The following is an 82,452-nucleotide window of genomic DNA, read 5'->3' on the forward strand; positions in this document are numbered from 1 at the left end:
CGATCAGGCAGGTGCCGGCGCTTTTTTTAATGAGTAACAGTTCCTGCTCCGGGTGGTAATGCCAGGCACTGGGCATCTCCGGGCCTACGTCTTTGTGTACGTTCAAAGAATTTTCTGGGGTGGGGATGACCTTTTTTAAAATTGCTTTCATATTGTGGAGCAGATGACCGCAGGTAATGATGGCTTAATGGAATTACAGCTATAAGTACGGTGGCTATCGATAATATAAATAAAAAATATACGTTTTTCACCTAGTGAGAAAATCCACCTCCGCCACTCTTTCCGAGCAGGCAGCACCAATCGCCGCCACCACCACATGCCCCGCGCAATACAGGCAGCCCGCCACCAAATGAAAAAAGCCATCCACATAACGGACGGCTTTTTGTAAAAAAGTATATAACGGTAGTTATTTTTTTATTGATTTCTTCTTGAGTTTATGAGCAGTAGTAGTATCAAAAAACAAACTCTCTTTAAAGAAAATAGGCGAAGAAGGTATCACCTGGCTACTATCTACGCCTGGTAACCTAGTTTTATTGCCAGTAGGACTAATGCTCTGGCTGGTTTGCTTAATTTCCTTTGCCATAAGTTTATTTTCAACTAAGTTACTAAAATTTACAATGTCTACTTTCTGAATTTTTTCAGTTTTCATGGATAATTGAAAACCAATACATAATAAATAAGGGCCACAGGCTAACAAAGCGAAGATAAGCGCCCGGTAATAGAACAGTTTTTTCCGTTCCATAATATAAAAATTCGTACGGACCGCCAGTTCTAATTCCTCAATATAAGATGCCTTCACTAAAATATCCACTTCGGTGGGAGTACGGATACCATCTTCGTAATTGAGCCGGTAAGTTTCGTAATAGCGCCGGGGTTCCCGCTGGTAGGCTACTTCCACGGGAATTAGCAAGCGGATGGTATTAAAAGCAGATACCAGGAATAACAGGCTGAAGCCGTAAAATAATACATGTTCCAGCCAATAACACTTTGCTTCCTCAAAAAAAAGCGTTTGCGCAATTGGTATCACAAAAATGGTAAATGTAGAATATAAAACAAGAATATTAGTAAACTTGTCTGTTTGTTTCTGATATGCATTAGAGTACTGTTCCAGCCTTTTCTCATTGATCTCGATGATATAATCAAGGTTATAAAACGACCCCATAGACAGATACTTGTTTGGTTAACTAACTAAACGAATATACATCTTCAGCAATAAGCTATCACCTGTTGCATCCTCATTAACAAAAAATAAAGATTTGGGCGGGGGCCTTGTAACCGGCGTGGCACAACTTCAAAAACGTCTGAGAAAAACTATTCCCCCCATACCGTTATAATCAATTCCCTGGGCCCGCCATGGTTGCGGTGTTCACACAGGTAAATGCCTTGCCAGGTGCCCAGCCCCAGGCGGCCCTGTACAATGGGTATTAATACCGAACTGCCTAGCAGTGCAGCCTTCAAGTGGGCGGGCATGTCGTCCGGCCCTTCATCATCATGTAAATATTGTGGATCGTTCTCTGGCACGGTTTTGTTGAAATACATTTCGAAGTCCTTTCGCACCGTAGGATCTGCATTTTCATTAATGGTGAGCGATGCAGATGTGTGCCGGATAAATACCTGGCACATCCCGGATTGGATATCGGTATACTGCAACAACACCTGCCGCACTTCCTGGGTAATGAGGTGAAAGCCCCGGCACTTTGCCGGAAGTCTTATGCCTTGTTGATGTATTTTCATACCGTTAAAATACAAAAGTCTCCCTGATGGTGAGGGAAGACTTTTAACGGTATCTAACTATATATTATTAATTTTTATAATGTTTTATAATAAATGCCTCCTTTAGAATGTTTAAACTGAAAAAATGGCTGCAACTTTTATTCATGGCCGGTGTAGTGCCCACGTTGCTTGTGATGTTTATAGCGAAAATGCATTTGAAACCATTCCGTTATCCTGCTCCGAAATCACCTGCCCCGGCAGGAACGGTGCAAACAGATAGTAGCCGGACCCGTACAGCCGCTGAGCGCAACCGGATAGGACTCAAGCTAATACCATTCTTCCATCCATTACCAAATCAGCTCCTGTAATATAACTGGCAGCATCATCTGCGAGAAAGACTATCATCTTGGCTACCTCACCCGCACTGCCAACGGGTTTCAGCGGCGACTGCTCCGTGAGCGCTGCGCTGGGTACATTGGTATAACTTAGATACTGGTATATCAAGGTATCTCAACTTACCATCATAGCAGCAAACTACTCATTCTTCCTTAGTCCGCGATCCCATGAAGGAAATGCAGGCCCTCCAGGACACGATCTATGTACTGGGTGGCAAATGGCGGATACCCATCATCAATGCGATCTGTAACGGCAACTAGTGTTTTCGCGAAATAGACCGCGCCATCCACGGCATTACTAACCCGTATGCTTTACCGGGAGCTGAAAGAAATGGAATTGAATAGGATCATAGCTTGTAAGGTATACGCTGCAATGCCAGTACGCGTTAAATATAAATCTACCGACTACTCCCTCACCTTTCGCCGGTGATTTAGAAATGATTAAGTGAGGCGCAGCCCTTAAAAAAGATTCAAAGTAAATAGCGCCCATGATACGATGATGAACAACAATGGCCGGAAACACTGTGCAATCAGCATTTCCGGCCATTTATCTTTATAGTATACCTATCTGCGTATCCACATTTTCAACAACTGGTCGTCTGAAATATCTACCAGGTGATAGCTTTGTGGTATCTCGTCTTCCAAACTATGAAAGCTTACCAAACGGGTGCCGCTCTTGGCATTTTCCAGTGCTTTAAACAAATAGCGGGAATAATACGTGTACAGGCTCACCGAATATTCAATATCGTTGTCTATAGGGAACTGGTGATCCAGGTTCTCGAAAAAGGCATTGTAGAAATAAAATCCGTCGTAATCTGCCATGTTCAGCTGGGTGAAGTTGCCGTGAATGAACTCCACGTTTTGCAGGCCGGTTGCTTCCCGGGCGGCAATGGCAGTATCGTGCAATTCCCGGCGCTGCTCTACGCCATAAAAATGAGCATCCGGGTGATGGTGGCCACCTATCAGGCAAAACTTGCCTGCGCCGCTGCCAATGTCCAGTATATTGGCCCCGGGCTTATTGGCCAGAAACCTGGCCGCCTTCCTGGCTACAGACAAAGGTGTCCAGTGGTGTTTGGATAATTGTTGGATTTTTTCCGGGTATAACCAGTCGAAAGCCGTGTCATTGTTGAAGGTGGTGGATTTTACCAATCTGTTTGATAGCATAGTCAAAAGCAAACTTGGTTTTATACGTGTTGTTAGCAGCCTTTTTTTACAGGTATCGGGATGGTTACAAACCAATGGTACCCGCTAAAAGTCTGACAAAATCAGTGTTTGCAAAGTTACGTTTAATGTACCTTCCAATCGTTGATATTTATAATTTTTTTGATTAATTACCGGAAGATGAGTCAGGAAAGAATATTTCCCATCGATAAGTGGGACCCGTTCGGGATCTATCGATTATCCTGCTGATCATTGGTTATCATTTATAAGATCACGACTGGAAAGGCATGTGGATAGAACTGCCATTTTCCCTGCTGCCCTGGGTAATCCTGTACCTGCGTTATCCATTTACCAGATAACGCAGCCGGTGTAAGTTAGGCAGCGCCTCGCCCATGGTGTTGTTAAAATACACGTACACCTTTTTGCCGGCGTTCATCCAGGTCCTTATCCTTGCAGCAAATTGTTGCAACACTGTCTCGGGGTAGCCGCCCTTATAATTGCCCGCTGGCCCATGAAAACGCAGGTATATGAAAGGTGCCTGGGTAGTTATTGGGGCTAAGCCAGACCCCGGCATATCGTGTAGTACAATGGCAGCGCCATATTTTTCTGCCAGTTGAAAGGTAGGGAGTGCATACCAGGATAGGTGCCGGAATTCTAGGGCAATATCCCAGCCTGCTACCGTATTATTTGCTGCAATAACTTCCAGCAAGTGGGATAAGGCAGCTATTTTATCCATCCTAAGCGATGGCGGAAATTGCAGCAGCAGGCAGCCTTTCCGGTGGCTGGCCGGTGCAATAGCTTGCATAAAATGCCGGATATCTTCTTTTGTAAAGGAAAAGTCTTTTGCGTGGGTAATAGCCTTCCACAACTTAAAGGTAAACCGGAACCCCGCCGGTACCTCTTCAGCCCAACGCGCCACGGTAGCGACTTGCGGCACTTTATACCAGGAACTGTTTACCTCCAGGCTGTTGTGCAGCGAAGCATAATACGTGAGTCGGCTTTTATGTTGAAAAGCAGGTGGGAAGGCACTTTTATTGGATTCATGGAACACCATGCCACTGGTGCCTGCAAAGAAAAGAGGAGAGGCCATGATGATCCTGCCCTAAACAACGTGCCAGCATATAAAAGAGAGAGGTTTAATGCCTTCTGCTGGCAGGCAAATACATTATTTACTGGCTATTTCATTCAGCGCTTTGGCAAACTGTCTCAGATCGTTACGAAGGTCATTAAGGGCGGTGGCGTGGGCATTTATCTGGTCTATCAGCGATTCCATAATTTGTACTTGTGCGGCGGTGCAATTATATTTTTTCATCGTTTCCACAGCAGCCTGCACTTTGGGCATGGCAAACTGATGTAGTTTATATGTGTAGGGCGGGTCCAGCAGGTCCACCTTGATTTCCGCGATCCTGAGGGTGTCCTGGTTATTCATTTTCATAGGGCAAAGATACGCAATTAGTGTCGCATCAACACACCGGAAAATGGTGACAGTGCTTGACGGATGGGCGTATTATGGTATATTTAACAGGTGTGTTACACCTGGATGTTGGCAGGCGTAGGTCCTGTTTTTACCCTGTTGTACCTTTTTTTGCGGCGTTGCCAACCGGCCTTAGCTGCTGTGCCACAGCCCCTCCCGCCCATCCTGCCCTTTCATTTGCGGTACATTTCAGGGAGGTATAACAACTGTTAGTGCGGTGGTATTTATTGGCGATGTTTATAGGTAACAAAATTGTCTGAAAAAAAACAGGGCTACCTTACTACCCTTTCTGCCAGCCTGCGCCTGTATTTTATAGTGCGGAACAAGATATATTAACATTCATGGAGTAGCAGGCTGCTCCTAAATCCTTTATGGATAGGGGTATGGGGTAACCCTGTTATAAATCATTTTATAATTTGAAAGCACGTATTACATTCGTGGAGGCATTACTTTTGGTATTGTAGTCGTGTACAAATAGCATCCTTATGAATGATTTTATAGCCGCCCGCTCGCAAATGGCCCTTTCCTTGGGGTTTCATATTGTGTTCTCCTGCATTGGTATGGTGATGCCTTTTTTCATGGCCGTATCGCACTACTATTGGCTGCGCACGGGCAATGTGATGTACCGCAACGTAACCAAGGCCTGGAGCAAAGGCGTAGCCATTTTTTTCGCCACGGGCGCGGTGTCAGGTACAGTGCTTTCCTTTGAGCTGGGCTTGTTGTGGCCTGAATTTATGGAACATGCAGGTCCCATTTTCGGGATGCCTTTTTCATTGGAGGGTACGGCTTTTTTTATTGAAGCCATTGCCCTGGGTTTTTACCTCTATGGCTGGGATCATTTTAATAAGTGGTTCCACTGGTTTACCGGCGTAGTGGTAGGCATCAGCGGGCTGGTATCGGGCATCCTGGTGGTGGCCGCCAATGCCTGGATGAATAGTCCTGCCGGGTTCGATTATGTGAATGGTCAATACCTGCATATAGATCCTATCAAAGCCATGTTCAACGATGCCTGGTTTTCGCAGGCCCTGCATATGTGCCTGGCGGCCTTTGCCGCCACGGGGTTTGCAGTGGCGGGTGTACATGCGCTTATGATCTTGCGGGGTAGTCATAAGGCATTTCATACCAAAGCTTTTAAGATTGCCGCGGTTTTTGCCACGGTAGCCGCAGTGTTACAACCCCTCAGCGGCGATATTTCCGCCAAAAGCGTGGCGAAGCGCCAGCCCGCCAAACTAGCCGCCATGGAAGCGCATTTCCAGACGGAGCGTAGAGCTGCCCTTATTGTAGGAGGTATTCCGGATGTGCCCAACAAAACGGTAAATTATGCCATTAAAATACCCGGCCTGCTCAGTTTTATGGCCTACGATGATTTTAATGCCGAAGTAAAAGGGCTGGATCAGGTGAAGCCGGAAGACCAGCCGCCAGTGGCCATCACGCATTATGCTTTTCAGGTAATGGTGGGTTTAGGTATGTTGATGCTGGCCATCGCCGTATTGTACTTCATAACCCTTTGGAAAAAGAGGCAATGGCTGGAAAAGACCTGGTTACTGAAACTTTTTGTACTGGCCACGCCGGCGGGTTTCCTGGCCGTGGAAGCCGGGTGGACGGTGACTGAAGTAGGCCGGCAGCCCTGGATCATTAACGGCATTATGCGCACCGCCGATGCGGTTACACCTATGCCGGGCATTGCGTATTCTTTTTATTTATTCACCGGCGTGTATGTATCGCTGGCGCTCATTGTTACGTTTATGCTGTACCGGCAGATCCGCATGGTAGGCAAGTTGTACGATCTGTCGCCGGTGGATGTTGCTCCTGCCTTTTAAAAGTTTGCGCTCATGTTATACGTGGTCATCGTTTTTTTGTGGACATCCATCCTGCTGTATCTCCTGCTGGGCGGCGCCGATTTTGGCGCGGGCATTATAGAGTTATTTACTTCCAAACATAACCAGGACAATACGCGCAAAACCATGTACCGCGCCATAGGGCCTATCTGGGAAGCCAATCACATGTGGCTGATCATCGCCATCGTGATCCTGTTTGTGGGTTTCCCGGAAATATATACCACCATGTCCATTTACCTGCATATACCGTTGGTCATTATGCTCATGGGCATCATTGCCCGGGGTACGGCTTTCTCCTTCCGTAATTATGATGCCGTGGTAGATGATATGCAGCTCATTTACAACCGCATCTTTAGGTATGCCAGTTGTGTAACCCCATTTTTCCTGGGCATTATTGCCGGCAGCGCCGTGGCCGGGCGTATAGACACTCATGCCACCAACTTCCTGGATGCATATGTGTTTAGCTGGTTGCATTGGTTTTCCGTGGCCATAGGCCTTTTTACGGTGGCTATTTGCGGCTTCCTGGCGGCGGTATACCTGATCGGAGAAACGGATAACGAAAAAGACCGGCAACGTTTCATCGCCAAGGCGCGCACTTCCAACATCCTCGCCGTAATTGCGGGTGCACTGGTGTTCGTCGCTGCGTGGGTAGAACATATTCCCCTTATACAATGGGTCTTTGGCAATGTAGTGGGCATTACGGCCATTGGGCTGGCCAGTTTGTCGCTGCTGTTGCTCTGGTATTTGCTATATCATGGCAAAACCAAAATACTGCGCATATTGGCGGGCTTTCAGGTAACGATGATCCTGCTCACCACTACCTACCGGCACTTTCCCAACATTGTACTGCTGAAAGGCGGCGCTTACTTATCGTTGCTGGACAATGCGGGCAATGCCAAAACAATGGCGGCATTGGGCTGGGCATTGTTATTGGGCAGTGTGTTTATATTGCCGGCGTTGTTTTATCTCATCTACAGTTTTCAGAAAAAGAAATCGAGCGTGGCACATTGAGCCAGGCGTAAAAAATAATAGGGCAACCGGTTTGTATACGGTTACACTATTGGTGCTGTACAATGCAGCAACTTCTACTAATTCTGTTTTACGGATATAATAGGATTTTTTTTGCCTGAAAATTATGTGTAAAAATGCGGGGAAGGTTTTATTTTCGGCCCGGCTGCTACAAATAGGCCTGCTGTATCATGACTTTGAAAAAACGTTTCTCGCTCGCCTGGCTGGCAGAACAGGAGTGGCTGGTGCTGCTGTTGTGGTTTGGACTTACCATTATCGTAACCATCCGGGAGATATATGCGCACAACATCAATGATTATACGATTTACAAAAATGTGTTCTTCCACGTGCGGGCGCAGCAGCCTTTGTTCCTGGCCTATCCGGAATATTTCGATGTAAATAATTATGGCCCATTTTTCAGCCTGCTCATTGCACCTTTTACCTGGCTGCCGGATGCGGTAGGGGGTATGTTGTGGGTATTGGTGAATGCAGCCTTTTTATGGTACGCCATCCGGCAATTGCCGCTCAGCCGCTTGCAACAAAATATAATTCTCTTGTTTTCCAGCCACGAATTGATGGGGGCTAGCAGTTACTTCCAATTCAACGTTTCGGTGGCGGCCTGCATTATCCTCAGCTTTGCCTTGATATTACGGGGGAAAGACGGATGGGCGGCCTGCTTTATTATGATCGGTGCGTTTGTGAAAATTTATGGCATAGTAGGTTGCGCATTTTTCTTTTTCAGCCGGCATAAACTCAAATTTATCGCATCGCTGCTATTGTGGGGCGCACTGTTTTTTGTATTGCCCATGCTCATCGCCTCGCCAGCTTATATAGTGCGGTGTTACCACGACTGGCTCACGGCGCTGAAAGTGAAAACGGAGAAAAATGCACAGTTCGATCAGGGTATTGTGTTGCAGAATATATCGGCTATGGGCTTTATCCGCCGGGTATTTCACCTGAAGCCGTTCAACGACCTGCTGGTCTTTGTGCCGGGAGCGTTATTGTTTTTCTCACAATATATCTGGCTAAAATATAAGCAGGAAGTGCATTACCAATTTTACATTTTATGCTCGGTGCTGCTGTTTACCGTATTGTTCAGCAGCAGTTCCGAATCGCCTACATATATCATAGCCTTTCCTGCTGTATGTATCTGGTATGTGCTGCAAAATCCGTCCAGGGCCAATACGGTATTTTTTCTCTTTGCCTTTGTGGTATGCAGTTTTAGTCAGTCGGATATATTTTCCCCCTGGGTGCGTAAAAACATTGCCGTGCCATACGCTATAAAGGCATTTCCCTGCCTGGTGATGTGGGGGGTAATTGTATGGCAGGTACATGTTCGCCAGTTCCTGCGGCTAAGGCCTGTGGCGGCTTAACGGCCTTTGTTTGCGGGCCATCCGGGGCAAGGGCAACCAGATCACCGGCAAGTTATACTTTTACTTTCATGGATGAATAATCCGATATCCGTTTTATGGACAACGAATACAAAGCAAAATAATTAATCATGATACTGGACACTCTCGCAAACGCGCAGCGTTATGAAGGCCTGGGGCCTAAGTTTGTAAAGGCTTTTGAATACCTGCGGCAAACAGATTTTAACCTGGTAGAAAAAGGAAAGTACCCGATAGCAGGCGATGATATTTTCGTTATTGTCAATGAATACGACACGGTGGATGCGGCGGGCGAACAAATGGAGTCGCACAAAAAATATATTGATGTGCAGTATGTGGCGGCTGGTGTGGAAAGGATAGGGCACGATTTTCTGGAAAATAAAACACCCTCCAAACCATATGACGAAGCCTCGGATTATATGCTGTTTGCAGCACCGCCGGCGTTTTTTACCGTGTTGGAAAAAGGATGGTTCGCCATATTTTTTCCAACAGACTTGCACATGCCCAACCTCCGGGTGGCAGGTCCGGTGGGTGTGAAGAAGGTGGTGATCAAGATTAGCGTAGATTAAGCGAAACTTATTAAAATAAACCTGCCCGGATCATAGAAATGGTCCGGGCTTTTTTTTTAGCGTTAACAATTTTGAAGGATTTGCGTGTTTTCGACGGCAGATATTTGCAGGAGAATACAAATGATTGTTGACCTGAAAAATGTAAATATGGCTATTGCAGTAAATTTTGAGGAGGATTTTTTCGAGCTTAAACCCTTATTTCAAAATGAAAACAAGATTGCGACCTTTGAATCACCCCAAATAGATGGGAGTACTAAGTTGCTCAAAATAGAAATTGATAATGAGGCTCATCCTTTATTGCCAGATGTATATAACCTGGCGTTTGGTCCTGTGGATAGAAAAGGAAATATTGATGATAGTGCTAGGCTAAGACATAAAGACTATTCCAAGGTTTTTTCGACGATCGTTTTACATGCTGGTATGTACCTTAGCAGGAATAGGGAACACTTTCTGGGAATAGATGGATCCAGTAATGGGAGAGCTTATTTGTATTATCGCTTTATTCAAAGAAATTTTGATTATCTGACGAGTCGTTTTAATATTTATGGACTCAAATACTATGTGAGGATAACGCGCTTTGGTAAAACCCAATATCAGAATCCGTTTAACTTCAGAGATATACTTCCGGACTTTGTCTTAATAGCGAAAGATGAAAAAATATTGGATGAATTAATGTATAATTATTCATTTTCAGTTTGAAATAAACAGGTATTTTATTGTTAATTAAAATCTTTAAATTCGTAGTATGAGTACTTTTTTTGAAAAACAGTCAGAGGCCTTCTGGCAGAAAGCCAAACATATGCCGCCCCGCCCCAAGGGACAAGACTCTACCAAAGGCAGATCGTCCCTTCACCAGATCATTAAAACCCAGGAACAAGCTGATCGGTTCATGCAGCAACTAAAATGGATCAGCGGTGAAAACACTAAATAATTTTACCAGCCGTTTGCTTCTGCAGCAAACGGCTTTTTTGTTCCCCATCTGCCCGGCAAAAAAAAATTTGTATATATAGGACATCCTTTGCTGCTTCTGCGAAATATATTTTACCGTCTCAAATTTATTTCTACCTTCACATTACTTTAGGGGTGCCGGAAGGCTGAGATAATACCCTTTGAACCTGATGCAGTTAATACTGACGAAGGGAAAAGCAACATGACTTTTGCTGCATATCCTCCATGCGCATGTCCGTCATTCCTAAGGTGCCAATCTTTTATTAGGAATGAAAATAATTCTCAATCACCAGATCGAAGAAGTTGCCGAACAGGCTTGCCTGCACGATATCGTGTTGGAACGTCTGGGGGAAAAACAGCAAGGCATAGCCGTAGCGGTCAATAATATCGTGATACCCCGCCATGCCCGCACGCAATATGTGTTGCAGCCCAACGACAATATCCTCATCATTCAAGCCACGCAAGGAGGTTAAGGTATGCAAGCACCCACATCACCCGTTATCACAACCGCTCCCATCTCCGGCTCCCGGAAAATTTATGTGCGGGGTAACCTGTTTAACATTCAGGTACCTATGCGTGAGATAACCCTCACGCCTACACGACATGCCAATGGATCGCTCACCACGCACCATCCTGTAACGGTGTACGACGCCAGCGGACCTTATACCGATAGCCATGCGCTGATTGATGTGCGCAAAGGCTTGCCCCGCCACCGGGAAGCCTGGATCATGGACCGGGGCGATGCAGCCCCACTGCCTGGCAAAAGTAGCACCTACGGACAGGCCAGGGCCGAAAACGAAGACCTGCAACACCTGCGTTTTCACGATATTAAAAAACCCTGGAAAGCAAAGCCCGGCAACAATGTAACCCAGCTTTACTATGCCCGCAAGGGTATCATCACTGCGGAGATGGAATATGTGGCTATCCGGGAAAACCAACGCTTGCAACAAGCCTTCGCCACCGGCGATCCAGCACTTACCCAGCAGCATGCGGGCCACAGTTTTGGCGCCAATACGCCGGTAAACTGGATCACACCGGAGTTTGTGCGGTCGGAGATTGCCGCTGGGCGTGCTATCATTCCCAATAATATCAACCATCCCGAAAGTGAACCGATGATCATTGGCCGCAACTTTTTGGTGAAGATCAATGCCAATATTGGCAATAGCGCCGTTACCTCCTCCATCGAAGAGGAAGTAGAAAAGGCGGTATGGGCCTGCCGCTGGGGTGCCGATACCATCATGGATTTATCTACCGGTAAAAATATTCATGAAACGCGGGAATGGATTATCCGTAACTCACCCGTACCTATTGGCACGGTGCCAATTTACCAGGCACTGGAAAAAGTGAATGGTAAGGCCGAACAGCTTACCTGGGAACTGTTTCGCGATACGCTGATTGAACAGGCGGAGCAAGGTGTTTCCTACTTTACCATTCATGCCGGTGTATTGCTGCGTTATATCCCGCTTACGGCAAAACGGCTTACCGGCATAGTGTCCCGTGGGGGCAGCATTATGGCCAAGTGGTGCCTGGCCCATCACCAGGAGAATTTCCTGTACACCCACTTTGAAGAGATCTGCGAGATCATGAAGGCATACGACGTGGCTTTCTCCCTGGGCGATGGACTGCGGCCCGGATCAATCGCTGATGCCAATGACGCAGCGCAGTTTGCCGAACTGGATACACTGGGTGAACTCACTAAGATAGCCTGGAAACATGACGTGCAGGTAATGGTGGAAGGCCCGGGCCATGTACCCATGCACCTCATCAAAGCCAATATGGATAAGCAACTGGCCACCTGCCAGGAAGCGCCCTTTTACACTCTTGGCCCACTTACCACGGATATTGCACCTGGTTACGATCACATCACCTCTGCCATTGGCGCGGCCATGATAGGCTGGTTTGGAACGGCTATGCTCTGTTACGTAACCCCCAAAGAACATTTAGGCTTGCCCAATAAACAGGATGTGAAAGATGGCGTCATCACTTACAAACTGGCGGCACATGCCGCCGACCTGGCGAAAGGGCATCCCGGCGCACAGTACCGGGATAATGCGTTGAGCCAGGCCCGGTTTGAATTCCGTTGGGAAGACCAGTTTAATCTTTCCCTGGATCCGGATACGGCGCGGTCGTATCATGATGAGTCGTTACCGGCAGATGGGGCCAAGGTGGCCCACTTCTGTTCTATGTGCGGTCCTAAATTCTGCTCCATGCAGATCACACAGGAAATACGGGCCTCCGCGGCAGAGGGCATGTTTGAAAAATCAGAAGCCTTCAAATTGCAGGATCATAATATTTATTCCTGATGCTGATGGTGGTGTCGCACCCGCATATCTTGGAAGAGGAAGCCACTTATATCAACGCTTTATTCGATGCCGGCCTGCAGCGACTGCACCTGCGTAAGCCCTATGCTTCGGAGGAGGCCATTAAACGGCTCCTAGAACAGGTGGAGGGTCAGTATTATGCAAAAATTGCCTGGCACCAATATCATCACCTGGCTATACGGTATGGCACTAAAAGAATACACTTTCCGGAGTATATGCGCCTGCGTTATGATGATCCGGTGTGGAAGCTGCTGAAGGATAAACAATATATACTCAGCACTTCGGTACACGCACATACCCATACCCACAGGCTGGCCCCGGAATTTAGTTACGCTTTTGTGGGACCGGTATTCGACAGTATTTCCAAAACGGGATATAAAGCATTGGAGGCAGCTACTAGAAAACGACTGCTCATGGCAGATCTTGGCGTAGCGCGTGTAGCCATCGGCGGCATAGGGGGTCACAACTGCCAGCTATTGCAGGCCATGGGTGTCCGCAGTATTGCCGTATCCGGTGCCGTGTGGCAAAGCGGAACACCCCTGGAAGCTTTTAAAAAAATACAGGCAGTATGGCATACAACCGGCCCATCGTTTTAAGCATAGCAGGGCTAGATCCCAGCGGGGGCGCTGGCTTGCTGGCAGATATAAAAACCTTTGAGCAACATCGCTGCCTGGGTTTTGGCGTGGCTACAGCATGGACGGTGCAAACGGAAAATAAGTTTGAACGCGTACACTGGCTATCTATCGCACAAATTTTGGAGCAGTTGCATCCTTTGCAGGATCAATACCGGCTGGCGGCAGTGAAGATTGGCATTGTACAAGATCTGCACATGCTCCAGGCAATTGTGGAGGCGCTGCCGCCGCAAGTACCCATTGTATGGGATCCGGTGATGGCTGCCAGCGCAGGCGGGGCGCTGCTTTCCAACATCAATGCTGCCATCCTGCCGGGCATTTTAAAACGCTTGTACCTGGTTACGCCCAATCTCCCGGAAAGCAGGATGTTAGGCCCGCTTTCAAACGATTGCAAGGTGTACCTCAAAGGGGGCCATGCCGAAACGGAGAAGGGTACTGATTTTTTATACGATCAGGGAGTAATGGTGCAGCGTTTTGCCGCTACGGACATACTCCCGGGCAAACATGGTTCCGGCTGCATTCTTTCGTCTGCCATTGCAGCGGGGCTGGCCACCGGGCTGGATCTACCAGCTGCCTGTAGGCAAGCCAAAGCATATATTGAAAAAATATTAGTTAGTAATCCTAACCTTTTAGCATATCATCATGTATAATCGTCTTCAATATATAACAGCGGATTATGCCTCCGCACAATCCGCACTGGATGCAGGTTGTGGCTGGATACAATTACGTTGTAAACAAATAACTCCTGCCATGTATCTGGCCCTGGCACAACGTGTAAAACAGTTGTGTGAAACCTACCATGCCACTTTTATCGTAAACGATGCGCTGGAAGTAGCGCTGGCATGCGGGGCGCATGGTGTACACCTGGGCCTGGAGGATGGCAGTATTGCCGCCGCCCGTACGGTGCTGGGCCATGACAAGATCATTGGAGGCACCGCTAATACGGCCGCCCATCTTCAACAGCGGGTAGCGGAAGGCTGCAATTATATTGGCCTGGGCCCTTTACGTTTCACCAATACCAAAGAAAATTTAAGCCCCCTGCTGGGTGTGGAGGGATACCGCCGGTTGTTGTACGGGCAGCCTATCCCAATACCGGTGTACGCCATCGGCGGCATTGGCACGGAAGATATTTCCGCGCTGCGGGCGTGTGGCGCGTATGGCGTGGCGGTATCCGGCGTCATCACACAGGCAACCGACAAAAAAAATATTGTACATCAATTTAATCAATCGCTTTATGGCAGCCTTACAGATAGCCGGTAAAACATTTTCGTCCCGCTTGTTTTTGGGTACGGGCAAATTTGGTTCCCACCAGGAAATGGAAGCGTCCGTACTGGCCTCCGGTTCGGAACTGGTAACGGTGGCGTTAAAACGGGTAGACCTACAGCAGGAACACGACGACATCTTGCAACACCTGCACCACCCGCAGGTACAGCTATTGCCCAATACTTCCGGCGCCCGGCAGGCAAAAGAGGCCATTCTCGCCGCCCAGTTGGCCAGAGAAGCCCTGGAGACCAACTGGCTGAAACTGGAAATTCATCCCGATCCTAAATACCTGCTGCCAGATGCGCTGGAAACGCTGAAAGCTACGGAAGCCCTGGCCAAACTAGGCTTCATCGTATTGCCATACATTCATGCAGACCCAGTGCTGTGCAAACAACTGGAAGATGCCGGAACCGCTGCGGTAATGCCGCTGGGCGCGCCCATTGGTACCAACAAGGGGTTGCGCACGCTAGACTTTTTGGAAATCATCATCGCCCAAAGTAAGGTGCCTGTGATTGTGGATGCCGGCATTGGCGCGCCCTCACAGGCGGCGCAGGCCATGGAACTAGGGGCTGATGCGGTGCTGGTCAATACTGCTATTGCCACCGCCCAATATCCTGCCCGGATGGCCGCCGCATTTAAACTGGCGGTGGAAGCAGGCCGGCAGGCCTATGAAGCAGCGTTGCCGCCCGTGCGCGCCCACGCCATGGCCAGTAGCCCGCTCACGGCATTTCTCGATGCTTAAAACAATACCATGTTCTCCGATATTTTTCATACCCACGATTGGGATGCTGTGCGCGAAAGTATTTACAGTAAAACCAGCCACGATGTGGAACGCGCCCTGCAACGCACACAGCGCACGCTGGAAGATTTTAAAGCATTGATCGCTCCCGCTGCATTGCCCTACCTGGAAACGATGGCCCGGAAAAGCCAGGCGCTCACCCGCCAGCGTTTTGGCAAAACAATACAGTTGTATGTACCCCTGTACCTGAGCAACGTATGCCAGAACATCTGTACCTACTGCGCCTTTAGCATGGACAATCTTATTCCCCGCAAAACGCTTACAGACGCAGAGATTTTAGAGGAAGTAGCCGTACTCAAAGCCATGGGGTATGAACATGTGTTGCTGGTAACTGGCGAGGCCAGTCAGCAGGTAGGAGTTGCCTACCTGCAAAATGCTATCCGCCTCATAAAGCCCTACTTTGCCAATATCTCGTTGGAAGTGCAGCCCTTGCAGGAAGCCGAATATGCTTTGCTGATAAAAGAAGGCCTGCATACCGTGTTAGTATATCAGGAAACCTACCGGGCAGCAAATTATAAACAATACCACCCCAAAGGCCGGAAATCCAACTTCGAATACCGCCTTGCTACGCCAGACAGGCTGGGCAAAGCAGGCATCCATAAAATAGGGCTTGGTACGTTGATCGGATTGGAAGACTGGCGTACGGATGCCTGCTTTACCGCTCTACACCTGCAATACCTGGAGCAAACGTACTGGCAAACCAGGTACTCTATTTCTTTTCCCCGCCTGCGGCCCATTGCACAAGCGGAGGGTAGTAAAAGTTTTGCCCACTTCATGGAGGATGCAGAACTGGTGCAGCTTATTTGCGCTTACCGCCTGTTTCGCGACGACCTGGAAATAGCTATGTCTACCCGCGAGCAGGAAACCTTCCGCGATCATGCTGTGCAGTTGGGCATTACCAGTATGAGCGCCGGCTCCAAAACTAATCCAGGTGGTTATGCCGTGGCGCCGCAATCACTGGAACAATTTGAAATTTCAGACGAACGCAGCCCCGCCGTAATTGCAGACATGATCCGCGCACAAGGGTACGAGCCGGTATGGAAAGACTGGGATCAAACTTTATTATGATAAAACTGGAAACTACGGAAGTACTCCGTTACTTAAAACAAATGCAGTTGCCGGAAGTAGGCATGAATGGGCAGCAACGGATAAAACAGGCCAGCGTAGCGGTGATTGGTGCTGGTGGCCTGGGCTGCCCGGTGTTGCAATACCTCGTAGCCGCCGGGGTAGGACGGGTAGGCATCTTTGACCCGGATCGTGTGGAGGTATCTAACCTGCACCGGCAAATCTTATTCACCACAGCAGATGTGGGACGTAGCAAAGTAGCGGTGGCCATAGAAAGACTGCAAGCGCAAAATCCTCATTGCAACCTGGTGGCGCATCCCTTAAGTCTTACAGCACACAACACGGATCTACTGCTTCCCTACGATTTGGTGATAGATGGCTGCGATAATTTTGCCACAAGGTACGTGGTGAATGATGCCTGTGTGAGTGGGGGCAAACCGCTGGTGTATGGCAGTATTCTGGGGGAGGAAGGGCAGGTGGCTGTATTTAATTTACAGGGCAGTAAAAACCTGCGCCACATCTTCCCAGACCCGCCGCTGGCGGGTGATGTGCCGGATTGTAGTGAGAATGGTGTACTGGGTACGGTGCCAGGCATCGTAGGTGCCATCATGGCTCACACAGCCATCCATATTATCCTGCAACGCCCGGTGATGGTAAATCAATACCTGCTGCTTAATACACTTACCATGGAAAGAACGGTGTTACAGTTCTAGGGTAGGTCAGGCAAACAGGCGGTAATGGCTTCCACCACCCGTTTTGTTTCTTCCGGGTCGCGAACGGGAATGGCCTGCGCGCCTGCTTCTTTGGCCGGGTAGTCATTGCCGCCGGGAAAAATGGCGTCGCCCATGAATAACATGGCTTCCGTGGGAATGTGAAGAATATCCCGCAGTTTGCCTATGCCATAAGCCTTGTCTATACCCGGTTTGGTAACATCAATAGAAGTGGTGCCACCCAGGTGTACGGAAAATTTATCGAGGTCTTTATCCAGCAATACTTTCATTTGCTGGCGTTTTTTAAAGTCAGGGTCCCACTTTTCCTTTTCGGCCAGGGGGGCTTGTTGCCCCAGGCCAGAGTAGGTGATCTGGCTGCCCCGGTCTTCAATAATATCGCCCCAGGTGTGTGAAGGGGTATAGCCGGTGGCAGCGCCCGCCTTTTTCAATGCTGCAATGATCTGCTCTTTTTCTGCTGCCGTAAAATCTTCTGCATATAGTTTTTTCCAGGAATGTTCATATACATAAAACTGCGTACCACAGGTAGGCAGGATAGAGAGCCGGGAGCGTATAGCCGTTTCCGGTAACTGCGATAATACTTGTTTTTCAAACTGCGACCAGGCCCCCCCTGAAATAATGGCCACCTGTGCCTTTTGCAGCAATAAGGCGAGCAGCTTGCTCATCTCCGCATCCACAGTAGATTTACTGGGTGCCAAGGTACCGTCGAGGTCAAATACAAATAACTGTTTCATGCTTTTTTACCGGCTTAATACACGTCCAGAATGGTGGCAGTAGTGCCATTAAATGGGAAGTGCGCGCCTGCCTCCTTTTGCAGCAATAATACTGCCAATGGAGCGCTGGGAGAAAGGAAGAATACATCTTGCCCGTTTACCCGTTGCCTTCCCAGGCCTGCGGCCATGAAAAAAATGGCGGTACGGGTGTGTATGACAGCACCTGCGGCCACCGTGTTATAAAGCGTTTGCACATCAATCGCTGATAAGGTTGCCAGTTCTGCCATGGCACTGGCTAGTTGCCGCGCATGCATATCTTTTTCCAGATGGCCCATGGCGCGCCCTGTTTCATACTTATCGCCGGCGGAGCTTTTTTCCTCGCTATTGGCCGCCTGCTGTGCATGAGCCATGGCCGCCCGTGCGGTGGCAATGCGCTGGGAGATCAGGTTTATTGCATATGCTTTTAAACGATGTTTGAAGTGTAATTTTTCCGAAGTACTCATCCGGATAAATATACAAGTATCCGGTGAGTTAATCCGTGCGATGGTATAGTAGAATAAAAAACGCCGGGGCATCCCTAGCAGATGCCCCGGCGTTTGCAAGGTAGATTACTGGTTAATGCCAAAGTATTCCCAACCGGAAGCAGTATCGCGGGTACAGGTCATGTCTTGTGTACCGTTTTCCGAGGAAATGAATTTGCCATTGTTGCCCCGGAAAGCTACTTGTCCGGCACTATTGCTTACCCAATCAAATTTCTCCCAACCCTGAATGGTAGTGCGGTTGCAGTTAATGGCCTTCGTACCATTTTCGCTGGATACATACAGGCCGTTGCTGCCTTGCAGGGCTATCTTGCCCCCGCCTGCATCTACAATTGTAAATTGTTCCCAACCTTGCACCTGGCTGGCATTACAGATCATGGGGGCGGTGCCGTTTTTGCTACTTACATATTTTCCATTATAGCCTTTGAGCGTAATGGTTTGGCCAATGGGCGGCGCGCTATTGCTGCCATGGGCTACCACTACTTCATGAATGGCGCTGAGCAGCGAATTGCTCCCGCTGGCATCTGCATTCAGATCCCAGATCATCACCCCACCGCCGGTAGAAAATGCAAGTTCCGTTTTGCTTTTAATGGTTGGAATGCCATTATAACCGATGCCCTGATAGCTGTCTGAGTTAGCACTTCCACCTCGGGACAGGATGTCTTTGTAATCTACATATTCTGTTGAAGAGCGGCCATAGAAGGGCAACCCAAGGATAGACTTGCCGGTAGAAAGCCCCCGTCCCTGCCAATAATTCAGGGAAGTTACCGCCAGCGAATAAGGGCTGTGATTGGCCCCGTCTCCATCATAGGCCATCAGGTTCAGGAAATCTACATAACCAAATACTGCAGCGCCCACGCCACTGCCCCCGTCAGAAATAACGGCAGCAGTGAGCAGCTTACCCCTGCTGTGCATCTCGGTGCTGAGTTGCAACATCAGGGCAGTATAATTGCTGGAAGAAGTACCATCGTCGGGGTATTCCCAATCAATGTCCACCCCGTCAAGATTGTAGGTGTTTATTAAATTAATGATGGCATTCACAAACGTGGTTCGTTTAGCAGCGGTACCAGACAGGCTTTCAAAACCACTATCGTCGCCATCGTTCCAACCCCCTACAGAGATGAGTACTTTTACGCTATGTTGATGTCCCAGCGTAACGAGTGATTGCAGTTTGGAGGGATTGTCCAGCCCCTGCAAAGTGCCGGATGCATTGGGCAAAATAAAGGCATAATTGATGTGAGTGAGTTTGGAGTACTGCACGGCATTTACATCGCCCGCCCAGGATGGCATGTAACCTACTACTTTAAAATCGGCGGCGGCAATAGCGCGGGGCACGGTGCTGGCACCATCCGAGGGTTTGTTAACTAGTTGCTTTGTACAGGCATTCATGCTCAGGAGGATGGCTAGGGCCACTAGTACATGGAGATAACTTACAAGTTTGATCATGAAATTTGATTTTGATTTATGTATAATAGAAATGTTAAGACATAATAGGCCCGCAGGGGAAATCCCCACCTGCATAGTACTGGTAAAATGATGACTAAAAGCGGGTGTCTGCTTGTGTGTTACAGGTTACAAAGTGTTTAAAAAATGAATAGAAGCAAGGGTGATGTCTTACACAGTACGGAGATATATCCTGCACTACTATACAAAAGACAAAGTATGCGTGTTAGTAATGAACGGAAAATACGTACGGTAAATAATTGTTGGACAGATAAAGTGGTAGATAACATGGATATCCGGGTAACTTCACGAACCGGTGGTAGACGGTGGTTCTCTATGCTTCGTGATGAAGATATAAATAAAATCCGGGAAAACAAACCCCCTTAAGAAAACTTAAGGCAGGGCCTTAGCCATGTACTTATGCCGGGCTACTGTTGTTTTGTAGATACCACTACCGGGCGTTGTGGAAATAATTATATTTGATGATCATCAGTTATCACCGTATTAATAGATCGTTATGAAACGTTTGTCTGGCTTGTGTTTGCTATTGTGTTGGGTAACCATTACCTGTGCGCAATCATCCGGTGTTACGCATATCGTTTTTACTTCCGACGTGCACTTCGGCATCCTGCGCAAATCGTTCCGGGGTAATAAAAAAGTGCAGTCTGATGCGGTGAATAAGGCCATGGTGGCGCAGATCAATACCCTGCCGGGACTGGCATTGCCTGCAGATAAAGGCGTAGGGGCTGGCCAGGCCATTCAACAGATCGGTTACCTGGCCATTACCGGTGATATCTGTAACCGCCAGCAGCCCCCTTCCCCGTCGGCCTCGGTATCATGGAAACAGTTTGTCAACGTATACCTTCACCAACTTTCCCTCCATGCCCAGTTACTGTTAGTGCCCGGTAATCATGACGTATCCAACGCTATCGGTTATTATAAACCGATGATACCCGCTACAGACAATGCTTCTCTGGTGGGGATCTACAACCTGATGTTAAAACCTGCTGTACCGAAAACAGCCGCCAGTTTCAATTTTAAAAAGGATAAGATCCATTATGCACGAAATATTGGCGGTGTACACTGCCTGTTCCTGGATGTATGGCCAGACGGGGAAGAACGTGCCTGGATGGAAAAAGACCTGCTTAGCATAGCTGCCAATGTGCCGGTACTCATCTTTACCCACGATCCCCCGGAAGGAGATCCGGCCCATTTTGTGAATCCATTTGTTCCGCATACGATCAACAAAAAAACCCAATACCAAAACCTGCTTTCCGATACGCTGCATGCCCCGCCGGGCGACGCTGATGAACAAACCGCGTTCGTTAAGTTTTTACAGGCCCACCGTAATATCAAAGCGTATTTTCATGGGCATCAAAACTGGAATCAGTTTTACACCTATACGGGGCCTGCCAAAAATGTATCACTACCCGTGTTCCGCGTAGACTCGCCCATGAAGGGCAAGGAGTCTGCCGAGGATGAACAACAACTTTCTTTCCAACTCATTAGCATGGACCCGGCAAATAAGCGGCTCACCGTGCGGCAACTGTTCTGGAATGTAAAGCCTAAAAAAGACGGTGGGCGCATGCAATGGGGTGATAGCAAGACAATCTCCCTTCAATAAATTTTGCCTGCCCCATGCCGCCATTGACAACAGGCCTTTCTTTTAACCGTAAACGATGAGAACAATTTGCTAATTTCGTTTTCAGAGAAAAGTTATATGAAAGCAGCCTCCATCGCGGATATTAAGAAAGAACTGACCCGGGTGCCTACCAAAGAACTGGTGGAAATGTGCCTGCGAATAGCCAAATACAAAAAAGAAAACAAAGAGTTACTTGCCTTCCTGCTCTTCGATGCCGACGATCTGCCACGGTATATTGCATCTGTAAAATCCTTGCTGGATGAAGAATTTGCAGGATTAAAATACCATAATCTATACCTGGCCAAGAAAATGCTGCGCAGGATATTACGGCTTACCAACAAGCATATTAAATACACCGGTTCCAAACCCGTGGAGATAGAATTATTGCTATATTTCTGCCAGCAATCGGCAGCATCGGGCGTTCCTATCCGGCAAAGTATACAACTGGGCAACATGTATGATCAATTACTAAAAAAAATCAGGGTAGCAATAGAAACCCAGCATGAAGACTTGCAATATGATTACCGACGCGGACTGGAAGCTATACGGAAGGAATTTTAAAAGCGGCTGCACCAGCCGGTATGCCGCCGGCAGGGACCATTTTATAAAGGTTTGAAAAGATGGATCATGGAGAAAGAAAAATGCAGGACACAACTGCTGGAATTAATCATTAAACACGCAGAATATTTTCTAAAAGAGTCTGGCGAATTCTTTCCTTTTGGGGGTACGGTAGGGGGCGATAACGTAGTACGCTCGGCCGCAGCTTACCCGGGCGAAGAGCAGCCGGCACCCAGCCAGGTGATAGGCCTGCTGAACGATGCGTTTGATAAAGGGCTGGAAAGCGGGCAATATAAAATGGTGGCTATCGGGGTAGATGTGCTGCTACCAGAAGACTGGATGGGAGAACGCCTGTCTGCCGTACAAATCATGGTGCGGGACCAAGAAGGCAAGGTAGGGGAATACCATTTGCCTTATTTTAAAGACACCGCCGGCGCATACGTATACTTGCCCCTGCGGGCCATTGTCTGAAAAATAATTATATTTTTTAAAACACCTGCTGACATAAGGTTGTCACTTGCTGTAGTGTTCTTTGTATAGCACAACAAAAACACACACTTATGACACTTATTCCCATCTTCCAGCAGGAGCTGGAAAACGAATCTGCCACCTCCCGCAAAATGCTGGAACGCGTTCCATCCCACAAACTCGATTGGCAACCCCATCCCAAAAGCATGACCCTGGGCCGGCTGGCCACCCATGTAGCCGAAATACCTGCATGGATAGAGATGGCACTATACACGGATGAGCTAGACTTTGAAAAAAATGCTTATGTGCCCCGCACTCCACAAAATACGGACGAAATATTGGACTATTTCCAGGAAGCCCTGCTGCGTGGCCGTGCTGCCCTGGAAACCAACGATGGCAGCCTGTTGGAAAAAGAATGGCTACTGCGTACCGGCGATCAGGTGCTTTACCGCACCACCAAAGCAGGCATGGTGCGCATGGCGCTGAACCAGATCACCCACCACCGTGCCCAGCTAGGGGTGTATCTCCGATTGCTGGACATCCCCATCCCGGGCAGTTATGGCCCGAGCGCAGACGAACATTAAGATGAAGACTGCTTACTTTCCTTCCGCCCAAAATTGTTACACCCTGGTTAATACTTTTGCGCCAAAGCAATAGGTATTAACCATTTTTTGATAACATGGGGTAGTGGATTTGCTGGCATGCTATCATTTAAATTACTGTATAGCAGGTGTTATATAAATGGAGAAAGAGGTTTACTTTTTTACCGGTCATTTCATTTCTTTCACCGGTCTTCCCAGGCGGGTAGCCTATGTAATGTTGCCCACCTCTCTTTATTAGCTCATCTTTGCAGCATTCATTTAAAACGCTCTTATTTTCCATGGATATTCAACATCAGTATGTGTTGCAGGTAGCAGATCTACAGGTGCATTACGGTCATTTTCAGGCAGTAAAAACCGTTGCTTTCGGCGTAAGATCGGGCGAGATCTTTGGGCTGCTGGGGCCCAACGGCGCAGGCAAAACCAGCACCCTCAGCGCCATTGAAGGGTTGGTTCGTCCCAATGCCGGGCAAATTACCGTAGCCGGATATAACATAGCTACGCATGCCCTGCAAGCCCGCGCAGCTATGGGCGTACAATTGCAGGCTACTAGTTTCCAGGCCGAACTTACCATCTCTGAGATTGTTCGGCTGTACGGTGGTATTTACGGTGTTACCATCAGTACCGGCTATATGCAGCAATTGCTGGAAGGCATAGAACTGGCTGCTGCAGCGGGCAAACGCTATGGCCAGCTTTCCGGCGGTCAGCAGCAGCGGGTATCCCTGCTCATTGCTACCATTCACCAACCCCAATTGGTGTTGCTGGATGAGCCTACCACGGGGCTGGATCCGCAATCCAGGCGGCACCTGTGGCAGCGCATGGAACAGATCCGGGAACAAGGCAATGGTGTACTGCTCACCACCCACTCCATGGAAGAAGCGGAAGCTGTGTGCGATCGCATTGCCATTATCGATCATGGCAGCATCATTGCCATCGATACGCCGGAGGCTTTGATCGAAAAACATCGCCACGATCCTGCCGTGGTCAGCGTTTCCCGCAAAGGGAAGATTACGTTGGAGGATGTATTTATTGGATTAACCGGTAGCGCCATCCGCGCCTGAAAAATAATAACCCTGTTATGCAAAAAAATATTCCTAAAACAGCTACCGTACTAGCGTTCTTATTACAGGCCGATTTCACCACCCAGTGGCGCAACCGTCGTTCTTTTATACTGGTACTGCTGGTGCCAGTCATCATACTATTTACCTGGAAAAGCGCTATAGATAAAATTGGTGCCGCATTCGCATTCTCTACCGCTATCTCTATCGGGCTGGTGGCCATTGGGCTTATGGGTTACCCCAATTCCATTGCAAGAGACCGGGAGAAGGGAGTGTTTCAGCGGCTGCGTGTAGCGCCTGTGCCGCGCTGGTCTATCATGGGTAGCCGCCTGGTGGTACAATTGGCCATGATATTGCTGGTAACTTTATGTGTGTATGCTGGTGGTTATTATTTCGATCATATTACCATTTCACCAGCGGGTTATGTGATCACCATTTTTACCGCATTATTAGGAGGTGCCGTATACCTCAGTATAGGCCAGCTCATCGTAGGGCTGATCAAAAACCCCGAAACGGTTAATTCTACGGCACGCCTGATCTATTTTCTATTTATTATGGTAGGCATTCTTGGCGACCTGGGAGTGCTGGGTGTACAAATAAAACAACTCATTAATTGGTCGCCTTACGGAGTGGTGAAAGCCATTCTTGCAGGCGGTATGGATCATGCAAAATGGAACAAGGATACCACCATGGCATTAGCAGCCACCCTGGGTTATACAATGGTGTTTGCCACTATTGGTATCCGTAAATTCAAGTGGAGTGCTAAATAAAAAAGCAGCAGGATTTTTTTAACCGCCAAATCCGGCAGCGTATACCCATGCAAGGAGCAATAGTTGCATAGGTATACGGAACCATAGATAAGACAAGCCCGGACCGTCGTATCCGGCAGTTTCCAGGTTTATTTTTTTTAGGGCAGCATACACATTGGCTGGCAGGATTAGTATAAAAAACATCAGCAGGCAAATGGCTGTAACTGTGCGCAGCGCCGGTATTAATAGCCCTATAGCAGCCAGTATTTCCAGTAGCCCTGTAAAATATATCAGCGTTTTTTTGGCCGGCAAGAAGGGCGGTAGCATCATCATCATACCTTGGGTAAACAGGAAGTGCCCACTCGATGTAAGCAGCAACATAGTGCTCATGGCTATGCGTGCGGGCCACTGCCAGTGCCAGCCCCCTTGGATAAAATGCAGTACCAGTAAGGCTGTTCCAAAACTGCCGAGTAATACAATGAGTGGTTTCATGGCATGCGTTATTTACACCTAAAGTTCTACCACACCAGGCCTGTAAAAAATGACCCGGGTTAGTTTATCGGGTTACCTGCCGCCGGATGCGGCTCAGGCTTTCGGGGTGAATGCCTAGGTAGGAGGAAAGGTGTTTCACCGAAATGCGGCTCACCATATCCTGGTGACTGGCTAACAAGCGCAGGTAGCGCTCCCGGGCCGTAAGCGACAGCCATGCTAATTCCTTGCGGCTGCGGCGCATAAATTGCTGTTCGGCTATAACCCGGCCTATGCGTTCGGCAGCTGCGCTGCTGTGGTAAAGCTTGTGCAGGTCATCATGATGAATCTTCCAGGTAAGGGTGTTTTCCAATGCCTGAAGGTAAATGGCGGCGGGGCGTTGCTCCAGGAAGGAAGTAAATGCGGTCGCAAAATCGTGGGCGAAGAAAAAGTCAAGGGTGTATTCGCGTCCTTCCTTCAAAAAATAAGCGCGGGCCAGGCCGCTGCGTATAAAATAGATATAATGCTCCACCTCGCCTTCTGTACAAAGATATTCCTCCTTCTTAAATTCCTGGGCATGCAGGTGTTCGTGAAAGAAGGCCCATTCCACATCCGGGAAGGGTGTAAACCGCTCAATGGCGGCGCGCAGCAGCAGGGCGTCGTTCATATAAATGAAGATACGGAGCAGCGGCGAGTATTGATAACCAGTATCGCAGCCAGCCTTTAAGTGGCTACGTAACTCCCACTATCATGTATGAAACTTATTACAAATCAATGATTTATAAAAAATCAAAAAGAAATTTTGACTTGGCTGCACTATCCATCAATTTTTGTTATTAGATTTGCTTAACGGTGTTAAATAATTTAATGCCCTAAAATATGGGAAGCGTAGAAAGAAAACAGCGGCTTAAAGAAGATGTGCGGTGTAAAATCCTGGAAGCAGGGTGGAACATCGTTGTGGAGGAAGGCTGGCCTGCATTATCTATGCGTAAGATTGCTGATGCGATCGAATATACAGCCCCCATTATTTATGGGCATTTCCAGAGTAAAGACGCATTGCTACAGGAATTTACCCGCAAAGGGCATGTGTTGCTCAGTGCCAAAGTTAAAGAAGCCCGTACCAGCCATGATACCCTGGAAAAACAACTGGAAGCCATGTGGCTGGCCTATTGGGACTTTGCCTTTGAACAACCGGCCTACTACAAACTAATGTACGGCGTGGAAATGGGCTGTTGCGAAGCTGGCATTATAGATTGCCCATTTACTGAAATGGCTTCTAAACAAGTACTCGATGTAATTACAGCATTGATTGCCGCTAGTAATCATCCGGAGCAAGACCCGGAACGCCGCTTTTACACCTGTTGGGCCATCCTGCATGGGCTGATTTCACTTAATATGGTACAGAAAAATAGAGAAAGCTGCTTATCAGAAGAATTTAACCGTACCATTCTCAACGACGCCATTAAAGGAATTATCAAGACCATCTTACAGTAAATTATTTCCAAAACAATTTGAAGCACAGTAACTTACCTCATCCATAGGCCTTTTTAATCTTTGCTACTTAACACTGGTAAAAATCTTAACATCGGTAAAATTATCTAGTTTATGGATTGTTGCCCCCAATACACACACTATCACTCTCAAATTCATGATTTATGCTTGTGAAGAAAACTACTATTACAAAACCGGCCTCCAGGGCCACCGCGCTGCTGGCTACAGCCGGACTCCTGCTCTCCGCCCTGCTCTATAGCAGTTGTGGACATTCGAACGCGGAGGGCAATTACCAGCCGCCCATAACAACCTTGCCGGTATTTCAGGTAACTGCTTCCGATGCCCATACTACTGAAGAATATACAGCATCGCTGGAAGGCACGCAGAACGTGGAAGTACGTGCGCAGGTAGATGGATACCTGTCCAAAATTTATGTAGACGAAGGTGCTTATGTAACAAAAGGGCAGCCGCTGTTTAAGATAGATGACCGCAGTTACAGCGAGCAATACAACAATGCCGGTGCCAGCTTGCAAGCCGCTAAAGCCAATGTGGAGAAAGCCCATATCGAAGTAGAACGTATGGCCCCCCTGGTGGCACATAACGTAATTTCTGATGTGCAGCTTAAAACTGCGCAAGCTGTGTATGATGCCGCAAAAGCCCAACTGGCGCAAGCGCAGGCCGCACAAGGTAATGCAGCCATTAACCTGGGCTACACCACCGTGCTGGCACCGGCTAGTGGTTTTATTGGTAAGATTCCTTACAAAACCGGTAGCCTGGTAGGTCGCAGCGAACCGCAGCCCCTTACCATGCTCTCTGATGTAAAAAGCGTATATGCTTATTTCTCGATGAGCGAAAGCGCTTTCCTGAACTTTGTAAGTGGTCAGCCTGGTAAAACCGTCCAGGAAAAAGTAAAAGCGATGCCACCCGTAGAACTTATTCTTGCAGATGGCAGCCTGTATCCGGAGAAAGGCCGGGTGGAAACGGTAGAAGGCCAGTTCGATAAAGGTACTGGCAGCATCAGCTTCCGCGCCATCTTCCCTAACAACGAGGGCATCCTGCGCTCCGGCAACACCGGTAGGGTACGCATTACTTCCCAGCACACCGGCACCATCCTGCTACCGGAAGAAGCCACCTTTGAACTGCAAGACAAGATCTTTGTTTTTGCAGTGGGCGATAGCAATAAAGTGTCGAGCAAACCAATTGTGGTGAAAGGACACAGTGGCAACTTCTACCTGGTAGACCAAGGGGTGAAACCTGGGGATAAGATCGTGTTCACAGGCCTGGACCGGCTGCACGATGGTGCGGTGATACAGCCGCAGCCCATATCGCTCGATAGCCTTTTGAAGACAAAGCCGCTCTAAAATTTATATTCAGTATCAGGTTGTAAAATGTACGGGTGTCCTGCCGCAACGATCAGCGTTGCTGCTGCCAGATAAACTAAGCCCATACGCCAACATACAATGACACGAAAGCCTTGTACGGCATCGTTATCATTGCGGCAGGGCATCCGTTATTTTTAGGTACTGCTTACATTTTACTGCATTGCCTGATGCCGGTATTACTCGCTATGCGTATTACACGCCTGGCATAAAAAAATCATGATGCTTAAGAAATTTATTGAAAGGCCGGTGTTATCAACGGTCATCTCTATCATATTGACCTTACTCGGTGTACTGTCGCTACTCTCCCTGCCCATTACGCAGTTTCCCGACATTGCCCCGCCCTGTGTGCAGGTAACCGCCTCTTACCCCGGCGCCAACGCTGAAGTAGTAGCCCGTGCAGTGGCAACGCCCATTGAGGAAGCGGTGAATGGGGTGGAGAACATGACGTACATGACTTCCAATTCCAGCAACGATGGTACTATGACGCTGAGCGTATTTTTCAAACTCGGTACCAACCCCGATCTGGCAGCGGTGAACGTACAGAACCGCGTATCCAAAGCTACCAGCCAGATTCCGGCAGAAGTTGTGAACGCAGGGATAGCTACCCAGAAACAACAAAACAGTATGATCATGGTAATCGGGCTGAAAGCAACCGACTCCACGTTCGACGAAACGTTTCTACAGAACTATGCTAAGATCAACATTGTACCGGAATTGCAGCGTATTCCCGGTGTAGGCCAGGCCCAGATATTCGGTTCCAAGGATTATTCCATGCGCATCTGGCTGAAACCAGAACGTCTTACGGCCAACAATCTTTCCGCACAGGATGTGCTGACGGCAATTAAAGACCAGAACCTGGAAGCAGCGCCGGGCCGTTTTGGACAGAGCAGCAAGGAAGCATTTGAATATGTATTAAAGTACAAAGGCAAGTTGAATAAAAACGCTGATTACGAAAATATTGTTCTCAAGGCCAATGCAGATGGTTCCATCCTTCGTCTCAGAGACGTGGCCCGCGTAGAGTTTGGCTCTTTCAGTTATGCGTCTAGTTCAAATATCAATGGCCTTCCCGGTGCCGGTATTGCCATCTTCCAAACCGCAGGCTCTAACGCTAACGATATCCTAACTTCCGCCAATTCGCTGATGGATAAAGCGGCCACCAACTTTCCCAAAGGCATGGAGTATGTAACCATTTATTCCTCCAAGGAATTTTTGGACGCCTCCATAGAACAGGTGGTTCATACCCTGATCGAAGCATTTGTTCTGGTGTTTATCGTGGTGTTTGTATTTCTGCAGGATTTCCGCTCCACACTTATTCCCGCCATTGCGGTGCCGGTTGCTATTATCGGTACTTTCTTTTTTATGCAGGTGTTTGGATTTACCATTAACCTGCTTACATTGTTCGCCCTGATCCTGGCTATTGGTATTGTGGTGGATGATGCCATCGTGGTGGTGGAAGCAGTGCATGCTAAAATGGAGCATACCCATTTGCCCGCCCGGGAAGCCACCATCTCTTCCATGAATGATATATCGGGTGCCATTATCTCCATCACGCTGGTAATGGCTGCGGTGTTTATACCAGTGGGCTTCATGAATGGCCCGGCGGGGGTGTTTTACCGCCAATTTGCCTTTACACTGGCCATCTCCATCCTGATCTCGGCCATGAACGCTCTTACCTTGAGCCCTGCCCTGTGCGCACTGTTCCTGAAGAACACGCATGCAGCAGGCGACCATAAGGAAGACAAAGGTTTTGGTAAACGCTTCTTCACTGCGTTCAATACCGGCTTCACCGCCATGACCAATAAATACCAGCGCAGCCTGCAATTCCTGTTCCGCCGCAAATGGGTGGCTATTGCCGGCCTGCTGGCGGTAACGCTGATCACCGTGGTACTCATACGCAGAACGCCGTCTGGCTTTATCCCTACGGAAGACCAGGGCTTTATCATCTATTCTGTAAACCTGCCGCCCGGTGCTTCGCTGGATCGCTCGGAAACGGTGATGGATAAGATCAACGCCATCCTGAAAACTGAACCGGAAGTGCAAAGGAACGTAGCCATCACCGGGATGAATATTATTACTAATTCCAACAGTGCTAATTATGGAGTAGGCTTTATTCGCCTGAAACCTTATAAGGAACGTGGCCTGGTAAAAGACATCAATGCCATTATGGGCATACTCAATGGTAAATTAAGTGCCATTAAGGAAGCCGGTATCTTCCTGCTTACCATGCCCACTGTACAAGGTTTTGGTAACACCTCCGGTTTTGAATTTATGTTACAAGACCGCACCGGCAATGGAGACCTGGCCAAACTGAATACCACAGCCAATAACTTTATCGGGGAACTGATGAAACGCAAGGAGATTGCTTATGCATTCACCACGTTCAGCACCGGCAATCCGCAATACCAGATAGATGTAAACCAGGAAAAGGCCAAGCAACTGGGTGTTAATGTATCCGACCTGTTGCAAACGCTTTCCGTGTACTACGGGAGTAGTCTGGTGTCCGACTTTAGCCGCTTCGGTAAGTTTTACCGCGTGGTAGTGCAGGCCGATGTTGCATCCCGTGCCGAGCCGGAATCACTTAATAATATTTATGTGAAAAACGGCGACGGCCAGATGGTGGTAGCCTCCACGCTGGTAAGCCTGCGCAGGGTGTATGGGCCTGAAACCATTGCCCGTAATAACCTATTCACGGCAGTAACCATCAATGGTATGGCTAAACCAGGCTTTAGCTCCGGTGATGCGATCAAGGCCATACAGGAAGTGGCGGCACAATCTATGCCGCGTGGTTACGCCTACGAATGGACGGGCATGACACGCGAGGAAATTGGCGCAGGGTCGCAAACGGGTGTCATCTTTGTACTCTGTATCATTTTCGTGTACTTTTTGCTGGCAGGCCAGTATGAAAGTTATATTCTGCCACTGGCCGTCATACTGAGTATTCCTACCGGTTTAATGGGGGTATTTATTTTCATTGACCTCACGGGTATTGAAAATAATATCTACGTGCAGGTGGGCCTGATCATGCTGGTAGGCCTGCTGGCCAAGAACGCCATCCTGATCGTGGAATACGCGGTACAGCGCAGGACTGCGGGCATGGGCCTGATGGAAAGTGCGCTGGAGGCAGCCCGTCTGCGTTTGCGCCCTATCCTGATGACCTCCTTTGCCTTCATCGCAGGCCTGCTGCCACTGCTGCGCGCACAAGGTGCATCTGCCCTGGGTAACCGTTCTATCGGTACCGGCGCTGTAGGCGGCATGTTTACCGGCGTAATCCTGGGTATATTCGTGATCCCCGTGCTGTTCGTTATTTTCCAGGCTTTGCAGGAAAAAGTAACGGCCCGCAGACCGAAACAAATTACCATCACTGATTAACTGATTTATCAATAAGATTTTTATGAGAAAATCCATTCCTCTATATACATCTTTTCTGCTGCTAGCGGTAGGTCTGTGGGCCTGCCGCGCCGGCAGAAACTATGTGCAACCGACGTTGCCTTTACCCGCCCAGTTTCAGACGGCTACCGCCGATACGCTGAGCGTTGGCGACACACAATGGAAGCAATTTTTTACAGACACCGCCCTGCTATCACTGATCGACACTGGTCTTAAGAATAACTACGATCTTCAACTGGCCATCACCCGCATAGATGCTGCCGGAGAACAGGTGAAACAAGCCCGCGCTGCCTTTATCCCTACGGTAAATGCCTCGGTGGGCGCACAAACCAGTTACCTGTCAAAAAACAGCCTGAATGGCCTAAGTACCACGCAGTTCCTCGGTAAAGATCATATCGAAGATTACAGCGTGCAGCTAGGTGTGAGCTGGGAAGTGGATGTATGGGGAAAGCTGCGCCGCCAGAAAGAGGCAGTGGTGGCAAACTACCTGCAAACCTATGAAGCGAAAAAAGCCGTGCAAACCCGACTGGTGTCTGATATCGCTACCGCTTATTATAACCTGCTGATGCTGGACGAACAATTAGCCATCGCACATCATAACGTACAGCTAGGCGATAGCATTTTATCCATCATTGAATTACAGAAAACCGCCGGCGATGCTACCCAGTTGGCCGTAGAACAGGCCTACGTACAGCGCCAGGCCGCTGCGGTGCTGGTGCCACAATTGCAGCGCAGCATTGCCCTGCAGGAAAATGGATTGCATATTCTCACCGGTACCTTACCCGGCCCTGTGCCTTCCCGGGGCTATCTGCGCGCCATTGCCGTGGCAGACCAACTGAGCGCCGGCATACCGGCCAACCTGGTAAGCCGCCGTCCAGACGTGCGCGCCAATGAATTACTGCTCGTAGCAGCCAATGCATCCGTGGGCGCAGCACAGGCTAATATGTACCCCGTACTGAGCATCACCGCCGGCGGCGGGCTAGACGCTTTCAAGGCCAGCAACTGGTTTAATATTCCCAACTCCTTGTTTGGCATGGTGGCTGGCTCTATTGCGCAGCCGCTGCTGCAACACCGGCAGTTAAAGACACAGTATGAAGTAGCGAAAATTAACCGCGAACAAGCCGTGATCACCTTTAAACAATCGGTACTGAATGCGGTAGGGGAAGTTGCTAACGCACTCGCTTCTATAGACCACCTGGGAGAACAGGAAGCCATTACCAGCAATCGCATAGATACCCTGCAACTGGCTATTTTTAATGCCAGCCTGCTGTACAAAGCAGGTATGGCCAATTACCTGGAAGTTATCACCGCACAGAGTAACCTGTTGCAAAGCCAGCTTGATTTTGCCGATATACGCCGTCAGCGTTTGTCTGCCAATGTGGAGCTGTACCGGGCCTTGGGTGGTGGTTGGAAATAATATAAAATTGCGGCGTTGCACAAGGTGTTTATCAAGAAACGGCACTATATAACGAATGGCATTTCACTACTGCTTTGTGTGACGCCGTGATTATTTTGATTGTGTTAGTAGTTAATGGGTTCTTTTGAAAATCAGGAGGCCGTTCCCTTTCATGTGGAACGGCCTCTCTTTAAGGGATGCCCATGGGTCATTTGTACAGTATGGAACATGGACCGGTGATGATTAAACGGAGGGGATACGTGCGGTAATGATGTGCGCCCGTCCTGCTATTGCCATGCTATTCAAAATTTCAAAAACTTCATCAAGCCATCTTTCCGCCGGCGCGATACATCGATGAAAGTGCCATTTTTCATTTCCACCTGGCCGCCATCTCCTTTTATATATCGCTTCACGTAATGAATATTGATCAGGTGCGAGTGGTGAAGCCGGAAAAATAAGTCGGAAGGCAGCAATTCCTCAAACTCTTTTAATGTTCTGCTGGCAGTGAGTTTCGTGCCGTTGTTAAAAAACAAAACGGAATAATTACTATGCGCTTCTACCCGCACAATCTCATTGATGTCATAAAGATGCATACCACTCTTGTCGGAAATAGCAATCTTGTTGTGCAAATTTTTATGCTCCAGGTTATGCTGTAAGGCCATTAAACGTTCCTGGGTAGAGCTATTTATTTTCCCTTCTGCTATCCGGTCAATGGCGGCCCGGAGTTCTTCGATATCTACCGGCTTTAATAAGTAATCGAAAGCTGCATAGCGGATAGCCTTTATCGCATAATGATCGTAAGCGGTGGTAAATATCAAATTAAACTGCTTTCGCACCAGTAATTCCAGCATGTCAAACCCATTGAGCCGTGGCATTTCGATATCCAGAAATACCACCTCCGGTTGCACCTGTTCTATCAGTTGTATGCCCTCCTCGCCGTCGCTGGCTTCGCCCAGGAGTATTACATCAGGACAATAGCTGGATATCTTTTGCCGCAGGGCTATCCGACCCTTTAATTCATCATCTATAATGATAGCTGTTATCATCAACTATATTTTACAGTTACAACTACACGCGTGCCTGTTGGGATGCCATTTTCCTGAAGGTCTGTAATTATTACGGGAATTTTGTCGTCGCCATTAAATAGTTCCACCCGGTTCCAGCTCAGTTCCATGCCGTAAGGCTGGTGGGTGCGGTTACGCCTTCTGGCTGCATCACGCCCTACGCCATTGTCTTCAATAGTATAACACAGGTATTCCCCTTCTTGTTTCACGGTAATACAAAGTTTGCCACCACCGTCCCGCCGGTTGCGCAATCCATGTAATATGGAATTTTCAACATAAGGTTGAATAATCAGGGACGGCACTTTGTAATTTTCTTCTAATAACTGGTCTTCCACATTTATTTCAGCAACGAATGCGTGCTCTGTACGTAATTGCTCCAGGTCGATATACAACCGCAATGTTTCCAAATCTTGCGATAGCGTAGTATTAGGGTGCTGCGAACTTTCTAGAATATTGCGTATTAGTTTTGCAAACTTGTTAAGACTTACGGTAGCCAGGTATTTATCATCACACTGTATCAAGGCATCTATACTGTTAATGCAGTTGAAAATAAAATGAGGATTCATTTGCGCCCGTAAAGCCATCATCTCCGTTTGTGCGAGCTGCTGTTTCATGCGCGACTCTTTTTTTACCCCACCAATATACCAAAGTATTCCCCCCAGTATGGCCAATACCAGCATGGTAGTACACAGTAACCGGAACCACCAAACTTTCCAGAATGGAGGGGTAATTATAATTTGTATGGATACTTCCCCTGTTAAGTGCCCAGCAATAGATGCTTTTACGTGGAAAATATATTTACCGGCATCCAGGTCGGTATAGTTTGCATAGCCTGCCGGCCCGCCATGCACCCAATCGTTATCAACCCCATCTAGCCGGTAATAATAATTTGTTTGTACGGTAGTGGAATACCGGAGATCTGAAAATTCTATTGTGATAAAGTTTTGCCGGTAGGATAACTTTACCGGCAGATTATCCTGTAGCAAAGAATCGATAGGCAACAAGTCTGTCAGTACTTTAAACCCGGTAATAGATACGCTACCTCTGGCATGGGATATACGTAAAGTGTCGGGGTTAAACATCAATACTTCCGAGAAACTCCAGGCAAACCAATTACCCTTCCGGGAGATCATAAAATGTTCTCCACGAAATACATCTCTCATCAGTCCTTTGGCCGGCCGGTATGCGGCAAACTGTTTTTGCTGTGGGATGTAAAACCCTATATTATGGTTTCCCGTAAACCAGATGTTGTTATCCTTATCTTTTCTTACCGCCGCCGCAGTGGTAAATGGCTGTTCATTGTGGAACTGAATTTTTGAAAAACTGCCGCTCCACTTATTAAATAAATAAATGCCTGCATTTTCCGTACCCAATATCAGCGTACTGTCGTTATAGTTATCCACACCGGTAAAATAAATGGAATAATTGGCAGCAGGCTTGTAGGTAGCCGTAAAACTCCGTTTGCGGATATCGAATGCGCGAAGCCCTTCCCGCGTAGTTGCCCAGCAAATATCTTTATCTACATACATGCTCACCACAGACGAGCGTTTGATGTCGTTGTCTACAGGAGGGAGAAATTGCCGGGAAGCCGTGTCCCATACCACAATCCGCCCGCTTTGTAATCCCAATAAGGTATTGCCGCCCGGCTCATGTACCATACAACGGATAGTAGAATGTCCTAGCGCCGCCGGTTGGCTCGTTTGTACCTGAAGGGTCACGGGATCTATTTGTTGCAGTATGCCCGTCTGGCAACCAGCCCAAACATCTCCTCCTGGTTGCTGCAATAAACTCCAGATCAGATTTTCATTATATTTCCCTTTGAAAAAAACATGACCCGATACGTGGAAAGTACTGTCGTACCGCGTAATACCACCTCCCCAGCTTCCTACCCAGATATCGCTTTTGTTGGTTTCAATAACGGTAGTAATTTGCGCGCCGTTCTTGATGAGCGTGTCCGTTTTGGCATTATGCACAACGGTAAAATTATTATCATAGGGATTAAATACACTAATTCCTTTATCTGTTCCCAGCCAGATATTTTCATCCCGGTCCTGGAAAATAGTGTTGATCTGCAGGTTGTATTGTAAGGAAGTTTCATTACCTGGTATTGTAGTAATATATTCAAACTGGTTGGTACCGATATCATATTTTAACAAACCCGCCGTTGCTGTTGCCAGCCAAATAACACCGCGGCTGTCTTCCATCACATCTGCCACCCAGGCAGGCACGGTATTCTGCACGCCCTGTATATGCAGAATATCTGAAATAGAATAGGTATTTAAGGTGCGCGTAGCGATATTGTACCGGTAAAATAAATGTGCCCAACTAATAAACCAGATACCCCCGTGCCGGTCTACCACCATGTTACGGATCATACTACCCGGTTCATGCATGCCCGCTAATACGGGGTGGTGTAAGGGATTGTTTTCCGGTGTATACAAGCGGTGGTTTACCGTGTCTACCAGGAAAAGACCGAAGCCCGGGGCTACCATCCAGCTATCTTTCCCATCAAAATAAAATGTAGCAACTTCCCAGGGGCCCTTTTCATTCTTTTGCAGGCGGTATAAATGTTCCCGGTAATATTGTAATTTCCAGCGATTGCCGGCACCATCTGTGTAGTCATCTACCTTACCCGATAACGGGACGGGTGAGCCAGTCCGTTTTAAGAAGTCCCATTGATAAAGGTCAAAATGGCTCTGCGTGTATAAAAGTTTTTCCGGGCTGCCTTTAAAAATCATATTTACTGCAATATCCCCTTCCTGGTTGCCTTCCCGCAGGCAGCTAAGGAAGCGAATGCCATCATACCGCTGCAATCCTTTGGCAGATCCAATCCATAAATAGCCCCTTTGATCCTGGTTAATGGCCATCACCTCATTGCTATTCAACCCATTGTCCTGATCAATATTTCTGAAAATATAGGATCCTGTAGCGGGAGTGGCCCTTGTTTGTTGCGCATACAATTGCAGGGAAGTCCATCCGCAGCCAACAACTAAAAATAGCGAGAGCAAGTAACGCATAGCTAAATATACTCCCTTTTTTTCTTGAATCACACCGTGGTACACCCGTCAAGGGGCTACCATTTTTGTTTTCATTACTGTATGCTACTAGCGGGGTACAATACATGTGGTGGGCAATTGTAGCCGTAAATGACCGAACTTGGTATCACTTACTCCAATGGCTGCATGCATGCTATGATCCTTCACCTACTATCACATATCAGGGTTTTCGCAGAAATGTAGATAATTCTGCCGGCCAGGTAAGGATTATTGAGTATATGGCTATATTTTTTGAGTAGTTAACAACAGAACCCTTTCTATGCAGTTTTTACCCAATTATCATGTACCCATCGTTGGTTTACTAAACTACATTTACTTTGTTCATTATGCCATTCGTAACAGCCATGCCTTGTTACGAGTACGGTGTATAACGTTTACCCATATACGTCAATACGGTGTAAGGATGTGGAAGGTTAGGATTAGTAAAAAAAACACGCTGTTTATGAAAGAGCGGCTCCTGCTTTATTGTGTAATGATGGATTGTAATCGCCTGCGGTCGCCCCTGTAGGCGGTGAGCGGGCCTACGTGCAGGCGCGCAAATTGGCGCAGGGCGGGGCTGGGTGCTTCATCGTGATGATGTTTGCTATGGCGCAGGTAAATAAAGATAGCGCTGAGGGTGCGGAAAATGCCTACAGGACTCCACCATCCTTGGAGCAGGCTTTTGTGAAGCGCCGTTTTGCTGGTTTTGTCCAGGCAGTCGGGGCAGGCTACGGTATAAGTATCGGAGGTATGGCCGGAGAAAATAATGGCCTTTACCTGCCGGGAAAAAGTTCCGTTCAGGGGAACTGTTTTCCGGCAGAGGGGGCAATCCAGGCCTTGCAAGGTTTCGCAATACGCATAAATCTCTTCTTCGCTGTGGTCGCGGTTCTGGGCTTCAACGGCGTCAAAAATGCCGGGATGAAGATTGCGTTTGTCTACCTCATAAGCGATCACCTGCTGTGCCGCCGGTGTAAGGCCTTTAGCATCCAGCGTGGCATAGCGGATCAATTCTTCATTGCTCATTTTTGCGTATCGTTCCTGTACTACACTAATGTCTACTCGCATAAAAAGTTGAGATGATTACGGGGAGGCAAAGTAGCCATTTTTCGTTTCATACGGTTAATTTAAGCTTGCAAAAATTGCCCGCAGTTATCGGGGCAGGCTGTATGGTACTGCGAAAAAATGGCAGATAAATGGTATGGACGGCATTTGAACCGCAAAACAGCCGCAAATAGTGTAACTTTAAATACGCCGCCGTTACGCGAAAAAAGCTACTATGCATACATCCCCCCATGAAAATAGCTGGCCTGTATGGGCCACAGAACCCATCGTTGTGGTAGACCACGATCCATCCTGGGCAGCGCAGGCCATGGAAGAGATCCATTTTTTACAGCCTTTGTTAAGCCCCTTTGGCAATTCCGGCATCTGGCACATTGGCAGCACTGCGGTGCAGGGTTTGTGCGCTAAGCCTGTACTGGACCTTGTTGCACCGATTGCCTCGCTAAACAGTGCCAGCGTCATCACCCGCATACTTTCGCCTTATCATTGGCATTACGTACCGTACGAATTGGATCAGCGCCCCTGGCGGCGTTTTTACATTAAGGTGCAACAGAATAAACGGATTGCCCACCTTCACCTGGTATTGCCCGGTGAGGCGCGCTGGCATGAACAACTACGCTTCCGTGATATTTTGCAAGACAATGCGTATGTACGACAGGCCTATGCAGCATTAAAGTCTATGCTGGCAGAAGAATATCGCCACGATCTCGATGCCTATGCCGCTGCCAAATCAGATTTTATCCGTAAGACACTTAAAGATTATTAATATTAAAAGCATTATTGGCTTGCACCAATCACCATAAAGACACCCCATGCCGTAACCTTCTTTTTTGCGGACGTATGGCAATGGGCGGAAGGTGGATAGCGGGAATTATTGTATTTTAGCATCAATTACTACGTTTTGAAAATGCCTGTGAGCGAAAAGGAACAATTACTGACCTGGCAACAGGAGATTGCCGCCGGTAATCAGCGGTCTTTCGACCAGCTCTTCCGCTGCCTCTATGGGAGGCTGGTACACTTTGCAGTGCAATTTGTCGCCTCCTCCGAAATTGCCGAGGAGATTGTATCCGATGTTTTCAGCAACCTTTGGCTTAAACGCGATACCCTGCCCGGCATTCACAACCTCCCGGTATACCTCTTTGTGGCTGTAAAACATCGCTGCTTTAATCACCGGGAACAATTCTCCACCCTGCACGTGCAATTAGAACAACTTGATGATGGAATGCTCCAGGATCTGCACGACCCCGAAAAAGAATTGGAATGGAAGGAGTTGTTTCACCGTATAGACATGGCCGTGGCCACGTTGCCTGCCCAATGTAAAATGATCTTTAAAATGGTGAAAGAAGGCGGACTAAAATACCGGGAGGTGGCGGCTATCCTGGATATTAGTGTGAAAACAGTAGAAACCCAACTGTACCGGGCCACCAAAAAAATAAAGGCCGCGCTGGAAGAAGGAGAGCGGGAAAGGCATTTGCACCAGTAAAAGCATATTTCCTATTTCTTCTCAATAAACAGCATTGTAATTTTTGTGTAAGTGGTTACATAAAAAACGCTTTATGCATATTGGCCTCAAAGCCGCTAGCATAAAGCGTTTTACATTATGTTATGTGGTGGGTGTTATGCTTTCAGCAAGTGAGGCCGCTCGCGATATACCTTCCAAACAAATTCTCCAAATATGGTATTAGACCAGGCGAACCATTTGCGGGTATATTTTGAAGGATCGTCTTTGTGGAACGACTCGTGCATGAAACCCGTATGTGCATGTGTTTTCTGCAAAGTATCCAGGCACCATTTTATTTCCTGATCGTCTGTGCTGGTAAGTCCCCGCATCACGATGCTCATGGGCCAGATCATATCCAGGCCTACATGTGGGCCACCTACACCTTCTGCGGCACTGCCTTTGAAGAAAAATGGGTTGTCGGGGGAGAGTACAAACCTGCGGGTGTTTTGATACACCGGGTCGTCTACCTGCACCGCGTTCAGGTAGGGCATTGCCAGCAGGGAGGGAATGTTAGCATCGTCCATCAGGTTCACGCTGCCGAAACCATTTACCTCGTATGCGTAGATGTTGCCCAGGGTGCCATGCTGCACTTTTGCATGGGTATCCAGGGCTGTTTTCACCTGGGTGGCCAATGCAGCCGCAGGGGCTACCAGTGCGCTCAATGAGGAAATGGCCTTGCCCATTTCCTGCAACTGGATAAGTGATTCCAGGGCAAAGAAATTAGAAGGAATGAGGTAGGCGTAGATGGTAGCATCGTCGCTGGGCCGGAACATGGAGCAGATCAGTCCATTGGGCTTCACGGGATAGCCATAACCGCCCATGGGTATGGTATCTGTGGCAAAGGCGGTATTCCGCTGAAAAGTGTAAGGGCCTTTTCCCTGAAAACGTTGTTGCTCCACAAACGTCTTTATCACCGTTTGCATAGCGGCCAGCCATGCCCCGTCGAAGGGCGTGGTATCGCCGGTGGCCTTCCAGTAGCCGTGCGAGAGGCGAATGGGATAGCAAAGACTATCGATCTCCCATTTGCGTTCGTGGATACCTGGTTTCATATCGGTGATGTCGGATTTCTTCCACTCGCTTTCCTGGCTGCTATCTTTATAAAATGCGTTGGCATAAGGGTCTAGCAAAATATTCTTTGCCTGGCGATGGATAACGCCGGCGATAAGTTGTTGCAGGTCTTTATCTTCCTTACACAGGGGCAGGTAAGGCCATACCTGGGCAGAGGAATCGCGCAGCCACATGGCATCTATATCGCCGGTAATCACGTAAGTGTCGGGCTTGCCATCTACTACGTTAAATGCTACGGTAGTATCCAGCGTATTGGGGAAGCAGTTGCCAAACATCCAGGCCAGTTCTTTGTTGGAGATGTGGTGCTGTATCTTGGCAATGAGGGCTTCTACCGCTTTGCTTTTGAACTTGCGTTGCGCTTCGGGAATGCGCACTACTGGGAAATCGGCCACCATAGGGGCGCCCAGGGCGCTTTTGGTGAGGGAGGATAAGGTAAGCGCGGCGCCGGCCATCATGGCCTGTTGCATGAATTGTCTTCTTTCCATCAGTTTCAGTACGAGGTTTAAAATTAAATCAGTTTACGTTGCTGCAACCATGCCAGGCGGGCCAGAATTTCCAGCATCCCGGCCTGATCTACCAACGAGTGGGGGGCTTTTGTACCCATGAGTCCTGTTGCATTTTTGTCATTGTTCAGGGCTTGCAATGTACATTTTTCAAAGGCTTTTACATATTTATTGTCATGGTCGTAGCGGAGCAAATGTTGGAAAGCCCGCAACTGCACGGCGTTAAACCAATAGCTATCGCGGAAATGCCCGTCTTCGTAGAAAAAGTTCAGTGCGGCATCGGCGATAGATTTGGCCGCTGCCAGGTACTTTTTATCGCGGGTAATCTCGTACAGGTAAACGGAAGATTCCAGCATACTGCCGCTATTGTAGGAGAACTGTGCCTTGCCAAGGTGGCCATCCAGCCGCAGGTTATCGTAATACAGGCCTTCCGGGGAGCGTAGTTTTTCATTTACCCAGTTGTACAGCAGCAGTGCCGTGTCCAGGTAAAATTTGTGTTTGGTAAACTGGTAGAGTTGTAAGGCTACCAGCACGCCCGGCCCGTTAGAGCAGGTGTTTTTGGATGTTTTTTTGTCTTCTTCCCAGTACAGGCCACCTCCCAGGATGGTGTCAAAACCGGTCATCATAAATTTGTACACCGTTTCACCGGCCTTCAGGGCGGCGGGTTCATGGCCGTGAGGATAGGCGTTTAGCATGGCGATGCCTATCCACTGGTTGTCGTCATAAAATCTTGCGCCGCCACCTTCTGTGGGCGGGTAGGATGCAAATGCCGGCGCGGGTGGGGCGGGGTCGTAATAATACCGTATTGCTTTCCATACCCGGTTAAAATCGCTGGCACCGGGTTGCAATTTTTCCTGTTCGTTGTACGCTTGTAATAGCCCGCAAAGCGGCCACAAATAGGAATAAGGCTTAGCTTTTTCCCCTTTTTCCGGATTGTCGTGATACATGCCGGTGGTGCTATCGCTGAATCGTTGGTCTACCGCGGTTTTTAACGATAGAAATGCTTCCAGGTAAGGACTTACAGGTGTTTGTTGCTGCGCATAAGTGGTTTCCGTTTTCACACTCAGGCCCATCATCCATACCAGGATGAGGAGCCTGCATAAGTTGGTTTTCATGTCTAGATCAGAGCAGTTTATTTTTTTGCAAAAGGGCGGCAGCTTCCACCATCATGCATCCACTGAGTTCCGTGGTAAGGTCTGATTGCGACCCTGCCGGCGTTTTCCAGTAGCTGCCATAAAGGCCGGCCTGCTTATTGGCGCCCGTGTACCAGAGTGTTTCCGCGTTGTTTTTAAGCAGGGCAATGTATTGCTGACGATGATCGTCCGGCGTGGCGCTGTTAAGAATGAGTTGGGTCATATATCGTACCAACACGCCTTTGAACAAGCCGCCATCACCGGTACCTTCGTCGGCCAGCAGGCGGTCTGCCGTTGTTAGTTGGCTGTTCAGCACAAAGTCGGCTGCCTGCACGGCATCATTCAGGTAACCTGCTTCCTGCGTGGCGTTGTACAATTCCAGCGCCGCGCCGATAAAGGTACCTTGGTTATACGTAAAAACCCAGGTTGTATTTGTTTTTCCATCATTATCACCATTAATGCCGTCGTATACCTGACCGTTAGTGGCATTGTACAGCTTCGATTTTTCCCAGTTGTAGATCTTTTTGGCCCAGTCCAGGTCATCGTTGTTATGAAACTGCCTATACAGGCGAGCTGCCAGTATGCAGGCCGGCATATTGGCCGGCGTGTTCTTGTAATAGGTTTGCGACTTACGCCAGGCAATGCCTCCCCCCATGGTTTCGTTCCAGCCGTTTTTTACATCGGCCCAGATCTGGTCTACGGCAGTTTTGTAACGGGCGTCGTTGGTAGCATTGTAGGCCCGCAGTACGGCCAGGGCGTTCCATTCCATATCATCGTAGAAATTGTTCAGGAAGGAGCCGCCGTTCTGGGCCTTCACGCCATCGTGCCATTGCTGGATGTAGGTGAGGTAATAACTGCTGTCGCTACGGGTATAGGCGTCTACCAGCACATCCAGCGCATGGGCCTGGGGCCAGTAGTTGAAGGTGATGTCGCTGGTGTTAGTATTATTGAAATACGCACTGCCGGCGTTGTAGAAATTATTAATCAGCCAACTGGAGCTGCTGTCTGCCGCCGCATTCCAGTCTATAGCGTATTTAACTTTGGAACTGCCATCGCCCAGGTCTACATTGTCGTAGTTTTTTTCGCAAGCCTGCAGGAGCAGGCCGGCGAAGGCGAGGGTAAGTAAGTGTAAGCGTTTCATAATGTGGTTGCTTTTAATCATTACTTATTGATGATGACCTCGTGCGTGTAGTTTGCTTTATCGGGCGAGAAGTATACGTTGATATCGCAGTGTTGCTTGTCTACGTTGCCATTAAACTTAAACGCATAGTTCCACTGGTCGCTGCTGGCTATGATGTTCAGGTAGAAATAAGCGGCCGGCGAAGCGTCGGTAGGGCGTTGGTTGTCTGAGTTGGAACTACCCCACCATTCTGTTCCATCGTTGGTGCCATCATTGGTGGTAAGGCGAAACTTGTAGCGTTCTTCCCCGCCATAAGATTCCTGTACGAAATCGATTTCGGTGTTGGTGAGTTTCCAGGTGCCGTTGCCGATATAATTGAGGGGGAAACGGATGGCATTGTCTGCGCAATACCACAGGCCCAGTGATTTTATCTCGGTGAGTTTGGCAGCCGCGTTATTGAAGTCCAGGCTAATCCGATACACTTTTGTATCGGTGCCACTTACTGTGATCTCGTTGCCGGAAGATATCTGGTTGCCCTGTATGGCAAAGGTGTTGGGGGTACCGGTCGTTTTATCTACGAAATGATAGGTGCCTGGTTTCAGGGAGGTATAGATTTCAAATTCTCCTCCGGTGGCCAGGGCTTTCAGGCGAATGGCCTTGGAAAGATCGTCACCGGCTTCGGTGGCGCTACCGGTCAGGTACACATCGGTAGGGATGTCGGCAAAACCTGCGGGTCTTTCCACGATGAGGGTACGGGTGATGGTGGATTTTTGTCCGTTCACGCCCTTGGTGGCCAGCACGGCCCATTTAAGCTTACCCACGCCGAGCGATTCAATGCCGGCCAGCGCCGCTATTTTGTTCAGGTCTTTGTGGGTTACGGTGGCCTTGTTGTACAAACCATTGTTGTCGGAGGCCACGCTGTACACTGGTTTGCTAAAGTCGCCACCATCTTTGTCGAACAGCAGTTCATATTGCACCAGGCCACCATCGGCAGCGAGCGATTGTTCCCATTCGAAGGTAACGGTGGCGGCGGAGGTAGGTTGCAGCTTTATGTACTGGCTGTCCTGTGGGGCAAAGAAATTACTCACGGGCGTAACCACGGTGCTGACTTTTTTGTCTTTTTTGCAACTGGAAAATGCCAGTAATACTGCTGCTGCGGCGAGAAAATAGCGGGAGAAATATTTTATAGACATGATGATTTTTTTAACGTGAAAAATGAATTACCAGTTTGGGTTCTGACCAAGGTTGGGATCCAATGCGCGTTCGTCGCGGGGTACGGGCCACAGATAGTGTTTCTGGGCGTTAAATACCCGTTGTGCAGCGCGGATATACCCGTTGTCGATAGCAGGGTCGCCAAAGCGGGCGCCATGGGCCCATCCGTTCAGCACTTTCTCGGCAGTTTTCCAGCGACGGAGGTCGAAGATGCGGGTGCCTTCCATGGCCAGCTCACAGCGTCGTTCGCGGCGGATAATGGTTTGCAGGTCTGCTTTAGACCAGCCTGCGTTAAAGTTTAGCGCCGAAGGGTCGGTGAAGCCGGCGCGCTTGCGCAGCGCGGCAATGGTATTATTCCAGATCGTGGCATCCATTTGTCCCAGTTCGTTTTTCGCTTCGGCATACATGAGCAGTACATCGGCATAACGGATCAGGATCAGGTTTAGCCCGGAGAGAAAGTTATTGCCTCCTGATGGGTCGTAATACTTGCGCATGTAGTAGCCGGTGGGCGAGCTTACGCGGCCAGGGCCATATTCATCCAGCTTTTTACTCTGATCGGGATCGGAGCCGGGTTTAATGTAAATGGTTTGGGTGGTGCCATCTGGTTTTTTCCAAGCATACCCGTCATACACGATAGTAGCGGTCAGGCGCGGATCGCGGTTTTGATAGGGATGATTTTCATCATACCCGGAGCCGGTTTCGCCAATAGCTTTACCATTGGTCATCAGGTAATCGTCCACCAGTTCCTGCAAAGGTGCCATTCCATTATCCCTGGCACCTACAGACAGCGGCGCTAAGTCGAAATAGTCGGAGTAGGCGCGGTATTCCGGCACGTACTGTATATCCAGTATGTCCTCGATATTGTTTTCATTTTGCGGTAGAAAAACGCCTTCGTAGCTATTAAACAGGCCATACTGCCCATAGGTGGTACCCATGAGTTGCTCACACGCGGTGGCCACATCGGCCCACCGGTTTTCATACAGCAGCACCCTCGCTTTTAGGGCTATAGCGGCCCCGCTGGTGATGCGGCCAGCGTCGGAGGCGTCGTATTGTTGTTTGGTGGGCAGCAGGGCGGCCACTTCATCCATTTCTTTCAGTACAAAATCCACTACCTGTGCGCGGGGCGTACGGGCAATGCTGCGCGATTCGGCGATGGTGATGTCTTTGGTAAAGAAAGGCACGTCGCCAAACCAGGTGTAAAGCTGGAAGTACTGGAAGGCACGCAGGAAGCGGGCTTCTGCCTTCATGCGGTTGCGCAGGGTGTCGCTCATATCAGGTACACGGTCTACGTTTTCCAGGAATACGTTGACCGTTTTGATACCGCCATACCGCTTGTCCCATTCGTCTTTTAAACGGCCCAAAGAAGGATCGTAGGTGCCATTGGAAATAGACAGGGCCCCCTGGTTGTCGCCGCGTCCTACAAATGCATTGTCCGACAAGCCTTCGTTATAAAAGAAATAGCCATCGTTCATCATCTGCGAGTAGGCAGTGTTCAATACCTGCGATGCTTTTTCGGTGGAGGTCCAGTAATTAAGATCCGTGAAGTGATCGGTGGGGGCGAGGTCCAGCTTTTTGCAGGCGCTCATGCCCATGACCCAAAGCCCCGCTCCGTATAGTAAGATGTGTAATTTTTTCATGATGCAGTTTTTTAGAAAGTGGCGTCCAGCCCAAATCCGTAATAAATAGGCGTGGGGTAAGCGCGACCACTGTTGCCGCCAGCGCTCACGGACAGGTTGTTCTGCTGGGAGCCGTTGCCCTGGCCGTTTTTAAATTCGGTAGATTCCGGATCGATGAACTTCACCCCGGAGATCGTCAGCAGGTTCTGACCGGTGAGGTATACGCGCAGTTTCTTCATGCCAATATGTTGCGCTACGTTGCCCGGCAGGGAATACCCCAATTGCAGGTTTTTGAGCCGGCCATAAGCGCCATTGAAAATATAGAGGTCGGAACCACGGCGAAAGTTGTTGGTATTAGATGCGCTGCCATTGGCTGCCAGGCGTGGATAACGGGCATCCGGGTTGTCTGGGCGCCAGTAGTCTAGCTGGTGTTGGTAGATCACCTGTGAATAGTTGTAATGGAATGGTTCTACGAGTTCGCCCCGTATGAACATGGCCCTTTTGCCCACCCCTTGTATCAGCATGCCCAGATCAAAACCTTTCCAGGATATGTTGTAGTTAAAGCCGAAGGTGTAACGTGGAAAAGGATTGCCCAGTACATAACGGTCGTTGTCATCTATCACACCGTCTTTGTTTTTGTCTTTGAATTTAATGTCGCCCGGTGAAACATCCAGTCCGGCGGGCTTTGCGGCATTCTGAATATCATTTAGATTTTGGAAATAACCATCCCGTTTGAGGCCTATGTAAGAATTGTAGGGGAGACCTTCTTTGAGGATTACCTGCATTTCGTCGCCACTGCTGATGTATTGTTGCCCATCCAGATAAATTACCTCATTGTGCGAATCGGCGATGTTGAAGCCAAATTCCTGGTGTACCTGATTGCCGGTACGGTAGTGAATGCTGAATTCCCATCCCTGGTTACGCACTTTACCGAGGTTATAGAAAGGTACTGCGCCACCATACGCGCCGGGCGTAGGCGGTACTAGTAAAATGTTGCTGGTGAGTTTGGTAAAGTAGTCGAAGGAGGCGGTAAGTTTGTTATTGAATACGCCAATGTCAACACCCCCATCCAGGGTGGCGGCTTTTTCCCAGGTTACGTCCGGGTTAGAGAAGGTGAAGCCTGTACCGGATACCGGGGAGTTATTAAAGCCGTACATATTGTTGTATACGGTATAGGTAGTCTGGTACTGGTAGGGCTGTATGTTCTGGTTGCCCAGTACACCGTACGAGCCGCGCAATTTAAGTTCATTGATGGTGTTGGCAAAGCGGGAAAAGAATTTTTCGCTGCTGATGCGCCAGCCACCGGAGATAGAAGGGAAATAACCCCAGCGATGGTCTTTGGCAAATTTGGAAGAGGCGTCTGCCCGGAAATCCACTTCGGCGAAGTAGCGGTCCTGGTAAGAGTAAGAAGCCCTGCCAATGAAGGAATTAAGACTGGTTTCCGTGGTGCCCTGGTTGGTGTTGGTAGAACCCGGATCTATCACCGTTCCGGTAGTGGGCGTACCCAGGTCGGGATCGGTGTATTTTAGTTTTAATTCATTGGAACGTTTGGTAAATGATTCATTGGTGAACCCACCGAGTACATAAATGTTGTGATTCCCCAATTTCTTTGTGTATTCCGCGAGCAATTGGGTATTAATGAAAATATTTTTTTCGTTGTAATCATCTGTGTTACGATTCTGCCCGTAGGTGCCTTTGGGATAGAAGTCTACTTCCTGCACGCGAATGAAACGGTGGTTGGCATTGAGGGTGCCGCCCAGTACACCCCGTAGTTTCAGGTCTTTCGTCACGGCCAGTTCGCCGGTAAAGCTACCAAACAGGTTATCGTTATCGTTTTTACTGGAGCCGCCATGTTGTAATATACCCAGGGGATTAAACTCCGTCAGTACATCGTTGGTCAGGTAGCGTCCCAAGGAGTCTTTCAGCGCATAATAAGTGGGGGTGCGCTCTGCATCCGCCATGAGAAAGCCCGCGTCGTACGACTGGTCTTTAAGGTCGGAATGGGTGTAAGACAACAGGCTGGTGAATTTAAACCGGCCAATCTCCGTGGTCAGGTTCATGCGGTAGTTATACCGTTTTAATCCATAATCCGGTCCTACAAAATTATTTGCCTGGTTCAGGTAACCGGCAGATACCATGTAGGTGGTTTTGTCGTTGCCGCCGGTTACACTCAGGTTATGATTTTGTTGCAGCGCGTTTTGCAGGATGGCATCGAGTATCCATTCTTCATCGCCTTTTTCTTTCATCTGGGCGATATCATCGGGGCTGTAGATGGGCTGCTGGTTAGGATTAGCGTTTACTACGGCCTCATTGCGCAGCATCATATTTTCATATCCTTTCACGGGGTGAAACAGAATATGTGGCTGCGTGACACTCAGGATACCGTTATAGGTAACCAGTGGTTTGGCAGTTTTGCTGCCGCGTTTCGTCGTTACCAGTATGACACCGTTTGCCGCCCGGGAGCCGTAGATAGCAGCAGCGCCGGCGTCTTTCAGTACCGATACGTTATCGATGTCGGAAGGGTTCAGTAAATTGATGTCGCCCCCGGGAATACCATCTATCACCACTAGTGGTGTATTATCGCCCAGGGTACTGAGCCCACGGATGTTGATGTTAACAGCAGCACCCGGTTGTGCATTGGGTTGCTGGATAATGAGGTTGGGCGAAGCACCTTGTAAGGCCTGCATGGTATTGGCCACCGGGCGGCCTTCCAGTTGCTGCGATTTCACCTGGTCTATAGCGCCCGTTACAGTGACTCTGCGCTGGGTGCCATACCCTACTACCACCACATCGTTTAAAGTAGTATTGGAAGTTTTAAGTTGCACATTCAGCGTGCCGCCATTGGTGGCCAGTTCCTGTTTATCGTAACCCAGGTAAGATATTTGCAACACTACCTGCTCGCCGGTGAATTTCAGTGTGTAGTAACCTTGTGCATCCGTTACAGTGCCTTTGGAGGTGTTTTTAATTTGTACGGTTACACCGGGAATGGGCTGCCCTTTTTCATCGGTTACCCGCCCGTGTACTTCTCCATCTACCAGTGCATGGGCGGGGTTTGGCAGGAGGGTGGTAGCGCCATCTTTGCGCAGTAGTACCTTATCATTCAGCATTTCAAAATGAATGCCCAAGGGAGTAAATATTATTTGTAATGATTCCTTGAATTCCTGGTGCTGAATATTAAGGGATATCTTTTGACGAGTGTCGATATCGTCGTCAGAAAAAACGAATGCAAAACCGCTTTGTTGTTGTAGGCTGGCAATCACCCACGACAGTTCCCGGCGCTGGCACACCAGGTCAATGCTTTTGACCTGCGTTTCAGTAACCGTAAGCCGGGTAGTGTAGTGATGGTCGATGGCGGCTTTCAGCTCGGGCGGAAGCCCGCCGGTCAACAAAGCGGCAGCAAACAGCAGTTTTATTAGTCTGCGCGAGGGGGCAGACTGCTGCAACATGCAATCCATAACGTGTAATGTTTAATGAATAAAAATGGAATTTTAAATAGTTGTTCTGCTGTTATTCTCCGATCGTGATCAGGGAGTCGGAGATCGAATAATTAAAATGTTTTGTTTTGCTTAAAATATGCAGGATTTCTTCTGCCGTGTTGTTAAAAATACCGGTGTAGCGATAGGCTTTCACTTTTTCACTGCTAAAACGTACCGGTTTTCCATAGGTAAGATCCAGTATGGTGGCTATTTCCGCAAGGTTGTTGCCGTGAAAAATTAAGGTGCCATTTATCCAGGCCTTGTCTTCTGCCGTATTTACCGTTTGTACGTTCACCTGGTTGGTGGATAAGTGGAATACAGCTTTTTGCGCGCGTGATAAATAAAAGGTGTCTGCTACCTGGTTCGTCTTGTAATGGGGTATAAAGGCTACTTTGCCGCTTTCCACCGCGGTTTGCAGCGTGCCGGTTGCTGCGTAACTATTAATGTTGAACGCCGTACCCAGCACATGAATGCTGCCATGCGGCACCTGCACACGGAAAGGGCGGTTGGGCTGTGGCGCCACGGTGAAAAAAGCCTCGCCTTCCAGGTACACCACTCGTTCATTGGTGGGAAATACGTTGCTGTAGCGCAGGGTACTGTTGGCATTGAGCCATACTACCGTGCCATCGCTGAGGGTAATGTTGGAGCGTACACCTTTGGGGTTGTGTTTCTCTACCAGCAGGCGGGTTGGTTGGGAGGTCAGGTGGCGATGCAGGAGCCAGCCACTACCGGCGGTCACTGCCAGGCAAGCGGCTATGGCGCTCCATTTACGCAAGGTGCTGTAGCGGCGTGGAGGGGTAGCTGCTGCGGTAGCGACGTTTATTTTATCCCAGGTTTGCTGAAGCCGTTTTTCCACCTGTATGGATGCCTGCGGGCGGCTGGAGTTCCAATAACGCTGCATTTGCTGGTACAAGGGGAAATAAGCTGGCTGTTCACGCAAGGTGGATTGTAACAACGCCTCCTCTTCCGGGGAATGGTTTCCGGAGAATACTTTCATGGCCAGTGCTAAAAATTCTTCTTTGTCCATAACGTGCTGCTGCTATAGTAAGGACAGGAAAAACGGGGAAAACCCTTACAAGGATGAAAAAAAAATATTTTTTTTTCATCCTTGTAACCGAGAATTGGTAAAATGACGCGCCTTCCTGGTTATTTTATCCAGGGGGATTATATGGGGTGGGTATAGGGCGGCTTAGGCGTAGAAATCCTGGAGAGAGGCCATGTACACGTCGTTCCAGCCTTCCACGATGTCGGTATAATCTTCTTCGGGAATATTGGTATGCCGCAGTTCCAGGGAAGTGCCTTTTTTATGGGGATGCAGCAGTAGGGTAACAATAGATGCCGGCTCCTGATCGCCAAAATACCATTCCTGCACAATCTTATGGGATGCTTCAAATGCAAGGTTGCGGCCAGAGATGGAGTCTTCCCATAAAGAAAATTCACTGCCCGGCTCCTCGCTCATCACAGCTTCTTCTCCGCTCCAAAGGCGAATGGTGGCAGGGTTCACGAGCGCGCGGTACACTTCTTCCGGCGGGGCCGGTATGATGTAATGATGCTTGTAGTCTTTCATGCGGCGAAGGTAAGAAATTTGGGGGCAGCCGGCCAAGCGGGTAGACAGGCCATGGCTGTAAATAAAAACAAACTTCCCTTCGCTTGCGCTACCATTTCTTTTGACTATTTTTCGCTCATCTTTCCATACAGCACCAACCATTGATGAAAAAAAGTATACTGATCGCTGCCATGTGCGCATTTTCCTGGAAGGCCATGGCGCAAGCACCTGCAGCCACCGAAAAAAAAATGTCCGGCAACCCTATCTTTCCCGGCTGGTATGCCGATCCCGAAGCCGCCTTGGTGGCGGGGCAGGCCTGGGTATTTCCTACCACCTCCGATAAATATGAGCAGCAGGTTTTCTTCGATACGTATTCCTCACCAGACCTCGTACACTGGACCAAACATCCGGATATCCTGGACACGGCATCGGTGAAATGGGCGCACCGTGCCCTGTGGGCCCCCGCTTTTGTGGAAAAGGATCATCTTTTTTATTTGTTCTTTGCTGCCAACGATATTCAGCATGATCTGCAAGGCGGTGGCATCGGCGTAGCCGTAGCAGATAAACCCGCCGGCCCTTACAAAGATTATCTCGGGAAGCCCCTTATCGACCAGTTTTACAACGGTGCACAGCCAATAGATCAAACTGTGTTTCATGATAAAGATGGTAAGTATTATATGATCTACGGCGGCTGGGGCCATTGCAACATTGCCCAACTGAAGGCCGATTTTACCGGGTTCATTCCTTTTGCAGACGGGACTACCTTTCACGAAATAACGCCGGAAGGATATGTGGAAGGACCTTTTATGATTTATCGCAAGGGTAAGTATTATTTTATGTGGTCGGAAGGTGGCTGGACGGGGCCCGATTATTCGGTGGCCTATGCCATGGCCAATTCACCACTGGGGCCTTTTAAACGCATCGGTAAGATCTTGCAGCAAGATCCCGCCATTGCCACCGGTGCCGGCCATCATTCGGTGTTAAAGGGGCCCAAAGACCATCAATGGTTTATTGTGTACCACCGCCGCCCGCTCACAGAAACAGATGGTAATCACCGGGAGACCTGCATCGACAAACTTGAATTTGATAAAGATGGTTTCATTAAGCCAGTAAAAATCACCAACGAGGGTGTACCTTTCACCCGTCTTTCTTCAAAATAAAACAGGCTGCCCCGCGCTATGCAGCAGCCCATTTTTTAAGCGATTACCGATGAATCAATTACCTGCCGAACTATTTTCCAACCCGCTATACGTTTTTGCGCTGGCAGCAGAAGCCGCCGATGAATTTGCCCACGTACCCGCCCTGTTTGTAGGAGTGGGTAAGGTGAATGCCGCCTATTACCTGCTAAAAAAAATATCCCTTCAGCCACCAAGTATTATTATTAACCTGGGCTCAGCAGGCAGTCATACCTTTGCCCGTGGGGAGGTGGTATGCTGTACCCGGTTTATTCAGCGCGATATGGATGTAACTGCTTTGGGGTTTGAAAAATATAAAACACCTTTTTCCGAACACCCGCCTGTACTGCATTACGGCTTGCAGGCCAAAGGCTTGCCCACTGGTATTTGCGGTAGCGGCGACAGTTTTGAAACCCGTCATACCACCAGCGATTATAATGTTATAGACATGGAAGCCTTCCCCCTGGCTTGGATTGCAGCGCAGGAACAAATTCCTTTTCTCTGTTTAAAGTATATTTCTGACGGTGCCAATGGTAGTGCCGGTGAAGATTGGAGTACAATGGTACACCATGCAGCCGCTGCGCTGAAAAGCAGCATGTTGAGCCTAGCAGTATAAACATTTCATGTTTATTGCTCGTTCAGCAAACGCTTTACGCGTTTAAGCAATTCACTGGCCACAATGGGTTTGGTGAGGTAATCGTCTGCACCCAGATCCAGGCCTTTCTTGATAGCCGCTTCATCGTTTACACTGGACACAATTATGACGGGCATGGGTAGCTTGTTTTGTTTTATATGGCTCACGATTTCATAACCATTGGCAAAGGGCATAAGAATATCGGTGACCACCAGATCGTAGTTAGCATCTTTATGGAGGTGGGAGTAGGCGTCTTTGCCATCTTTTGCCACGGTAACTTGATAACCTTCGCGGCGTAAAATGCTTTCAGCAACTTTTTGCATAAGGTAATCGTCTTCTATCACGAGAATACTAGCCATTTTATAAAAAGGGTTTTTAGGTTGCCGGGCAACGTTTGTAATGCTTTGTGTAATGGAATGTGCAGTTGTACTGCTGCGAAGCAGTATACCTGCCGGATGTTCTGGACGCTATACATACGGCCCACCTCCGCGCAGCCATAAATATAATGAAAATGAATCTTGCCCGAAGATATTTCAGGTAATAGCATCAAACTATAAAATAACAGAGCATGATAAATACCCCCTTCTTCCTTTTCGTTAATTGAATGTTATTGCCCCATACATCTAAATGTTATCTTTAATACATTGTAGTCCACATATCCCATATTATGAAACAGCATTATCTTCTGCTGTTGGGGGGCGGCATGTTCTGACGGCATTTTCCCAAACACCTGTTTCTTTTGCCAAACCTGCTGTGGTGGCAGTTGTTACCCAAAATGTCCCTCCGCCAAAAGTATTACTGCCCTGAAAGGCTGCTGGAGATACACCTGGCAGGGCAACCATGAACAAAGATACCCGGCTGGTAGCAAAACCATCCTGCAAGCCATCACCGACAATGAAAGCGCAACGAACGTGGCCACCGCTACTGCCAAAGGTTACGACAAACCCGAAAATTCTGATACCATGGCCCTGAAAAATGCAGCCGCCAATGCCCGCGTAATCGTACTGGGCCTCGGAGAAAATGCCTATGCAGAAAGCCCGGGCAATATTTCCGACCTGGTACTGGCACCGAACCAGGTGGCCCTGACCATTGCCGCCCCCTGTAATACATCCTCTTTCGCTAAGGCTTTTCTGCCCATGCAGTGGCAGGGAAAGTAAAACACTTTGAACATGCAGGAAGGGCCTTTTACGTATTATATTTGCCCCATGGCTGTTGCTAACAACTACGATAACATTGCCGCCATCTACGACCCATTGTCTTTGCTGATCTTTGGCCGGTCGTTGCGGCGCGCACAGGCGTTTATGCTGAACGTGCTTACCCCGGGCCAGCGGGTGCTGGTAGTGGGGGGTGGTGCCGGGTGGATACTGGAAGCCATGGCTGCCCGGCTACCGGATGGCTTGCATATCACTTATGTAGAACTGTCTGCAAAGATGACGGCCCTGGCCCGGAAAAGAAACATAGGTGGCCATGACGTAGATTTTATTAGGGGTTCCATTACGGCACAATCCTGGCCTGCCGGTTATTTCGATGTGGTATTCACCGCATTTTTCTTTGATAATTTCCAGCAGGAAGCCGCCGAACATATTTTTGCACAATTGCACCAATACCTGAAGACAGGGGGCTATTGGCTGTTTGCCGACTTCGAAGTGGAGCAGGGGCAGCGCTATTGGCAGCAACCCTTATTGAACGGGATGTACTTTTTTTTTCGCATGGTAAGCCACATCGACGCCAGGCAGCTGCAGGACATGGCCGCCCTATTTCAGGCACATGGTTATACTCCCTTGCAGCAAAAACGGTTTTATAGCCGTTTTGTACAGTCCGTTATATATCGCAAGGGTCAGGCGTAAAAAGTACATTTATCTGCAAAAAAACTTATTTTACAACTTCAGCGTACTGACGCCGTTCCACGCGGTGGGCTGTATGCCATGCAGCGTCACCTTATAAACCACGCTTTTAATACATTGTATGAAAAACAAACTTACGCCCATCCTTGCAGCCACCTTCTTGCTGATCGCCACGGCCTGCCACCACGAAGCCAAAAAAAATACCGAAACTGCGGATAGCACGACCGTCACTGACAATAAAGCTGCTGCGCTATTGCCTGCTGCCAACGCCTTCCAAAAAACGATCGATGGCAAGCAAACCGCGCTCTACATACTCAAGAATCACCAGGGTATGGAGGCGGCTATTACCAATTATGGTGGTCGGCTGGTAAGCCTGATAGTACCCGATCAGTATGGGAACCCCACCAACGTGGTGGATGGGTTCGACAGTGTGGATGGCTACATCCAATCTACGGAGCCTTACTTCGGCGCGCTCATTGGCCGCTTTGGCAATCGTATTGCCAAAGGAAAATTTACGCTCGATGGCAAGACCTACCAGCTTTACATCAATAATGGTAAAAACACCTTGCACGGCGGCAAAAATGGCTTCCAGGCAGTAGTGTGGGATGCCAGCCAGCCCAACGATTCTACCCTCACACTTACCTATCTTTCTAAAGATGGAGAGGAAAATTTTCCCGGCAATTTGCAGGTGAAAGTTACTTACAGCCTCACCGCAGATAATGGATTGAAAATCGATTACGAAGCCACCACAGATAAGAATACGGTAGTAAACCTCACCAACCATGCCTTTTTTAACCTGAACGGCAAAGGCAGCGGCACTATCCTGCAACATACTTTGTGGATGGATGCAGACCGCTATACGCCGGTAGACAGCGGCCTTATTCCCACTGGTAAACTCACCCTGGTGCGCAACACGCCTTTCGATTTCACAAAAGCTACTACCATTGGCGCCCGCATTAATGATGATAATGAACAACTCAAAAACGGCAGTGGCTACGATCATAATTTTGTGCTAAACGATTACAAACCACACAATCGCATGCTGGCCGCTACTGTAACAGGCGATAAGTCTGGTATTGTGATGGATGTTTTTACCGAAGAACCGGGGTTGCAATTTTATAGCGGTAACTTCATGAAGGGAGCCAATCACTTTGGCAAAGGTGGCTCCGACGATTACCGTACCGCGTTTGCCCTGGAAACCCAACACTTCCCCGACGCGCCAAACCAGCCTGCTTTTGCCAGTACGGTACTACATCCCGGAGAAACTTACAACACCAGCACCACCTATACTTTTACCACCGTAAAAGACGCTACCCGGAAGTAATGGCGGCAATATGGCTTATTCCTTTACACTGCTACTATAAATGGCAGGAACAATAACAAAAAAGCCCGGCGTAATCATCACGCCGGGCTTTTTTGTTATTGTTCTTTCTGGTATATTTCTAAGGCTTCTTTATCGTCGTACTGCCTGATCAGGGCTTCCAACCTTGTTTTTAGCGAAGCAACGGTTTTTGCATACGCCGCATTTTGGTAAAGATTATGCACCTGCTGTGGGTCTTTTTTCAAATCATACAATTCCCAGGAACTGCTGGGACCATAAAAATGCACCAACGTATATTGCGGGGTGCGTACGCCAAAGTGCGGGTACACATGATGTGGCTGCGGAAACTCGTAGTAATGATAATACACGGCGTCGTAGCCTCCCTGTTTGCTGCCTTTTAGCAGGGGCAGGAAAGACTTGCCTTGTATATCCTTGGGTATAGGCGCATGCGCAATATCCAGTAAGGTAGGGGCCCAGTCAATGTTCGCTGTAAGCTGGGTAATTTTTGTGCCGGGTTTTATGACGCCGGGGTAGCGTACTACGAAGGCCGTTTTTAAAGACTCTTCATATATAAAGCGCTTGTCAAACCAACCATGTTCGCCCAGGTAAAAACCCTGGTCGGAGGCGTAGATAACGACCGTATTTTCGCTGAGGTGGTGGGCATCCAGGTAGTCCAATAATTTGCCAATGTTGCGATCCATCGATTTGGCGGTGGATAAATAATCTTTGAGGTAGCGCTGGTATTTCCATTTTACCAGCTCGTCCCCGCTGAGGTTTTTGCGGTCGAAATCAGCGGATACTTTATCGTAATAAGCTTTAAATACGGCCTTTTGTTCCGGTGTAAAGCGGCTGAAGATACTTTTCTGATCGTAATCGATATGCACTTTCAAGTCTTCGCGAAGTCGCATGGTTTTATCGATGGTCATGTCCTGGTTTTGTGCAGCCAGGCGGTCTTTGTAATCATCGTGAAAAGAGGGGGGGAGGGGAAATTCTTTGTCGTCGAAAGCGCCTAGGTCTTGCAGGTCTGGAAACCACTCCCGGTGGGTGGCTTTTTCACCTACCACCAGGAAGAAAGGCTTGGTGGTGTCGCGTTTGTCTAGCCATTGCTCGGAAAAGTCGGTGATCAGGTTAGTTACATACCCTTCCTGGCGCACCGTGTCTTTGGGACCAATAAATTCGGGATTGTAATACTGGCCCTGGCCGTTGAGGATATTAAAATAATCGAAGCCGGTAGGCAGGCTGCCCAGGTGCCATTTGCCAATCCAGGCAGTTTGGTATCCCTGCTGGCGCAACACCTGCTGAAACTGTTCCTGGTTAGGATTAAATACCTGTCTTTCATTTACCTTAAAGCCATTCTCATGGCTATATTTCCCTGTGAGCAGGGTAGCACGGCTGGGACCACAGATAGAGTTGGTGACGATAGCGTTGGTAAATAAGGCCCCGCCATGGGCTATACGGTCTATATTGGGCGTTACAGCCAGCTTGCTGCCATAAGCGCTGATAGACTGGTAGGCGTGATCGTCTGAAAAGATCACGATGATGTTAGGTTGTTTTTTGGCCTGCTGCGCCTGCCCCTGTTGCGAAAACAGGGCCAGCGATGCCAGGACAAAAAAGCGGAAAGAATAACGTTGCATGAATGACCATTTAGGAAAGTGATGGAAAAATTAAATTTCCGGTTATAACGCAAGCGTATATTCGTTTACGTTATAACCAGTTTATGAAAAATTAATATCATTACTGCGGATACCCGCCATTTTGTGTGAGTTGCTTGTTCACATCCCTTTCGCGTTGCGGAATTGGATAGAGAGTGTCGTAATCCTGTATGCCCAGGCCTTTGGCTTTCAGCAGGGTAAGGAGGTTATTAGTGCGTTTCAGGTCAAACCAGCGTTGATCTTCAAAACCAAACTCCCAACGGCGTTCATTAAGCAGGGCGGTGCGTAGGTCGCCCTGGCTAATGCCGGCCAGGTCTATGGCTGCATCCGGTGTAGTAATGCTTTTGCCATAAGCGCGGCGTCTTACCTGGTTAATGGCCTCCAGCGCTGCCGCAACAGGGCCATTCAGCTCATTTTCGGCCTCTGCATAGGTGAGCAATACATCCGCATATCTTACGATGGGGAAGTTAAGGCTTCCTTCGCCCAGGTTCGTAATGGAAGCAGGATCAAAGTACTTAAACCAGGCGGGGGCAAATGTTACGAGGCCAGCGCCAGCGTTGTATTGTGTGAAGAAGGTTTTGTCCTTGCGCAGATCGCCCGGCAGGAAGCTGTTGTAAAATTCCTGGGTGGGTACGTCTGCCTGGTTGCCACCCACTGTACCACCGCCCGGCAGTGGAATGGTGGAGCGGGGCAGGAAAAGCGCCATGGCAAAGCCATTGCCAGTACCCGTATTGCCTTTATTTTGTATGCCAAACAATACTTCTTTGTTAAAGCGGTTATCCGGTGCAAAGATGTCTGCATATGCAGGCAGCAATCCATACTGGGCATTATTCAGCACCAGTTGTGCCTCGCTGCGGGCATTGGAATAATCGTGTAGGGTAAGGTATACTTTAGACAACAAAGCACTGGCCGCAAAGCGGCTGGGACGTCCGTTATTGGCTGCCGTGCTGGCGCTGTCCAGGTGGGTTTCCCCGTCTTTCAGGTCGGCAATGATCTGGCCGTAAATGGCATCCTGCGTAGCCCTGGGTACGTTCACGCTATCCAGGCCAGTGGTTTGGTGTAGCACCAGCGGCACGGGTCCGAATAAACGCACCAGGTTAAAATACAGCAGCGCCCGTACAAATTTTGCTTCCGCTACCAATCTGTTCTTTTTCGTCTCATCCATGGCAATGCCGGGAATCTTGTCGATGGCTACATTGGCATTGGCAATGCCTTTGTAAATGCCCGTCCACAGCGTTTCTATACGGTCGTTTACCGGGCCGTAAGTATAGTTCTTGATGGCAAAGATGTAGGCATTGGCCACGCCTTGTCCACATTCGGCATTGTCTGTTGGCAGTTCCGCCAGCAGGTAAATGCCCCGGTAGTACACTTCGCTCTGATTGTTCAGCTCATCGTAAGCTCCTATCACAGCAGCGTCTGCGTCTGCTGCGGTTTTATAGAAATTCTCCGCCGTCATGGTCGAAGTGGGTTTTTCCTCCAGGAACTTCTTGCAGGAAACCAGCCCGGCCAGCAGTATAATGAATAACAATATTTTTTTCATGTCTTGCAATTTTAAAAACTAGAAATTCAGGTTCAGCCCTACCATGTACGCTTTGGGGGTTGGATATGTGTCGGCGTCCACACCGCGCAGGATGTTTCCCTGGCCGGTCTGGTTGCCTTCCGGATCGTAACCGGTGTAATGGGTGATGGTGAACAGGTTTATGGCCGACGCATATACCCGTAGTTGCTGGATATGGGCGGCTTGCAACCAACTGGCAGGCAAGGTATATCCCAGGCTCAATACACCCAGCCGGAAATAGGAACCACTTTCCAGTTGTGCATTGGAGAAGAGGAAGGCGCGATTCAAACTGGCGCGGGGAATGCTATTGCTCGGGTTAGTAGGTGTCCACCGGTGTTTTACGCGGGCAGCACTGTTTTTCTGCCCGGTAGGCAGGTCTAGTTCTGCACGGGTGCTATTCAGGATGGTATTGCCATACACCCAGTTGAACGTAGCGCTGAGGTCAAAACCTTTGTAGAAAAAGTCATGAGTCATACCGCCAAAATATTTGGGGTCTGCATTGCCGATAAATTTACGGTCGCTTGCGTCTAATTTACCATCGGGATTTATGTCTTTATACTTACGGTCGCCGGGTACCGCTGTGGGCTGGGCGCTGTTACTGATATCGTCGCCGGTCTGGAAAATACCGTCGCTTACATAACCATAGAAGGAGCTGATCGGATGGCCCGCCTGTACCACCACCGGGTTAGAGATTTTCAGGTATCCATTGATCTCGCCGGTAAGGATCTGGGACACAGGGCCAAGGCTTAATACTTTATTACGGTTGGCAGCGATGTTAAAATTCACATTCCATTTAAACTGTTTGTCGATGATGGCCGCGTTGATGCCTAGTTCTATGCCCCGGTTCTGTACACTGCCAATGTTTTGCAGCGCGGAAGAAAACCCCGTACTCCAGGGAACGTTTACCAGCAGCAGCATGTCGGTGGTTTTCTTATTGTACCAGTCTGCCGTGAGGTTCAGGCGTCCGTTAAATAGGCCGGCGTCCAGGCCAATGTCTGTCTGCGCGGTAGATTCCCATTTCAGATCGCTGTTGGGAATATTGCCGGGAGAATAGCCCTTCACCACCTGGTCGCCAATCACATAACTCATGTTAGAAAGGCCGGCCAGCGATTGGTAACTGGCTATTTCCTGGTTGCCGATCTTGCCATAACTGGCGCGTATCTTCAGCTCACTGAATACGTGCAGTTGTTTAATGAAGTCTTCTTCCGACAACTTCCAGGCCACAGAACCAGAGGGAAAGTAACCAAACTTGTTGTTGGTGCCAAACTTGGAAGAGCCGTCTACGCGTTCGGTGAGGGTAAGTAGGTACCTGTCTTTAAAGGCGTAGTTAATACGGCCAATAAAAGAAGCCAGTTGCCAGTTGTTCACATTGGTAGCTGGCGCACCGATGATAGCACCGGCCCCAATGTTGTCTGCCTTCTGCAAGTCGTTTACAAAACCGGAGGCGGAGGTGGTTACACTCTCCCGGTTATATTTTTGCACGGTAAAACCACCCAGCGCAGTCAGCGCATGTTTGTTAAACACATGATGGTAGGTAAGCGTATTTTCATTCAGCCAGGAGGTGCTGTTGGCACTGGATACAATAGCCTGCCCATTTACATTATACCCGGAAAGCACGGTGCGGGGGGCATAGTATTTTTCTTTTGTATTAATAACGTCTACGCCTACACTAGATCGCAAATCCAGTCCTTCCAATATCTTGTAATTGGCATATACGTTTCCCAGTATGCGGTAGGTACTGCTGTTGTTCAACAAGTCTTTGGCGGTGGCCACGGGATTGCCCATTGGTATACCACGGTCGCTTTGCAGCACATAGGTGCCGTCTGGATTGCGCACTTTCAGGATAGGGTTAAAGGCCAGGGCTTCTTCTATCACGCCCTGGGTACCTTCCCCTCCAGCGGTAGCGCTAAGGGCCTGGTTGGCATCGGTGCGGGCAATGGTGAAGTTGTTGCCGAAACTAAGCCGCGAGGTGGCCTGGCGCTCCAGGTTGAAGCGGGCGGCATACCGTTTAAAGTTAGAATTGATTACAATGCCAGCCTGGTTAAAGTAGTTAAAGGATAGAGCATACTTGGTTTTGGCGTCGCCGCCGGAGGCGCCTAACTGGTAGTTTTGTTCCGGCGCGGTACGGAAAATCAGGTCCTGCCAGTGAGTGCCTTCACCAAAAGATTTGATCTGGTCTGGCGTGTATACCTGGGTGCCATTGGCATCGTTTACCAGGTTGGCAAAATCGGTAGCATTGAGCAGGGGCAGTTTTTTGGGTACCTGCTGTATGCCGTAAAATGCGTTGAAGTCGAAACGGGTGGGACCTTCCTTTCCTTTGCGGGTGGTGACAAGTACTACGCCATTGGCACCACGCGCTCCATACACGGCAGCGGCGGAAGCGTCTTTTAGTACTTCTATCGAAACAATATCGTTCGGGTTTATTAATGCCAGGGCATTGAGTTTGGGGCCTACGGTGGCGCCAGCGGCTGCAGCGCTGTTATCGTTATACACCGGGAAACCATCAATTACATACAGTGGTTCAGCGCCGGTATTTACTGAATTGCTGCCCCGTATGCGGATGCTGGTAGCGCCGCCAGGCTGGCCGGAAGTGGTGGTAACCTGCACGCCGGCTGCCCGGCCTTTAAGGCCATTATCCAGCGATACTACCGGCGATTTTTTAAACTGCTCTTCACTGATGGAAGTGATGGAGCCGGTAAGGTCGCTTTTCTTTTGGGTGCCATATCCCACCACAATCACCTCATTGAGGGCGGTGGCGTCATCTGTAAGCTGCACTTGCAGGTTGCGCTGGTTGCGGACTACAATTTCCTGCGCAATGTAACCTACCCCCGTGATCACCAGGGTATCTTGCGGTAATGCAGGCAGGGTAAAACGACCATTGGCATCGGTGGCAGTACCACGGGCGCTGTGTTTTATATGCACGTTAATGCCAGGTAGCAGCTCGCCTTTCTTAGACTGCACCAGGCCACTCACCGCAGCAGATTGTGCCTGCGCCTGTGCCAAGGGAGCCAGCATCAGGAGCGCGGCGAAAAAGTGTAAGATTGTTTTCATATCGGCTTTGTTTGTGTGTTTTTTGCAATAGACATCCGCTCCCTGTCATGGCTTTTAATACAGGGTTGGCGAAATTGAAACGGAAAAGCTGGGTTGGATGAAATACCGCACGGCCACTGGCCGGATTAAGAATGATGTTAACGACTATAAGAAAAAGACAATATAATTTCTGCACTTACAGGCGGCCTGCAATGTTCGGATTGAATGATAACGTATACGGATATACGAATTAATAGGCGATGATCAAATAACGCGCACGCTGGCTTGTTTTTGAGCGGAGCCTTTTGTGGTTTAGATTACCGGCAACACTTTTTGTAAGTAAAAGATGGCATGAATAACAATTTGACGATAAAATAAGTAACTGGTCATTGGTACAGCAACAGTACCGCCACGGCAGGCGTTTCCCTGCCTTTCAGGGCGCTTCGTTTGTTAGTATTAAAACTGACTTCGGGGACAAAGATATTTTTAATACTCTACAAATCCTATAGGGTTATAGTGTTTTATTTAGAAAAAAATGTGGGTGCCCGTTGAGTAGCCCTCTTTTCCTATTTATAAGGCTTATAGCTAAGTGGAGCGTTTATCCGGATAGGGACGCACCGGTATAAATAGCCCGGATGGGAAAAAATAAGAAAGCATGGGGAAATTTGTTCAATTAATGAGAAAAAATTGTAATTTAAATACTGAAAAAAACCACCTACTTCCTAACGATTCATTTTTGAAAAATATTTATTTTTAAAAAGTTGTATTTACTTATTAAATTTTTATACTTTTAATTTAAATATTTGTTAAGAATCGAACAGATATAACGTTCCGTCATCTAAAATGAGTAGTACTTTTATTCAACGTCCCGTCAACACTTTGCAAAAACGTATACTGAAGCAGCTCTATTTTGAGAAGGCCCAGTCTTGTGCAACGTTGAGTGAATATTTGGATAAAAGTATTCCGGTAGTTACAAAGGCGTTGATGGAAATGGTGGAGGATGGGCTGGTGGTGGAACAGGGATTTGCCGCCTCACAAGGCGGTCGCCGTCCTCAGATGTATTCATTACCTTCGCGTAAGTTGTACACTGTAGCAGTGGCTATGGATCAGCTAACCACCCGCATCGCCATTATGGACCTGCTCAACGAGATCGTAACGGGTACCAAGCATATGGTGATGGACCTGGAGAATAATGAAGAAGCATTACCTACCTTAATAAAGGAGATCAATGCATTCATCATTGCTTCGGGATTACCCAAAGAGCAAATGATAGGAGTAGGGATAGGCATGCCGGGTTTTGTGAACACCCGGGAAGGGCGTAACCTCAGTTACCTGCACAGCGGGGAAGTAAGTTTGGAAAAATACCTGGAACGCGCCATTGGCCTTCCGGTACATATAGATAACGACTCTAGTGTAATTGCCCTGGCCGAACTTAAATTTGGATTGGCCAAGAAACATGAGCAGGTGATGGTGATTAACGTGAGCTGGGGCATAGGTCTTGGCATGATCGTAAACGGTCAGTTGTTCCGTGGTCATAGTGGTTATGCCGGAGAACTAAGTCATATCCCCATTGCCGACGACGGCACCCTTTGCGTGTGTGGCAAAAGAGGATGCCTGGAAACGGAAGCCTCTTTGCTGGTAGTAGCCCAAAAAGCTACCGCCGCCATGGAAAAAGGCCATATTTCCAGCCTGCTGGGATGGCGCAAAGACAGCGGAAAACTAATGGGCGATGCCGTGATTGAGGCGGCCAACAAAGGCGATCAGTTTGCCATTGAAATTTTATCCGAGATCGGCTATAAAATTGGTAAAGGCCTGGCTATACTCATACACATTATGAACCCGGAGCTGATTATATTGAGTGGAAGAGGCACCGGTGCGGGCAAAGTATTGATGGCGCCCATTCAGCAAGCCCTCAATAAATATTGCATCCCAAGCCTGGCTGCTTATACGGATATCCAAATATCCCAATTGGCCTATGATGCCGAATTGCTCGGCGCCGCCGCACTGGTGATGGAGACATTTGATGAGGATGTAGCAAAATAAATAGACTAATTTTATTATAACGATTATAGCTTGTATTTCCGATTTTTAACACTAATGCTTTAACAAGAAAAGAATTTAACAAACCTGTAAATATTATACAATAAAATCTAAAACAAGAACATATCATTCAACCAAAAGCGTAATACCACAATTAATTTTACTTTTGAAAAACGACTAACGAATTATTTAGGTCAATTTATTTTCCTGATATTTTAAATATATCAGTGTGTGTGTTTCTATTTCTAACTTTTTTTTGAAGAGCGTTTGCCCCACAGAGGCTGGTATAGTGCATTTACTGGTTTGTTGCAAGTAATAAACATTAATCACAATCAAGAGCAGGCTTTGGCCGGAAGGCAAGTGTGTTTCTATTTACTTATTACAAAAAAAACGCCGCTAAAAAAGGTTTTTCAATCAAAATTAATTGTTGTGAAAGAGGTGGTTCTATCTGCCGCTTGTTGCTCATAGCTAATAATAAGCGCAATAAGGAAATAATGTCTGTAATTTTTTTTGTTCCCAATGTCCTGAAAAGGGTTAACGCCGTAGGTTCGCTGATTTGTTGCGTGTAATAATCTCAAAAAAATCATGATGATCCTTTGCCGGAAAAGCAAGTGTGTTGTCATCTACTTATTACAAAAAAAAGCTGCTCATAAAATTCTCAGTGAAAAAGAAATGATTGCTAACTCGGATGGTCTGATCTGAAGCCTATGATTGATAGGTGAATAATGAGCGCAATATGGAAAAGCTTTCTATGATCTTTTACGCCAATAGCATCCACCACTATGGTCGTAATCAAGAGTTCTCTATTTACAAACTAAACAGTATGAAAAGAAAAACAATGCTTTTGCTCGTTGCACTGGTAGGCAGTACAACGATTGCAGTAGCCCAGGACAAAACCGTGAAAGGCCGCGTAACCGTGCAGGCCGATGGAACGGTATTGCCTGGTGCTACGGTGCGGGTACTTGGCTCCAATCGCGGTGCGATAACCGGGGCCAATGGTGAATTTACGCTCGCTGCGCAGGTAGGCGATTCCCTGGAGATCTCCGGCCTGGGTTTCACTACGCAGCGCATCGCGGTAGGTAACCAGGACCAGATCAACATCCGGCTGGCCGAAAACAGCCAGTTGCTCAAAGAAACAGTGGTAACCGCCCTGGGTATCACTCGCCAGGCCAAGTCGTTATCTTACGCGGTAGACAAAGTTTCTAATGAGGAACTGACCACGGTGAGAGATGCCAACGTGGTGAACAGTCTTACCGGAAAGGTAGCCGGTATACAGATTAACCGCAGCGGTTCCGGCATTGGCGGTTCTGCGAGAGTGGTGCTGCGTGGTAACAAATCTACCCGCGAAAACCAACCACTGTATGTAGTGGATGGTGTACCCATGGCCAACTATACGCCGGCACAGCCCGGGGATGGCTGGGGACAGAGTATCGGTACTTCCGGTGGCCTGGACGGCGGCGATGGTATTTCTAACGTGAACCCGGAAGACATTGAAAGTATGTCGGTATTGAAAGGTGCCGGCGCTGCAGCTCTCTATGGTTCTGCTGCTGCCAACGGGGTAATTCTCATTACCACGAAAAAAGGCAAGGTTGGCAAAACCACCATCAACGTTTCCAGCGAAGTAACGTTGGATGACCTCCTGTACAAGGCCCCCCTGCAATTTAAATACGGACAAACCCCCGATCCCGATGGCAAAACGCCCGGCTCCTCCACTAGCTGGGGAGGCGTGGTGAATGCAAGGGACTGGACAAGCGATTTTTTCCGCAAGGGTATTACCAACTTTAATTCCCTGGCGCTTTCCAGCGGTACCGAACATAGTCAAACTTATTTCTCTTATTCCTATGCCGATAACAAAGGCATAATGCCCAATTCGAACGAAAGCAAGCATAATCTTGACTTCCGCGAAACGGCTAAGTTCTTGCATGACAGACTAACGGCGGATGCAAGCGTTTCACTGCTGTCGCAAACGATGCTGAACCTTCCTACTAGTGGGTTGTATAGCAACCCCCTTACCGGTTTGTATGAAATGCCCCGTGGATTAAATTTTAATACCTACCGCGATAACTACGAAGTGTACTCCCCGGTACGTAACACCACTATTCAAAACTGGTGGAACATAAACTCCGATAGCGCTTTATTGAATACAGGGTATGATGGTTCAGAAACCCAACAGAACCCTTACTGGATTCAATACCGCGTTCCACACACTGGTAGGCGCAACCGTATATATGCTAATGCATCCCTGAGTTATAAACTCAATGACTGGCTAACCCTCACTGCACGGGGCAACATCGATAAGTCTATTGACGAAATAGATGTACGTGCTTATGCCACTACCCAGCAAGTGCTTTCCGGAACCAATGGGCGTTATACTTTCCGGCGCGCTACCAATACTCAGTTGTATGGCGACCTGTTGCTAGCGGGTAATAAACAACTGAGCAAAAGTTTTGGGCTGAACTTCACCCTGGGCGGCAGCACCACCAACGTTACTAATGACCAAACCACTTTTGACACCAATACAGGTGGTAAAGGGTTGCGCTATGCCAACAAATTTGGCCTGGCTTACATCCTGCCTACTTTCCTGAGTGTAGACCAGACGGCTACCCGCAAAGTACAGCAGGCCGCATTTGGTACCGCTTCCCTGAGTTATAAGGGTTTTCTTTACCTGGACTTAACGGGCCGCAATGACTGGTCTTCTACTTTTGCATACACACCGGTAAAAGATCATGGATATTTCTACTATTCTGCCGGCCTTTCTGCAGTGCTGAGTGATGCATTTAAATTGGCGGAACCCATTAGTTTCGGCAAAGTGCGCGTTTCCTACGCATCGGTTGGGAACGACGTACCCGCTTACGTAACCAACCCTTCGCCTTACACAGTCAATAACCAGAATGGTTCTGTGATCAATACCAAAGGGCCATACCCCGGCACCTACCTCAAACCGGAAAAAAACAGTTCTTTTGAAGCAGGTACGGAATGGCGTTTCCTGAAAGACAGGATAGGTTTTGATTTCACCTATTATGCTAACCAAAATAAGAACCAGTATATAGAAACCCAGGCTCCCTCCGGCGGCTCGCTGACTACTTATTACCTGAACTCCGGTAATATCAAAAATCATGGTATTGAATTGTCTGTTAATGCAACGCCTATCAAAACACACCTCGTTACCTGGACCACCGGTGTTAATTATTCATTCAATAAGAACGAAGTGGTTTCCGTTAAAAATGCTGCAATAGGCGCGCAAACCGATTATTTCGTACTCACCGGCATTGGCAACCTGTTATATGGCTCTTACATCCGCGAAGGTGGTTCATGGGGCGATATTTACGGTCACTTCTTCCAGCGTGACCAGGCCGGTAAGATCGTGGTAGACGACGATGGGAAGGCGCAGCGTGGTACCGCCACTTACACCGATGGTTTTGATCCAAGCCTGAAAAAGATCGGCAATCCTACCCCCCGTTTCCTGCTGGGGTGGACCAACTCCCTCACCGTGCAGGACTTTACGCTGAGCTTCCTGATAGACGGTCGTTTTGGTGGTAAGGTAATGAGCGTTACCCAGGCCGTACTGGACTACCAGGGCAATTCAAAACAAACTGCTGCTGCACGCAATGCAGGTGGCGTGAATATTGACGCGGTAACGGCAGACGGCAGCAAATTTGCCGGTCCTATCGATGCTATGACCTGGTATCAAAGTGTAGGCGGTCAGAACGGTATTTCTGAATACTATATGTATGATGCCACCGCTATTCGCCTGCGTGAACTGTCGCTGCGCTACAATGTACCTTTGCACTCAAAGGGCATCAGCAGCCTGAATATTTCCCTGATTGGCAGAAACCTGTTCTTCTTTGAAAAGAAAGCACCATTCGATCCAGAGCTGTCTATGTCTACCAGCAATGGCTTGCAGGGCGTGGAAACCTTTACGTTGCCCACTACGAGAAGTATGGGTGTGAGTGTTAAAGTGGGCTTCTAATTGTTTACGAACAAAACTATCTACATGAAAAAGTTACTTTCAAATAAAACGCTCGCCATCGGAGCTACAGCCATTACGCTATTTGCCAGTGGCTGTACCAAAAGTTTCGAAGACATTAATAAAAATCCTTACGGCCTCTCCAATGAGCAACTGGCGGTGGATTACCAAAACCTGGGCGAACCGCTGAAACAAGCGGAGCTAAACATTTATAACGGTACTGCCACCTGGATGTTCCAGGTGCAGCAAAACCTAAACGCCGATATTTTTTCTGGTTATATGATGACTAAAAGCGATTTCGGCGCTACCAATAATCATACGTACAACCTGAATGCCGGTTGGAACACATCGGCCTGGGATTACGCTTATCCCAATGTAATGTCGCCTATCCGTGGGGTACTGGCGGCTACTACCGATCCTAAATATGCGTCTTACCACGCCTGGGCACAGATATTGAAAGTAGAAGGCATGCACCGTGTTTCGGACATCTATGGCCCGATTGTGTACTCGCACTACGGCACTGTAAATGCAGATGGCAGCGTAACCTACGATAGTCAGAAAGAGGTGTACTACCAATTTTTTACAGACCTCGATTCTGCCATTACCACGCTTACCCAGTTGGTGGCCGATAAAGCACTGCCCACCTTTACCGATTTTGACCTGGCCTACGGCGGTAGTTTTGAACAATGGCTGAAATTTGCCAACACCCTGCGTTTGCGTCTGGCGCTGCGTATCGTGAATGTTGATCCGGAAAAGGCCAAGCTGGAAGGAGAGTTGTCGCTGGCCAACCCCGGCGGTTTCCTGGAAACCAAAGACGATAACCTGAACATCAACACCGGCAATACGCCCAACCCACTTACCGTGATCAGCCAGAGCTGGACGGATATTAGTTTTGGTGCGCCCATTGCCTGTTACCTGAACGGGTATAACGATCCCAGGGCTTCTAAGTATGCCAATAAAGCCACCTTCCCTGCTTCCGTAGCCGATAAGATCATCGGTATCCGTAACGGGGTAGACGTAGGCAGCGCTGCGAAATACGCCGGTTATTCTACACTGCCCACTTATCCGAACACGGTACAGTGGATGACAGCCGCCGAAGCCTGGTTCCTGCGTGCAGAAGCCGCTATCCGCCAATGGACGGGCGCAGGCGATGCTCAGACCAACTACGAAAAAGGGGTGCGTACTTCCTTTGATCAATACGGTGTAACCGGTTCTGCCGATGCCTACCTGGCCGATGCCACCAGCACAGAAGAACCTTACGTAGATCCGCTGGCCACTGTAGCAGGTGCCAACGACGTACCAGCCGGTTCGCCCTACCTGAGTACCATCACCATCAAATGGAACGCAGCCGATCCTTTTGAACGCCAGTTGGAGCGCATTATCACCCAGAAATGGCTGGCCAACTATCCGGAAGGGGAAGAAGCCTGGGCCGAATTTCGCCGCACCGGCTATCCAAAACTGTTTCCAGTGGTCAATAATAATAGTAATGGTACTATTTCCACTTCCCTGTTCATACGCCGCCTGCCGTTTGCACAGAGTGAAGTGGGTACCAACCCCGCAGGTGTTGCCGCGGCTACCGCCCTGCTGGGTGGTCCCGACAACGGAGGTACTGCCCTGTGGTGGGATACCCGCCATTAGTCTTTTCTTTTTAACTGTTAATTTTAGGGCCCGTCTTTTTTAAGGCGGGCCTTTTTGTGTGCCCTGTTTTACTGCATATTAAATTATACGGAGCGTCCAGTCATCCGCCATATTTTTTCCTATCTTGTTACTGGCCAAAAGCGAGGGCTATCTTCCATCCTATACACCACTATTAACGCATTTATATATGGCAGCAAACGTTTCCCTGAAGAAAGCGATTACGCCCCTGCAATTGTGGGCCATTGCCGTAGGCCTGGTTATTTCCGGCGAATATTTCGGTTGGAATTATGGCTGGGGTACTGCCGGTACGGTGGGTTTCCTGCTGTCGGTGCTGGTTATTACGCTGCTATACGGCACATTTATTTTCAGCTTCACCGAACTTACCACCGCCATTCCGCAGGCGGGAGGCCCTTTCACCTACGCCTACCGAGCCCTGGGTCCCTGGGCTGCACTGGTGGCGGGTTACGCTACCCTGGTAGAATTTCTGCTGGCCACGCCGGCCATTGCCATGGCGCTGGGTACCTACGTGCATTTTTTATATCCACCGCTGCCAGTGCAGGCAACGGCCATTGTTGTGTACCTGCTGCTCACCGGCATTAATTTGCTGGGCATTAAAGAATCGGCGGCGTTTACACTGCTCATGACATTGCTGGCCGTGGCAGAATTGTTATTGTTCATGGGCATTGTTGCCCCTGCATTTAAAACATCGAATTTTATGCTCGATGCCCTGCCGGTGAGCTGGGGCGGCGTGTTTGCCGCACTGCCCTTTGCCATATGGCTGTACGTGTGTATAGAAGGTGTGGCCATGGTGGCCGAGGAAGTGAAGTCGCCCGCCCGTACCATCCCGGTGGGATATATTTCCGGCATCCTTACGCTGATGTTGCTGGCGCTGGGTGTTATGATCCTGAGTGGCGGGGCTACCAATTGGCATGGGCTTACCAACATCGATTATCCCCTGCCGGAAACCATTGCCAGCGTGCTGGGGCGCAGCAGCCACTTCACCCGCCTGTTTGCCGGCATTGGTTTGTTTGGGCTGCTGGCTTCGTTTAATGGTATTATCATCAGTTATTCCAGGCAGCTATTTGCGTTGGCCCGTGACCGTTACCTTCCGGGCTTCCTGGCCCAGGTAAGCAGCCGGCGGCAAACGCCTTACTGGGCGCTGCTTTGCGGGGCCGGCATCGGCATATCGGCCCTGTGCCTGGGCAAAACGGACCAACTGGTGGTACTCTCTGTACTGGGTGCCATAGTCATGTACGTGATCAGCATGATAGGCCTGTTTGTACTGCGGCGTAAAGAACCTGGCCTGCACCGGCCTTACCATGCACCCGGTTATCCCTGGGTGCATGCGTTGGCGCTGCTGCTCTCCCTGCTGGCCATGGGGTGCATCGTATATTACAATGTGCAGATTAGTCTTATTTTCCTGGAAGGGCTGGCTGTGGCCGCCGTATATTTTTTTATAACGGGAAAGCATAAACGAATTTATACAGCCTTACCTTAAGTGTATATGTTATGGCTTACAAATATTCCATCGGCGGTCATACCTACGCATTCACCGACCTGAAAACCTTGCTGGCAAAAGCTTCGCCTCACCGTGCGGGCGACGTGCTGGCCGGCGTGGCGGCAGAAAGCTACCAGGAAAGGGTGGCGGCCCAACTGGCACTGGCGGAGGTGCCGTTGCGGCAGTTTTTACAGGAAACCATCGTGCCGTATGAGCAGGATGAGGTGACCCGCCTCATCATCGATACGCATGATGCGGCCGCTTTTGCCAGCGTGCAGCATTTTACGGCAGGAGAGCTGCGCGACTGGCTACTGAGCGATGCCGCCACTACGGCTACCTTGCAGGCATTGGCTAAAGGCCTTACCCCGGAAATGGTGGCTGCCGTGTCTAAACTCATGCGCAACCAAGACCTGATCAGTGTGGCGCGCAAGTGTGAGGTAGTAACCCGCTTCCGCAATACCTTGGGGTTAAAAGGCCACCTGGCCGTACGTTTGCAGCCTAACCATACCACCGACGACCCAAAAGGTATCATGGCCAGCACGCTGGACGGCTTGTTATATGGCTGCGGCGATGCCGTAATTGGTATTAACCCCGCCACAGACAGCCCGGCCATGACCATCCTGCTGCTGCAACTGCTGGACCAGTTGCGCCAGCAATTTGATATACCCACGCAAACCTGCGTATTGTGCCATATCACCACCGCTTTGCAAATCATGCACAAAGCACCGGTAGACCTGGTGTTTCAGTCTATTGGTGGTACCGCTGCTACCAACACCAGTTTTGGCGTGAGCCTGTCCCTATTGCAGGAGGCCTATGAGGGGGCGCTTTCTTTGAATCGGGGTACCTTGGGGCAAAACGTAATGTACTTTGAAACCGGCCAGGGGAGCGCCTTATCGGCCAATGCCCACTTTGGTTGCGACCAGCAAACTCTTGAAACCCGCGCCTACGCTGTGGCCCGGCATTTTAATCCTTTGCTGGTAAATACCGTAGTGGGTTTCATTGGCCCGGAATACCTCTACGATGGAAAACAAATTACCCGCGCCGCACTGGAAGATCATTGCTGCGGCAAGCTGCTGGGCCTTCCTATGGGGGTAGACGTGTGTTATACGAACCACGCTGCCGCCGACCAGGATGATATGGATAACCTGCTTACTTTGCTGGGTGTGGCCGGTTGTAACTATATCATGGGCGTGCCAGGGGCCGACGATATCATGCTGAATTATCAATCCACCTCTTTTCACGATGCGCAATATGTACGTCAGGTGCTGGGCCTGCGCCCTGCCCCGGAATTTGAGCAATGGTTGTACCGCCAGGGCATTACAGATCTTACTGGAAATCTCCTGCCTGTGCCGGCATCGCATCAGTTATTAGGTGGCATGTAATAGTATACGCTACCGGGAAGGGCACTTGTTATTTTAAATAAATATCCGCCTTGCAGCATGCTGCAAAAAACAGGAAAACAATGGAAGACGCCTGGAAATATTTACAACAATTCACTACTGCCCGGATTGCACTGGGGCGTACAGGCACTAGTATTCCCCTGTCCGAAATGCTGGCCTTTCGTATGGCCCATGCCCATGCTCGGGATGCGGTGTATTCCCTGCTGGACGTGGATGGCCTGCAATCGGTGTGCAGTACGGTTTTCCGGCTGCCGGTGCGCCTGCTGTGGAGCCAGGCGGCCCACCGCGATGAGTACCTGCAGCGGCCAGACAAGGGCCGGCAACTGCACCCGGAGGCCGCCGCATTGCTGGAAGCCCTGCCGGCTGCCGATCTTCATAAAGACATTGCATTTGTGATCACGGATGGCCTGTCTGCCACGGCGGTAAACGTACATGCGTTACCGTTACTGTCGCTGGCGATACCCCGTTTACAGGCATTAGGTTTTAGCCTGGCACCTATTCATCTCGTTACGCAAGGAAGAGTGGCCGTAGGAGATCCTGTGGGGGCCTTTTTACAAACCAGGATAGTAGTGGTGCTGATAGGAGAGCGCCCCGGCCTGAGTAGTCCCGATAGCATGGGCGCTTACCTCACCTTTGCGCCTGCACCTGGCCTTACCGATGTGTCCAGGAACTGCATTTCTAACATTCGGCCAGCAGGTTTGTCGTATGCCGCCGCCGCAGACCGCCTGGTATATTTGCTCCAGCAAGCGCTCCGGCAGGGTATCTCGGGTGTACATTTAAAAGACGATTCTATACAGGAAACGCGGCTCTTGGAATAGGTGCATTTTTACTGGAAGACAGGATGGTCGCAAGTTTTCATGGTATGCAGCAGATAAAGAATTTCAAAAATAGTGCCGCCAGTTCAGGCCTGAAAATTGCGGCAATATATCATCTTCACTTTTAAAACCTGTTAGCGCCATGACCAACACTACAACTACCGCTAATAACCGTATTACGGTAAATACTTTGCGTGAAATGCTGGAAGGTCGCCACGCCCACGCCACGCTGGAAGATGTGGTGAGCAACCTGCCGGTACATTTACGGGGAGTGGTACCCAATGATTTGCCCTATAGTTTATGGCAATTGCTGGAGCATATACGCATTACCCAATGGGACATTCTTGCCTTTTCACAAGATCCCCAACACGTGTCGCCTCCCTGGCCAGAAGGTTACTGGCCCAAAGAGCCTGCGCCGCCAGATGCACAGGCGTGGGATCGTACGGTGAAGGCCATCGAAAAAGACCGTACTGCTTTCGTGAAACTACTGGAGGCCAAAGATGCCGACCTGTACGAACCCTTTCCGCATGGTGATGGCCAGAACCTGTTGCGCGAGGCCATCCTGATCATCGACCATACCAGTTACCACCTGGGGGAAATGCTGGTATTGAGAAGGCTGCTGGGGGCTTGGGAAAAAAGTTAATAGATAAAATTACAGCATCCAAAAAAAAAACCTTGCACCGTGTGATGCAAGGTTTTTTGGATGTATAATTTCCAGGGCCATGGCTATACTTTCCATATGCAATCCACAAACCATTTCTTCTCATCATAAAAATCCTGCACCGGCATAAATCCGCTGTCGGCTGCCAGTTGGTTGATTTCTTCCTGGTTGTATTTAAGCGATATTTCCATGTCTATACATTCGTCTTGCTTAAAACGGAACACACGTTCGCCTATGTGTACGCGCTGGGCTTCCAGGCTCACGAGGAAACTTTTGCAGGCACCGGAAATGGGATCGTAATAAGCGTAGTGCGTAAATGCATCTACGTTAAAATCAGCACCCAGCTCCCGGTTGATGCGGGTAAGAAGGTTCAGGTTAAACGCCCGGGTAATGCCTTGCTGGTCGTTATAAGCATTGAGAATAATGAGGGGATGCTTTTTCAGGTCGAACCCGATCATCACCAGGTCGCCTGGTTGCAGCCGGGCTCGCAGGTCCTTGCAGAAGGAGCGTGCCTCTTCCCGGGTAAAGTTACCAATGTTAGCGCCCATAAATAATACTACCTTACTGCGATTGCTGCGTTCACTGGCCGCTTCCAGCATGTTAAAATATTCACCTTGCAAGCCTTGCATGTGCAGGCCCGGTACACGCAGGGGCAGTTCCTGTTCCAACTGTGCTATCACATTGGACGATATATCTATGGGGTAATACGTATAGTCGTTTCCGTTATCAATCAATTGATGTAGCAGGTGTACCGATTTGGTGGCATCGCCCGCGCCCAGTTCCACGAGGTCAAACGCGCCGGGCAGGTGTTGCTGGATAACCTGGGCTATTTGCGACTGCTGGTGAGAAAGAATATCCAACTCGCACTGCGTAGGATAATAATCTTTACAGTTCATCAGGTCTTGAAACAGGCGGTCGCCAACGGCGTCATAAAAATATTTGGAGTCCAGTTTTTTCTGGGGGGCGCTCAGGCCTTTCATTACATCACGGCAAAAGGCGCTTTGTGGCAGGGGGCTTGTTACCGGAAAACAGGTCATTACAGGTTTGGTGGTAATCATACACACAATTTTTTAAAGGTCTGAACGGGTACTATTGCTATTTCGCCAGCCTTATGCCGGTGAACTGCCAGCGCAGGGGCGTTTGGAAAAAGTTGCGATAGGTAATTCTGCTGTGTCCGGGCGGCGTTACTTCCGATGCTCCGCGCAGTACCATTTGATTTACCATAAACTTGCCATTGTATTCGCCAATAGCACCAGGGGCTTTGGTAAAACCGGGATAGGGCAGGTAAGCGCTCTCGGTCCATTCCCAGCGCATCCCCCATTGAAGCTGGGGGGCTGCCACTTCCCACTCCGCTTCTGTGGGCAAGCGCATGCCTTTCCAGGCAGCAAAAGCATAAGCTTCGTAATAACTTACATGACATACTGGTTCTTCGGGTGGTAAAGGCTGTAGGCCCTGCCAGGAATAATGCATCCACTGTCCGTTTACCAGGTGCCAATAGAGCGGGTTTTTTACCTGGTGATTTTTTACCCAATCCCAGCCTTCCGCATGCCAGTAGCGAAAATCGGCATAGCCTCCAGCCTCCATAAAGGCCAGGTATTCGGCATTACTTACCAGCGTAGTGTTGATATAATATTCCTGGAGATATACTTTGTGGCGGTTCAGTTCATTATCAAAGCAAAAACCATGGCCGGCAAAACCTATTTCATACACACCCTCCGGCACGCGCAAACTGTTTGCGGTAGGAATGGCGGGCGGCGTTGCCGCATAAGGCGGATGGCCATAGGCAGGCAGCAGGGGATTGTGCCCGAGAATGTATTTGATATCCGTGGCCAGCAGTTCCTGGTGTTGTTCTTCGTGTTGTAGGCCAAGGACAAACAATGCCTGGAGATGGTCTGGCAGGCCTTGCTGTAGAAAAGCCTCCATGGCAGCATCCACATGATCGCGGTAGCGCAGTACGTCCTCCACGCTGGGGCGGCTCAGGTTACCACGATCCGTGCGTACCACCCGGGCACCAACCGTTTCGTAATAGCTGTTAAACACAAAATTATAGTCGGGATCAAATTCCGTATAGCCATGTACGTTAGGCTTCAGGAGAAAGGTTTCGAAAAACCAGGTAGTATGGCCCAGGTGCCACTTGGGCGGGCTTACATCTACCACGGGCTGTACCACATAGTCTTCCGTTTTCAGGGGGCGGCATAGCTGCATAGAGCGTTCCCGCACGGTCCTGTATTGAGCTGTAATTTGCATATACCAGGTGGTTAGTGATACGCTAAATAATGCTGAAGGTCGGTGATGGAATGAATATTTAAATCCTTGGCCTGTTGTTGACGCATCATTAAAGCATACGTGTTATTAAATCCAATCGGGGCTAGCCATTTGATATGAAATCGTTGCATAAATTCCTTACACACATAATCATATACTTTTTGTGGATCAGTGATGATAGCATCTACCTGTTTTTGCGGCACTTGCAGCAGCACCAGCAGGCCAGTGCCGGTGTATTCCGGATACAGATCGATCTGTTTATTCATCAAGGCATCGAAACATATTTTGGTGCCGCCCAGCCCTGTTTTAGTCACCACTTTCAGGTGGGTATATCCAGGAATGAGCAGGGCATACAGGTGGGCCAGTAAATATCCGTCTCCAAACATTTTAGCCCCTACTGTAATGGTGCCTTCGCTGCCATCGCCCGGTGGTTGTAGCAAATGCTGCGCCGCCAGGAAGTCACGGGCCACTGTTTCAGGCGATTCTTTCAGATAATCTACCCGGTAATTCAGTGCCCCCATAATGCTATCATTAATAATGCCGGATAATTTGTTCAAGGCGGGTGTCAGGTCGGGGTATTTGTCCAGTGTTTCCTGCAATGCAATAGGGGCTGCAAAGTAGGGGGGGAAGATGTGCCGGTTATCCTGCAAAATAGTCAGGTGGTAGGCTTGCACACGCCCATCGGTAGTGCTGCCGCTGATCACGTCTACCTTTTTGTCATACGCCGCTTTGTACATAATCATATCGTTGATTACCACGGTGCGGATATTTAAATGGTAAACTTCTTGCAATCCAATATTACCATCGTGCCGGCCCATGAATTCTGCGGTGAAACCAGCCAGTAGTTTGCCTTTCAAGGTTACAGGCAGTAAGTAAAAAGAGGAGAGTACTATAAAGGCCAGGGGAAGCATATACAGCGCGGTTCGGAATTTGCGGCCTTGCAAATGTTGCAGGCGGCTCAGTGACCAGTCGAAGCAAACGGCCAGTAGTGCGGCAGGAATAGCGCCGGCCAGCATCATGCCTACATTGTTCAGCGCAATGCCCCCGAAAATAAATTCGCCCAGTCCGCCGGCCCCGATGTAGGCCGCCAGGGTGGCCACGCCCACATTAATGACCGTGGCAGTGCGTATGCCGGCCAGTATTACCGGCATGGCCAGGGGCAGTTGCACCTTCCATAATATTTGAGCTTGGCTCATGCCCATGCCCCGGGCCGCTTCCAGGATGGTGGGATCTACCCCGGTAATGCCGGTATAAGTATTGCGGATAACGGGGAGCAAAGCGTAGAGGAAAAGTGCCACAATAGCGGGTTTGGCTCCAATGCCCAGCAAGGGTATCATAATACCCAGCAACGCAATGCTGGGAATGGTTTGCAGTACGCCGGCAATGCCCAATACAGCGCCTGCCATGGCCCTGCGCCGGGTGATGAAAATACCCAGGCTTACACCCACCATCACGGCCAGGCACACAGAAATAAAAGTAAGCCCAATATGTACCAGTGTTTGCTCCAGCAATTTGCCGGACTGCTGCTGCACAAAATGAAAAAAGCCGCTTTGTTCTGGCATAAAATAGTATGCTGGTTAAATGGAATAGTGACTAGGCCTGTTTGTACTGGCGGATGGCCTGCAATAGCCCTGCGCTGTCTACACTTTTATGCAGTGCTCCGTTCCGGATGTTGATCACTTTTCCCGGGTGGTTATTCAAAAAATCAAGGGCTTCCCAACTACTGTGCTGCGCGGCTATCTCGGGAACATTCGCCGCAACTGCGGCAAGGGGCAGGAAAGGCCAGAGATCCAGTAGGCCTATGGTCTTCCATTCCAGCGACAGGCGTTGCGCGGCAAAGAAGGATTGTACAAAATCGTTGGCAGGATGTAATAACAATTGTGCAGGTGTACCCAATTGTTGTATGCGCCCTTCGTGCAGCAGGCAAATGCGGTGGCCCATCTCAAATGCTTCTTCCACATCGTGGGTTACCAACACAATAGTTTTATCATGTATTTCGTCTAGCGCCATTACCTCCCTGCGTACATGATAACGGGTTACCGGGTCCAGTGCGCCAAAAGGCTCATCCATCAGTAGGATAGGTGGCTGTGCAGCCAATGCACGGGCCAGGCCCACTCGTTGTTGCTGACCTCCACTTAGTTGCCCCGGGTACATGGCTGCATGTTCGGCAGGAGATAAGTGCAATTTTTCCAATAAAGCATGTACCCTCGCCTGTATTTTTGCAGCATCCCATCCCAGCATTTGCGGCACCAGTGCAATGTTTTCTGCCACAGTATAGTGGGGAAACAGGCCGTGGTACTGCAACACATATCCCATTTGCCGGCGCAGCAACTCAGGTGCTAGGCTTTGTATATCGATATTGTTCACCATTATTTGGCCGCCATCTAGCGGCAACAGGCGGTTAATGCTGCGCAGCAGCGTAGTTTTCCCGCTGCCACTGGTACCCAGCAATACCAAAATTTCACCGGCAGCTACGGTAAAAGAAATATTGTCCAGGATGGTTTTGTCACCGAATTGCTTGCGTACGTTGGATAATGTGATCATATCAGGTGAGCTGCGCCATGGTGGCTGCGCTATAAGGGTAAGAAGTTACGGTAAAAAATACAATTCCGCTACAAACAGGCTGTTGAGAAAAATACGCAAGTTGTTACGCTTGTTTGAGCTGCATAAACAGGTTGTTCAGCGACTCGGAGAAGAGGGGGTGGGCAAACATCATATCCCTCAATTGGTCCGCCCGAATGCGCCCGGCCATGGCCATTTGCAGCACTGTCATCACTTCTCCGCCTGAAGCGCCGAGTATGCTGGCGCCAAGTATCTCCATTGTTTCGCGGTGTACAATTGCTTTCATGAGGCCCCTGGTTTCACCGGTTTCTATGCCCCTTGCTACCTTACTCATAGGAAGGGATACCACCGTAAAGGGTAGTTGCCGCTGCTGCGCTTCCTGCTCGGTTAGGCCTACGCGGCCCAATTCGGGATCGGTGAACATGCAATAGAGCAAAGGCCTGTCTTGAGTAGACTGGCGGGTATGTTTCAGCAGATTATTGCGGAGGATAATGTAGTCATTATACGACACATGGGTAAATGCCGGCCCAGGCTTCACATCACCCAAAGCGTATATGCCTGGTACATTAGTTTCCAGGTATTCATTCACCAGGATATAACCCTTGTCATCCACCTGTAGCCCGGTGGCAGCAGGATGCAGCGCTGCCGACTGCGGAACGCGGCCGGAGGCCAGCAGGATGTGGGAGGCCTCCAGTATATCATTAGTAGAAAGCGTAACCTGTATTTTCTCCGGAACCAACTGGTTTAGCTCGGTTACTGCCGCTCCGGTGTGGATAGTTATGCCTTCGCTGACCAGCATGTCCTGCACGGCATGGGCAATGTCTTCATCTTCTTTTGGTAAAATGCGATGGCTCTTTTCCAGTATACTCACCGTACTGCCCAGGCGGCGGAATAATTGTCCCATTTCCAGCGCAATGTAGGATGCGCCTACGATCACCAGGTGAGTGGGTATTTTATCTACATCCAGCAGCGAGGTGGAGTCGTAATACGAAACATGCGCAAGACCTGGGATGGCTGGTATCAATGGCTTTGCGCCGGTATTGATAAAAATTTTATCGGCGGTAAGCGTTTCGGTAGTACCATCATCTTTCATCACGGAAATAATTTTTTGCCCGGTAAAAACGGCGGTACCATACAGCAGTTCTAATCCTTTCGTTTGCTGTAACCCCTTTTCGGTGTTGTTACGGGAAGAAGCCACTACCTTATTTTTACGGGCAATGATCGTGGGCAGGTCTATCGTAAAGCTGCGCACGTCTACACCATGGTCGTAACTATGTTTTACCACGTAAGCGGCGCGGGCATCGGCTATCATTGTTTTGGTGGGTGTACAGCCATCGTTTACACAGGTGCCACCTACCCAGCGTTTTTCGATGATAACAGTGTTCAATCCGCTTTGGGCAAGTGCTTTGGCAAGCGGGGTGCCGCCCTGTCCGGATCCGATGACGATGGCGTCTAGTTTTCTCATGGGGAAAATATTGTTTTGGCAGCAAGGCAAATATGGCTTCCAGTTGTGCGGAGCCGATCTTATTACCCTGTAGCCGGTGATGAATGCAACTATGGGTGTACTACAACACCTTTCCAGAAGGCTATGTAATCTTTGATCTCCCGTGCGGCATCTTTAGGGGCGGGGTAATACCAGGCCGCATCTTTATTAACCGCCCCATTCACCAGCAAAGAATAATAGGAGGCATCGCCCTTCCAGGGGCAATACGTATGGGTGGTACTATCCTGCAAAAATTGTTTTCTAACAGCTTCCGGCGGGAAATAATGATTGTTTTCAATCACGATCGTCATGTTACTTTCGGCGATGACTTCGTTATTCCAGATGGCTTTCATAAACAATAATTTTTGAACCGTGATAGTAAATGCGTCAAATACTGTACCGTAGAACCAGTTTCCAAATTACGTATAGGGGTTAGCGTTAGTTTGAAAAATTCGGCAGCGGTAATTGGTTATAATGATACTATTTTAACATATATTGGTATTATTTTGATAAATATAAGACTTCCCTTGCACAGTCCGTTTCTTGCGAGTAATTTTCGGAAAGAGAATTTTACCAACCAACCATTTAGCATGAGCAGAGCAAATTCCTGGTAGCGCAACCGGCGCGCAGGTATACCATTTAATTTTTTTTGTAAGGCACTATTATTCTTTATCGGTTCTACTATCATCAATGGATGGGGTGGGTATTTAAAGCCACGCCGTGTACTACTGCTTGAACGGGCTTCCGTGTAGGGAGGCAGATAAACGTGCCGTTATAATAAATCGTTGAACATAAGATGTTTAGTTCTAACATTGGCATCCGCAACAGAGCGCCTCACCTGCTTGGGTGGATGGCGTCAAATATTATTTTTTTTATTGTGGAGTTGTATTTTATAAAAACAAAAAAAAGTATTATTTTAGACTTACATAAAATAATGCCGGCGTTTAGTGAGATAAGCCAGGCGAATATCGACCAAAATCTAATTTCGAATCTTGAAGCGAGCGATTATCTGTCTCATAATATTACAGTATTCATCAGCAACCTATTAATTTGTTGTAGTGACTTCTTTCCTTCTGTAGCAGGTAAGCAAGACACACAATTGTGGCAATATAGCGCCTTACAAAACTATAATGATAATTATTGTCTATGCAATGCTGAACAGTACGCTGTTTGGGGCTTGCTATGACCCAACATTCCTGAAAACAATTATTGCAAAAGATATTTAAGATTTGCTATTACATAAGCATGTTGATCAATTACAGAAGGGGGTGTTTTCACCTCCTTCTTTTTTTGGTGCGCCACGCATGGCGATAAACTAGACGGTGTAAGTCCGTTATGGGGGTATGTAATCGCCAACCATTAGCCAAGAGCAAGGGTGTCC

General features: G+C 48.8%; 72 protein-coding genes and 1 riboswitch (1 of these 73 cut by a window edge). Of the genes, 39 read left to right on the plus strand and 33 right to left on the minus strand.

Annotation, left to right across the window (positions count from 1 at the left end; translation table 11 throughout):
• From GA0116948_RS17345 to GA0116948_RS17360, 4 genes are all read right to left on the minus strand, one after another.
• A protein-coding gene (locus GA0116948_RS17345; RefSeq protein WP_089714540.1) for a cupin domain-containing protein crosses the window boundary here: on the minus strand, nucleotides 1–151 show its 5' portion. The gene continues 191 nt to the left of window position 1, outside the view; only the first 151 of its 342 coding nucleotides appear in the window; it begins with the start codon at nucleotides 149–151; its stop codon lies off the left edge, out of view.
• A 255-nt stretch (nucleotides 152–406) separates the two neighbouring features.
• Entirely contained in the window at nucleotides 407–1,162 is a 756-nt protein-coding gene (locus GA0116948_RS17350; RefSeq protein WP_089714542.1) for a hypothetical protein, read from the minus strand.
• Between the two features lie 149 nt (nucleotides 1,163–1,311).
• Nucleotides 1,312–1,734 (minus strand): secondary thiamine-phosphate synthase enzyme YjbQ, encoded by a 423-nt coding sequence (locus tag GA0116948_RS17355; protein ID WP_089714544.1) that lies wholly within the window; start codon nucleotides 1,732–1,734, stop codon nucleotides 1,312–1,314.
• A gap of 300 nt (nucleotides 1,735–2,034) precedes the next feature.
• Entirely contained in the window at nucleotides 2,035–2,217 is a 183-nt protein-coding gene (locus GA0116948_RS17360; protein WP_089714545.1) for an SDR family oxidoreductase, read from the minus strand.
• A 198-nt stretch (nucleotides 2,218–2,415) separates the two neighbouring features.
• Here GA0116948_RS17360 and GA0116948_RS21820 point away from each other — a divergent pair, with 198 nt between their 5' ends.
• Entirely contained in the window at nucleotides 2,416–2,538 is a 123-nt protein-coding gene (locus tag GA0116948_RS21820; RefSeq protein ID WP_205686001.1) for a winged helix-turn-helix transcriptional regulator, read from the plus strand.
• Nucleotides 2,539–2,672: 134 nt separating this feature from the next.
• Here GA0116948_RS21820 and GA0116948_RS17370 read toward each other — a convergent pair whose 3' ends face one another.
• The 3 genes from GA0116948_RS17370 to GA0116948_RS17380 all read right to left on the minus strand — a co-directional run bounded on the left by GA0116948_RS17370 (nucleotide 2,673) and on the right by GA0116948_RS17380 (nucleotide 4,704).
• Nucleotides 2,673–3,272 (minus strand): class I SAM-dependent methyltransferase, encoded by a 600-nt coding sequence (locus tag GA0116948_RS17370; protein WP_089714547.1) that lies wholly within the window; start codon nucleotides 3,270–3,272, stop codon nucleotides 2,673–2,675.
• A gap of 337 nt (nucleotides 3,273–3,609) precedes the next feature.
• Nucleotides 3,610–4,359 carry a DUF72 domain-containing protein gene (locus tag GA0116948_RS17375; protein ID WP_089714549.1) on the minus strand — a complete coding sequence of 250 codons (750 nt, stop codon included), beginning with the start codon at nucleotides 4,357–4,359 and terminating at the stop codon, nucleotides 3,610–3,612.
• 75 nt (nucleotides 4,360–4,434) lie between these two features.
• Nucleotides 4,435–4,704: a hypothetical protein gene (locus GA0116948_RS17380; RefSeq protein WP_089714551.1), complete on the minus strand. Its 270-nt coding sequence runs from the start codon at nucleotides 4,702–4,704 to the stop codon at nucleotides 4,435–4,437.
• Between the two features lie 524 nt (nucleotides 4,705–5,228).
• Between GA0116948_RS17380 and GA0116948_RS17385 the strand changes: the two genes are divergently transcribed.
• From GA0116948_RS17385 to GA0116948_RS17450, 14 genes are all read left to right on the plus strand, one after another.
• A complete protein-coding gene (locus GA0116948_RS17385; protein WP_089714553.1) occupies nucleotides 5,229–6,563 on the plus strand; it encodes a cytochrome ubiquinol oxidase subunit I in 1,335 nt (444 codons plus the stop codon).
• Nucleotides 6,564–6,575: 12 nt separating this feature from the next.
• A complete protein-coding gene (locus GA0116948_RS17390) occupies nucleotides 6,576–7,592 on the plus strand; it encodes a cytochrome d ubiquinol oxidase subunit II (RefSeq protein ID WP_089714555.1) in 1,017 nt (338 codons plus the stop codon).
• Between the two features lie 188 nt (nucleotides 7,593–7,780).
• Nucleotides 7,781–8,962 carry a glycosyltransferase family 87 protein gene (locus tag GA0116948_RS17395; RefSeq protein WP_089714557.1) on the plus strand — a complete coding sequence of 394 codons (1,182 nt, stop codon included), beginning with the start codon at nucleotides 7,781–7,783 and terminating at the stop codon, nucleotides 8,960–8,962.
• A 128-nt stretch (nucleotides 8,963–9,090) separates the two neighbouring features.
• A complete protein-coding gene (locus tag GA0116948_RS17400) occupies nucleotides 9,091–9,546 on the plus strand; it encodes a YhcH/YjgK/YiaL family protein (protein WP_089714559.1) in 456 nt (151 codons plus the stop codon).
• Between the two features lie 147 nt (nucleotides 9,547–9,693).
• Nucleotides 9,694–10,245, plus strand: coding sequence for a DUF6934 family protein (locus tag GA0116948_RS17405; RefSeq protein WP_123891653.1), 552 nt, complete (start codon nucleotides 9,694–9,696; stop codon nucleotides 10,243–10,245).
• A gap of 46 nt (nucleotides 10,246–10,291) precedes the next feature.
• Nucleotides 10,292–10,477 carry a hypothetical protein gene (locus GA0116948_RS17410; RefSeq protein ID WP_089714562.1) on the plus strand — a complete coding sequence of 62 codons (186 nt, stop codon included), beginning with the start codon at nucleotides 10,292–10,294 and terminating at the stop codon, nucleotides 10,475–10,477.
• Between the two features lie 138 nt (nucleotides 10,478–10,615).
• Nucleotides 10,616–10,705, plus strand: a riboswitch (TPP riboswitch).
• A gap of 58 nt (nucleotides 10,706–10,763) precedes the next feature.
• Complete coding sequence (gene thiS / locus GA0116948_RS17415) at nucleotides 10,764–10,967, plus strand: sulfur carrier protein ThiS (protein ID WP_089714563.1); 204 nt, start codon at nucleotides 10,764–10,766, stop codon at nucleotides 10,965–10,967.
• A gap of 3 nt (nucleotides 10,968–10,970) precedes the next feature.
• Nucleotides 10,971–12,797 (plus strand): phosphomethylpyrimidine synthase ThiC, encoded by a 1,827-nt coding sequence (thiC, locus tag GA0116948_RS17420; RefSeq protein WP_089714565.1) that lies wholly within the window; start codon nucleotides 10,971–10,973, stop codon nucleotides 12,795–12,797.
• Nucleotides 12,797–13,411, plus strand: a complete 615-nt coding sequence (locus GA0116948_RS17425; RefSeq protein WP_089714567.1) for a thiamine phosphate synthase — start codon at nucleotides 12,797–12,799, stop codon at nucleotides 13,409–13,411. Before thiC ends, GA0116948_RS17425 begins: the two co-directional genes overlap by 1 nt.
• Nucleotides 13,384–14,097, plus strand: coding sequence for a hydroxymethylpyrimidine/phosphomethylpyrimidine kinase (locus tag GA0116948_RS17430; RefSeq protein ID WP_089714569.1), 714 nt, complete (start codon nucleotides 13,384–13,386; stop codon nucleotides 14,095–14,097). Before GA0116948_RS17425 ends, GA0116948_RS17430 begins: the two co-directional genes overlap by 28 nt.
• A complete protein-coding gene (gene thiE, locus GA0116948_RS17435; protein WP_089714571.1) occupies nucleotides 14,090–14,707 on the plus strand; it encodes a thiamine phosphate synthase in 618 nt (205 codons plus the stop codon). The genes GA0116948_RS17430 and thiE overlap by 8 nt, the downstream gene beginning before the upstream one ends.
• Nucleotides 14,682–15,452 carry a thiazole synthase gene (locus GA0116948_RS17440; protein WP_089714573.1) on the plus strand — a complete coding sequence of 257 codons (771 nt, stop codon included), beginning with the start codon at nucleotides 14,682–14,684 and terminating at the stop codon, nucleotides 15,450–15,452. The genes thiE and GA0116948_RS17440 overlap by 26 nt, the downstream gene beginning before the upstream one ends.
• A 9-nt stretch (nucleotides 15,453–15,461) precedes the next feature.
• Nucleotides 15,462–16,577, plus strand: a complete 1,116-nt coding sequence (gene thiH / locus GA0116948_RS17445) for a 2-iminoacetate synthase ThiH (protein WP_089714575.1) — start codon at nucleotides 15,462–15,464, stop codon at nucleotides 16,575–16,577.
• A complete protein-coding gene (locus GA0116948_RS17450) occupies nucleotides 16,574–17,287 on the plus strand; it encodes a HesA/MoeB/ThiF family protein (protein WP_089714577.1) in 714 nt (237 codons plus the stop codon). Before thiH ends, GA0116948_RS17450 begins: the two co-directional genes overlap by 4 nt.
• Here GA0116948_RS17450 and GA0116948_RS17455 read toward each other — a convergent pair.
• The 3 genes from GA0116948_RS17455 to GA0116948_RS17465 all read right to left on the minus strand — a co-directional run bounded on the left by GA0116948_RS17455 (nucleotide 17,284) and on the right by GA0116948_RS17465 (nucleotide 20,000).
• Complete coding sequence (locus tag GA0116948_RS17455) at nucleotides 17,284–18,036, minus strand: HAD-IIB family hydrolase (protein WP_089714579.1); 753 nt, start codon at nucleotides 18,034–18,036, stop codon at nucleotides 17,284–17,286. The two genes, GA0116948_RS17450 and GA0116948_RS17455, sit on opposite strands and share 4 nt — an antisense overlap.
• A gap of 14 nt (nucleotides 18,037–18,050) precedes the next feature.
• On the minus strand, nucleotides 18,051–18,518 hold the full coding sequence (locus GA0116948_RS17460; protein WP_089714581.1) for a hypothetical protein: 468 nt from the start codon (nucleotides 18,516–18,518) through the stop codon (nucleotides 18,051–18,053).
• 105 nt (nucleotides 18,519–18,623) lie between these two features.
• Nucleotides 18,624–20,000, minus strand: a complete 1,377-nt coding sequence (locus GA0116948_RS17465; protein WP_240619093.1) for a glycosyl hydrolase family 18 protein — start codon at nucleotides 19,998–20,000, stop codon at nucleotides 18,624–18,626.
• A 514-nt stretch (nucleotides 20,001–20,514) separates the two neighbouring features.
• Between GA0116948_RS17465 and GA0116948_RS17470 the strand changes: the two genes are divergently transcribed.
• The 6 genes from GA0116948_RS17470 (at nucleotide 20,515) to GA0116948_RS17495 (ending at nucleotide 25,092) form a co-directional block, all read left to right on the plus strand.
• Nucleotides 20,515–21,621 (plus strand): metallophosphoesterase family protein, encoded by a 1,107-nt coding sequence (locus tag GA0116948_RS17470; RefSeq protein ID WP_089714583.1) that lies wholly within the window; start codon nucleotides 20,515–20,517, stop codon nucleotides 21,619–21,621.
• Between the two features lie 96 nt (nucleotides 21,622–21,717).
• Complete coding sequence (locus tag GA0116948_RS17475; protein WP_089714585.1) at nucleotides 21,718–22,200, plus strand: hypothetical protein; 483 nt, start codon at nucleotides 21,718–21,720, stop codon at nucleotides 22,198–22,200.
• Between the two features lie 66 nt (nucleotides 22,201–22,266).
• Entirely contained in the window at nucleotides 22,267–22,668 is a 402-nt protein-coding gene (locus GA0116948_RS17480) for a hypothetical protein (protein ID WP_089714587.1), read from the plus strand.
• A gap of 89 nt (nucleotides 22,669–22,757) precedes the next feature.
• Entirely contained in the window at nucleotides 22,758–23,249 is a 492-nt protein-coding gene (locus GA0116948_RS17485; protein WP_089714589.1) for a DinB family protein, read from the plus strand.
• Nucleotides 23,250–23,545: 296 nt separating this feature from the next.
• The gene (locus GA0116948_RS17490) at nucleotides 23,546–24,325 is read left to right on the plus strand and encodes an ABC transporter ATP-binding protein (RefSeq protein WP_089714591.1); all 780 of its coding nucleotides are present in this window, start codon (nucleotides 23,546–23,548) and stop codon (nucleotides 24,323–24,325) included.
• Nucleotides 24,326–24,342: 17 nt separating this feature from the next.
• Nucleotides 24,343–25,092 carry an ABC transporter permease gene (locus GA0116948_RS17495; RefSeq protein WP_089714593.1) on the plus strand — a complete coding sequence of 250 codons (750 nt, stop codon included), beginning with the start codon at nucleotides 24,343–24,345 and terminating at the stop codon, nucleotides 25,090–25,092.
• Nucleotides 25,093–25,110: 18 nt separating this feature from the next.
• On the opposite strand, the gene GA0116948_RS17500 is transcribed toward GA0116948_RS17495, so the two are convergent.
• On the minus strand, nucleotides 25,111–25,563 hold the full coding sequence (locus GA0116948_RS17500) for a DoxX family protein (RefSeq protein WP_089714595.1): 453 nt from the start codon (nucleotides 25,561–25,563) through the stop codon (nucleotides 25,111–25,113).
• A gap of 64 nt (nucleotides 25,564–25,627) precedes the next feature.
• Nucleotides 25,628–26,206, minus strand: a complete 579-nt coding sequence (locus tag GA0116948_RS17505; protein ID WP_089714597.1) for a Crp/Fnr family transcriptional regulator — start codon at nucleotides 26,204–26,206, stop codon at nucleotides 25,628–25,630.
• A gap of 212 nt (nucleotides 26,207–26,418) precedes the next feature.
• On the opposite strand from GA0116948_RS17505, the gene GA0116948_RS17510 reads away from it, so the two are divergent.
• The 4 genes from GA0116948_RS17510 to GA0116948_RS17525 all read left to right on the plus strand — a co-directional run bounded on the left by GA0116948_RS17510 (nucleotide 26,419) and on the right by GA0116948_RS17525 (nucleotide 33,216).
• The gene (locus GA0116948_RS17510; RefSeq protein WP_089714599.1) at nucleotides 26,419–27,033 is read left to right on the plus strand and encodes a TetR/AcrR family transcriptional regulator; all 615 of its coding nucleotides are present in this window, start codon (nucleotides 26,419–26,421) and stop codon (nucleotides 27,031–27,033) included.
• Nucleotides 27,034–27,194: 161 nt separating this feature from the next.
• Nucleotides 27,195–28,391, plus strand: a complete 1,197-nt coding sequence (locus GA0116948_RS17515; protein WP_170876089.1) for an efflux RND transporter periplasmic adaptor subunit — start codon at nucleotides 27,195–27,197, stop codon at nucleotides 28,389–28,391.
• A 240-nt stretch (nucleotides 28,392–28,631) separates the two neighbouring features.
• Nucleotides 28,632–31,781, plus strand: a complete 3,150-nt coding sequence (locus tag GA0116948_RS17520; RefSeq protein ID WP_089714684.1) for an efflux RND transporter permease subunit — start codon at nucleotides 28,632–28,634, stop codon at nucleotides 31,779–31,781.
• A 22-nt stretch (nucleotides 31,782–31,803) separates the two neighbouring features.
• Complete coding sequence (locus tag GA0116948_RS17525; protein WP_089714603.1) at nucleotides 31,804–33,216, plus strand: efflux transporter outer membrane subunit; 1,413 nt, start codon at nucleotides 31,804–31,806, stop codon at nucleotides 33,214–33,216.
• Between the two features lie 281 nt (nucleotides 33,217–33,497).
• Here GA0116948_RS17525 and GA0116948_RS17530 read toward each other — a convergent pair whose 3' ends face one another.
• From GA0116948_RS17530 to GA0116948_RS17540, 3 genes are all read right to left on the minus strand, one after another.
• Nucleotides 33,498–34,241 carry a LytR/AlgR family response regulator transcription factor gene (locus GA0116948_RS17530; RefSeq protein WP_089714605.1) on the minus strand — a complete coding sequence of 248 codons (744 nt, stop codon included), beginning with the start codon at nucleotides 34,239–34,241 and terminating at the stop codon, nucleotides 33,498–33,500.
• A complete protein-coding gene (locus GA0116948_RS17535; protein ID WP_089714607.1) occupies nucleotides 34,241–37,276 on the minus strand; it encodes a sensor histidine kinase in 3,036 nt (1,011 codons plus the stop codon). The genes GA0116948_RS17530 and GA0116948_RS17535 overlap by 1 nt, the downstream gene beginning before the upstream one ends.
• Nucleotides 37,277–37,777: 501 nt before the next feature.
• Entirely contained in the window at nucleotides 37,778–38,359 is a 582-nt protein-coding gene (locus tag GA0116948_RS17540; RefSeq protein ID WP_089714609.1) for a hypothetical protein, read from the minus strand.
• A 211-nt stretch (nucleotides 38,360–38,570) separates the two neighbouring features.
• Here GA0116948_RS17540 and GA0116948_RS17545 point away from each other — a divergent pair, with 211 nt between their 5' ends.
• Complete coding sequence (locus GA0116948_RS17545) at nucleotides 38,571–39,119, plus strand: GrpB family protein (protein WP_089714611.1); 549 nt, start codon at nucleotides 38,571–38,573, stop codon at nucleotides 39,117–39,119.
• 141 nt (nucleotides 39,120–39,260) lie between these two features.
• Entirely contained in the window at nucleotides 39,261–39,836 is a 576-nt protein-coding gene (locus tag GA0116948_RS17550; RefSeq protein ID WP_089714613.1) for an RNA polymerase sigma-70 factor, read from the plus strand.
• A 134-nt stretch (nucleotides 39,837–39,970) separates the two neighbouring features.
• Here the strand turns inward: GA0116948_RS17550 and GA0116948_RS17555 are convergent, their stop codons facing one another.
• From GA0116948_RS17555 to GA0116948_RS17590, 8 genes are all read right to left on the minus strand, one after another.
• Nucleotides 39,971–41,407, minus strand: coding sequence for a glycoside hydrolase family 125 protein (locus GA0116948_RS17555; protein WP_089714615.1), 1,437 nt, complete (start codon nucleotides 41,405–41,407; stop codon nucleotides 39,971–39,973).
• Between the two features lie 23 nt (nucleotides 41,408–41,430).
• On the minus strand, nucleotides 41,431–42,540 hold the full coding sequence (locus GA0116948_RS17560) for a glycoside hydrolase family 76 protein (protein WP_089714617.1): 1,110 nt from the start codon (nucleotides 42,538–42,540) through the stop codon (nucleotides 41,431–41,433).
• 7 nt (nucleotides 42,541–42,547) lie between these two features.
• Complete coding sequence (locus GA0116948_RS17565) at nucleotides 42,548–43,699, minus strand: glycoside hydrolase family 76 protein (RefSeq protein WP_165798293.1); 1,152 nt, start codon at nucleotides 43,697–43,699, stop codon at nucleotides 42,548–42,550.
• 20 nt (nucleotides 43,700–43,719) lie between these two features.
• The gene (locus GA0116948_RS17570) at nucleotides 43,720–44,871 is read right to left on the minus strand and encodes a SusE domain-containing protein (RefSeq protein ID WP_089714620.1); all 1,152 of its coding nucleotides are present in this window, start codon (nucleotides 44,869–44,871) and stop codon (nucleotides 43,720–43,722) included.
• A gap of 27 nt (nucleotides 44,872–44,898) precedes the next feature.
• Nucleotides 44,899–46,527, minus strand: a complete 1,629-nt coding sequence (locus GA0116948_RS17575; RefSeq protein WP_089714622.1) for a RagB/SusD family nutrient uptake outer membrane protein — start codon at nucleotides 46,525–46,527, stop codon at nucleotides 44,899–44,901.
• 11 nt (nucleotides 46,528–46,538) lie between these two features.
• Nucleotides 46,539–49,961: a TonB-dependent receptor gene (locus tag GA0116948_RS17580; RefSeq protein WP_205686000.1), complete on the minus strand. Its 3,423-nt coding sequence runs from the start codon at nucleotides 49,959–49,961 to the stop codon at nucleotides 46,539–46,541.
• A 52-nt stretch (nucleotides 49,962–50,013) separates the two neighbouring features.
• A complete protein-coding gene (locus tag GA0116948_RS17585; protein WP_089714626.1) occupies nucleotides 50,014–51,009 on the minus strand; it encodes a FecR family protein in 996 nt (331 codons plus the stop codon).
• 162 nt (nucleotides 51,010–51,171) lie between these two features.
• On the minus strand, nucleotides 51,172–51,549 hold the full coding sequence (locus tag GA0116948_RS17590) for an SRPBCC domain-containing protein (RefSeq protein WP_089714686.1): 378 nt from the start codon (nucleotides 51,547–51,549) through the stop codon (nucleotides 51,172–51,174).
• A gap of 143 nt (nucleotides 51,550–51,692) precedes the next feature.
• Here GA0116948_RS17590 and GA0116948_RS17595 point away from each other — a divergent pair, with 143 nt between their 5' ends.
• Together GA0116948_RS17595 and GA0116948_RS17600 are read left to right on the plus strand one after the other, a co-directional pair.
• A complete protein-coding gene (locus tag GA0116948_RS17595) occupies nucleotides 51,693–52,688 on the plus strand; it encodes a glycoside hydrolase family 43 protein (RefSeq protein WP_089714628.1) in 996 nt (331 codons plus the stop codon).
• A 49-nt stretch (nucleotides 52,689–52,737) separates the two neighbouring features.
• Nucleotides 52,738–53,319: a 5'-methylthioadenosine/S-adenosylhomocysteine nucleosidase family protein gene (locus GA0116948_RS17600; protein WP_089714630.1), complete on the plus strand. Its 582-nt coding sequence runs from the start codon at nucleotides 52,738–52,740 to the stop codon at nucleotides 53,317–53,319.
• An 11-nt stretch (nucleotides 53,320–53,330) separates the two neighbouring features.
• Here the strand turns inward: GA0116948_RS17600 and GA0116948_RS17605 are convergent, their stop codons facing one another.
• Complete coding sequence (locus tag GA0116948_RS17605; protein WP_089714632.1) at nucleotides 53,331–53,696, minus strand: response regulator transcription factor; 366 nt, start codon at nucleotides 53,694–53,696, stop codon at nucleotides 53,331–53,333.
• A gap of 552 nt (nucleotides 53,697–54,248) precedes the next feature.
• On the opposite strand from GA0116948_RS17605, the gene GA0116948_RS17620 reads away from it, so the two are divergent.
• The 3 genes from GA0116948_RS17620 to GA0116948_RS17630 all read left to right on the plus strand — a co-directional run bounded on the left by GA0116948_RS17620 (nucleotide 54,249) and on the right by GA0116948_RS17630 (nucleotide 56,505).
• A complete protein-coding gene (locus GA0116948_RS17620) occupies nucleotides 54,249–54,494 on the plus strand; it encodes a hypothetical protein (protein ID WP_089714637.1) in 246 nt (81 codons plus the stop codon).
• Nucleotides 54,495–54,542: 48 nt separating this feature from the next.
• Entirely contained in the window at nucleotides 54,543–55,184 is a 642-nt protein-coding gene (locus tag GA0116948_RS17625; protein WP_165798292.1) for a class I SAM-dependent methyltransferase, read from the plus strand.
• Between the two features lie 118 nt (nucleotides 55,185–55,302).
• On the plus strand, nucleotides 55,303–56,505 hold the full coding sequence (locus GA0116948_RS17630; protein ID WP_089714641.1) for an aldose epimerase family protein: 1,203 nt from the start codon (nucleotides 55,303–55,305) through the stop codon (nucleotides 56,503–56,505).
• A 95-nt stretch (nucleotides 56,506–56,600) separates the two neighbouring features.
• On the opposite strand, the gene GA0116948_RS17635 is transcribed toward GA0116948_RS17630, so the two are convergent.
• The 3 genes from GA0116948_RS17635 to GA0116948_RS17645 all read right to left on the minus strand — a co-directional run bounded on the left by GA0116948_RS17635 (nucleotide 56,601) and on the right by GA0116948_RS17645 (nucleotide 62,763).
• Nucleotides 56,601–58,136 (minus strand): sulfatase family protein, encoded by a 1,536-nt coding sequence (locus tag GA0116948_RS17635; RefSeq protein ID WP_089714643.1) that lies wholly within the window; start codon nucleotides 58,134–58,136, stop codon nucleotides 56,601–56,603.
• 100 nt (nucleotides 58,137–58,236) lie between these two features.
• Entirely contained in the window at nucleotides 58,237–59,694 is a 1,458-nt protein-coding gene (locus GA0116948_RS17640; protein ID WP_089714645.1) for a RagB/SusD family nutrient uptake outer membrane protein, read from the minus strand.
• A gap of 18 nt (nucleotides 59,695–59,712) precedes the next feature.
• Nucleotides 59,713–62,763: a SusC/RagA family TonB-linked outer membrane protein gene (locus GA0116948_RS17645; RefSeq protein ID WP_089714647.1), complete on the minus strand. Its 3,051-nt coding sequence runs from the start codon at nucleotides 62,761–62,763 to the stop codon at nucleotides 59,713–59,715.
• Between the two features lie 822 nt (nucleotides 62,764–63,585).
• Between GA0116948_RS17645 and GA0116948_RS17650 the strand changes: the two genes are divergently transcribed.
• The 7 genes from GA0116948_RS17650 to GA0116948_RS17680 all read left to right on the plus strand — a co-directional run bounded on the left by GA0116948_RS17650 (nucleotide 63,586) and on the right by GA0116948_RS17680 (nucleotide 74,743).
• Entirely contained in the window at nucleotides 63,586–64,785 is a 1,200-nt protein-coding gene (locus tag GA0116948_RS17650) for an ROK family protein (protein ID WP_089714648.1), read from the plus strand.
• A gap of 820 nt (nucleotides 64,786–65,605) precedes the next feature.
• Nucleotides 65,606–68,752 carry a SusC/RagA family TonB-linked outer membrane protein gene (locus GA0116948_RS17655; RefSeq protein ID WP_165798291.1) on the plus strand — a complete coding sequence of 1,049 codons (3,147 nt, stop codon included), beginning with the start codon at nucleotides 65,606–65,608 and terminating at the stop codon, nucleotides 68,750–68,752.
• A 24-nt stretch (nucleotides 68,753–68,776) separates the two neighbouring features.
• On the plus strand, nucleotides 68,777–70,387 hold the full coding sequence (locus tag GA0116948_RS17660) for a RagB/SusD family nutrient uptake outer membrane protein (RefSeq protein WP_089714651.1): 1,611 nt from the start codon (nucleotides 68,777–68,779) through the stop codon (nucleotides 70,385–70,387).
• Nucleotides 70,388–70,574: 187 nt separating this feature from the next.
• Entirely contained in the window at nucleotides 70,575–71,885 is a 1,311-nt protein-coding gene (eat, locus tag GA0116948_RS17665) for an ethanolamine permease (protein ID WP_089714653.1), read from the plus strand.
• 11 nt (nucleotides 71,886–71,896) lie between these two features.
• Entirely contained in the window at nucleotides 71,897–73,267 is a 1,371-nt protein-coding gene (locus GA0116948_RS17670) for an ethanolamine ammonia-lyase subunit EutB (RefSeq protein WP_089714655.1), read from the plus strand.
• Nucleotides 73,268–73,317: 50 nt separating this feature from the next.
• Complete coding sequence (gene eutC, locus GA0116948_RS17675; RefSeq protein ID WP_240619092.1) at nucleotides 73,318–74,103, plus strand: ethanolamine ammonia-lyase subunit EutC; 786 nt, start codon at nucleotides 73,318–73,320, stop codon at nucleotides 74,101–74,103.
• Nucleotides 74,104–74,242: 139 nt separating this feature from the next.
• Nucleotides 74,243–74,743 carry a DinB family protein gene (locus GA0116948_RS17680; RefSeq protein WP_089714659.1) on the plus strand — a complete coding sequence of 167 codons (501 nt, stop codon included), beginning with the start codon at nucleotides 74,243–74,245 and terminating at the stop codon, nucleotides 74,741–74,743.
• Between the two features lie 83 nt (nucleotides 74,744–74,826).
• On the opposite strand, the gene GA0116948_RS17685 is transcribed toward GA0116948_RS17680, so the two are convergent.
• From GA0116948_RS17685 to GA0116948_RS17710, 6 genes are all read right to left on the minus strand, one after another.
• Entirely contained in the window at nucleotides 74,827–75,819 is a 993-nt protein-coding gene (locus tag GA0116948_RS17685; protein WP_205685999.1) for an L-histidine N(alpha)-methyltransferase, read from the minus strand.
• Nucleotides 75,820–75,856: 37 nt separating this feature from the next.
• Nucleotides 75,857–77,008, minus strand: a complete 1,152-nt coding sequence (gene egtB, locus GA0116948_RS17690) for an ergothioneine biosynthesis protein EgtB (RefSeq protein WP_089714661.1) — start codon at nucleotides 77,006–77,008, stop codon at nucleotides 75,857–75,859.
• A gap of 11 nt (nucleotides 77,009–77,019) precedes the next feature.
• Nucleotides 77,020–78,588, minus strand: coding sequence for an ABC transporter permease/substrate-binding protein (locus GA0116948_RS17695; RefSeq protein WP_089714663.1), 1,569 nt, complete (start codon nucleotides 78,586–78,588; stop codon nucleotides 77,020–77,022).
• A gap of 31 nt (nucleotides 78,589–78,619) precedes the next feature.
• Nucleotides 78,620–79,570 carry an ABC transporter ATP-binding protein gene (locus tag GA0116948_RS17700; RefSeq protein ID WP_089714665.1) on the minus strand — a complete coding sequence of 317 codons (951 nt, stop codon included), beginning with the start codon at nucleotides 79,568–79,570 and terminating at the stop codon, nucleotides 78,620–78,622.
• Nucleotides 79,571–79,673: 103 nt separating this feature from the next.
• A complete protein-coding gene (locus tag GA0116948_RS17705) occupies nucleotides 79,674–81,053 on the minus strand; it encodes a mercuric reductase (RefSeq protein ID WP_089714668.1) in 1,380 nt (459 codons plus the stop codon).
• An 89-nt stretch (nucleotides 81,054–81,142) separates the two neighbouring features.
• The gene (locus GA0116948_RS17710) at nucleotides 81,143–81,424 is read right to left on the minus strand and encodes a DUF427 domain-containing protein (RefSeq protein WP_089714670.1); all 282 of its coding nucleotides are present in this window, start codon (nucleotides 81,422–81,424) and stop codon (nucleotides 81,143–81,145) included.
• Nucleotides 81,425–82,452 lie beyond the last annotated feature (1,028 nt).

Source organism: Chitinophaga costaii (assembly GCF_900094705.1).
GTDB lineage: Bacteria > Bacteroidota > Bacteroidia > Chitinophagales > Chitinophagaceae > Chitinophaga > Chitinophaga costaii.

Coding starts and splice junctions, on each gene's coding strand:
- GA0116948_RS17565 (WP_165798293.1), bottom strand. CDS start 43,699: ATGAAACGCTTACACTTACTTACCCTCGCCTTCGCCGGCCTGCTCCTG.
- GA0116948_RS17535 (WP_089714607.1), bottom strand. CDS start 37,276: ATGCGTTACTTGCTCTCGCTATTTTTAGTTGTTGGCTGCGGATGGACT.
- GA0116948_RS17410 (WP_089714562.1), top strand. CDS start 10,292: ATGAGTACTTTTTTTGAAAAACAGTCAGAGGCCTTCTGGCAGAAAGCC.
- GA0116948_RS17405 (WP_123891653.1), top strand. CDS start 9,694: ATGGCTATTGCAGTAAATTTTGAGGAGGATTTTTTCGAGCTTAAACCC.
- GA0116948_RS17530 (WP_089714605.1), bottom strand. CDS start 34,241: ATGATAACAGCTATCATTATAGATGATGAATTAAAGGGTCGGATAGCC.
- GA0116948_RS17560 (WP_089714617.1), bottom strand. CDS start 42,540: ATGAAAACCAACTTATGCAGGCTCCTCATCCTGGTATGGATGATGGGC.
- GA0116948_RS17450 (WP_089714577.1), top strand. CDS start 16,574: ATGATAAAACTGGAAACTACGGAAGTACTCCGTTACTTAAAACAAATG.
- GA0116948_RS17645 (WP_089714647.1), bottom strand. CDS start 62,763: ATGAAAACAATCTTACACTTTTTCGCCGCGCTCCTGATGCTGGCTCCC.
- GA0116948_RS17600 (WP_089714630.1), top strand. CDS start 52,738: ATGAATCAATTACCTGCCGAACTATTTTCCAACCCGCTATACGTTTTT.
- GA0116948_RS17480 (WP_089714587.1), top strand. CDS start 22,267: ATGGAGAAAGAAAAATGCAGGACACAACTGCTGGAATTAATCATTAAA.
- egtB (WP_089714661.1), bottom strand. CDS start 77,008: ATGCAAATTACAGCTCAATACAGGACCGTGCGGGAACGCTCTATGCAG.
- GA0116948_RS17500 (WP_089714595.1), bottom strand. CDS start 25,563: ATGAAACCACTCATTGTATTACTCGGCAGTTTTGGAACAGCCTTACTG.
- GA0116948_RS17465 (WP_240619093.1), bottom strand. CDS start 20,000: ATGATCAAACTTGTAAGTTATCTCCATGTACTAGTGGCCCTAGCCATC.
- GA0116948_RS17635 (WP_089714643.1), bottom strand. CDS start 58,136: ATGCAACGTTATTCTTTCCGCTTTTTTGTCCTGGCATCGCTGGCCCTG.
- GA0116948_RS17385 (WP_089714553.1), top strand. CDS start 5,229: ATGAATGATTTTATAGCCGCCCGCTCGCAAATGGCCCTTTCCTTGGGG.
- GA0116948_RS21820 (WP_205686001.1), top strand. CDS start 2,416: ATGCTTTACCGGGAGCTGAAAGAAATGGAATTGAATAGGATCATAGCT.
- GA0116948_RS17505 (WP_089714597.1), bottom strand. CDS start 26,206: ATGAACGACGCCCTGCTGCTGCGCGCCGCCATTGAGCGGTTTACACCC.
- GA0116948_RS17400 (WP_089714559.1), top strand. CDS start 9,091: ATGATACTGGACACTCTCGCAAACGCGCAGCGTTATGAAGGCCTGGGG.
- GA0116948_RS17625 (WP_165798292.1), top strand. CDS start 54,543: ATGGCTGTTGCTAACAACTACGATAACATTGCCGCCATCTACGACCCA.
- GA0116948_RS17520 (WP_089714684.1), top strand. CDS start 28,632: ATGCTTAAGAAATTTATTGAAAGGCCGGTGTTATCAACGGTCATCTCT.
- GA0116948_RS17640 (WP_089714645.1), bottom strand. CDS start 59,694: ATGAAAAAAATATTGTTATTCATTATACTGCTGGCCGGGCTGGTTTCC.
- GA0116948_RS17375 (WP_089714549.1), bottom strand. CDS start 4,359: ATGGCCTCTCCTCTTTTCTTTGCAGGCACCAGTGGCATGGTGTTCCAT.
- GA0116948_RS17370 (WP_089714547.1), bottom strand. CDS start 3,272: ATGCTATCAAACAGATTGGTAAAATCCACCACCTTCAACAATGACACG.
- GA0116948_RS17545 (WP_089714611.1), top strand. CDS start 38,571: ATGCATACATCCCCCCATGAAAATAGCTGGCCTGTATGGGCCACAGAA.
- GA0116948_RS17700 (WP_089714665.1), bottom strand. CDS start 79,570: ATGATCACATTATCCAACGTACGCAAGCAATTCGGTGACAAAACCATC.
- GA0116948_RS17685 (WP_205685999.1), bottom strand. CDS start 75,819: ATGATTACCACCAAACCTGTAATGACCTGTTTTCCGGTAACAAGCCCC.
- GA0116948_RS17580 (WP_205686000.1), bottom strand. CDS start 49,961: ATGGATTGCATGTTGCAGCAGTCTGCCCCCTCGCGCAGACTAATAAAA.
- thiE (WP_089714571.1), top strand. CDS start 14,090: ATGTATAATCGTCTTCAATATATAACAGCGGATTATGCCTCCGCACAA.
- eat (WP_089714653.1), top strand. CDS start 70,575: ATGGCAGCAAACGTTTCCCTGAAGAAAGCGATTACGCCCCTGCAATTG.
- GA0116948_RS17590 (WP_089714686.1), bottom strand. CDS start 51,549: ATGAAAGACTACAAGCATCATTACATCATACCGGCCCCGCCGGAAGAA.
- GA0116948_RS17710 (WP_089714670.1), bottom strand. CDS start 81,424: ATGAAAGCCATCTGGAATAACGAAGTCATCGCCGAAAGTAACATGACG.
- GA0116948_RS17515 (WP_170876089.1), top strand. CDS start 27,195: ATGCTTGTGAAGAAAACTACTATTACAAAACCGGCCTCCAGGGCCACC.
- GA0116948_RS17655 (WP_165798291.1), top strand. CDS start 65,606: ATGAAAAGAAAAACAATGCTTTTGCTCGTTGCACTGGTAGGCAGTACA.
- GA0116948_RS17390 (WP_089714555.1), top strand. CDS start 6,576: ATGTTATACGTGGTCATCGTTTTTTTGTGGACATCCATCCTGCTGTAT.
- GA0116948_RS17555 (WP_089714615.1), bottom strand. CDS start 41,407: ATGGAAAGAAGACAATTCATGCAACAGGCCATGATGGCCGGCGCCGCG.
- GA0116948_RS17495 (WP_089714593.1), top strand. CDS start 24,343: ATGCAAAAAAATATTCCTAAAACAGCTACCGTACTAGCGTTCTTATTA.
- GA0116948_RS17355 (WP_089714544.1), bottom strand. CDS start 1,734: ATGAAAATACATCAACAAGGCATAAGACTTCCGGCAAAGTGCCGGGGC.
- GA0116948_RS17680 (WP_089714659.1), top strand. CDS start 74,243: ATGACCAACACTACAACTACCGCTAATAACCGTATTACGGTAAATACT.
- GA0116948_RS17650 (WP_089714648.1), top strand. CDS start 63,586: ATGAGTAGTACTTTTATTCAACGTCCCGTCAACACTTTGCAAAAACGT.
- GA0116948_RS17585 (WP_089714626.1), bottom strand. CDS start 51,009: ATGGACAAAGAAGAATTTTTAGCACTGGCCATGAAAGTATTCTCCGGA.
- GA0116948_RS17425 (WP_089714567.1), top strand. CDS start 12,797: ATGCTGATGGTGGTGTCGCACCCGCATATCTTGGAAGAGGAAGCCACT.
- GA0116948_RS17550 (WP_089714613.1), top strand. CDS start 39,261: ATGCCTGTGAGCGAAAAGGAACAATTACTGACCTGGCAACAGGAGATT.
- GA0116948_RS17670 (WP_089714655.1), top strand. CDS start 71,897: ATGGCTTACAAATATTCCATCGGCGGTCATACCTACGCATTCACCGAC.
- GA0116948_RS17660 (WP_089714651.1), top strand. CDS start 68,777: ATGAAAAAGTTACTTTCAAATAAAACGCTCGCCATCGGAGCTACAGCC.
- GA0116948_RS17470 (WP_089714583.1), top strand. CDS start 20,515: ATGAAACGTTTGTCTGGCTTGTGTTTGCTATTGTGTTGGGTAACCATT.
- GA0116948_RS17350 (WP_089714542.1), bottom strand. CDS start 1,162: ATGGGGTCGTTTTATAACCTTGATTATATCATCGAGATCAATGAGAAA.
- GA0116948_RS17440 (WP_089714573.1), top strand. CDS start 14,682: ATGGCAGCCTTACAGATAGCCGGTAAAACATTTTCGTCCCGCTTGTTT.
- GA0116948_RS17460 (WP_089714581.1), bottom strand. CDS start 18,518: ATGAGTACTTCGGAAAAATTACACTTCAAACATCGTTTAAAAGCATAT.
- GA0116948_RS17380 (WP_089714551.1), bottom strand. CDS start 4,704: ATGAAAATGAATAACCAGGACACCCTCAGGATCGCGGAAATCAAGGTG.
- thiH (WP_089714575.1), top strand. CDS start 15,462: ATGTTCTCCGATATTTTTCATACCCACGATTGGGATGCTGTGCGCGAA.
- GA0116948_RS17475 (WP_089714585.1), top strand. CDS start 21,718: ATGAAAGCAGCCTCCATCGCGGATATTAAGAAAGAACTGACCCGGGTG.
- GA0116948_RS17525 (WP_089714603.1), top strand. CDS start 31,804: ATGAGAAAATCCATTCCTCTATATACATCTTTTCTGCTGCTAGCGGTA.
- GA0116948_RS17695 (WP_089714663.1), bottom strand. CDS start 78,588: ATGCCAGAACAAAGCGGCTTTTTTCATTTTGTGCAGCAGCAGTCCGGC.
- thiS (WP_089714563.1), top strand. CDS start 10,764: ATGAAAATAATTCTCAATCACCAGATCGAAGAAGTTGCCGAACAGGCT.
- GA0116948_RS17540 (WP_089714609.1), bottom strand. CDS start 38,359: ATGCGAGTAGACATTAGTGTAGTACAGGAACGATACGCAAAAATGAGC.
- GA0116948_RS17570 (WP_089714620.1), bottom strand. CDS start 44,871: ATGTCTATAAAATATTTCTCCCGCTATTTTCTCGCCGCAGCAGCAGTA.
- GA0116948_RS17575 (WP_089714622.1), bottom strand. CDS start 46,527: ATGAAAAAATTACACATCTTACTATACGGAGCGGGGCTTTGGGTCATG.
- GA0116948_RS17395 (WP_089714557.1), top strand. CDS start 7,781: ATGACTTTGAAAAAACGTTTCTCGCTCGCCTGGCTGGCAGAACAGGAG.
- GA0116948_RS17510 (WP_089714599.1), top strand. CDS start 26,419: ATGGGAAGCGTAGAAAGAAAACAGCGGCTTAAAGAAGATGTGCGGTGT.
- GA0116948_RS17490 (WP_089714591.1), top strand. CDS start 23,546: ATGGATATTCAACATCAGTATGTGTTGCAGGTAGCAGATCTACAGGTG.
- GA0116948_RS17705 (WP_089714668.1), bottom strand. CDS start 81,053: ATGAGAAAACTAGACGCCATCGTCATCGGATCCGGACAGGGCGGCACC.
- GA0116948_RS17630 (WP_089714641.1), top strand. CDS start 55,303: ATGAAAAACAAACTTACGCCCATCCTTGCAGCCACCTTCTTGCTGATC.
- GA0116948_RS17595 (WP_089714628.1), top strand. CDS start 51,693: ATGAAAAAAAGTATACTGATCGCTGCCATGTGCGCATTTTCCTGGAAG.
- GA0116948_RS17430 (WP_089714569.1), top strand. CDS start 13,384: ATGGCATACAACCGGCCCATCGTTTTAAGCATAGCAGGGCTAGATCCC.
- GA0116948_RS17455 (WP_089714579.1), bottom strand. CDS start 18,036: ATGAAACAGTTATTTGTATTTGACCTCGACGGTACCTTGGCACCCAGT.
- GA0116948_RS17605 (WP_089714632.1), bottom strand. CDS start 53,696: ATGGCTAGTATTCTCGTGATAGAAGACGATTACCTTATGCAAAAAGTT.
- GA0116948_RS17485 (WP_089714589.1), top strand. CDS start 22,758: ATGACACTTATTCCCATCTTCCAGCAGGAGCTGGAAAACGAATCTGCC.
- thiC (WP_089714565.1), top strand. CDS start 10,971: ATGCAAGCACCCACATCACCCGTTATCACAACCGCTCCCATCTCCGGC.